Annotated in this window: 84 protein-coding genes and 2 pseudogenes (2 of these 86 running past the window's edge); 41 read left to right on the top strand and 45 right to left on the bottom strand. The window is 71.7% G+C overall.

Annotated features, from left to right (window positions below):
* The 6 genes in view from ACIGXJ_RS19120 to hypE are tightly spaced (at most 9 nt apart) and all read left to right on the top strand, a layout consistent with a single transcriptional unit that may run on beyond the window.
* Window positions 1-589 carry the 3' portion of an FAD/NAD(P)-binding protein gene (locus ACIGXJ_RS19120; protein WP_399646551.1) on the top strand. It extends 218 nt beyond the left edge of the window, so only the last 589 of its 807 coding nucleotides appear in the window; the start codon falls outside the window, past its left edge; the stop codon is at window positions 587-589.
* On the top strand, window positions 589-1,341 hold the full coding sequence (locus tag ACIGXJ_RS19115; protein ID WP_399646548.1) for an oxidoreductase: 753 nt from the start codon (window positions 589-591) through the stop codon (window positions 1,339-1,341). Before ACIGXJ_RS19120 ends, ACIGXJ_RS19115 begins: the two co-directional genes overlap by 1 nt.
* Entirely contained in the window at window positions 1,338-2,669 is a 1,332-nt protein-coding gene (locus ACIGXJ_RS19110) for a Ni/Fe hydrogenase subunit alpha (RefSeq protein WP_399646546.1), read from the top strand. Before ACIGXJ_RS19115 ends, ACIGXJ_RS19110 begins: the two co-directional genes overlap by 4 nt.
* Window positions 2,670-2,678: 9 nt before the next feature.
* Window positions 2,679-3,299, top strand: a complete 621-nt coding sequence (locus tag ACIGXJ_RS19105) for a CBS domain-containing protein (protein WP_399646544.1) — start codon at window positions 2,679-2,681, stop codon at window positions 3,297-3,299.
* Window positions 3,296-4,399 carry a hydrogenase formation protein HypD gene (hypD, locus tag ACIGXJ_RS19100; protein ID WP_399646542.1) on the top strand — a complete coding sequence of 368 codons (1,104 nt, stop codon included), beginning with the start codon at window positions 3,296-3,298 and terminating at the stop codon, window positions 4,397-4,399. Before ACIGXJ_RS19105 ends, hypD begins: the two co-directional genes overlap by 4 nt.
* Window positions 4,396-5,430 carry a hydrogenase expression/formation protein HypE gene (gene hypE / locus ACIGXJ_RS19095; protein WP_399646540.1) on the top strand — a complete coding sequence of 345 codons (1,035 nt, stop codon included), beginning with the start codon at window positions 4,396-4,398 and terminating at the stop codon, window positions 5,428-5,430. Before hypD ends, hypE begins: the two co-directional genes overlap by 4 nt.
* A gap of 228 nt (window positions 5,431-5,658) precedes the next feature.
* Here hypE and ACIGXJ_RS19090 read toward each other — a convergent pair whose 3' ends face one another.
* From ACIGXJ_RS19090 to ACIGXJ_RS19075, 4 genes are all read right to left on the bottom strand, one after another.
* The gene (locus ACIGXJ_RS19090; RefSeq protein ID WP_399646969.1) at window positions 5,659-6,156 is read right to left on the bottom strand and encodes a flavodoxin domain-containing protein; all 498 of its coding nucleotides are present in this window, start codon (window positions 6,154-6,156) and stop codon (window positions 5,659-5,661) included.
* 29 nt (window positions 6,157-6,185) lie between these two features.
* The gene (locus ACIGXJ_RS19085) at window positions 6,186-8,879 is read right to left on the bottom strand and encodes a GNAT family N-acetyltransferase (protein ID WP_399646537.1); all 2,694 of its coding nucleotides are present in this window, start codon (window positions 8,877-8,879) and stop codon (window positions 6,186-6,188) included.
* A gap of 140 nt (window positions 8,880-9,019) precedes the next feature.
* A complete protein-coding gene (locus tag ACIGXJ_RS19080) occupies window positions 9,020-9,886 on the bottom strand; it encodes a universal stress protein (protein WP_399646535.1) in 867 nt (288 codons plus the stop codon).
* Between the two features lie 35 nt (window positions 9,887-9,921).
* Window positions 9,922-10,827 (bottom strand): universal stress protein, encoded by a 906-nt coding sequence (locus ACIGXJ_RS19075; RefSeq protein ID WP_399646533.1) that lies wholly within the window; start codon window positions 10,825-10,827, stop codon window positions 9,922-9,924.
* A gap of 223 nt (window positions 10,828-11,050) precedes the next feature.
* Between ACIGXJ_RS19075 and ACIGXJ_RS19070 the strand changes: the two genes are divergently transcribed.
* Both ACIGXJ_RS19070 and ACIGXJ_RS19065 read left to right on the top strand, forming a co-directional pair.
* Window positions 11,051-11,515, top strand: coding sequence for a cyclic nucleotide-binding domain-containing protein (locus ACIGXJ_RS19070; protein ID WP_399646531.1), 465 nt, complete (start codon window positions 11,051-11,053; stop codon window positions 11,513-11,515).
* On the top strand, window positions 11,512-12,219 hold the full coding sequence (locus tag ACIGXJ_RS19065) for a CBS domain-containing protein (RefSeq protein WP_399646528.1): 708 nt from the start codon (window positions 11,512-11,514) through the stop codon (window positions 12,217-12,219). Before ACIGXJ_RS19070 ends, ACIGXJ_RS19065 begins: the two co-directional genes overlap by 4 nt.
* A gap of 484 nt (window positions 12,220-12,703) precedes the next feature.
* Here the strand turns inward: ACIGXJ_RS19065 and ACIGXJ_RS19060 are convergent, their stop codons facing one another.
* The 4 genes from ACIGXJ_RS19060 to ACIGXJ_RS19045 form a co-directional block, all read right to left on the bottom strand.
* Entirely contained in the window at window positions 12,704-14,437 is a 1,734-nt protein-coding gene (locus tag ACIGXJ_RS19060) for a GAF domain-containing protein (protein ID WP_399646526.1), read from the bottom strand.
* 145 nt (window positions 14,438-14,582) lie between these two features.
* Window positions 14,583-15,005, bottom strand: a complete 423-nt coding sequence (locus tag ACIGXJ_RS19055; RefSeq protein ID WP_399646524.1) for a pyridoxamine 5'-phosphate oxidase family protein — start codon at window positions 15,003-15,005, stop codon at window positions 14,583-14,585.
* A 104-nt stretch (window positions 15,006-15,109) separates the two neighbouring features.
* On the bottom strand, window positions 15,110-15,784 hold the full coding sequence (locus ACIGXJ_RS19050; protein WP_399646522.1) for a pyridoxamine 5'-phosphate oxidase family protein: 675 nt from the start codon (window positions 15,782-15,784) through the stop codon (window positions 15,110-15,112).
* 17 nt (window positions 15,785-15,801) lie between these two features.
* Entirely contained in the window at window positions 15,802-16,869 is a 1,068-nt protein-coding gene (locus ACIGXJ_RS19045) for an alcohol dehydrogenase catalytic domain-containing protein (protein WP_399646519.1), read from the bottom strand.
* 809 nt (window positions 16,870-17,678) lie between these two features.
* On the opposite strand from ACIGXJ_RS19045, the gene ppdK reads away from it, so the two are divergent.
* A complete protein-coding gene (gene ppdK / locus ACIGXJ_RS19040) occupies window positions 17,679-20,363 on the top strand; it encodes a pyruvate, phosphate dikinase (RefSeq protein WP_399646516.1) in 2,685 nt (894 codons plus the stop codon).
* 122 nt (window positions 20,364-20,485) lie between these two features.
* Here the strand turns inward: ppdK and ACIGXJ_RS19035 are convergent, their stop codons facing one another.
* On the bottom strand, window positions 20,486-22,903 hold the full coding sequence (locus ACIGXJ_RS19035) for an ABC transporter permease (protein WP_399646513.1): 2,418 nt from the start codon (window positions 22,901-22,903) through the stop codon (window positions 20,486-20,488).
* On the bottom strand, window positions 22,900-23,592 hold the full coding sequence (locus tag ACIGXJ_RS19030) for an ABC transporter ATP-binding protein (RefSeq protein WP_399646511.1): 693 nt from the start codon (window positions 23,590-23,592) through the stop codon (window positions 22,900-22,902). Before ACIGXJ_RS19030 ends, ACIGXJ_RS19035 begins: the two co-directional genes overlap by 4 nt.
* A 221-nt stretch (window positions 23,593-23,813) precedes the next feature.
* Between ACIGXJ_RS19030 and ACIGXJ_RS19025 the strand changes: the two genes are divergently transcribed.
* The 3 genes from ACIGXJ_RS19025 to ACIGXJ_RS19015 all read left to right on the top strand — a co-directional run bounded on the left by ACIGXJ_RS19025 (window position 23,814) and on the right by ACIGXJ_RS19015 (window position 26,388).
* Window positions 23,814-25,112, top strand: coding sequence for a sensor histidine kinase (locus tag ACIGXJ_RS19025; RefSeq protein WP_399646508.1), 1,299 nt, complete (start codon window positions 23,814-23,816; stop codon window positions 25,110-25,112).
* Window positions 25,109-25,795, top strand: a complete 687-nt coding sequence (locus tag ACIGXJ_RS19020; RefSeq protein ID WP_399646505.1) for a response regulator — start codon at window positions 25,109-25,111, stop codon at window positions 25,793-25,795. Before ACIGXJ_RS19025 ends, ACIGXJ_RS19020 begins: the two co-directional genes overlap by 4 nt.
* A 140-nt stretch (window positions 25,796-25,935) precedes the next feature.
* Entirely contained in the window at window positions 25,936-26,388 is a 453-nt protein-coding gene (locus tag ACIGXJ_RS19015; RefSeq protein ID WP_399646502.1) for a DUF6082 family protein, read from the top strand.
* On the opposite strand, the gene ACIGXJ_RS19010 is transcribed toward ACIGXJ_RS19015, so the two are convergent.
* Complete coding sequence (locus ACIGXJ_RS19010; RefSeq protein WP_399646500.1) at window positions 26,362-27,252, bottom strand: glycoside hydrolase family 19 protein; 891 nt, start codon at window positions 27,250-27,252, stop codon at window positions 26,362-26,364. The two genes, ACIGXJ_RS19015 and ACIGXJ_RS19010, sit on opposite strands and share 27 nt — an antisense overlap.
* A 480-nt stretch (window positions 27,253-27,732) precedes the next feature.
* Between ACIGXJ_RS19010 and ACIGXJ_RS19005 the strand changes: the two genes are divergently transcribed.
* Genes ACIGXJ_RS19005 through ACIGXJ_RS18995 form a run of 3 tightly spaced genes read left to right on the top strand, consistent with a single transcriptional unit; the run spans window position 27,733 to window position 28,831 of the window.
* On the top strand, window positions 27,733-27,876 hold the full coding sequence (locus tag ACIGXJ_RS19005; protein WP_399646498.1) for a trypco2 family protein: 144 nt from the start codon (window positions 27,733-27,735) through the stop codon (window positions 27,874-27,876).
* 19 nt (window positions 27,877-27,895) lie between these two features.
* Entirely contained in the window at window positions 27,896-28,207 is a 312-nt protein-coding gene (locus ACIGXJ_RS19000; RefSeq protein ID WP_399646496.1) for a hypothetical protein, read from the top strand.
* Window positions 28,208-28,831, top strand: a complete 624-nt coding sequence (locus ACIGXJ_RS18995) for a hypothetical protein (protein WP_399646494.1) — start codon at window positions 28,208-28,210, stop codon at window positions 28,829-28,831.
* A gap of 116 nt (window positions 28,832-28,947) precedes the next feature.
* On the opposite strand, the gene gap is transcribed toward ACIGXJ_RS18995, so the two are convergent.
* Window positions 28,948-29,970 (bottom strand): type I glyceraldehyde-3-phosphate dehydrogenase, encoded by a 1,023-nt coding sequence (gene gap, locus ACIGXJ_RS18990; RefSeq protein WP_399646492.1) that lies wholly within the window; start codon window positions 29,968-29,970, stop codon window positions 28,948-28,950.
* A gap of 308 nt (window positions 29,971-30,278) precedes the next feature.
* Between gap and adhE the strand changes: the two genes are divergently transcribed.
* Window positions 30,279-32,942 carry a bifunctional acetaldehyde-CoA/alcohol dehydrogenase gene (adhE, locus tag ACIGXJ_RS18985; RefSeq protein WP_399646965.1) on the top strand — a complete coding sequence of 888 codons (2,664 nt, stop codon included), beginning with the start codon at window positions 30,279-30,281 and terminating at the stop codon, window positions 32,940-32,942.
* Between the two features lie 341 nt (window positions 32,943-33,283).
* Here the strand turns inward: adhE and ACIGXJ_RS18980 are convergent, their stop codons facing one another.
* From ACIGXJ_RS18980 to ACIGXJ_RS18955, 6 genes are all read right to left on the bottom strand, one after another.
* Window positions 33,284-33,724, bottom strand: coding sequence for a pyridoxamine 5'-phosphate oxidase family protein (locus tag ACIGXJ_RS18980; protein ID WP_399646490.1), 441 nt, complete (start codon window positions 33,722-33,724; stop codon window positions 33,284-33,286).
* Between the two features lie 468 nt (window positions 33,725-34,192).
* The gene (locus ACIGXJ_RS18975) at window positions 34,193-35,938 is read right to left on the bottom strand and encodes a GAF domain-containing protein (RefSeq protein ID WP_399646488.1); all 1,746 of its coding nucleotides are present in this window, start codon (window positions 35,936-35,938) and stop codon (window positions 34,193-34,195) included.
* Between the two features lie 327 nt (window positions 35,939-36,265).
* A complete protein-coding gene (locus ACIGXJ_RS18970) occupies window positions 36,266-37,150 on the bottom strand; it encodes a universal stress protein (RefSeq protein WP_399646486.1) in 885 nt (294 codons plus the stop codon).
* A gap of 143 nt (window positions 37,151-37,293) precedes the next feature.
* Window positions 37,294-38,217 (bottom strand): carbamate kinase, encoded by a 924-nt coding sequence (locus ACIGXJ_RS18965; protein WP_399646484.1) that lies wholly within the window; start codon window positions 38,215-38,217, stop codon window positions 37,294-37,296.
* A 231-nt stretch (window positions 38,218-38,448) separates the two neighbouring features.
* Window positions 38,449-39,654, bottom strand: a complete 1,206-nt coding sequence (locus ACIGXJ_RS18960) for a globin domain-containing protein (RefSeq protein ID WP_399646482.1) — start codon at window positions 39,652-39,654, stop codon at window positions 38,449-38,451.
* 422 nt (window positions 39,655-40,076) lie between these two features.
* Window positions 40,077-40,766, bottom strand: coding sequence for a response regulator (locus ACIGXJ_RS18955; protein ID WP_399646479.1), 690 nt, complete (start codon window positions 40,764-40,766; stop codon window positions 40,077-40,079).
* A 305-nt stretch (window positions 40,767-41,071) separates the two neighbouring features.
* On the opposite strand from ACIGXJ_RS18955, the pseudogene ACIGXJ_RS18950 reads away from it, so the two are divergent.
* From ACIGXJ_RS18950 to ACIGXJ_RS18935, 4 genes and pseudogenes are all read left to right on the top strand, one after another.
* Window positions 41,072-41,389 (top strand): annotated as a pseudogene (locus ACIGXJ_RS18950) (putative PEP-binding protein); the annotation flags it as partial.
* A complete protein-coding gene (locus ACIGXJ_RS18945; RefSeq protein WP_399646475.1) occupies window positions 41,328-41,720 on the top strand; it encodes a hypothetical protein in 393 nt (130 codons plus the stop codon). The pseudogene ACIGXJ_RS18950 and the gene ACIGXJ_RS18945, both read left to right, overlap by 62 nt.
* A 70-nt stretch (window positions 41,721-41,790) precedes the next feature.
* On the top strand, window positions 41,791-42,453 hold the full coding sequence (locus ACIGXJ_RS18940; RefSeq protein WP_399646473.1) for a CBS domain-containing protein: 663 nt from the start codon (window positions 41,791-41,793) through the stop codon (window positions 42,451-42,453).
* Between the two features lie 328 nt (window positions 42,454-42,781).
* Window positions 42,782-42,976: pseudogene (locus tag ACIGXJ_RS18935) on the top strand (pyridoxamine 5'-phosphate oxidase family protein); the annotation flags it as partial.
* 150 nt (window positions 42,977-43,126) lie between these two features.
* On the opposite strand, the gene ACIGXJ_RS18930 reads toward ACIGXJ_RS18935, so the two are convergent.
* Genes ACIGXJ_RS18930 through pflB form a run of 3 tightly spaced genes read right to left on the bottom strand, consistent with a single transcriptional unit; the run spans window position 43,127 to window position 47,057 of the window.
* A complete protein-coding gene (locus ACIGXJ_RS18930) occupies window positions 43,127-44,014 on the bottom strand; it encodes a universal stress protein (RefSeq protein WP_399646471.1) in 888 nt (295 codons plus the stop codon).
* 23 nt (window positions 44,015-44,037) lie between these two features.
* The gene (gene pflA, locus ACIGXJ_RS18925) at window positions 44,038-44,784 is read right to left on the bottom strand and encodes a pyruvate formate-lyase-activating protein (protein ID WP_399646469.1); all 747 of its coding nucleotides are present in this window, start codon (window positions 44,782-44,784) and stop codon (window positions 44,038-44,040) included.
* Window positions 44,781-47,057: a formate C-acetyltransferase gene (gene pflB / locus ACIGXJ_RS18920; RefSeq protein WP_399646467.1), complete on the bottom strand. Its 2,277-nt coding sequence runs from the start codon at window positions 47,055-47,057 to the stop codon at window positions 44,781-44,783. Before pflB ends, pflA begins: the two co-directional genes overlap by 4 nt.
* A 233-nt stretch (window positions 47,058-47,290) precedes the next feature.
* On the opposite strand from pflB, the gene ACIGXJ_RS18915 reads away from it, so the two are divergent.
* The 4 genes from ACIGXJ_RS18915 (at window position 47,291) to ACIGXJ_RS18900 (ending at window position 52,633) form a co-directional block, all read left to right on the top strand.
* Window positions 47,291-48,178 (top strand): universal stress protein, encoded by an 888-nt coding sequence (locus ACIGXJ_RS18915; RefSeq protein WP_399646464.1) that lies wholly within the window; start codon window positions 47,291-47,293, stop codon window positions 48,176-48,178.
* A gap of 182 nt (window positions 48,179-48,360) precedes the next feature.
* Complete coding sequence (locus ACIGXJ_RS18910; protein WP_399646461.1) at window positions 48,361-49,242, top strand: universal stress protein; 882 nt, start codon at window positions 48,361-48,363, stop codon at window positions 49,240-49,242.
* Between the two features lie 2 nt (window positions 49,243-49,244).
* On the top strand, window positions 49,245-51,944 hold the full coding sequence (locus ACIGXJ_RS18905) for a cation-translocating P-type ATPase (protein ID WP_399646459.1): 2,700 nt from the start codon (window positions 49,245-49,247) through the stop codon (window positions 51,942-51,944).
* A 254-nt stretch (window positions 51,945-52,198) separates the two neighbouring features.
* Window positions 52,199-52,633, top strand: coding sequence for an ester cyclase (locus ACIGXJ_RS18900; protein ID WP_399646457.1), 435 nt, complete (start codon window positions 52,199-52,201; stop codon window positions 52,631-52,633).
* Between the two features lie 658 nt (window positions 52,634-53,291).
* Here ACIGXJ_RS18900 and ACIGXJ_RS18895 read toward each other — a convergent pair.
* Window positions 53,292-54,467, bottom strand: a complete 1,176-nt coding sequence (locus ACIGXJ_RS18895; protein ID WP_399646454.1) for a zinc-dependent alcohol dehydrogenase — start codon at window positions 54,465-54,467, stop codon at window positions 53,292-53,294.
* Complete coding sequence (locus ACIGXJ_RS18890) at window positions 54,464-54,937, bottom strand: hypothetical protein (RefSeq protein ID WP_399646452.1); 474 nt, start codon at window positions 54,935-54,937, stop codon at window positions 54,464-54,466. The genes ACIGXJ_RS18895 and ACIGXJ_RS18890 overlap by 4 nt, the downstream gene beginning before the upstream one ends.
* A 416-nt stretch (window positions 54,938-55,353) precedes the next feature.
* Between ACIGXJ_RS18890 and ACIGXJ_RS18885 the strand changes: the two genes are divergently transcribed.
* Window positions 55,354-55,962, top strand: a complete 609-nt coding sequence (locus ACIGXJ_RS18885; RefSeq protein ID WP_399646449.1) for a hemerythrin domain-containing protein — start codon at window positions 55,354-55,356, stop codon at window positions 55,960-55,962.
* A gap of 231 nt (window positions 55,963-56,193) precedes the next feature.
* Here the strand turns inward: ACIGXJ_RS18885 and ACIGXJ_RS18880 are convergent, their stop codons facing one another.
* The 3 genes from ACIGXJ_RS18880 to ACIGXJ_RS18870 all read right to left on the bottom strand — a co-directional run bounded on the left by ACIGXJ_RS18880 (window position 56,194) and on the right by ACIGXJ_RS18870 (window position 58,902).
* Window positions 56,194-56,502 carry a hypothetical protein gene (locus ACIGXJ_RS18880; RefSeq protein WP_399646447.1) on the bottom strand — a complete coding sequence of 103 codons (309 nt, stop codon included), beginning with the start codon at window positions 56,500-56,502 and terminating at the stop codon, window positions 56,194-56,196.
* A gap of 404 nt (window positions 56,503-56,906) precedes the next feature.
* The gene (locus ACIGXJ_RS18875; protein ID WP_399646445.1) at window positions 56,907-58,133 is read right to left on the bottom strand and encodes a PP2C family protein-serine/threonine phosphatase; all 1,227 of its coding nucleotides are present in this window, start codon (window positions 58,131-58,133) and stop codon (window positions 56,907-56,909) included.
* 253 nt (window positions 58,134-58,386) lie between these two features.
* Complete coding sequence (locus ACIGXJ_RS18870) at window positions 58,387-58,902, bottom strand: DUF4184 family protein (protein ID WP_399646442.1); 516 nt, start codon at window positions 58,900-58,902, stop codon at window positions 58,387-58,389.
* A gap of 323 nt (window positions 58,903-59,225) precedes the next feature.
* On the opposite strand from ACIGXJ_RS18870, the gene ACIGXJ_RS18865 reads away from it, so the two are divergent.
* From ACIGXJ_RS18865 to ACIGXJ_RS18845, 5 genes are all read left to right on the top strand, one after another.
* Window positions 59,226-60,026 carry a hypothetical protein gene (locus tag ACIGXJ_RS18865; protein ID WP_399646440.1) on the top strand — a complete coding sequence of 267 codons (801 nt, stop codon included), beginning with the start codon at window positions 59,226-59,228 and terminating at the stop codon, window positions 60,024-60,026.
* An 81-nt stretch (window positions 60,027-60,107) separates the two neighbouring features.
* Window positions 60,108-60,494, top strand: coding sequence for an SSI family serine proteinase inhibitor (locus ACIGXJ_RS18860; protein ID WP_399646437.1), 387 nt, complete (start codon window positions 60,108-60,110; stop codon window positions 60,492-60,494).
* On the top strand, window positions 60,491-61,075 hold the full coding sequence (gene thpR, locus ACIGXJ_RS18855) for an RNA 2',3'-cyclic phosphodiesterase (RefSeq protein WP_399646435.1): 585 nt from the start codon (window positions 60,491-60,493) through the stop codon (window positions 61,073-61,075). The genes ACIGXJ_RS18860 and thpR overlap by 4 nt, the downstream gene beginning before the upstream one ends.
* Before the next feature lie 1,373 nt (window positions 61,076-62,448).
* On the top strand, window positions 62,449-63,504 hold the full coding sequence (locus ACIGXJ_RS18850; RefSeq protein ID WP_399646963.1) for a hypothetical protein: 1,056 nt from the start codon (window positions 62,449-62,451) through the stop codon (window positions 63,502-63,504).
* 311 nt (window positions 63,505-63,815) lie between these two features.
* Window positions 63,816-64,730 carry a GIY-YIG nuclease family protein gene (locus ACIGXJ_RS18845; protein WP_399646432.1) on the top strand — a complete coding sequence of 305 codons (915 nt, stop codon included), beginning with the start codon at window positions 63,816-63,818 and terminating at the stop codon, window positions 64,728-64,730.
* A gap of 247 nt (window positions 64,731-64,977) precedes the next feature.
* On the opposite strand, the gene ACIGXJ_RS18840 is transcribed toward ACIGXJ_RS18845, so the two are convergent.
* The 6 genes from ACIGXJ_RS18840 to ACIGXJ_RS18815 are packed head-to-tail and all read right to left on the bottom strand — an operon-like array spanning window position 64,978 to window position 85,673.
* Window positions 64,978-68,322 carry a hypothetical protein gene (locus tag ACIGXJ_RS18840; protein WP_399646430.1) on the bottom strand — a complete coding sequence of 1,115 codons (3,345 nt, stop codon included), beginning with the start codon at window positions 68,320-68,322 and terminating at the stop codon, window positions 64,978-64,980.
* Window positions 68,315-74,848 carry a neuraminidase-like domain-containing protein gene (locus ACIGXJ_RS18835; RefSeq protein ID WP_399646427.1) on the bottom strand — a complete coding sequence of 2,178 codons (6,534 nt, stop codon included), beginning with the start codon at window positions 74,846-74,848 and terminating at the stop codon, window positions 68,315-68,317. The genes ACIGXJ_RS18840 and ACIGXJ_RS18835 overlap by 8 nt, the downstream gene beginning before the upstream one ends.
* Window positions 74,845-76,335 (bottom strand): hypothetical protein, encoded by a 1,491-nt coding sequence (locus ACIGXJ_RS18830; protein WP_399646423.1) that lies wholly within the window; start codon window positions 76,333-76,335, stop codon window positions 74,845-74,847. Before ACIGXJ_RS18830 ends, ACIGXJ_RS18835 begins: the two co-directional genes overlap by 4 nt.
* Window positions 76,335-77,255: a RimK family alpha-L-glutamate ligase gene (locus ACIGXJ_RS18825; RefSeq protein ID WP_399646420.1), complete on the bottom strand. Its 921-nt coding sequence runs from the start codon at window positions 77,253-77,255 to the stop codon at window positions 76,335-76,337. Before ACIGXJ_RS18825 ends, ACIGXJ_RS18830 begins: the two co-directional genes overlap by 1 nt.
* Window positions 77,252-78,010: a hypothetical protein gene (locus tag ACIGXJ_RS18820; protein ID WP_399646418.1), complete on the bottom strand. Its 759-nt coding sequence runs from the start codon at window positions 78,008-78,010 to the stop codon at window positions 77,252-77,254. The genes ACIGXJ_RS18825 and ACIGXJ_RS18820 overlap by 4 nt, the downstream gene beginning before the upstream one ends.
* Window positions 78,011-78,059: 49 nt before the next feature.
* Window positions 78,060-85,673: a SpvB/TcaC N-terminal domain-containing protein gene (locus tag ACIGXJ_RS18815; RefSeq protein ID WP_399646415.1), complete on the bottom strand. Its 7,614-nt coding sequence runs from the start codon at window positions 85,671-85,673 to the stop codon at window positions 78,060-78,062.
* A 375-nt stretch (window positions 85,674-86,048) separates the two neighbouring features.
* Here ACIGXJ_RS18815 and legP point away from each other — a divergent pair, with 375 nt between their 5' ends.
* Genes legP through ACIGXJ_RS18800 form a run of 3 tightly spaced genes read left to right on the top strand, consistent with a single transcriptional unit; the run spans window position 86,049 to window position 88,653 of the window.
* Window positions 86,049-87,326 (top strand): Dot/Icm T4SS effector Zinc-dependent metalloprotease LegP, encoded by a 1,278-nt coding sequence (gene legP, locus ACIGXJ_RS18810; protein WP_399646413.1) that lies wholly within the window; start codon window positions 86,049-86,051, stop codon window positions 87,324-87,326.
* An 8-nt stretch (window positions 87,327-87,334) separates the two neighbouring features.
* Window positions 87,335-88,315 carry an MvdC/MvdD family ATP grasp protein gene (locus ACIGXJ_RS18805; RefSeq protein WP_399646410.1) on the top strand — a complete coding sequence of 327 codons (981 nt, stop codon included), beginning with the start codon at window positions 87,335-87,337 and terminating at the stop codon, window positions 88,313-88,315.
* Window positions 88,312-88,653 carry a YbaY family lipoprotein gene (locus tag ACIGXJ_RS18800; protein WP_399646407.1) on the top strand — a complete coding sequence of 114 codons (342 nt, stop codon included), beginning with the start codon at window positions 88,312-88,314 and terminating at the stop codon, window positions 88,651-88,653. The genes ACIGXJ_RS18805 and ACIGXJ_RS18800 overlap by 4 nt, the downstream gene beginning before the upstream one ends.
* A 279-nt stretch (window positions 88,654-88,932) precedes the next feature.
* On the opposite strand, the gene ACIGXJ_RS18795 is transcribed toward ACIGXJ_RS18800, so the two are convergent.
* Window positions 88,933-89,970, bottom strand: a complete 1,038-nt coding sequence (locus tag ACIGXJ_RS18795; protein ID WP_399646405.1) for a hypothetical protein — start codon at window positions 89,968-89,970, stop codon at window positions 88,933-88,935.
* 366 nt (window positions 89,971-90,336) lie between these two features.
* On the opposite strand from ACIGXJ_RS18795, the gene ACIGXJ_RS18790 reads away from it, so the two are divergent.
* Entirely contained in the window at window positions 90,337-90,942 is a 606-nt protein-coding gene (locus ACIGXJ_RS18790; protein WP_399646960.1) for a lytic polysaccharide monooxygenase, read from the top strand.
* 676 nt (window positions 90,943-91,618) lie between these two features.
* A complete protein-coding gene (locus tag ACIGXJ_RS18785) occupies window positions 91,619-92,365 on the top strand; it encodes a BTAD domain-containing putative transcriptional regulator (RefSeq protein WP_399646403.1) in 747 nt (248 codons plus the stop codon).
* Between the two features lie 9 nt (window positions 92,366-92,374).
* Here ACIGXJ_RS18785 and ACIGXJ_RS18780 read toward each other — a convergent pair whose 3' ends face one another.
* The 4 genes from ACIGXJ_RS18780 to ACIGXJ_RS18765 are packed head-to-tail and all read right to left on the bottom strand — an operon-like array spanning window position 92,375 to window position 95,722.
* Window positions 92,375-92,848: a S26 family signal peptidase gene (locus ACIGXJ_RS18780; protein WP_399646400.1), complete on the bottom strand. Its 474-nt coding sequence runs from the start codon at window positions 92,846-92,848 to the stop codon at window positions 92,375-92,377.
* Window positions 92,845-94,665: an ABC transporter ATP-binding protein gene (locus ACIGXJ_RS18775; protein WP_399646398.1), complete on the bottom strand. Its 1,821-nt coding sequence runs from the start codon at window positions 94,663-94,665 to the stop codon at window positions 92,845-92,847. The genes ACIGXJ_RS18780 and ACIGXJ_RS18775 overlap by 4 nt, the downstream gene beginning before the upstream one ends.
* On the bottom strand, window positions 94,662-95,189 hold the full coding sequence (locus tag ACIGXJ_RS18770) for a TlpA family protein disulfide reductase (RefSeq protein WP_399646396.1): 528 nt from the start codon (window positions 95,187-95,189) through the stop codon (window positions 94,662-94,664). The genes ACIGXJ_RS18775 and ACIGXJ_RS18770 overlap by 4 nt, the downstream gene beginning before the upstream one ends.
* Window positions 95,190-95,191: 2 nt before the next feature.
* Entirely contained in the window at window positions 95,192-95,722 is a 531-nt protein-coding gene (locus ACIGXJ_RS18765) for a MauE/DoxX family redox-associated membrane protein (RefSeq protein WP_399646394.1), read from the bottom strand.
* 212 nt (window positions 95,723-95,934) lie between these two features.
* Here ACIGXJ_RS18765 and ACIGXJ_RS18760 point away from each other — a divergent pair, with 212 nt between their 5' ends.
* From ACIGXJ_RS18760 to ACIGXJ_RS18745, 4 genes are all read left to right on the top strand, one after another.
* On the top strand, window positions 95,935-96,129 hold the full coding sequence (locus tag ACIGXJ_RS18760; RefSeq protein WP_399646391.1) for a hypothetical protein: 195 nt from the start codon (window positions 95,935-95,937) through the stop codon (window positions 96,127-96,129).
* Window positions 96,130-96,260: 131 nt separating this feature from the next.
* On the top strand, window positions 96,261-99,053 hold the full coding sequence (locus ACIGXJ_RS18755) for an FtsX-like permease family protein (RefSeq protein WP_399646389.1): 2,793 nt from the start codon (window positions 96,261-96,263) through the stop codon (window positions 99,051-99,053).
* A 6-nt stretch (window positions 99,054-99,059) separates the two neighbouring features.
* Window positions 99,060-99,764, top strand: a complete 705-nt coding sequence (locus tag ACIGXJ_RS18750) for an ABC transporter ATP-binding protein (protein ID WP_399646386.1) — start codon at window positions 99,060-99,062, stop codon at window positions 99,762-99,764.
* A 921-nt stretch (window positions 99,765-100,685) separates the two neighbouring features.
* Window positions 100,686-101,870: a type III polyketide synthase gene (locus tag ACIGXJ_RS18745; RefSeq protein ID WP_399646383.1), complete on the top strand. Its 1,185-nt coding sequence runs from the start codon at window positions 100,686-100,688 to the stop codon at window positions 101,868-101,870.
* 119 nt (window positions 101,871-101,989) lie between these two features.
* Here ACIGXJ_RS18745 and ACIGXJ_RS18740 read toward each other — a convergent pair whose 3' ends face one another.
* Window positions 101,990-104,155 carry a SpoIIE family protein phosphatase gene (locus ACIGXJ_RS18740; protein ID WP_399646381.1) on the bottom strand — a complete coding sequence of 722 codons (2,166 nt, stop codon included), beginning with the start codon at window positions 104,153-104,155 and terminating at the stop codon, window positions 101,990-101,992.
* A gap of 548 nt (window positions 104,156-104,703) precedes the next feature.
* On the opposite strand from ACIGXJ_RS18740, the gene ACIGXJ_RS18735 reads away from it, so the two are divergent.
* Window positions 104,704-105,579, top strand: coding sequence for an ABC transporter substrate-binding protein (locus ACIGXJ_RS18735; protein ID WP_399646379.1), 876 nt, complete (start codon window positions 104,704-104,706; stop codon window positions 105,577-105,579).
* Window positions 105,580-105,743: 164 nt separating this feature from the next.
* Here ACIGXJ_RS18735 and ACIGXJ_RS18730 read toward each other — a convergent pair whose 3' ends face one another.
* Window positions 105,744-108,509, bottom strand: coding sequence for a SpoIIE family protein phosphatase (locus tag ACIGXJ_RS18730; RefSeq protein WP_399646376.1), 2,766 nt, complete (start codon window positions 108,507-108,509; stop codon window positions 105,744-105,746).
* Between the two features lie 246 nt (window positions 108,510-108,755).
* Between ACIGXJ_RS18730 and gvpJ the strand changes: the two genes are divergently transcribed.
* Window positions 108,756-109,169 carry a gas vesicle protein GvpJ gene (gene gvpJ / locus ACIGXJ_RS18725; protein ID WP_399646374.1) on the top strand — a complete coding sequence of 138 codons (414 nt, stop codon included), beginning with the start codon at window positions 108,756-108,758 and terminating at the stop codon, window positions 109,167-109,169.
* A gap of 135 nt (window positions 109,170-109,304) precedes the next feature.
* On the opposite strand, the gene ACIGXJ_RS18720 is transcribed toward gvpJ, so the two are convergent.
* From ACIGXJ_RS18720 to ACIGXJ_RS18695, 6 genes are all read right to left on the bottom strand, one after another.
* On the bottom strand, window positions 109,305-111,077 hold the full coding sequence (locus ACIGXJ_RS18720; protein ID WP_399646371.1) for a S8 family peptidase: 1,773 nt from the start codon (window positions 111,075-111,077) through the stop codon (window positions 109,305-109,307).
* Window positions 111,078-111,764: 687 nt separating this feature from the next.
* The gene (locus ACIGXJ_RS18715; protein WP_399646368.1) at window positions 111,765-112,703 is read right to left on the bottom strand and encodes an anti-sigma factor RsbA family regulatory protein; all 939 of its coding nucleotides are present in this window, start codon (window positions 112,701-112,703) and stop codon (window positions 111,765-111,767) included.
* Window positions 112,700-113,059 (bottom strand): STAS domain-containing protein, encoded by a 360-nt coding sequence (locus ACIGXJ_RS18710; protein WP_399646365.1) that lies wholly within the window; start codon window positions 113,057-113,059, stop codon window positions 112,700-112,702. Before ACIGXJ_RS18710 ends, ACIGXJ_RS18715 begins: the two co-directional genes overlap by 4 nt.
* Window positions 113,060-113,169: 110 nt before the next feature.
* Window positions 113,170-114,024 (bottom strand): RNA polymerase sigma factor SigF, encoded by an 855-nt coding sequence (locus tag ACIGXJ_RS18705; protein WP_399646363.1) that lies wholly within the window; start codon window positions 114,022-114,024, stop codon window positions 113,170-113,172.
* Window positions 114,025-114,888: 864 nt separating this feature from the next.
* Window positions 114,889-115,023 (bottom strand): hypothetical protein, encoded by a 135-nt coding sequence (locus ACIGXJ_RS18700; RefSeq protein WP_399646360.1) that lies wholly within the window; start codon window positions 115,021-115,023, stop codon window positions 114,889-114,891.
* An 18-nt stretch (window positions 115,024-115,041) separates the two neighbouring features.
* Window positions 115,042-115,343: the 3' portion of a hypothetical protein gene (locus ACIGXJ_RS18695; protein WP_399646358.1), read on the bottom strand. The gene runs 88 nt beyond the window's last position; the window shows 302 of its 390 coding nt (coding positions 89-390); its start codon lies off the right edge, out of view; the stop codon is at window positions 115,042-115,044.

Here is a 115,343-nt window from a genome sequence, read left to right as displayed (position 1 = left end):
CGTGTCCGCCGGTCTGTGCGCGGCTCGGCAGGGGGACGTGGTCGGGCTGCGCGGACCGTACGGGACCGCCTGGGAGCTCGAACGGGCACGCGGCGCCGACGTACTCGTGGTCGCGGGCGGCATCGGATTCGCCCCGCTGCGGCCGCTGATCCTGCTGGCCCTCGCCGAGCCGGCGGCGTACCGGCGGATCAATGTGCTGCTCGGTGCGCGGACACCGCGGGACCTGCTCGGCGGCCACGAGGTCGCCCGCCTGCCGGCCACCTACACCGGCGTCACCGTGGACCGGCCCGGGGCCGACTGGAGCGGGCACGTCGGGCTGGTCACCCGGTTGCTGGACGAAGCCCTCTTCGACCCGTCCGGCAGCTGGGCGTTCGTGTGCGGGCCCGAGCCGATGATCCGGGCCACCGCCCGCGACCTCGCCGGGCGCGGGGTGCCGCGGGAGCGGATCCGTGTGTCTCTGGAGCGGAACATGCGCTGTGCGACCGGGCACTGCGGCCACTGCCAGCTCGGCCCGCTGCTGCTGTGCCGCGACGGCCCCGTCGTGGGCTGGGACCGGGCCGAGGACCTGCTGTCCGTGAGGGAGTTGTGATGGCCCCGAAACTCGCCGTGTTCAAGCTGGCCTCCTGCGACGGCTGCCAGCTCACCTTGCTGGACTGCGAGGATGAACTCCTCGCGCTGGCGGGCCGGGTGGAGATCGCGCACTTCCTGGAGGCGTCCAGCGCCGTGGCGCCCGGCCCCTACGACCTGTCGCTGGTGGAGGGTTCGGTCACCACCGCCCAGGACGCCGAGCGGGTGCACGCGATCCGCGCAGCGTCCCGCCACCTGGTGACCATCGGCGCCTGTGCGACCGCCGGCGGCATCCAGGCACTGCGCAACTTCGCGGACGTCGACGAGTACCGGCGCACGGTCTACGCCCGTCCCGAGTACGTCTCCACGCTCGCCGACTCCACGCCCGTCTCCGCCCATGTGCAGGTCGACTTCGAGCTGCGCGGCTGCCCGGTCGACCGGCGGCAGCTCCTGGAGGTCATCACCGCGTTCCTCGCCGGCCGCAAGCCCGACGTGCCGAACCACAGCGTGTGCTTCGAGTGCAAGCGGCGCGGCGCGGTCTGCGTCATGGTCGCCCACGGCACACCCTGCCTCGGCCCCGTCACCCACGCCGGCTGCGGCGCCCTGTGCCCGGCCTACGGGCGCGGCTGCTTCGGCTGCTTCGGCCCGGCCGGGTCGGTGAACCTGCCCGCGCTGATCCCGTTGCTGCGCCGCGACGGCCTCGACGACGACGCCGTAGGACGCTTCCTGCACACCTTCAACGCGGCCGCCTTCGACAAGGAGCTGGAGCCATGACGCACCGCGGATCCCGGATCCTGCACGTCGGCTCGCTCTCCCGGGTCGAGGGCGAGGGCGCGCTGCGCCTGTACGTCCACGACGGCACGGTCACCGGGGCGCGGCTGGAGATCTACGAACCGCCGCGGTTCTTCGAGGCGTTCCTGCGCGGCCGGTCCCACACCGAGCCGCCGGACATCACCGCGCGGGTGTGCGGGATCTGCCCCGTCGCCTACCAGATGAGCGCCTGTGCCGCTGTCGAGGACGCCTGCGGCGTGCGCGTCCCCCCGGTGATCCGTGACCTGCGCAGGCTGCTGTACTGCGGCGAGTGGATCGAGAGCCAGGCCCTGCACATCCACCTGCTGCACGCCCCGGACTTCCTGGGCTGCCCGAGCGCGATCGACCTGGCGCGCACCCACCGTGCCGAGGTGGAGCGGGGACTCAGGCTGAAGAAGGCCGGCAACACGCTCATGGAGGTGCTGGGCGGTCGGGCGGTGCACCCGGTGAACGTACGCCTGGGAGGCTTCCACCGGGCCCCCTCGCCCCAGGAACTGCGGCCGGTGCGCGCACAGTTGGAGCGGGCCCTCGATGACGCCTGGGGCGTCGTGCGCTGGGTGGCCGGCTTCGGTTTCCCCGACGCCCGGACCGACGCCGACTTCCTGGCGCTCGCCACCCCCGGCACCTACGCCGTGGACAGCGGCACGCCGACCGTCCTGCGCGCCGACGGCAGCGGATACTCCTTCCCCGTGCGGGAGTTCACCGGACACGTCACCGAGTCGCATCTGCCGCACTCCACCGCGCTGCACTCCCGGCTCGACGGACGGCTGCACCTGACCGGCTCCCTCGCCCGGTTCGCGATCAGCGGGCGGCTGCTGTCGCCGCTCGCCCGGCAGGCCGCCGTCGAGGCCGGGCTGGGCGACCCGCGCGAGGGCGCCGTGTGCCGCAACCCGTACCGGTCGATTCTGGTGCGCGCCGTGGAGACGCTGTACGCCGTCGAGGAGGCACTGCGCATCATCGACGCCTACGAGCCGCCCGCGCGCCCCTACGTCGACGTCCCGCCGGTCCCCGGCACGGGGCACGGGGCGACCGAGGCACCGCGCGGGCTGCTCTACCACCGCTACACCATGGACGCCGACGGCGTGATCACCGATGCCGTGCTGGTACCGCCGACCGCGCAGAACCAGGGCGCCATCGAGGACGACCTGCGGCGGCTCGCACAGGAGGCCCTCACCACGGGCGACCCGCCGGACGACGAGCTGACGTTCCTGTGCGAGCGGGCCATCCGCAACCACGACCCGTGCATCTCCTGCTCCACCCACTTCCTCGACCTGACGGTCGTCCGCACCTGAGGAGCCACGATGTCTGAATCCCCGTACACCGTGAGCGACGTGATGACCCACACCGTCGTCGCCGTCGGCAGCAAGGCGTCCTTCAAGGAGATCGTCGAACTGCTCGCCCAGTGGAAGGTCAGCGCTCTGCCGGTGCTGGCCGGTGAGGGCCGTGTGGTCGGTGTGGTCTCCGAGGCGGACCTGCTGGCCAAGGAGGAGTTCCGCGACACCGAACAGGGCGACCTCGCCGAGCGGATCAAGGCGAGCGCGCTGACGGCGGGCGATCTGATGAGCACCCCGGCCGTGACCGTGCACGCCGACGCCACGGTCGCCGAGGCCGCCCGGATCATGGCCCGCAGGCACGTCAAGCGGCTTCCGGTCGTCGACGGTGTCGGCCTGCTGCAGGGCGTGGTCAGTCGCAGCGACCTGCTGAAGGTGTTCCTGCGTCCCGACGAGGAGATCGCTGACGAGGTCCAGCACGAGGTGCTGAACCTGCTGCCGCCCGGAGACACGCTGAAGGCGTCGGTGACCGACGGCACGGTCACCGTCTCGGGCGCTCTTCCCGAGCGCGGGCTCGTTCCCGTGATCGCGCGGGCGGTGCGATCCGTCGAGGGCGTCGTGGACGTCCGGCTGAACGTGACCTACCGATGAAGTACCTGGAGGAGTACCGCGACCCCGTGCTCGCCCGGCACCTGCTGGACGAGCTCCGGGCCCTCGCCACGCGCCCCTGGCGGATCATGGAGGTGTGCGGCGGGCAGACCCACACCCTGGTCCGCCAGGGCATCGACGAGCTGCTGCCGGCCGGCATCCGCATGATCCACGGACCGGGCTGCCCCGTCTGCGTCACCCCCCTGGAGACACTCGACCGGGCGATGGCCGTCGCCGCCCTGCCCGGGGTGATCCTCGCCAGCTTCGGTGACATGCTGCGGGTTCCCGGCACGCACACCGACCTGCTGTCGCTCCGGGCACGGGGCGCGGACGTGCGCGTGGTCTACGCCCCGATGGACGCCGTCCGCCTGGCCGCCGGACACCCCGACCATGAGGTGGTGTTCCTCGCCGTCGGCTTCGAGACGACCGCGCCGGCCAACGCCATGGCCGTGCTGCACGCCGCACACCTCGGACTGACGAACTTCTCGGTGCTCGTCAGCCACGTCCTCGTGCCACCCGCGATGACGGCGCTGCTGGACGACCCCGACTGCGAGGTGCAGGCGTTCCTCGCGGCCGGGCACGTGTGCGCGGTGATGGGCTGGCGCGAGTACGAGCCGATCGCCGCCCGCTACCGGGTGCCGATCGTGGTGACCGGGTTCGAGCCGCTGGACCTTCTGGAGGGCATCCGCATGGCGGTCGCCCAGCTCGAGGCCGGGCGGCACGAGGTGGAGAACCAGTACGCGCGGGCCGTGCGCCGTGCGGGCAACACCGCCGCGCAGGACGCGATCCGCCGGGTCTTCCGCGTCGCCGACCGGGCCTGGCGGGGCATCGGGGCGCTGCCCGCCAGCGGGCTGGAACTCGCCGGGGAGTACGCCCGGTTCGACGCGGCCCGCCGCTTCGACGTGGCCGGTCTGCGCCCCGTCGAGGACCCCGAGTGCATCGCGGGCGCGATCCTCACCGGGGCCAGACTGCCCACCGACTGCGCCGCCTACGGCACCCGCTGCACCCCCCGTCACCCCCTCGGCGCCCCGATGGTGTCGTCAGAGGGCACCTGCGCGGCCTTCCACGCGGCCGGCCGCACGGCATCGAGGAGCACGTCATGAGCGCCCAATGCCCCACGCCCCTGCACGAGGACGAGGTCGTCCTGCTCGGCCACGGCGCCGGCGGCCGCCTCTCCGCGGAACTGCTCGGCACCCTGATCCTGCCCGCCCTCGACGGCGCCCACGGCCCGCTGGAGGACGCGGCACTGCTGCCGGGCCACCGGGAGCTGGTGATGAGCACGGACAGCTTCGTCGTCAGCCCGCTGTTCTTCCCCGGCGGGGACATCGGTTCCCTCGCCGTGCACGGCACCGTGAACGACCTGGCCATGCGCGGGGCGTGGCCGCTGGCCCTGTCGGTCTCCCTGATCGTCGAGGAGGGACTGCCGCTCGCCGAACTGCGGTCAGTCGTCGGTTCGCTGGGCAAGGCCGCCCAGGACGTGGGCGTTCCCGTGATCACCGGGGACACCAAGGTCGTGGGGCGGGGGGCGGCCGACAGGCTGTTCGTCAACACCACCGGCGTCGGGCAGCGTCACGGCTCGCTGCACCCGTCCGCCGCGCTGGCCCGGCCGGGGGACGCGGTTCTGCTGTCGGGTCCGATCGGGTTGCACGGCACGACCGTGCTCAGCACCCGTGAGGGTCTGGGGTTCGAGAGCGACATCGCCTCCGACACCCGGCCGCTGCACCGCCTGGTGGGGGCACTCGCACCGCTCGGCGCGGACGTGCACGTGCTGCGCGATCCGACCCGCGGCGGGCTCGCCTCCGCGCTCAACGAGATCGCCCGCGACTCCCGCGTCGCGGTGGAGATCGAGCAGAGCGCCGTCCCGGTGCCCGGGCCCGTGGCCTCCGCGTGCGACCTGCTGGGACTGGACCCGCTGATCGTGGCGAACGAGGGCTGCCTGGTCGCCTTCGTCGCGGCCGACGTGGCCGACGCCGCACTGTCGGCGCTGCGCTCCCTGCCGGAGGGGGCGCAGGCGGTGCGGATCGGCGAGGTCCTGCGCGAGGGGCCGGCGGCACGGGTGACGCAGCGGACGCTGGTGGGCGCCCGCCGCATCGTGGACATGCCGTTGGGGGAGCAACTGCCCCGCATCTGCTAGGAATCGGTGATCACAGCGGCGAGATGGGCGATCCCACCAGCGCCGTGCAGCCGGCGCCGTGCAGCCGGCGCTGTGCAGCCGGCGCCGTGCAGCCGGCGCTGTGCAGCCGGCGCTGTGCAGCCGGCGCTGTGCAGCGCCGAGGGATCTCACAGCCGGGGGAACGCACACCCGGGTGAGCCGGGGCCGCACACCCACCCGGGTGACCGGGGGCCGCACACCCGGGTGATCTCACACCCGGGTGATCTCACCGGCGACCCGCGCCGCCCACTGCTCGATCCGGGGGAAGTCACGGAAGTCGCCGCCCTTCCCGTTGCGCACGATCATCCGGGCGACGAACCCCTTGGCGCCTTCCCGCAGGCAGCCGCCGAAGGTGACGTGCCCGCGGGCGTCGAGCCGCTTCATGAGGCGCTGCACGCCGGGCACAGGTGGGATGTCCCGCTCGGACGCCGAGGGGTCCAGCGGCCCGCTGCTGAACAGCCAGACGGGCCGCTCGGCCAGGGCCCGCGCGTTGCGGCGGACGAACCGGCGGGCGTCCTTGTGCCAGCGCCCGGCGTACAGCCCGCCGCCGACCACGACGGCGTCGTACGGCGTCACGTCACTGACGGTCCCGGCCGGCGCGGTGCCGACCGTCAGGCCCTCCTTGCGCAGCACCTGCGCGACGGCCTCGGCGATGCCCTCGGTGGACCCGTTCGTCGTCCCGTAGGCGACGAGTACGTTCCTCGTCATCATCGTTCACCTCTCCTTCCGTTCGTGTCTCATCGCAGCCGCCGCAGATACGGGTCCTGCGGACGGCGCGGCACCAGGCGTACGCGTGCGTCGAGGACGCTCACGCCGTCCGGTGTCGCGAGGACCGGGTTGAGATCCGTCTCGGCGAGTTGTGGCAGATCTCCCGCCATGCGGGACAGCCGCAGCAGCACCTGCTCCAGTCCCGCCAGGTCGACCGGCCCCGCACCCTGCGCCCCGAACAGCAGCGGCGCACAGCGCGGGGAGGTGATCAGGTCGTGCACGTCGTGGTCGGTGAGCGGGGCGAGCCGGGCCGCGTGGTCGGCGAGCACCTCGGTCGCCGTGCCGCCGAGTCCGAACAGCACCAGAGGCCCGAAGACCTCGTCCTGGACGACACCGGCGAACAGCTCGATGCCGCGCCCCGCCAGGGGCTGCACCACCGCTCCGGTGAGCAGGCCGGCGAAGCGGTTCTCCAGGTCCCGGTAGGCGGCGCGCACCTGGTCGTCGCCGTGCAGGTCGAGGTGCACGGCGTGCTGTGCGCTCTTGTGCACCAGTCCGGGCCAGTACCCCTTCATCACCACCCGTCCGTCGTGCCCGGCCAGTCGCCGTGCGGCGCGGACGGCGGCCTCCTCGCTGTCGGCCCAGGCCCAGGGCAGTTGCGGGATGCCGTAGCAGTCGAGCAGGGCGGTGAGTGCGGCCGGATCGAGCCAGCCACCGTCCGGATGGGCCTCGAGACAGGCGGCGACCACGTCGTGCGCCCGGGCCGTGTCCACGTCCGGCAGGGCCGGGACGGTGCCGGGCGGCCTCGCCAGCCAGGCCGCCCGGTGAGCGGCATGGGCCAGAGCCCTCGCCGCCGCCTGCGGCTCGGCGTAGGACGGGACGGCCGTGCCGCCGGGCGTGGGCAGCAGCTCGACCGGCATCGCCTGTTCGAGACGGACGACGGCGACCGGCTTAGGGGTCCGGGCGACGGACCCGGTGACGGCCCGCACGAGGTCGTCGCCGGTCGCCGCTGCCACCGCGGTGGGGACCAGGGCGACGAGCACGGCGTCGACACCGCCGTACCGTGTGATCCGCTCCAGGCAGCTGCCGAACTGTTCCTCGGACACCGCGGCGGTGGCGTCGACGGGGTTGCCGACGGCCGCGCCCTCGGGCAGCACCGCCAGCAGGTCGTCGACCAGCTCGGGGGTGGGCGGCGGCAGTGTCAGCCCGGCCTCCGCGCACGCGTCGGCCGCCAGCACTCCGGCGCCGCCGGCGTTGGTGAGGATCGCGACTCGGTCGCCGGTGGGCAGCGGCTGCGCGTGGAACAGGGCCGCCGTCTCCAGGAGTTCGCCCACCGAGCGGGTGGCGGTGATGCCTGCCTGGGTGAACAGGGCCTGGCGGGTCATGGTGCGGGTGGCGGCGGCCGCGGTGTGCGAGGCGGCGGCCCGCCGGCCGGCGGCCGTGCGGCCGGCGTCGACGGTCAGCAGCGGTATGCGGCGGGTGACGCGGCGGGCGGTGCGGGAGAACGCCCGCGGGTTGCCGAAGGACTCCAGGTGCAGCAGCGCGAGGTCGGTGCGGCCGTCGCTCTCCCACCACTGGAGCATGTCGTTGCCGCTCACGTCGTACTTGTCGCCGAGCGAGACGAAGGACGACACCCCGATACCGAGGCGGGACAGCCCGTCCAGCAGGGCGATGCCGACGCCGCCCGACTGCACAGCGACCCCTGCGGTGCCCGGCCGCGGATGGTTCACGGCGAAGGTGGCGTCCAGGCGGGTGCCGGGGTCGGTGTGGGAGACGCCCAGGCAGTTGGGGCCGACCAGGCGCATCCCGTACGTACGGCAGGCCTCCAGCAGGGCGCCGGCCTGATCGGCGTCGAGGCCGGCGGACACGACGACCAGGGCCCGCACTCCCCTCTTGCCGCACTCCTCGGCGACGGCCGGGATCTTCGCCGCCGGTACGGCCACGACCGCGAGGTCGGGCGTGACCGGGAGAGCGCTCACGGACGGACGGGACGGCACGCCGAGGACGGCGGTGGCGGCGGGGTTGACGGCGAACAGACGGCCCGTGAAGCCTCCGCTCTCAAGGTGGTGCAGGACCGCACGGCCGACCGATCCAGGCCGGCGTCCGGCGCCGACGACCGCGACGACGGCGGGCCGCAGCAGCGGGCGGAGGCTGGCGGTGTCGGCTCCCCGTCCGCGCTCCTCCACGGCGGACAGATAGCTGTCACTCGCGGCGAGCGGGATGGTGCAGTGCACCTCGGGGCCCTCGAAGTGGCGCTCGGCGTGCAGGCCGAGGTCGGCGAAGAGCTTGAGCATCTCGTGGTTCCGGCTGAGTACGTCGGCTGCGAAGGCGGTCACGCCCTCGGCCCGCGCGGCCGAGACGAGATGCTCCATCAGCAGGGTCCCCACCCCGCGGCCGTGCAGCCCGTCGGCGACGGCAAGGGAGACGTCGGCCTTCGTACCGCTGCCGCCGGTGTTGTACTCGGCCAGGCCGAGCACCTCCTCCTTCCGTTCTGCGAGCAGGGCCCGATAGCCGGGACGGGACGGGCCGCAGGCACGGTCTACGGCGGCAGCGGCGGACGTCGGGCTCAGCGCGAAGAACCGCAACCGCAGGTTCTCCGACGACATCCCTTCGTACAGTCCCTGCACCCCCGGCCGGTCCTCGGCGGCGACCGGGCGGATGCAGACGGTGCTGCCGTCCGTGAGGAGAGCGTGCACGGGTCCGCGCCGGATCGTGTCGTTGTCCATCGCGAGCCTCCTCGCAGTCTGGTACGTCGAGCCTCCTGCGCCGCGCAGCGCTGGGCCAGGGCCGCACGGGTACGAAGCGGGACCGGCCGGACCTGGAGGCGGGTCGGCGCGGGGCGTGCCTCCCTGTGTCCTGACCGTGTTCAGCGGTGCGGGACGACCGCCACCGGGCAGGCGGAGTGGTGCAGCACCGCGTGCGCGACCCGGCCCAGGTGAGGTACGTACCGGTCGGCGCGCCGCCGTGTCCCCACCACCAGCAGGTCGGCGTCGCGCGAAGCGGCGGCCAGCACGCGTCGGGCGGGCCCCTCGGCGGTGCACCGGTGCACCGTCAGCTCGGCCGGGAGCTCGGCGAGCGCCGCCTCCAGCTCGGCGGCGGCTCGCTCCTCGTGGGCCCGGCCCGGGCGTCCGACGAGCAGCGGGTGGTCGACGGGTTCATGGGCAGGGCGCCTCCAGGCCCGTACGGCCTCCAACGGCACCTCCCGCAGCCGGGACTCCACGGCGGCGAAGCCGACGACGACCCTCTCCTCAGCGCCCTCCCCGACGCCCACGACAACGCGTCCGTGAACCGCCCAGGGCTCGTCGCGGTGATCGCCGCGCACCAGGATCACCGGGCAGTCGGCACGGCCGGCCACAGCCATGCCGACGGAGCCCAGCAACGTCTCGGCGATGCCGCCGCGGCCCCGGGTGCCGACGACGAGGACCGAGGTGTTCGCGCTTTCGTCCACCAGGGCGTGTTCCGCCTCGTCGGGCGTGATGTGCGTGAGCACCTTCAGTTCGGGGTGGCGCAGCCGGGCGCGGTGTGCGGCGCTGCCGACGATGTCCTCGGCCCGCACCTCCTCCGCGGAAACACCGAGGTCAGCGGCGAGTGCCGCTCCCTCGTAGCGCTCCCACATCGAGGCGTACACCACGCGCAGCGGCAGCCCGCGCAGGGCGGCTTCGTCGGCCGCCCAGTCGGTGGCCCGCAGGCTCGGCTCCGAGCCGTCGACACCGACAACGACAGGGAGTTCCACTGTGCTCCCTCTTTCCGTTCGAGAGGACGGACAGGTCAGAGGTGCGCCACGACCGCGACGGGAGCGGTGGCGTGGTGCAGCACGGCATGGGTCACCGGACCGATGTGCGGACCGAAGGGGCCGCGCCGGATCCGGCGGCCGACCACGACCAGCGAGGCCGTGCGGGCCGCGTCGACGAGGTGCTCCGCCGCGCTGCCGGACCGCGCCTCCTCGCTCACCTCGACCGCGGGGTACTTCTGCCGCCAGGGGCGCATCGCTTCGGCCAGTTGCGCGGTCTTCTCGCGCACGAGCTCCTCGTGCAGGCCGGCGTCGGCGGCGAGGCCGTAGAGGTAGTACGGCGGCAGGTTCCAGGTGTACACGGCCCGCACGGAGGTGCGACGGCGGTCGGCTTCCTCGAAGGCGAACGCCAGCACTTCCTCGGCGGGATCCGTGGCGTCGACACCGACCGCCACCGGCCGGAACGGGGTCGCGGCGGACGGGATGCCGGCCGGGTCGCTCTCGTGCTCGTCGGCGGCCGTCTCACCGGCCCGGACGAGGACCACGGGCACCTCGGTGCGGGCGATGACGGCCTGGCCGACGGAGCCGACCAGGAAGCCTCCGACGCCGCTCATGCCACGGGAGCCGAGGACGAGCAGCTCGGCGTCCGCGGCCGATCCCGACAGAAGCTCCGCCGCGGGGCCCGGCGGCTGTTCCATGGTGACGTCCACGCCGGGGTGGCGCAGTCGAAGGCCCTCCACCGCCTCCCGCGGTATCCGCTCGGACCAGTGTCCTTGCGTCTCCGGGCCCAGCAGAGGGGCCTGGGCCCAGGGCTCCGGGACCGGTTCCAAGACATGCAGCACCTTCAGCGGCAGGCCGCGCAGTTTCGCCTCGCGCGCCGCCCACTCGGCCGCGGCCCGGCTCTCACAGGATCCGTCGAGCCCTACGACAACGGTGCGGACCATGATGTGCCTCCTCCGGAAGTCCTCTGCTTCCAGCGTCGCGTCGGACGTGCCGCGTCCACAGGGGCCACACGTCCCCGACCGGGACCGACCGGCCCACGACCTGACACCGCGGGGGGACCGAGGCGTGCCGGCCCTCCACGGGGGCCATGTGGCCCATGGCCCGTCAGCGGACGGGCGGTGACGCTGGAAGCAGCCAGTCAGCACACGCTTCTGGAGGCGTGCCATGAACGCTCCCGTCACGACGATCCCGCCGCGGGCCCTGCCCGCCGAGCACCGGCAGCGGCTGATGGACCTCGCCCGCGAGGTGGCCTTCCCGATCGGCGCGCGGCTCTTCGAGGAGGGCGGTCGTGCCGACCACTTCTGGATCATCCGTACCGGCACCGTCGACCTCGACATGCGGGTGCCCGGCCGCCGGGCGGCGGTGATCGAGTCCCTCGGCCACGACGAACTCGTCGGCTGGTCCTGGCTGTACGCCCCGTACATCTGGCATCTGGGCGCGGAAGCGGCCACGCCGGTGCGCGCCTACGAGTTCGACGCCGCCCTCGTCCGAACGATGTGCGAAGCCGACGCCGACTTCGGCCGGAGCGTCGCGCAGTGGGTGGGCGGTGTCGTCGCCCGACGGCTGCACGCCACCCGTACCCGGCTCCTCGACCTGTACGGCCCGTACGGCAGTGGAGGCTTGCGATGACCGCGTTCGGACCGGACAGCGGGCCTGACGGTGGGCCGTCGGGCGCGCACGGCTTCGTCCACATCGTGGCCGACGTCATGACACGCTCGGTGGCCACCGTCGGTCTGGAGACCGCGTTCAAGGACATCGTGCGCACCTTGCAGGACCGCCGGGTGAGCGCGTTGCCCGTGGTCGACGGTTCCGGGCGGGTGGTCGGCATCGTGTCGGAGGCGGACCTGCTGCCCAAGGAGGAGTTCCGCGACGCCGACCCGGACCGCCGGACCCAGCTGCGCCGGCTGGCCGACCTGGCCAAGGCGGGGTCGGTCACCGCGCGGGACCTGATGACGTCCCCCGCCCTCACCACCACCGCCGACGCCACCCTCGCTCAGGCCGCCCGGGTCATGGCGCGAGCCCGCGTCAAGCGGCTGCCCGTGGTCGACGGCGGCGGCCGGCTGCTGGGAATCGTCAGCCGCGCGGACCTTCTGAAGGTGTTCCTGCGGGACGACGAGGAGATCGCCGAGCAGGTGCGCCGTGAAGTCGTCGCCTACCTCTTCCCGCGTCCCGCCTCCGCGGTCACGGTCGGGGTCCACGACGGCGTCGTCCGCCTCGCGGGCCGGATCGGCGACCGCTCCCTGGTTCCGGCCGCGGCGCGGCTGGTACGGGCCGTGGAGGGCGTCGTCGACGTGCGGTTCGAGCTGGACGAGGCCGCCACCACCGCGGACTGAGCCGTGGTGTCGTGCCCGGGCGGGGCCGAACGGCCCTGTTCGACGGCGAGCCCGTGTGGTGTGCTTGAGGTGACGGGAAGGACCCGACCGAGGTGCGGAGAAGCGGCCGGCGGCCGTGCACCGCACAATGAGGATCCGCAAGAAGCGGATGAGTCCTTCCCGCCATGTCGTGCCAGGGGTCGGCGGGCACTCGAAGACGACCGGCCTGTGCTGCTGCACGCCCTCGCGTATGCATCGCCCGGTCGTGGGCCGTGCGAGGGCAAGGGCCGCCCGCTCGCGACCCCGGGGGGCCGGCACGCCGGCCGGCCGCCGGGAGTCGGCCGGGAGACCTACGGGCGGCGCAGCACGACCGAGCGCCGCCTCAACCGGCTCAAGGGCTTTCGCGGGAGCGCCACCGGAAACGAGGAGACCGCCACTTCCCGCCAACCGGCTGTCGCGTTCGCGTCGTTCCTGCTCTGGGCAGGATCCGTCGGAGGACGGACCTTCAGCCGTGGTGCCCGGAGCCGAGCGGAACCGTCCACACCAGCGAAGTGCCCCCGCCCCCGGCAGTCCCCAGATCCAGCTTCCCGCCCAGCTGCTCGGCCCTCTCGGCCATGTTGCGCAGGCCGCTGCGGCGGCCCTCGGCCGGGAGGCCGACGCCGTTGTCCCTGACGCTCAGGCGCACCTCGCGTCCGTCCGTCTTCAGGACCACGTCGGTGCGGTCGGCATGGGCGTGCCGGGCGACGTTGGTGAGGGCCTCGGCCAGTACCGCCAGCACGTCGTCCGCGATGTCCTGCGGTACGTCGGTGTCGACCAGGCCCTCCATGCGTACGCTCGGCGCGAAGCCCAGCACCTGGGCCGCCTCGCCGATCACCCTCACCAGTCCGGTCCGCAGCCCGGAGCCGGCGGTGCCGTCGTGGGAGCGCAGGCCGAAGATGGTCGAGCGGATGATCTTGATGGTCTCGTCCAGGTCGTCCACGGCCCGCATGACCCGCTCGGCGGCCTGTTCGTGCTCGATGAAACGGCCGGCGCTCTGGAGCGTCATGCCGGTGGCGAACAGCCGCTGGATCGCCAGGTCGTGCAGATCGCGGGCGATGCGGTCGCGGTCCTTGAGCACCGCGACCTCCTCCGCGTCCCTGCGCCGCTCGGCCAGCTCCATGGCGACCGCGGCCTGCGCCGCGAAGCCCTGGAGCGGCTGGATCTCCTTGTCCGTGAACGGCGTGTCACCGGCGGGCCGCACCAGCAGCGCCACACCTCGCACCCCCTCGGCCGTGCCGATCGGCACGGCCACGGCAGGGCCGAGACCGACGAAACGCCTGGGCTCTGCGGAGACACGGGGGTCGGTGGAGACATCCACGCTGACGACGGGTGCCGCACTGGTGAAGGCCTCACCGATCAGGCTGCCATCCATGGGCAGGACGAGGCCCTGATGGGCTTCCGCCTGCGCGCCGATGGCCAGTTCGACGGTCAGCGAGCCGGTGCCCTCCACCGGCATGGCGACCACCGCCAGGGCCGCCCCGGTGATCTCCCTGGCCCGCTCGGCGATCAGCCCCAGGACCTGCGACTGACCGGCGCCGGACATGAGACGGTGGGTGATCTCCGCGTTGGCCTGCAGCCAGCGCTCGCGCAGCCGGGACTCCTCGTAGAGGCGGGCGTTGTCGATGGCGACGCCGGCGGCGACGGCGAGCGTGGACAGCACCGACTCGTCCTCCTCGTCGAACTCGACACCGCCGCGCTTCTCGGTCAGGTAGAGGTTGCCGAAGACCTGGTCACGAACCCGGATCGGGACCCCGAGGAAGGTGTTCATCGGCGGGTGGTGCGCGGGGAAGCCGTAGGAGGCGGGGTGCTGGGACAGCTTCGCCAGGCGCAGGGGCTCGGGGTGGCGGATGAGCTCACCCAGGATCCCGTGCCCCTCCGGGAACGGGCCGATCTCGGCGATCCGCTCGTCGCTGACCCCGAACGTGTGGAACGCCGAGAGCCGCGTGCCGTCCGGGCCGATCACACCCAAGGCGGCGTACTCGGCGTCGACCAGTACCGCGGCGGCCTCGACGATGCTGCGCAGGGCCTGCTCCAGGTCCAGTTCACGGCCCACCGTGAGGACCGCTTCCAGCAGGCTGCGCACCCGGTCCCGGGTGCCGCGGGCCGCGTCGATCCGGGCCTGCAGTTCCTCCAGCAGTTCGTCGAGCCGCAACTGCGGCAGCCGCAGACGGGCCCCTTCCGTTCCCTCGGAGCCTGCCATCCTGCTCCTCCCGGCATCGCGCCGCGCCGGCCTTCGCCGGAACCTGTCACTTGCCACGGTAGAGGCAGGAGGCAGGGATGACACCTCTTCCGGCCACTCGGCCTCCGCGTGCCAGGGGTGCGCGGCTCGGCCGCCGGGACGGGCCTCACGCCGCCCCGCGCTCCGGCGAGAACGCACGGCCCGTCACCAGCTCGGACCCGATGCGGACGAACACGTCACCCGGTGAAGCCGCCCACGATTGCGGCCCCTCACGGCGGAGTCTTCGCTGCTCGGCGGCGTCGGTGACCACCGCGGCCCCGCCGGTGACGATGACGCTCCAGCCCGAGTGCCGGGCGGCATCGACGTCGTCGGCCTCGAACGCGACCACCGCTCCGTCGATGGCGCGGACCAGCGCGGAGGCTGCCGAGGTGCGCAGAATCACCGCGCCGTCGCCGTCCAGGCAGAAGTTGACGGGCAGGATCGCCGGCAGCGCCTGCCGGGTGAAGACGACACGGCCCACGGGCACCCGGGCCAGCAGCCGCAGGCACTCCTCCCGGCCGAGTTCGCGGTATCCGTCGTGGCGGGACATGGTTCGTTCATCTCCAGAGTGCACCGCGGCGTCGTTCCGCCACGGCCGGTCCACAGTGCGGGTGCCGACCGCGGAACCGCCGCTCCGGCTGACGGCCCCGCTCCTCACACGGTGATCCTGCGGCCGGTGACGCCGACGGGGTCGATCCGCATCCACACCGTGCGCCGGCCTCCGGCCCAGGGCGCGCTGTAGGCCCGCTCGGTGAGCCGCCTCGCCTCGTTCGGGTCCGTGACCACCGCGGCGGTGCCCCGCACCAGCACGCTCCATCCGGAGCTGAACGCCTCGTCGATGCGGTCCACCTCGAAGGCGACCCGTTGGCCGGCCGCGCGGAATGTCGTGCTGCGGGGATCGGTGCGGAAGACGATGGAGCCCGCAACGACGCCGTAGTTGACGGGCAGGGCGACCGGGCCGTCGTCGGAGAGGAACACGATCCGCCCCACTCCGTGCGCGGCGAGGAGCCTGCGGCAGTCGTCGGCGCCCAGGTCCGTGAGCTCGGCGGTCCGGGACGCCTGTCCGAGGGCCGGTGGCAGATCGGCATTGGCTCCGGTGAGCTCGGCGACTGTCGTCTCCAGTGCCCCCGCGACCCTGAGCAGCGCGCTGGCGCCGGGCGCGGCGCCCGGGTGCTCCTCCAGGTGCCGGAGGTAGCTCGCTGCCACGCCCGCGCGAGCGGCAGCCTGCCTGCGGGTGAGCCCGAGGTGGCTGCGCCGTTGGGCGATACGGCGCCCGAGGTCGCCCGCGGGCCTCTCACGCACCTTCGCGGGCGTGGCCTGCTCGGTCATGACGGTGCCTCCTTTGTTCAGGCCGTGGAAGGCAGTTGCTCGTGCAGGTGCCGCTTCAGCACCACTTTGAGCGCGCCTGTGTCGGCGGCCCCCGCGAAGACCTCGTACGCCTGCGCCATGTGCTCGACCGGGAAGGTGTGCGTGACCAGGTCGGCCGTGGGCAGGAGCCCGGCGGACGCCATGCGCAGCAACGTGGGCGTCGAGTGGGTGTCGACCAGACCGGTCGTGAGCGTCACGTTCTTGATCCACAGGTCTTCCAGGTGCAGGGTCGCCGGGCTGCCGTGCACGCCGACGTTGGCGACGTGACCGCCGGGGCGCACCATGCGGGTGCACAGCTCGAACGTCTCGGGCAGGCCCACCGCCTCGATGACCACGTCGGCGCCGAGTCCGTCCGTGAGATCGGCCGTCAGCTGTTCGGGGGCCTCGGCGGGGGCCGCGACGGCGTGGGCGCCGAGCCGCCTGGCCGCGTCGCGCCGGGCCGCGGCCGGGTCGACGGCGAGGATCCGTTCGGGGCTGAAGAGACGGGCGGTGGCGACGGCGGCCAGTCCGACGGGACCGGCGCCGACGACGGCCACGGTGTCGCCGGGGCGGACCTGCCCGTTGAGGACTCCGACCTCGTAGGCGGTCGGGAAGATGTCGGCCAGTAGGACGGCGTCCTGGTCGGGGAGAGCCGCAGGCAGCGGGTGCACCGACAGATCGGCGTAGGGCACGCGCACGTACTCGGCCTGTGTGCCGTCGATCAGGTGGCCGAGGATCCAGCCTCCGCCTCCCCGGCACTGGCCGTACATGGCCCTGCGGCAGTAGGCGCAGCGGCCGCAGGCCGTGATGCAGGAGACCAGCACCCGGTCGCCGGGCCGGACCGTGCGCACGTCGGCGCCGGTCTCCACGATCTCGCCCACCGCCTCGTGCCCGAGCACGGTGCCGGGGCGGACCTCCGGGACGTCTCCCTTGAGGATGTGCAGGTCGGTTCCGCAGATGGTGACGGCGTCGATCCGGACGATCGCGTCCGTCGGCTCCTTCACGGCCGGGTCCGGCACGTCCTCCCAGGAGGACTGGCCCGGGCCGTGGAACACATAGCCCTTCATGACGATCCTTCCGCAGTCCGGCGAGGCGCTTGGCTCGCCCCACATCTTCAGCGTGTGCGGCGGCGAGGGAACTGGCTTGGGCCGATCGGCCCCACTGGCCGGCCGACCGGGGTCGCCGGCGTCCGCGCGGCCTCGGCCGGCCCCGGCGATCTCCCTGAGAGCTCCGCTCCGGTCGCAGCGTGTGCCGACCCTGTACGACGGGCCGGCCGCGAGTCCGTGTCAACGTTCTCGTGCGCCGGACTGCGGCTCGTCAGGCTTGCGGACCGGGCGACGACGTGGCCGGTGACGCCGCGCAGCGGCACCGGGTGCGGAGCCGGGCCGTGCACCGTCCGCCGTCGCGTGCTCCTCGTTCCCCGAGTGACGGGGCGGGCCCGGCCCTGCTGATCGGTGCATCCTCCCTCACCGCCGCCGGAGGGCCCGCTCCCCCGTGTGTCCGGGGCCGATCGGCCCAACCCGTCGGGACGGCCGGTACCTGCCGCCGTGCCGGCATCAGGCCGACCGTGGAACCGGACAGCAGCGGACCGGCGGAGCGAGAGGGGCAGTCCATGAAGGCGGCAGCCGCCGGGGCCTCCGGCGAACCGCTGGTGAGCGACGGGCACGCCGGCCCGGAGCCCGGACCTGGGGGGGGTGGACTCGGTGCTCCGGTCGCGCGCCGCCGGACGCACCGCTGAACTTCGGCACCCGGCCCGCGGGCCACGTCAGCGCGTCGATCGCCGACGTGCCGCGCGGGCGGGAGCAAGGCCCGTGCCGGGCTGATGCGCCGCGCACGGTCATGGCCCACCCTGAGAAGCAGAGAGGAAAGCACCGCCATGGACCGTTATGTGTACGCGTTCACCGAGGGCGGCCGTGACATGGCCGCCCTGCTCGGAGGCAAGGGCGCCAACCTCGCCGAGATGACCCGCATGGGTCTGCCGGTGCCGCCCGGCTTCACCGTCACCACCGAAGCATGCCGGGTCTATCTGGCCACCGGTGCGGAACCGGCCGGCCTCGACCGGGAGATCGCCGATCACCTGGCAGCCCTGGAACAGGCCGCGGGGCGGCGGCTCGGACAGCCGGACGACCCGCTCCTGCTGTCCGTCCGCTCGGGTGCACGGTTCTCCATGCCCGGCATGATGGAGACGATCCTGGACATCGGCCTGGGCGACGCGTCCGTTCTCGGACTGGCGAAGTCGTCCGGGAACGAGCGCTTCGCCTGGGACTCGTACCGGCGGCTCGTGCAGATGTTCGGCAGCACCGTCATGGGCGTCGACAGCGCACTGTTCGAGAACGCCATGGCCCGCCTCAAGCAGGCCCGCGGCGCGGTCGACGACCTGGGTCTCGACGCTGCCGATCTGGCCGGTCTGGTGGAGACGTACAAGACGCTGATCCGCGAGGAGACCGGGGACTCCTTCCCCCAGTCCCCCGCCGAGCAGCTGCGCCGGGCGGTCCTGGCCGTCTTCGAGTCCTGGAACGGCGAACGCGCCCGCCTCTACCGCCGCCGCGAGCACATCCCCGACGACCTGGGCACAGCGGTCAACGTGCAGACCATGGTCTTCGGCAACCTCGGGCCCGACTCCGGCAGCGGCGTCGCCTTCACCCGCGACCCGGCCACCGGACTCCCCGGCCTGTACGGCGACTACCTGGCCAACGCGCAGGGCGAGGACGTGGTCGCCGGCATCCGCAACGCCGTCCCGCTGACCGAGCTGGAGCAGGTGGATCCGGTTTCGTACGGCCGACTGCGCGACCACATGTCGACGTTGGAGACCCACTACCGGGACCTGTGCGACATCGAGTTCACCATCGAACGCGGCCGGCTGTGGATGCTGCAGACCCGGGTGGGCAAGCGCACCGCGGAGGCCGCGTTCGCCATCGCCGCCGAACTCGTCGACGAGAAGCTGATCACGCCGGACGAGGCCCTGGCCCGGGTGAGCGGGGACGGGCTCGCCCGGCTGATGTTCCCGCGCTTCGACACCTCGGCCGTCGGTGAGGCGCTCGCACACGGGATCCCGGCGTCACCGGGCGCGGCCGTCGGAGCCGCGGTGTTCGACTCCGCCGAGGCGGTCCGGCGGGCCGCCGCCGGGGAGAAGGTCGTCCTGGTACGCCAGGAGACCACCCCCGACGACCTGCCCGGCATGGTCGCTGCCCAGGCCGTGCTCACCAGCCGGGGCGGCAAGACCAGCCACGCGGCGGTGGTCGCCCGCGGCATGGGCAAGGTCTGTGTGTGCGGGGCCGAGGAGATCTCCGTCGACGTGCAGGGGCGCCGCTTCACCGCGGGCGGCATCACCGTGGAGGAGGGCACGGTCATCTCCGTGGACGGCTCCGAGGGCGCCGTGTTCCCCGGGGCGGCTCCGCTGGTCGACTCCGTGGTGATGCGGTACTTCGAAACCGGCGAGCACTCGGCCGGGCTGGTCGACGCCGTGGCCCAGGCGATGCGACGAGCCGACGGCGCACGCCGGCTGGGGGTCCGGGCGAACGCGGACTCCCCCGAGGACGCCGCCCGTGCCCGCCGGTTCGGAGCCGAGGGCATCGGCTTGTGCCGCACCGAGCACATGTTCCTCGGCGAGCGCCGGCCGTTGGTGGAGGCGATGATCCTCGCCCGCACCGACACGGACCGGGAGCGGGCCCTCGACGCGTTGCTGCCGCTCCAGCGACAGGACTTCGTCGGCATCCTGGAGGCGATGGACGGCCTGCCGGTCACGATCCGCCTCCTCGACCCGCCGCTGCACGAGTTCCTGCCCGACCGCACCGAACTCGCCGTACGCATCGCCGCTGCCGAAGCCCGTGGCGTCCAGCCGGACGCGCACGATGTGGAACTTCTGGACGCGGTCGGCCGCATGCACGAGGAGAACCCGATGCTCGGCCTGCGCGGCGTGCGTCTGGGCCTGGTGGCACCGGGTCTGGTCGCCATGCAGGTACGGGCGATCGCCGAGGCGGTCGTCGAGCGCAGGCGGGCCGGCGGAGACCCCCGCGCGGAGATCATGGTGCCCCTCGTCGACACGGTCGAGGAACTCCGCATCGTCCGCGACGAGGTCGAGCACGTCCTGGCCGGGGTGAGCGAGGCCTCCGGCGTCAGCGTCGACTGTCCTGTCGGCACCATGATCGAGCTGCCGAGGGCCGCCCTCACCGCGGGCCGCATCGCCGAGGAGGCGCAGTTCTTCTCCTTCGGCACCAACGACCTGACCCAGACCACCTGGGGCTTCTCCCGCGACGACGTCGAGGCGGCGTTCTTCTCCGCCTACTTCGACAAGGGAATCTTCAAGGTCTCCCCGTTCGAGACGATCGACCGCGACGGTGTGGGACGCCTGGTCCAGATCGCCGTCGCCGAGGGCCGTGCCGCACGGCCCGACCTGAAGATCGGTGTCTGCGGCGAGCACGGCGGAGACCCGGAGTCGGTGCACTTCTTCCACGCCGCCGGGCTCGACTACGTCTCCTGCTCCCCGTTCCGGGTACCGGTCGCGCGCCTGGAGGCCGGACGTGCCGCCCTCGACCCGACGGAGCACAGTGACAGCAGGTGAGGCCCCTGCGTCCGGCGCGCTCCCCCGGGACGGGCGGCCCCTTTTCCCGCAGCGTGCGGAACTCCCTCACGCTGCGGGATTCGCCCGGCGGTTCTGTCCCAGCGGCCTCGATCCGCCGGACGCTACTCGGTGCGCAGCGCCGTCGCCGTCCGCGCCCCCGCCGCCCAGCCGGCCGGGATCAGCGCGCCCAGCACCGCCATCACGACCCCGCCGAGCCCCAGCAGGAACAGATGGACGGGCTCGTAGACATCGAGGACCGCCGACGGCAGCCTGGTGCCGACGGCATTCCCCATCACCGGCATGACGAGGCTGTGCAGGGCGTACCCCGCCGGCACGCCGACGAGTCCGCCGAGGGCGCCGATCGTTGTGACCGGGGCGAGCACGAGGCTCATGGTCTGCCGTGGCGACATGCCGATGGCCTTGCAGACGCCCAGGTCGTGGATCCGTTCCCGGGTGTCCAGGAGTACGGAGTCGAGTACGCCGAGGGCGGCCACGCAGACCACCAGCAAGGTGAGCAGCGCCGCCGTCGCGGACATGATGAGGATGACGCCGTCCGGTCCCGAGGGGGCGTTGGTCGTGGCGTCGCCGCCCAGTGGCTGTACGACCGCGGCGACCCGCTGGGCGTATTCGTCGGCGGAGACGCCGGACTTCACCTCGACGAGGAAGGCAGTGGGCACGGCGGACGCGAAGTCGGCCATGTCCGCATGGATCTCCAGCTCGCTGCCCGAGGTGTCGAAGGACTCGCCCACGATCTGCAGGGTCGCTGTCTCCTTCTTGTAGGTCACCCGCACCCTGTCACCGATCTTGGTGCTGGTCCTGTCCAGGAAGCGCGTGGGCACCACGACCTGGCCGCTGCCGGTGATCCAGTGCCCGGAGATCATCTCGTAGCCGCCCGCGCGTGAGTCGCCCTCGTAGAGGCCGGCCTGAACGGGGCCGGAGATCCCCGCCACGGAGACCTCGATCCGGGTTGTGCCGTAGTACGAACCCGTGCCCGTCTGCGAGGTGATGGCAGAGCGCACCTTCGCCGGGTCCGCGGTCCTGGGCTCGGACGTGCTTGCCGCGCTGCCTCCTGCGGGGGCCGGGCTTGCCGCGCCTGGCCCCGCAGGGGGAGGCGGAGGGGGTGCGAGGTTGTGCAGTCCGGTGGTCGTGACCGTGACCGCGGCACGGCTCTCGGGCTGCTGCGAGGTGCCGACCGCGGTCAAGGACGAGGTGAGCCCTACGGCGAAGGTCGCAGCGACCGTACCGAACGCCACCGCGAGCAACATGGCGAGGGTACGGACCGGATGCGTGAAGGGGACGGCGAGACCGTAGGTCACCGGTCGCGGCAGCGGCAGCAGCCCCAGCGCCCGATGTGCCCGTCGGCCGCGCCCGGTTCGCGGTGACCGGCCTACCGCGATCGCCTCGACCGTGCGCAGTCTTCCGGCCCGCCGTGCGGGAATCAGCGCCGCGAGCCCCACGACGACCAGGGCGGCGGCCGGCACCGTGACGTCCACCCACCAGGCCACCGAGAGCGAGACGTCTCCGTACACCTCTTCGGTGTCCGAGAGCAGCGGCACCGCCAGGACGTTTCCCGCGAGGACCCCCAGGGCGATGCCGGCGCCGGCCGGAATCAGCGCCTGGGCCAGGTAGGCGCACACGACTTCGCGCGGTGTGAAGCCGATGGCCTTGAGGATGCCGATTCCGCGCAGGCCGGTACCGACCGCGCCACTGATCACACTGCTGACGATGATCACCGACATCACGAGGCCGAGCACGCCGAAAGCCATCACGAACGGGACGGTCGCCGCCGCGCCCTGATCAGCGGCGCGCTTGGTGTCCAGCCAGGACTGAGTACCCAGCAGTGCACCGGCCCCCACGGATGCGGCAAGCTTCTCGCGGCCCGCCAGGATCTGCTCCTTCGTGCTCGCGGAGTCGAAGCGGTAGAGCATCTGACTCGTGACCGGGCTGCCCTCCGACGCGAGCTCCTCGACCTGCTCGGGAGTCGCCCAGGAGTCGGCCGTCCTGCCCACCGACACGGCGAAGCCGACGATCGAGAGAGCGCGGGCGTTCGGGGTGTCCGAGGCCCGCAGGGTGGCGCCGAGCGCGATGGCGGGCCCCTCGAACGACGCGGCGAGCACGATCTCGCCCGGTTTCCGCGCCCACCGGCCGGACTTCAGATCCACGCGGTCCACGTCGCCGTCCGGGCCGGGCCGCCCGACCAGGGTCAGCGTCGGCAGGGGGAAGCCCACCTGATCCACCGGGCGGAACCCCGTGGCCGGATACGGCCCCGCCCTCGCGGTGACGCCGGCCAGTTCTCCGGTCTCCACCAGCTGTGCCGCGCTCGCCTTGGCCGGATCGAACTGTGCGGTCAGGTGGGCGCCTTGCTGCCTCGCGAAGGCGTGGTCGAAGGGCGCGTGCGCGGCGACCATCAGCGACCCGGCGACCACCGCCGACGCCACGGCCATCATCGTGGCCAGGGCGATCACCACCGTCTGCACCCGCCGCCTGCCCACCCCGGAGCGTACGACCCGGCCCATCGCGCCGGTACCGATCAGGCTCATCGGGCGGCCTGCGCGTCGAAGTCCTGAGCGACGCGACCGTCGACCAGGTGAACAGTGCGGCTCGCGCACGCCTTGGCCAGCGCCATGTCATGGGTCACCAGCACGACGGTCTGCCCGGCGCGGTGCAGATCCGTCAGCAGATCACGGACGTCGCGCCCCGAGGCCGTGTCGAGCGCACCGGTGGGCTCGTCGGCGAGCAGCAGCGCGGGCCGGTTGATCAACGCCCGGGCGACCGCTACCCGTTGTCGTTCGCCTCCGGACAACCGGCCCGGGTAGGCGCTGGCGTGCTTGAGAATGCCCAGCGTCTCCATCAGCTCCTCCGCGCGGGCCGCGGCCTTACGGCGGCTGGTCCCGGTCAGGCGGGCCGGGAGCTGGATGTTGTCGGTGACGGTGAGGTCGTCGAGAAGGTTGAAGAACTGGAAGACCATGCCGATGTACTCACGGCGGAATTCGGCGAGGCCGCGCTCGCTCAGCCGGTCGATCCGCCGGCCGGCCACGATCACGGCGCCATCGGTCGGCCTGTCGAGACCGGCGACGAGGTTCAGCAGCGTGGACTTGCCGCTGCCCGAAGGTCCCGTGACGGCAAGGGCCTCCCCCTCGGCGACGCTGAGGGTGAGCGGTCCGAGCGCCGGTGCGCCGACGCGGTCGTAGCGCTTCGCCACACCGTCCAGTTCGATCACTTGATGCATACGAGTCATCCGTCCTTGCGGTCGCGAGCGGCACCTGCCGTCGCCGGTCCTGCGAACCTAGAGATGCCAGGAACGGGGCGCGTCGGCCGCGGAACCGACATCAGGCCCTTCCCGCGGAGGATTCGGCCACCACGTCATCCCTGAGGAGTAGGCCTCCGGGAGAACTACCGTGACCGGTCAGACGGACGCGGGCAGGACGGAGTGCGCAGCACAATGCACGGATGCAGACCGAAGTCCGGCGCAGTCGGCATCAGCAACTCGTCGACGCGCTACGCCCGGAGACCCATGCCGCCTCGCTGACCCGGCGAGCAGTGCGCGCCGATGTGGCGCTGGCCGTCGTCCTGACGGTCATCGCCCTGTTCGTCGCGGTGCGCCATCCCGGCGACGGGCCGGTCCACACCGGCTCCCCCACGGTCGACGTCGGAACCGGCGTCCCGGCCCCGCCCTCGCCGCCCGGCCCTGATCAGGTGCCTGTGGAGCAAGGGCCCTCCTCCGTGCCCTGGGCTCTGGCCGTCCTGTCGACGCTGCCGCTCGCAGCGCGGCGCCGGTATCCGCTGACCTCGTTCGTGGTGGTGCTGGGTGCGGCACTGGCCATCGGCAGCTCCGCTTCCTGGATCACCGTCCTGGCCTGTGTCATCGGCGCCTACAGCGCCGTCGTGCACAGCCGCTACCGGACAGCGGCGATCGCCGTGCTGGTGGTCGCCGCCGCGCTGTCCGGTATCGCTTTCCGTAACGCGGAACCCGTGCTGCCCGGTTGGTCCAGCCCGGGCTTCGTGCTCCTGGTGGCAGGGATGCTGGCCAGCCTCGTCCGGTTCCTGCAACTGCGGCTGGCCTCCAGCCGGGACCGGGTGACACGACTCCAGGCCGCGCAGGAGGAAGCCATGCGCCGTGCCGTCGAGGAGGAGCGTGCCCGCATCGCCGCCGAGCTGCACGACGTCGTCACCCACAATGTGAGCGTGATGGTGATCCAGGCCGGTGCGGCCCGCAAGGTGATGGACAGGGCGCCCGAGCAGTCGAAGGAGGCGCTGCTGGCCGTCGAGGCGGGCGGCCGGGCCGCCATGGCCGAACTCCGTCATGTGATGGGCCTGTTGGCCGGGCCGGACCTGGAAAGGCCCGACGTCCTGGAGCCCCAGCCCGGACTCGCGCAGCTCGACGCGCTCGTCGCACGAGTCCGCGCCGCCGGGACGCCCGTGAGCGTCGAGGTGTCGCTGCCGCCGCATCCGGTGCCGGCGGGGGTGGACCTCGCGGCGTATCGCGTCGTGCAGGAGGCGCTGACCAACACGATCAAACATGCGCGCGGCGCGCGGGCGTCCGTGGCCATCGCTTACACGGACGCCTGGCTGGAGATCGAGGTCGAGGACACCGGCGGCGCCGAGGGCCCGCCGCCGGTGCCGGGCAACGGCCGTGGCCACATGGGGCTGCGCGAGCGGTTGGCCGTCTACGAGGGCGAGCTGACGACCGGTCCGACGCCGGCCGGCGGCTACCGGGTGTCGGCCCGCATCCCGCGGAGCGCCGCATGACCGCGAACCGGCTACCCCTGCGCGCGGTCATCGCCGACGATCAGGCTCTCGTACGCACCGGTTTCAAGATGATCCTGGCCGCGGACGGCATCGAAGTGACGGCCGAGGCCTCCGACGGGGCCGAGGCCGTCGCAGCGGTTCGCCGCACACGGCCCGACGTCGTCCTCATGGACATCCGGATGCCGCAGATGGACGGCATCGAGGCCACCAGGCGCATCATCGGCGACGCCGGTCAGGCCGGCACCCGGGTCCTCATCCTCACCACGTACGACCTGGACCACTACGTCTACGCCGCCCTCACGGCCGGCGCCAGCGGCTTCCTCCTCAAGGACGTCACCCCCGAACACCTGGTCTCCGCCCTGCACCTGGTGCGCACCGGCGACGCTCTCCTGGCACCCACGATCACTCGCCGGCTGATCGAGCGCTTCGCCCAGCGAGACGCACCGCCGGCCGTCGCCCCGCACCGCGATCTGTCCGGCCTCACCCCACGCGAACTGGAGGTGCTCCGCCTCCTCGCGACGGGCCTCAGCAACGCCGAACTCGCCTCCCGGCTGTTCCTCAGCCCGACCACGGTCAAGAGCCACGTCGGCCGCATCCTGTCGAAACTGGACCTGCGCGACCGCGTCCAGGCGGTCGTCTTCGCCTACGAGACGGGGTTGGTGGCCCCGGGCGGGGGTGCCTAGTCATTGCCGGCCAGGGGGACACGGTCAGCCCCGAGGGGCCGACACCGGCTCGCAGGAGCCGGACACTTCTCTTCGTCTCTGGCGTTCTGTCCGCCTTGACGATCTCGACCCGGGCCGTCTGAGCGACGTCAGCCAGACCTATGGCGCGCTGTCGGTGGTCTTTTCTGCAGCTGCCCTTCAGGCTCGGGATTCCGGGCAAGGCCGCGCTCCGGGACATGTTCGACGGCCACTTCCAGGGTGAGATCGCACGCGAGCACTGGTTGACCGGCGGTCCCGGATGGCGCGTCTCGGCCGAGCTCTCCGCCGGGCCGAGGCGACGCCAGTTCGTCGAAATTGCCGACCAGTGCCACGCGCGCGCCATCGCCGGCGGCCCTCCAGTCCCTGCTGCTCAGTACTTCGAGGCTGCTCCGTCGCGCGTGCGGATGCTGGTTGGCAGGGACCCCGAGGAACCCGCCGTCCCTCCCCCACCGGCTTCCTCGCCCGGTCTCGCCGCCGCGCCGGGCGCCAGAGGGATGCGCGGCTCCCGGTCGCGGTGGCGAGCATGGCGGGCAGGCAGGGTCGGAGGCTCAGCAGTACAGGTTGCCGCCGGGTGATGTCGCGAGGATCTGTGTGAACCGCTGGTAGTTGTTCACGCGGCTCTGTACTTGGGCCGGGTTCTTGCCGTCGCACTCGAGGGAGCCGTTGATGCTGCGGATCGTCTGGCCGAAACCGGCGCCGTTCACCATGGCGTTGTGCGGCGTCATGCTGCCGGGGCCGGTCTGGGTGTTCCAGTACCACAGGGCCGTCTTCCACGCGACGGCCGAGTCGTTCTGCACGAGCCAGGGGTTGTTCAGCAGGTTGATGCCGAGCGCGTCACCGGCGGCCTTGTAGTTGAAGTTCCAGCTCAGCTGGATCGGTCCGCGCCCGTAGTAGGCGGCCTGTCCGGCCGGACAGCCGTAGGGCTGGCTCCAGTCGCAGTAGTGCGGGTAGTTGGCGGTGTTCTGCTCCACCACGTGGACCAGACCGCCGGTCTCGTGGCCGACGTTGGCGAGGAAGGCCGCGGCCTCCTGCTTCTTCACCGTGTCGCTGCCGGTGTTGGCGAAGCCGGGGTAGGCGCTCAAGGCCGCGGTGAGGCCGCTGTAGCTGTAGAACGAGTTCCGGTTGGGGAACATCTGGTTGAACTGCGCCTCCGTCACGACGAAGCGCCCGTTGGGCGTGCCCGGGCCGCTGTCGCAGGCGTACGGCTCCCAGTACCAGGTGCTGATGACCGGGTCGTACCCCGGGTTGGCGTGCTCGGCGATGTACGCCTTGCCGTCGGTGTAGCGGACGATGTCACCTGCGTTGTACGCCCTGCCGGCAACCCAGTTGGGGTAGCTGGAGCACTCCGCTGCGGCGGCGCTCGTGGCCGGGAGCAGAGCGGGGGTGCTGCCTGCGAGGGCGAGGGTGGCCAGGACGGCGGAGAGACGGCGTCTCGACATGAGTTCAACTCCTTTGCGGGCACGGCCGGCCCCGGGCAGGACGCAGCTGGAGCCCGCGCCGCACGCACCGGCGGACCGGAAACGGCGTGGGGGCGGCCGTGGTGGGGGGCTGCGAGGCCACACTCAACCGCGTTGGTCTGTACCAGTCAAGGGTGTAGACCAGTCAGGCGCAGTCCGGTTGGCGAGAGCCGGCGGGGGGCGCCGGCCCGGCCTGCCCGCACGTTGGCGGCCGGTGGCCGGGGCGGGCTGCCGGCGCGTGGGCCGCACTGCCCGGAACTCATCGCCCGCCCAGCGGGACTCGCCGGTGCGCCCGCGGGCTCGCGGGTGGATCGCACCTTTCGTCGACGGGTTGCCATGCCGATCCGGACGCGGCCTCCGCCCGGCCGGAGGCGGGCCCGCGAGTGTGCGCGGGCCCTCGGTGCCCACCCGCCGCACTTGTAGGATCCCGTCCTGACGTGGAAATGCGCGAGAGGGGCGACCTTGGTCGAACTGGCCGAGCCGGTAGGCGAGTTACGCCGCCAACTGACAGTCGCCATGAGCGAGGGGGCGGACGAGGCGGTGCGGTTCGAGCTCGGGCCCGTCGAGGCGGAGGCGACCGTCGCCGTCAGCCGCGGGTGTGCATGACCCGCGCGCGGCGGGTCGCATGGCTGACGAGGTGCTCCGAAGCCTGACCGAGGACGAGGACGAGTTCATGCTCGTCGCCGAACTGCTCGCCGCCATCGGCCACCGGGACGCCGCACGTGCCTCGGCGGTGACGGAACTGCTCACCGAACGGTCTCCCCGCTCCGCCCGCTTCTGCCTCGATCCTGCAAAGCAACGGTGGAGGCCCGCATTCAGGTATCCCACCCCGCACTGGGTACGGCCCTGGCCCTACGACCCCTGCACCCCTGCTACCCCTGAGCACGGCGACGCACGGCTCCCCGCCCCGCAGGCAGGGGCGTTCTCACTCGCATAGATGGCGCTCGCCGACCACGACACGGCAGCGGTCCGGGCCGGCCGCAGCCGCGGCAGGACAGGGCGCGCGGAGGTGCGCGCACGTCTTGCGGCGTATGTCGCCTGCCTGCCGACCGATGCGGCGGCACCGCTCTTCGAGGGGTGGGACGACATCCTGCCCCTCTTCGACCGGCTGACTTCCCTGCTCCTGCCCCCGTCGGCAGGCCCCGACATCCCCCGCGCCAAGGCCCTGCTGGCGGAGGCGCTCACCCCCGAAGGCTGGCACCACGCCGTCCCGGTACTCACGCACCTGACCCCCGAGGCCCTCCTGCGCGCCGGAGAGACGGTGCTCGCGGAAGTCGACGGCCGTCGGCAGGACGCGGTGCCTGAGGGCGTCGGTACAGGGGCTGAGACACGGGCCCGTTCCCGAGGCACCCGTGTCCCGTGCATGTGTGGACGACACCACTTGTGTCTCGGCAGGGCTGTCGCGGCCCTCAGCTCGGGGCTTGGAGCGTGGGATCACCCGGGGCGGGCTGCCCGGCCGGCGGCGCGCCGCGCGCCGGTGCCCCGGGGTGTCCTGCGCATCGGCTCGGACACGCACTGGCCACTGCCTGGTGCCTGGTGCCTGGTGCCTGGTGATGGGTGATGGGTGATGGGTGATCGCGCTGCTGGTCCTCACCTCGTTCCGACCGAACTGGAGCAGCCCTTCAGGGACCACCGACGCGCCGACCGTACAACGATGTCGACTGCGACCCGTCCGCTCTACGCGAGCCGGGCGGCGACGTACTCGGTCAGGTCCAGCAGCCGGTTGGTGTAGCCCCACTCGTTGTCGTACCAGCCGAAGACCTTGACCAGTTCGCCGTGCGCCTGGGTCAGGGGGGCGTCCAGGACGCAGGACGCGGGGTCGCCGACGATGTCCCGGGAGACGATCGGGGCGTCGGAGACCCGCAGGACGGCCTTCAGGGGCCCGTCGGCGGCCTCCCGGAAGGCTCTGTTGACCTCGTCCGCGGTCACCGGCCGGTCGAGGATCACGCCGAGGTCGGTCAGCGAGCCGTCCTCCACGGGCACGCGCACGGCGATGCCGTCCAGGGTGCCGGACAGTTCCGGCAGGACGAGGCCGACGGCGCGCGCTGCTCCTGTGCTGGTGGGGATGATGTTGACGGCGGCGCTGCGGCCGCGGCGCGGGTCCTTGTGCGGGCCGTCGAGGACCACCTGGTCGTTGGTGTAGCCGTGGATCGTGGTCATCAGCCCCTTGACCAGGCCGAAGTGCTCGTGCAGCACCTTCACCATGGGCGCCACGCAGTTCGTCGTGCAGGAGGCGTTGGAGACGACATGGTCGTTCTGCGGATCGTACGTCCCCTCGTTGACGCCCATCACGATCGTGGCGTCGACGTCCTTGCCCGGCACGGACAGCAGCACCTTGCGGGCGCCGGCCCTCAGGTGCTGTCCGGCCTGCTCGCGGGTGCGGAAGCGCCCGGTGGACTCGATCACGACGTCCACGCCGAGGTCGCCCCAGGCCAGGGCGGCCGGGTCGCGTTCGGCGGTCACGGCGACGCGGTGGCCGTCCACGGTGATCGAGTCGTCGTCGTGCCCGACGTGGCGGCCGAGGCGGCCGTACGTCGAGTCGTACGCCAGCAGATGGGCCAGCGCGGCCGGCGAGGTGATGTCGTTGACCGCCACGACCTCGATCGCCGTGCCGGTCCCCTGCTCCGCGCGTTCCAGCACCAGCCGCAGATAGTTGCGCCCGATCCTGCCGAAGCCATTGATTCCCACGCGTACGCTCACGCCCGTCACCCTCTCGGTCGGTCCTGCCTGTGTCGCCGCCAGCCTTGCGGCCGGGGTCGGGAGCGGGCTTGGGCCCTACGGGGGCGGGCCGGGGGACGTTCGGCCCCGCCGTCGGCCGCAGGGGCCAGTGGGCCGTCCGGCCCTCGTACCGAGGACTGTCGGACGCCTAGTGGGGACTGTGCGGACCTGCGCGGGACACGGCTGCGGGAGAGACGCTGATGGCAGAGCGGCGCCGGTCCCCCGCGGCGTCGCTCGCCGACTGGCCGCCGCCCGCGCGGCTTCCCCCCTTCGACGACGGAGGCACGCCCATGACCCGCCACGACGCCCGCACCGCGACCGCCGCCCCCACCGAGGTGCCGTCCGACGGCGCCGTCGCCGTCGACCGGCTGGTCACGAACGGGCTGAAGGCGCTCAACGACTACGAGGACCTCACCCAGGAACAGGTCGACCACATCGTCAAGAAGGCGTCGGTCGCCGCGCTGGACCAGCACACCACGCTGGCCCGGCTCGCCGTCGAGGAGACGGGACGCGGTGTCTTCGAGGACAAGGCGGCCAAGAACATGTTCGCCTGCGAGCACGTCACCCACAGCATGGGCCGGATGAAGACCGTCGGTGTCATCGCCCGCGACGACATCGAGGACATCGTCGAGATAGCGGAGCCGGTCGGCGTGGTGGCCGCCGTCACCCCCGTCACCAACCCGACCTCGACCACGATCTTCAAGGCGCTGATGGCGCTGAAGACCCGCAACCCGATCGTCTTCGCCTTCCACCCCTCCGCCCAGCGCAGCAGCGCCGAGGCGGCCCGGACGGTCCGGGACGCCGCCGTCGCCGCCGGCGCGCCCGAGCACTGCGTGCAGTGGATCGAGGCACCCTCGGTCGAGGCGACCCGGGCGCTCATGCACCACCCCGGCATCTCCCTCATCCTCGCCACCGGCGGCAACGCCATGGTCAAGGCCGCCTACTCGGCGGGCAAGCCCGCCCTGGGCGTCGGCGCGGGCAACGTCCCGGCGTATGTGCACAGGACCGCGAAGCTGCGCCGCGCCGTCCACGATCTGGTGCTCTCGAAGTCGTTCGACAACGGCATGATCTGCGCCTCCGAGCAGGCCGTGATCCTGGACGAGGAGATCTACGACGCGGCCCTCGCCGAGTTCCGCACGCTGCACGCCCACCTGGCGAGTGCGGAGGAGAAGGCGAAGCTGGAAGCTTTTCTCTTCCCCGTCGGTGAGGCCCCGGGCGGAGGCTGCGAGCCCAAGGTCAACTCCGCTGCCGTCGGCCGGAGTCCGGCATGGATCGCCGAGCAGGCCGGGTTCACGGTCCCCGCGGACACCTCGGTCATCCTGGTCGAAACCGAGCGGGTCGGCCCGGACGAGCCGCTGACCCGGGAGAAGCTCTGCCCGGTGCTGGCCGTGCTGCGCGCCGGTTCCGAACAGCAGGGCTTCGACCTCGCCGCGGACATGGTGGCCTTCCACGGCCAGGGCCACAGCGCCGTCGTCCACACCGAGGACCGTGCCGTGGCGGAGGCGTACGGCCGGCGGATGAAGACGGTGCGGATCATCGTCAACTCGCCCTCCTCGCAGGGAGCGATCGGCGGCATCTACAACGGCCTGCTGCCGTCGCTTACGCTGGGCTGCGGCTCCTGGGGCAGCACCTCGGTGTCCAACAACGTCTCGGCGGCCCAGCTGCTGAACGTCAAGCGGCTCTCCACCCGCCGCAACAACCTCCAGTGGTTCAAGGTCCCGCCGAAGATCTACTTCGAGCCACAGGCCATCCGCTACCTGGCGTCGATGCCCGACGTCCACCGCGTAACGGTCGTCACCGACGCCACCATGACCCGCCTCGGCTTCGTCGACCGCGTCACGCGCGTCCTGCAGCGCCGCCGGCAGCCGGTCACCGTCCAGATCATCGACAACGTCGAACCCGAGCCCAGCATCGACTCCGTCCAGCGCGGCGCCGCGCTCATGCGGGATTTCCGACCGGACACGATCATCGCGCTGGGTGGCGGCTCGCCCATGGACGCGGCCAAGGTGATGTGGTTGCTGTACGAGCAGCCCGACATCGTCTTCGCCGACATGCGGCAGAAGTTCTCAGACATCCGCAAGCGCGCCTTCCACTTCCCGGTGCCGGGCGCCCGCGCCCGCCTGGTCTGCATCCCCACCACGTCCGGCACCGGCGCGGAGGTCACCCCCTTCGCGGTCATCTCCGACCCGGCGACGGGCAAGAAGTACCCGCTGGCCGACTACGCGCTCACCCCCAGCGTGGCCATCGTCGACCCGCTCCTCACCACCGCGATGCCCCCGGCGCTGGCCGCCGACAGCGGTTTCGACGCCCTCACCCACGCCATCGAGGCGTATGTCTCGGTGTACGCCAACGACTTCACCGACGGTCTCGCGCTGCACGCGATCCGGCTGGTCTTCGGCCACCTCCGGGCGGCGGTGAACGACCGCGCCGACAGTGCCGAGGCGCGGGAGAAGATGCACAACGCCGGCACGATCGCGGGCATGGCTTTCGGCAACGCCTTCCTCGGCATCGTCCACGCCATGTCCCACACCCTCGGCGCCACCTTCCACATCGCTCACGGTCGCACCAACGCGGTCCTGCTCCCGCACGTCATCCGCTACAACGGCACCGTCCCCACCAAGCTGACCGGCTGGCCCAAGTACGAGAACTACCGCGCTCCCGAGCGTTTCCAGGACATCGCCCGCACCCTCGGCCTGTCCGCCGCCACGCCCGAGCAGGGCGTGGAGTCGCTCGCGGCGGCCGTGGAGCGCCTGCGCGACGCCGTGGGCATCGAGGCGTCGTTCCAGGCCCTCGGCGTCGACGAAAGGGTGTTCCTGGACGCGCTGCCCCAACAGGCCATGAACGCCTACGAGGACCAGTGCGCGCCCGCCAACCCCCGCATGCCGATGCTCGACGACATGCAGAACCTCATGCACGCGGCCTACTACGGACCGGCCCGGGCGACCGACGCATAGGCACGAGCGGATGGGATCGGCATCCGGATGGGGTGCCGATCCGTTCGCGTTCCAGGCAGAGGCTTCGATACGGCCGGCCGCAGAACGGCTCGGTATGCACCTCATCCGTACAGCCGAGAGCTCCCGACCGCAGTCTCAACCGGTCGGGAACTCTCGGCTGCGGTGCCCCCTCTCGTGCCGCGCCGCGAGGATCCTCAGGGCGAGGGAATCTCCCGGAGCGCACCATCGCCTTCGTACGGTGTGCGGTCGGTCTACGAGCCACCGTGCCGCATCCCGAGGAGGCCGTACCGCCTGGGAACCGGCGGCCGGGAAGCGCACAAGGAGAAGGCAGGAAGGAGTGTTCAGGCGGAGACGTGCACTCCGTACAAGGTGCGTCCCCCGACGAGCTCACGCCCGGTGACGAGCTCGGGCTCGATACGGACGAAGACCTCACGTGCCGCGGGCACCCAGGAGACCGGACCGCAGCGGACCAGACGCTCATGCTCGGCGGGATCGGTCACGACCCTCGCCGAGCCCGTGACGACGACACTCCAGCCGGACTGCCGGTCCGCGTCGACGGCGTCGGCCTCGAAAGCGACCACCGCGCCGTCTATCGCGCGGACCAGCTCCGAGTCCGCCGACGTGCGCAGCAGGACCGCGCCGTCGTCGTCCAGCGTGAAGTTGACCGGCAACACGGCGGGCAGTGCCCGGCGCGTGTGAACGATACGGCCGACGGGCACCTCAGCCATCAGGCGCAGGCACTCGTGCCGCTCCAGTTCGCGGAAACCATCGTTGGCGTACATCGGCCGGCCGTCCTTCGCTCGATACAGCGGTACTGCTACTTCCAGCCTGATCCGGGCCGCGCACGAGGGTGAGGGCCCATGGGTCCCGGCCGGGCCGGAGAACGGCCCACTGCCCCACCCCTGGACGGACCGATGGACCGGGCCGTCCGGGAGCCCGGGCGCTGCCGGAGCCCGACTGCCGCCGGCGCCCGGCCGGACGGACCGGTGCCGTCCCGCACCGGTGGGGCCGGACAGGCCGGGAAAGGCAGACGTCGGTCCTCGCCCGCCGCCTGCGGTGCCTTGGCGTGCGCTGACCGTGTGGGCGGTACCGTCGCCGGCCTGGTGAGGGCTCATGCGGCCGACGACCCGTTCGCGCGGCAGCGCGCCGAGCACCGTTCCGTACGCGCCGTGCTCCTCGTCGGCGTGCCGAGCACCGGCCGGCGACAGGGCGCGCGCACGGGTCCGCCGGACGGACTGCGACGGCTCCGTCTACCCGTCCGTGACCGGCACCCGCCACACCAACCTCGTGCCGCCCTCGGCAGGGCTGGTCCACTCGAAGTCGCCGCCCAATTGCCTGGCACGCTCGGCCATGTTGTCCAGGCCGCTGCGCCGCCCCTCAGCGGGGATGCCGACGCCGTCGTCGGTGACCTCCAGCCGTACGTCGCGCCCATCGGTCTCCAGGACCGCCTCGGCGCGGCCCGCCCGCGCGTGCCGGGCGATGTTGGTCAGCGCCTCGGAGAGAACGGCCACCAGGTGATCGGCGGTCTCCTTCGGCACGTGCGTGTCCAGCAGCCCCTCCATCCGCACGCTGGGCGCGAACCCGAGAACCGGGGCGGCCTCGCCGACCACGCGTACCGCACGGGCTCTCAGGCCCGGCCCGGCGACCTCGTCACGGGCCCGCAGGCCGAAGATGGTGGACCTGATGATCTTGATGGTCTCGTCCAGGTCGTCCACCGCGCGCGCGACGCGCTCGGCGGCCTCCTGGTGCTCGATGAAGCGGCCGGCGCTCTGCAAGGTCATGCCGGTGGCGAACAGCCGTTGGATCGCGAGGTCGTGCAGGTCGCGGGCGATGCGGTCGCGGTCCTGGAGCACCGCGATCTGCTCGGCGTCTCGGCGGCGTTCCGCCAGCTCCATCGCGACCGCCGCTTGTGCGGCGAAGCCCTGAAGCGGCTCGATCTCCTCGCCGGTGAACGCCGTCCGGCCCGCCTCGCGGACCAGCAGGACGACGCCGCGCAGGTCCTCGCCCGAGCCGATGGGGACGGCAACGGCGGGACCGAGCCCCTTGAAGCGCGGCGGGCCCGCCGAGATCCGTTCGTCACGTGTGACGTCGGGGCTGGTGATGGGGGCGGCCGCGGAGAATGCCTCACCGATGAGACTGCCGTGCACCGGAAGCACCAGGCCGCGGTGCGACTCCGCCTCTTGGCCGATGGCCAGCTCCACCGTGAGCGATGCGGTGTCCTGCATCGGCACCGCGACCAGGGCCAGCGCGGCACCGGTGATTTCCCGGGCCAGCTCGGCGATCCGCCGCAGTACCTCGCCGCCCTCACTGCCGGACAGCAGGCTGTGCGTGATCTCCGCGCTGGCTCGCAGCCAGCGCTCCCGCAGCCGGGACTCCTCGTACAGGCGGGCGTTGTCGATGGCCACACCCGCGGCCACCGCGAGAGTGGCCAGCACCGACTCGTCGTCCTCGTCGAACTGCGCCCCGCCGCGCTTCTCCGTCAGGTACAGGTTGCCGAAGACCTGGTCCCGCACCCGGATGGGGACGCCCAGGAAGCTGTTCATCGGCGGATGATGAGGCGGGAACCCGTAGGAGGCGGGGTGCTCGGACAGCTTGGACAGCCGCAGGGGCTCTGGTTTGCGGATCAGCTCGCCGAGGATGCCGTGTCCCTCGGGGAAAGGCCCGATCTTCCGGATCTGTTCGTCGGAGACGCCCACGGTGAGGAACTCCGAGAGCCGCCTGCCGTCCGGCCCGATCACACCCAACGCCGCGTACTCGGCGTCCACCAGCACTGCGGCGGCCTGCACGATGCTGCGCAGCGCCTGCTCCAGGTCCAGCTCGCGCCCCACCGAAAGGACGGCTTCCAGGAGGCTGTGCACCCGGTCGCGCGTACCGCGGGCCGCGTCGAGGCGGGCCTGCACCTCCTGGAGCAGTTCGTCCAGCCTCAGCTGGGGCAGCCGGACTCGGGCTGCCCGGGCCTCCTCGGCGCTCTCCACCGCGGTACTTCCCCTCGTCATCTCGACAGCAGACCGTCGTCGCTTCGGTCAACGGTAACGGTCCGCTCCACGGGAAGGTACAGCATCAGGCCGAGGCCGGTCCCGGGCACCGCCTGGGCCAAGTCGGCCCACGCCGGCATCTTCTCTGCGAACCCCCCGTCGCATCCGTAGCGGGTGCAGCCAGGTGCTCGCACAGCGTCTCCCCGCCCGACAGGCAGGGTTCGCCCCGCCCGCACGCCTTGCCCAGCCGGGGAACGGCGCGTGCCCCGATGACGAGGGGCTCGGCGAAGCTCGTACGACCGCTGCTTTCACGGTCCTTGTTCTCGTCGGGGGCGGGGCGGACCGGAGTCAGTCGTGCGCGACGACGGCGACGGGGGCGCTGGCGTGGTGCAGCACGGCGTGGGTGACGGAGCCGATGTGGATGCCGAAGGGGTTGCGGCGGATGCGGCGGCCGACGACGACCAGAGACGCGTCGCGGGAGGCGTCGACGAGGTGGATCGCGGCACTGCCGCCGCGGGACTCCTCCGTGACCTCCACCTGCGGGAACTTCTGCTTCCACGGCTCGACCACCCCGGCCACGGCGACGGCGTCCTGCCTGCCGAGCTCGGCGAACATGCCCGGGTCGTTGGCCAGGCCGTAGGGGTAGTACGGCGGGAGGCTCCAGCCGTGGACGACCCGCAGGCCGGTGGCGCGGCGGGCGGCCTCCTCGAAGGCGAAGCCGATCACGGCGTCGTGCGGACTGTCCGCGTCGAGTCCCAGGACGACGGGCCGGGCCCCGGTCGCCGCCGTGCCGGGCTCGTCGGCGGTGTCCTGCCCGGCGCGGACGAGGACCACGGGCACCTCGGCACGCGCGACGACGGCCTGGGCGACGGAGCCGACCAGGAAGCCGCCGATCCCGCTCAGTCCGCGAGAGCCGAGGACGAGCAGTTCGCATTCCTTCGACGCTGCCGCCAATGTCTCGCCGGGCCGGCCCACGAGCTGCTCGATGCTCACCTCGAGTCCTGGGTGCCGCCGCCGGAGAGCGCCGGCCGCGTCCCGGGGGATCCGCTCGCTCCAGTGCCGGAGCGTCTCGGGGCCGAGGAGCGGCGCCTGCACGACGCGCTCGGGGACGGGTGTCCAGACGTTGACGAGCCGGAGCGGCAGCTCGCGCAGCTCGGCCTCCCGGGCGGCCCACTCGGCCGCGGCCAGGCTCTCACGTGATCCGTCGAGACCGACGGTGACAGGACGGGACATGCTGCATGCCTCCTGGAACAGGGATGGGGAATACGAGAGTTGGACGTGCGATGTCAGGATCCGGCCGGCGGCCGTAGGGCGCGCAGGGCCACTGGGGTCCGGTTCGAGGGCCGAACGGCCTCCGTCGCGTACGGGCGTGGCCCTCAGCTCACCGGCAGGTCGGGGCGGACGAGCGTGCCGGACCTGCCGTGGACGATCTCGTACGCGGCGTCGAGCGCGCCGATGGCGGCCAGTCCTCCCGTGCGTTGCACGAACCGGGCGGCGGCCTCGGCCTTGGGGCCCATCGAACCGGCGGCGAACCGGTCTCGGCGCAGTTCGGCGGGGGTGGTGTCGAGGACCGGGTGCTGCTCGAGCGTGCCGTAGGCCCGGTAGATGTGGGGCACGTCCGTGAGGATGAGGAGGAAGTCGGCCTTGAGGTCCTCCGCCAGAAGAGCCGCCGTCAGGTCCTTGTCGACGACCGCCTCCACGCCGCGCAGCGCACCGGTGACGCTGTCGGCGGTGACGGGAACCCCTCCCCCGCCCGCGCAGACCACCAGGGTCTGGTGAGAGAGCAGGTCCTCGACGGTGTCGGTCTCCACGATCCGTTCGGGCGAGGGGGAGGCCACGACGCGACGCCAGCCACCGGTGTCCCGGGCGACGGTCCAGCCGCGCTGGCGGGACAGCGTCCGGGCCGCGGCCCGGGAGTACACCTGCCCCACGTACTTCGTGGGCCGGGTGAAGGCGGGATCGTCGGCCCGCACGAGGGTATGAGTGACGAGTGCGGCGATCCTGCGCCCGGGCAGGGCGTTGTGCAGTGCCCGGACCAGCAGTGAGCCGATCAGTCCTTCGGTCTGGGCGCCGAGCAGGTCCAGCGGGTAGGGGGCACTGAGCTCGGGGTCCGCCTCGCTCTCCGCGGCGAGCAGCCCGATCTGCGGTCCGTTCCCATGGGTGACGACGATCTCGTGCTCGTGCGCGAGTGCGGCGAGGGCGGTGGAGACGCGGTCGATGTTCTCCTGCTGCACCGCGGCGTCGGGGCGTTCGCCCCGGCGCAGCAGGGCGTTGCCGCCGAGGGCGATGACGATGCGCATGACTCAGTCCTCCAGGGTGGCGACAGGTACGGCCTTGCCGGCGTGCAGCCGGTTCTCGGCCTGGCCGCCCACGACCGAGGCGTCCGACAGGAACACCTCCTCGATGACTTCGAGTGCCTCAGGGCCCGGTGAGACGGTTCTTGGCCGTGACCTGGTGGGGCAGCGGCACGCTGATCCGGTCCCCCCAGGTGCCGGGAGCTTCTGCCCTCGACGTTGCGGTGTCCCGGGTTCTCAGCCTTCGGCGTGGGCCAGCCACAGGTCGGGGCCGAAGACCTCGTAGCGGATGTGCCGGGCCGGGATTCCCGCCCGCAGGAGCTGCGAGCGCGCCGCGCGCATGAAGGGAACCGAGCCGCAGAGGTAGACGTCGGAGTCCTCGGGCAGGTCGAGGCCGGCGAGATCCATCAGGCCGCTGCGCGCGCCGGGTTCGCCGGCGGCGTCCTGCTCGTACCAGAACTGGGCGGAGGCGTCCGGCAGTTCGTCGGCCAGGCGGCGCGTGTCCTCGCGCAGGGCATGGTCGGCCGGGGAGCGGTCGGCATGCAGCACCTGTACCGGGCGGGTGGCGCCGGTGGCCGCGAGGTGCTCCAGCATGCCGACCATGGGCGTGCAACCGATGCCCGCGGAGACCAGCACCAGCGGGCTGTCGGCGTCGTCGAGGATCACGTCACCGAACGGGGCGGAGAGCGTCAGCTCGTCACCTGCGGCGACCGTGCGGTGCAGGTGGTCGGACACCTCGCCCTCGGGTGCCCCGGCCGCGCTCGTCGCGCGTTTGACGGTGATGCGCCGGAGGTCCTCCCCGGGTGCGTTGGACAGGCTGTACTGGCGGACCTGGTGCACGCCGTCGGGCATGCGCACCCGGACGCTGACGTACTGCCCGGCGCAGGCGGCCGACGCCGGCGCGCCGTCGGCCGGACGGAGGAAGAAGGACACCACGTCGGGCGTCTCCTCGTGCCGCTCGACGACCTTCCACTGCCGCCAGGGGTGCCGCGGGTCGACCTGCGCGTCCTGGTAGAGCCGTGCCTCCAGGGCGATGAGCGCCCCGGCCATCAGCCAGTACACCTCGTCCCAGGCGGCGGCCACCTCCGGGGTGACCGCGTCACCGAGCACGTCCCCGATGGCGCGGAACAGATACTTGTGCACGATCGTGTACTGGTCCTCGGTCACACCGAGCGCTGCGTGCTTGTGGGCGATCCGGGACAGCAGGGCGTCCGGCCGCGCGTCGGGGTCGGCGAGCAGCGCCTGGGCGAAGGCCGCTATGGAACCGGCCAGGGCCTTGCGCTGGGCTCCGGTGGCCTGGTTGCCCCGGTTGAACAGGCCGTCCAGCAGCTCGGGGTGCTCGCTGAACATGGTGCCGTAGAAGCGTGCCGTGATCTCGTCGAGGGCTCCGCCCACGGCGGGCAGGGTGGCACGGACGACTGCGGCGGACTCGGGCGAAAGCATGGGTCTCCTCGGACATGAGGACGAGCTCGGGCTCGCCGCTCTCACTGGGCTTGCGTCCGGTCTATCAGCCGATCGGGCTCGCTCCCGGGCCGATCGCCCGCTCGGGGACCAACGTCCGCGTACATCGGGCCGTTCGGGCCGGGCGGTGGTGGGCTCTTGGGGGCCGAACGGCCCTGGCCCGCGCCTCCCGCAGCGCAGTAGGTGGTTCCTGAGGACGGGTCACCGAACGCTCCGACAGTGCCGTTCCGCAGCAGACCCTCGGGCAGACCGCTCGCGGCGACGCCCCGAGGGGTAGGCCGAAGAGGGCTCAGCCAGGGGCTGCGGTCGCTCGGTGCGGGGCGGCCGCGGGCACGGCGACGGCGCGGCCGGCGTCCCCCATGAGCAACCAGCAGGGGAAGCGCCGCCGCGCCCTCGGCGGCGGGTCAACGGCCTTGGTTCTGAATCCGGTCCCGGGCCTCGGTGGCGATCACAGCGGCTTGGATACGGCGTTCCACGCCGAGCTTTGCCAGCAGCCGCGAGATGTGGTTCTTGACCGTTTTCTCGGCGAGGTAGAGCCGCTGACCAATCTGCCGGTTGGTCAGCCCTTCTCCGATGAGCGTCAGGATCTCCCGCTCGCGGTCGGTGAGGCCGGGCAGCGCGTCCGGCTCCTCCTTGGGCTGTCCCCCGCGCAGCCGGGCCATCAGCTTGGCGGTGGCGCTGGGGTCGAGCAGCGACTGGCCCCGGGCCACCGTCCGCACGGCGGCGACGAGGTCGGAGCCCTGGATCTGCTTCAGCACGTATCCGGCCGCCCCGGCCATGATCGAGTCGAGCAGCGCCTCCTCGTCATCGAACGAGGTCAGCATCAGGCAGGCCAGGTCCGGCATACGGGAGCGCAGCTCCCGGCAGACCGTGACGCCGTCGCCGTCCGGCAGCCGAACATCGAGGACCGCGACCTGGGGACGCAGGGCGGGAACACGGGCCAGCGCCTGCTCGACGGTCGCGGCCTCGCCGACAACGGTGATGTCCGGTTCGTCGTTCAGCAGGTCGTGCACGCCGCGGCGCACCACCTCGTGGTCGTCCAGCAGGAAGACCGTGATCGGGTTGTCGGGGCCGGGCTGCCCGCCGTCCACCATCGAATGCTCCTGTTCACCGAGTACGCGCTCCGAACCGGTTGTGCGGACGGGGACGCGAGGGGCCGTCTTCTGAAGAGATCATCGGCGGTACCGGGACCAAGGGCCAGGGCCGATCGGCCCTCCTTGCGCACCCTCCTCCTCACAGCCGGCAGCCTTCCCCGGTCCTCACCACCGACGACTACCCCGCCGACGCCCCGGCGCACCACGGCTGTGGAGGAACTGCGCATCGGGCGCGCCGAGGTCGAACGGATACCGGCCGAGGTCTCCGCTGAGACCGGCATCCGGGTGACTACCCGGCCGGCACCGTGTGCGGGGAGCACAGGGGTGACCCGGATTCGATCCACTTCTTCCACGGGGCGGGACCGGACCACGTCGCCTGCTCACCGTTCCGCGTCCCTGTGGCCCGTCTGGAGGCAGGCAGGGCCCCGCTCGACGGGACCGAGGACAGCGACAGCCGGTGCGGAGGACCCCTGGTCCCGGGGCCGGGACCGAGCGGCCCTGGGACCGGGACGGGATCCGCAGCAGGCTGGAGACGCAGAGCGATCACAAGGAGTGAAGCAGATGACCGTCAGGGACACCGGCGTCCAGCAGTCCCCCGCTGTGCGGGTACGGGCCGAGGGTGACGTCACCGAGGAGGAGCTCACGTACGTCCGCGGCAAGGTCGAGGCGGTCCTCGGCCGGTCAGGGCTGCCGGCTGTGAGCGGCGAGGTACGGGTCGGCAGAGCCGCCGCGCACCACGTAGAGCAGCCGTGGTCGGCGCGGGCCGAGATCCGGGTGGGGGGCGTCCTCGTGGTCGTCCACGGGCGCGAGGCGAGCGCGCACGAACTCGCGGACCGGTTGCAGGACCGGCTGCGCGGCCAGGTGGAGCAGGCCGCGCACCGCGCGGAGGCGGGCCGCAGGTCGTCCACGCCCCCGCCATGGCGCGGCGGCCCGGTGCACGGTCGGCAGGAGTAGGCGTCGCGGGGCCTGCCGTGGAGCCGATGTCTCCCACGGCAGGCCCGGCGCAGTGGAGAAGGAGGGCGGCGTGAGGACCCGCATCATCGGAGAGGTCATGACCACCGACGTCGTCCGGGTTCGTCCACGGACGCCGTTCAAGGAACTCGTACGGCTGCTGGACCAGCACCGGATCGGCGGACTGCCCGTCGTGGACGGGGACGACAAGGTGGTCGGCGTGGTCTCGGCGACCGACCTCGTGCGCGGCCGGGCGCCCCGTGCCGACCGGTGGCCGGGGCGCACTCCGACGCACAAGATCCCGGGCGTCGTCGCGGCGGAGCTGATGTCCACCCCCGCGATCACCGTGCACCCCGAGCAATCGGTCCCGGACGCCGCCCGCCTGATGGAACGTCAGAGCATCGCGCGGCTGCCCGTGGTGGACGAGGAGGACCGGCTCGTCGGCATCGCCACCCGCCGCGACCTGCTGCGGGTCTTCCTGCGCACGGACGAGGACATCCGGCGGCAGGTGGCCGACGATGTCCTGGCCGGCTCCCTCGGCCTGGCCCGTGACGCCGTCACCGTCTTCGTCCGGGACGGCGTCGTCACCCTCAAGGGCTGCCTGGAGCACCGCAGCGACATCCCCCTGGCGATACGGTCGGCATGGCGGGTGGAGGGAGCCGTCGGCGTGGTCAACGCACTGACGTACCGCCTCGACGACTGCCCCGCGCCTCGGGCCGCCCACGCCGAGCCATGAGGCCCCGGACCGACGCGTCCGGGCCGACGGGCCGTGCCGGGGCCGGCCGCCCTACGGACAACGACCATCGGCATATGGGGCCGCGACGCGGCCAGGGCGGAGTGGAAGGGCGAGCGGCACCGGCCTCCCTCGCGGTGCCGCTCGCAGCCGGCCGTCCGCCGCTCCCGGCGGGCCGCGCCCTCGAAGACCTCGGCCGCGAGCCACAACCCCGGTCGGAACGCCACGACCGCCTACAACGCGCCGATTCCCGCCGTCGGACCACGACAGAGCGTGGAGCTCGAGAGGGCGGAAGCACAGGCTGCTGGACAGCGTCCCCTTCGGCCACGTCGTGGACCAGGGAGACATCGTCATCAGCGCGCATGCGGGCTCCGCACCGATCTCGCGCGCCCGGCGCGTCGGCGGCTCGGGCGTCGTCGTCGCCTACGACACGGACGCGATCGACCCCGAAACGCACCTGGGCTGGAGCCTGGTCGTCACCGGCTACGCCCGTCTGATCACCGAGCCGGACGAACTCGCCCGCCACCGGAGTCTGTCGCACCCCTGGGTGCGGCAGACCATGGACCACGCGGGCCGCATCCGCCCCGATCCTTTCACCGGCATCCGCCTGACCGTCGCGGCCGAACGCCGGGGGACCCGTCGGTCCCCCGGCGTCTCGCACGATGGCGTCCGCGACTCAGTCGTGGGCGACCACCGCGACGGGTGCCGCGGCGAGGCGCAGCACCTCGTGGGCGACCGCTCCGAGGTGCGGCCCGAGCGGGCCGTGACGACGCTTGCGGCCGACGACGACCAGCGCGGCACCGTGCGAGGCGTCGACCAGATGCGCGCCCGGCGTGCCGACGACCGCCTCTTGCGTCACCTCCACGTCCGGGTACTTCTCCCGCCATGGACGCAGCGTCTCGGCGAGCCCGTCGCACAGGTGGTCGGCCGGTGTGCTCCCCGGGCCGCCGTCGGCGACACTCCGGTGGGCGGGCCGGCTCCAGCCGTGCACCACGCGCAGCTCGGCGGCCCGGCGGGAGGCGGCGTCGAAGGCGAACTCGAGAACGGCGTCGTGAGGCCGGTACAGATCAAGACCGAGCACCACCTGTCGGTGCGGCGCGGCGGGACGAGCCGGCGCCGGGCGGCCGACCGCGGCGCCGGTGTCCGGGCGCACCAGCACCACGGGCCGGCCGGTGCGGGCCACGACGGCCGAGGCCATTGAGCCCAGCAGGACACCGGCCGCCGGACCCAGGCCCCGTGATCCGAGCACCAGAAGCTCTGCGTCGCCGGCCGCGGCCGGCAGCACCCGCGCGGGCTGTCCGCCGATCTGCTCGGCGGTGATCCGCAGGGCGGGATGGCGGTGTCTCAGGGCGGCCGCGACCTCGCCGAGCATGCGGCCGCACAAGTCGGTGCCTGGTGACGGCACGCCTTCGCCGCCGAACGGGGTGTACGCGTGCGGCGGCTGGTCACCGGCGTGCACGAGACGCAGCTCGGCCGCCCGCAGCTCGGCCTCACGGGCCGCCCAGTGTGCCGCGGCGAGGCTCTCGGGGGAGCCGTCCACGCCGACGGTGACCGTACGGGACATGGATGGTCCTCCTTCTGCGGGGCTCACAAGGCCCTCAGTCCGTGTTCGCGGAACTGCTCGCGCACCCGCTCGGTCAGCTCCGGGCCGGGGGCCGGGGTGTCGCGCAGCGGGAAGGGCAGGCCGAGGGCCTCGTACTTGTGGGCGCCGAGCTTGTGGAACGGCAGGACGTCGACCCGGTCGACGTTGCCCAGTCCGGCCAGGAACGCGCCGAGGCCGTCGACGGCTTCGGGGTCGTCGGTCCAGCCGGGGACCAGGACGTAACGGATGTGGACCGGGACACCGAGCCGGTCCAGCCGGGTCGCGAAACTCAGGGTGGGAGCGAGAGACCCGCCGGTGAGTGTGCGGTAGGTGCCGGCGTCGAAGGACTTGATGTCGAGGAGCACCAGATCGGTGTCGGCGAGGAGTTCGTCGTTCGCGCGGGCGCCGAGGAAACCGGAGGTGTCCAGCGCTGTGTGCAGGCCGAGTTCCTTGCAGCGGCGCAGCACCGCCGCGGTGAACGCGGGCTGGAGCAGCGGCTCGCCGCCGGTGAGGGTCACTCCCCCGCCGGCCGTGCCGACGAAGGACCGGTACCTCCCGATCTCCGCCATCACGTCGTCGACGGTGGTCTCCCGGCCGTCGCGCATGTGCCAGGTGTCGGGGTTGGCGCAGTACAGGCAGCGCAGCGGGCAGCCGCTGACGAACAGCACGAACCGGGTGCCGGGCCCGTCCACTCCCGTGGACAGGTCCCAGGAGTGGACGCGGCCCGTCACCGGCTCGGTGGTGGTGTTCACAGTGCTCCGTGGAAGGTGCGGCTGATCACGTCGAGCTGCTGCTCGCGGGTCAGGCGGACGAAGTTGACGGCGTATCCGGAGACGCGGATGGTCAGCTCGGGATACTTCTCGGGGTGTTCCATGGCGTCCTCGAGCGTCGCCCGGTTCAGCACGTTGACGTTCATGTGGAAGCCGCCGCCGGCCATGTAGCCGTCGAGGATGCCGGCCAGGTTCGCGGCCCGCTCGGCCGGGTCGTGGCCGAGGCCCTCGGGGGTGACGGTGGAGGTGAGGGAGATGCCGTCGCGGGCCTCCTCGTAGGGCAGCTTGGCCACCGAGAGGGCCGAGGCGACCATGCCGTGCCGGTCGCGGCCGTTCATCGGGTTGGCGCCGGGGGCGAAGGGCTGTCCGGACCTCCGGCCGTCGGGGGTGTTGCCGGTGTGCTTGCCGTACACGACGTTCGACGTGATCGTCAGCACCGACTGGGTGTGCTCGGCGTCCCGGTAGGCCGGGTGCTTGCGCACCTTCGCCATGAACGACTCCACCAGGCCGACTGCGATGCTGTCGGCGCGGTCGTCGTTGTTGCCGTAAGCGGGGTACTCCCCCTCTGTCCGGAAGTCGACGGCGAGTCCGGTGCCGTCCCGGAAGACCTTCACGCGGGCGTGCTTCACGGCGGACAGGCTGTCCACGGCGACCGACAGGCCGGCGATGCCGCAGGCCATGAACCGGTGCACCGGGTGGTCGTGCAGCGCCATCTCGAGGCGCTCGTAGGCGTACTTGTCGTGCATGCAGTGGATGACGTTCAGGGTGTCGACGTAGGTCTCGGCCAGCCAGTCGAGCGTGCGGTCGTACGCCGCCGCCAGCTCGTCGTAGTCCAGGTACTCGCCCGTCAGCGGGGGCGTCGGCGGTGCGATCTGCTCACCGGTCATCTCGTCCCGGCCGCCGTTGACGGCGTACAGCAGCGCCTTGGCCAGGTTGACCCGGGCGCCGAAGAACTGCATCTGCTTCCCTACGGCCATGGCGGAGACGCAGCAGGCGATCGCGGTGTCGTCGCCGGTGCGCGGGCGCATCAGGTCGTCCGACTCGTACTGGATGCTGCTGGTGTCGATGGAGACCTGGGCGCAGAACCGCTTGAACCCCTCGGGCAGCCGCGGCGACCACAGCACGGTCAGGTTGGGCTCCGGGGCCGGGCCGAGGTTGTAAAGGGTCTGCAGGAAGCGGAAGGAGGTGCGGGTGACCAGCGGGCGGCCGTCGGCGCCGAGGCCGCCGATGGACTCGGTCACCCAGGTCGGGTCGCCGGAGAACAGCGCGTCGTACTCGGGGGTGCGCAGGAACCGTACGATCCTCAGCTTGATCACGAAGTCGTCGATCAGCTCTTGGGCGCGGGTCTCGTCAACGGCCCCTTCATCGAGGTCGCGCTGGAGGTAGACGTCCAGGAAGGTGGAGGTGCGGCCGAGCGACATCGCGGCACCGTTCTGTTCCTTCACCGCCGCCAGGAACCCGAGATACAGCCACTGCACGGCCTCGTGGGCGGTGGCGGCGGGACGGGTGACGTCGCAGCCGTAGGAGGCGGCCATCTCGGCCAGTTCGCCCAGGGCGCGGATCTGTTCGGCCAGTTCCTCCCGGTCACGGATCACGTCGGCGGTGGAGGTCCGCGCGTCGAGCAGGGCCCGCTCGGCGCGCTTGGCCGCGATCAGCCGGTCGGTGCCGTACAACGCGACGCGCCGGTAGTCGCCGATGATCCGGCCGCGGCCGTACGCGTCGGGCAACCCGGTGATGATCCCGGCCTTGCGGGCCGCCCGCATCTGTGGGGTGTAGGCGTCGAAGACGCCGTCGTTGTGGGTCTTGCGGTAGGTGCCGAAGACCTTCGTCACGAACGGGTCCGGCGCATAGCCGTAGGCGGCGAGGCTGTTCTCCACCATCCTCAGCCCGCCGTTCGGCATGATCGCGCGCTTGAGCGGCGCGTCGGTCTGCAGGCCCACGATCAGCTCGCGGTCCGGGTCTATGTAGCCCGGCGCGTGCGCGGTGATGGTGGACGGGGTGGCGGCGTCGACGTCCAGGACGCCCTTGCGCCGTTCCTCGGGGAACAGGGCGCTGACCTTGCGCCAGACCGCGAGCGTGCGCTCGGTCGGGCCGGCCAGGAAGGCCGGTTCTCCCTCGTAGGGCGTGTAGTTGGCCTGGATGAAGTCGCGCACGTCGATCTTTTCGCGCCACCGTGTCCCGGTGAACCCGCGCCATGCCTGCGCCGGTGCGTCCACGCCCGTCCGGGCCGCTTCGGCCTGAGGTGCCACCGTCATCACTGCCTCCGCTTCGTCCGGGGCATCGCCCGCCGGGTCCGGCAGGCGGCTCCACTGACGATGCTCGTCCTGCGCCAGCCGTCCGGGCAGGGCCGCCGGGAACCCCTCACCGCGCCCTGTGGCCCCTTTGCCGTGGGCCCTTCGGCCCTTCTTGCGGCCTGCTCGGCCCACGACCGGCGAGGGGGGCCGGGGTGAGGGTGTGCTTGACCAGAGGTCCCGGTGAAGGAGACATGATGAGCGGTCTGGTGGTCGTCGGCGTCGACGGATCGGCGTCCAGCCTGACGGCGGTGGAGGCGGCTGCGCGGGAGGCGCGGTTGCGTGGGGCGGGGCTGCGGGTGGTGCACGCATACCTGTGGCCCGCGATGCATGTTCCCCTGGGGCCGTCGCCGCTGGGTCCGCCGGAGGGCGGGATCCGGAACATGGTCGACCGGCTGGTGGCCGACGCAGTGGAGCGGGCCCGGGGCACGGCGCCCGACATCGACGTCGGTCATGTCGTGACGACCGGTGATCCGCTGACGGTGCTGGAGGCCCAGTCACGCGCGGCGGAACTGGTGGTGGTCGGCTCCCGGGGCATGGGCGGCTTCGTGGGGCTGCTGGTCGGCTCGACGGCGGTCCATCTGGCGGCGCACGGCCGGTGCCCGGTGCTCGTGGTGCGCGAGCACCCGCAGGACACCGGTCCGGTCGTGCTGGGCGTGGACGGCTCGACCGCGGGGGAACAGGCGGTGGACTTCGCCTTTGCGGAGGCCGCGCTGCGCAAGGCGCCCCTGCTGGCTCTGCACGCCTACACCGACTGGAACGCTCCGCTGCCCCCTCCGCAGGACGCGGGCATGCCGTACGCCAACCCGCCTGGTGCGCTGGCCGAGGAGGAGCGGCGGCTGCTGGCCGAGGCGCTCGCCGGCCATCGAGAGCGCTACCCGGACGTCGTGGTGGAGCACCACGTCGTACACGGCCCCACCCGGGAGGCGCTGATCGAGGTCAGCCGCTCCGCCCAGCTGATGGTGGTCGGCGCCCGGGGCCGGGGCGGTTTCGCCGGGCTGCTGCTGGGGTCCGTCAGTCAGGCCCTGGTGCACCACGCACACTGCCCGGTCGCGGTGGTGCGGGGCGGGGACGGACCTCGCTGAGAGGGCCCTGCCCACGGCAACGAGCGACGGACGCGGTGTCCGGGGCCCCGCCAGGCGGACGCGGGCAGGGCCGAGTGGCCCAGGGCTTGGGCCTTGCCGGCCCCTGGCCGCGCCGTCGGCCGTCCTTGACGCTCGACACCACACGGGCCACGTCCGGCGGCCTACCTGAAGGGGAGCACACAGTGAGTGATCCGGTGATCGTAGGGGTGGACGGCTCCACGTCGAGCCTGGCGGCGGTCGACGTGGCGGCCCGTGAGGCCCTCCTGCGGGGCGCGCCGCTGCGCATCGTCCATGCCTTCGGGCACCCGTCGGCGCATCCGCCGTCCGGGGCGGCGCCGTGGAGTCCGGGCGACTTCGGTCTGGAACCGATGGTGCGGGGTGAAGTGGCCCGGGCGGAGGAGCGGGCGCACGAGACCGCGCCGGGCGTCGAAGTCACTCGCTCCGTGGTGTCGGGCGACACCGTCGAGGTGCTGGAGATCGAGTCGCGGTCCGCCGCGCTGACGGTGCTGGGCAGCCGGGGCCTGACCGGATTCTCCGGGCTGCTGCTCGGCTCGACGGCCGTGCACCTGGCCGCCCACGGCCACTGCCCGCTGATGGTGGTCCGCGGCCGTCCTGACCCCGCCGGACCGGTACTGCTCGCCGTGGACGGCTCCCCGGCCGGCGAGGCGGCGGTGGAATTCGCGTTCGCCGAGGCCGCCCTGCGCAAGGCGCCGCTCGTGGCGCTGCACGTGTGGAACACCTGGAGCGAACGCGCCTACGAGGGTCCCGGCGACCCGTTGACCGCTGTCGTGGCCGACGCCGACCGGCTCCGCGAGGCCGAACAGCACCTTCTGGAGGAGGCGGTGGCCCGCTGCCGTACGGCCTACCCGCGGGTCGCCGTGGAGCTGCGCCTGGTGCGCTCGCGGGTCCGCAACGCGCTGATCGACGCCAGCCGGGACGCTCAGCTGATCGTGGCCGGCGCCCGGGGCCGCGACGGGTTCACCGGGCTGCTGCTGGGCTCGGTCAGCCAGGCACTGCTGCATCACGCCCACTGCCCCGTGGCCGTCGTCCGCGGCAAGGAGTGACCGTGTCCCAGCAGACGACCGTCCCGGTCCCGTCCACTCACCACCTGGCGGACGCCCACCTGCGGCCGACCGAGGACGTCGCAGGCCTGCTCGGAGTGGACCCGGCCACCGGGCTGACGTCGGCGGACGCCGAGGAACGGGCCGCAACCGGCGGCACCAACGAGCTCGCCGAACCGGCCCGCAGGCCGCAATGGCTGCGCCTGCTGGACCAGTTCCGCAGCTGGCTGATCGGCATCCTGCTCGCCGCCGCTGTCGTCGCCGGCGTCATCGGCGATGTCAAGGACGCTCTGGTCATCACCGTCGTCCTGTTGGTCGACGCCGTCGTCGGCTACGTACAGGAACGCCGCGCCGAGCGCAGCCTGGAGGCGCTGCGCAGCATGCTGGTCCCCATCGCCCGGGTGCGCCGCGACGGCGAGGTCACCACGGTCCCGGCCCGCACGCTGGTTCCCGGTGATGTCGTGCTGCTGGAGGCAGGTGACCGGGTCCCGGCCGACGGGCGTCTGCTGGTGGCCGAGTCCGTCGAGGCAGCGCTCACCGGCGAGTCGCATCCGGTCGCGAAGACGTCCGCGCCGTGCGGGACCGCCGGCGTCGGCGCCGTGCCCGTCGCCGAACGCACCGGCATGCTGTTCATGAACACCGCGCTGACCCGCGGCCGTGCCGAGATCATCGTCACCGCCACCGGTATGCGCACCGAGGTCGGCGCGATCGCCGAGGAACTACGGACGGGCGGCGACCCTCCGAGCCCGCTGCAGGTGCAGATGGACAGCCTCGGCCGGCGCCTGGCCCTGATCAGTGGCGTCGCTGTGGCCGCCTACGCGCTCGTGGGGCTCGTCCGCGGCGAGGAGCCCGCTGACCTCGCTCTGCGGGCGGTGGCACTGGCCGTCGCCGCCATCCCCGAGGGACTGCCGGCCGTCCTCACGCTCACCCTCGCCCTGGGTGTCCACCGCATGGCCGGCCGCGGGGCCATCGTCAAACGCCTCGCCTCCGTCGAGGCGCTCGGCTCCGCGACCGTGGTGTGCAGCGACAAGACCGGCACCCTCACCCTCAACGAGATGACGGCCCGGGCCCTGTGGACCGCCGGGCACCGCTACGAGGTGACCGGTGAGGGCTACGGCATCGACGGCACCCTGCTGCAGACCGACGGACACGACGCCCGGGACCTGCGCGCCGCCGTCCTGCCGTTCGCCCTGTGCAACGACGCCCGCCTCACCGTCGACGGCGTCATCGGCGATCCCACCGAGGCCGCCCTGCTCGTTCTCGCCGCGAAGACGGGCCTCGACCCCGCCGTGCTCAGCCGGACCCCGCGCACCGGCGAGGTCCCCTTCGATCCCGCCGCGAAGTACATGGCCACCTTCCACAGCGACGGCGCCGACGGGACCCTGCACGTCCACGCCAAGGGGGCCGTCGACGTCCTGCTGGACCGCTGCACCCACGTCCTCACCGAAGACGGCCCCGCGCTCCTCACCGCGGAGCACCGCCGGGAGATCACCGCAGTCGCCCGCCGGATGGGGGGCGCGGGCCTGCGCGTGCTAGGTGCCGCCACGGCCGTCAAGGCCGGGTGGGAGCCGCAGGAGCCGACAGGGCTGACCCTCACCGCGATCGCCGGCATCGCCGACCCGCCACGTCCCCAGACCAGCGAAGCCGTTGCCCTGGCCCAGGCCGCAGGGGTCCACGTCAAAATGATCACGGGGGACCACGCCGACACGGCGTCCGCGATCGCCGGCGAACTGGGCATCACCGGTGACGTCGTCACCGGCGCCGAACTGGCCGCCATGAGTGAGCAGGACCTGGCGGACCGCATCGAGGACATCGCCGTCTTCGCCCGCGTCGCTCCCGAACACAAGGTCACCATCGTCCGCACCCTGACCCGCCGCGGCCACATCGTGGCCATGACGGGCGACGGGGTCAACGACGCCGCCGCCCTGCGCGCCGCCCAGATCGGCGTCGCCATGGGAATCACCGGCACCGACGTGGCCAAGGAGGCCGCGGACGTCGTGCTGACGGACGACGACTTCTCCACCCTGGTCCGTGCGATGCGTGACGGCCGGTCCATCTACGACAACATCGTCACCTTCGTCCGCTTCCAGCTGTCGACCAACATCGGCGCCATCCTCACCCTGCTCGCCACCGCGCTGGCCGGGCTGCCCGCCCCCATGTCGGCGATCCAGCTGCTCTGGGTCAACATCATCATGGACGGACCGCCCGCCATGGCACTGGGCGTCGACCCGCCCACCGACGACGTGATGCACCGCCCGCCTCGCTCTCCCGCCGAACGCATCCTCGACACCCGGCGCCTGACAGCCGTCGTCCGCACCGGCGCCGTCATGGCTGCGGGCACCGTGGCCGTCTTCGCGGCCGCCCGCCACCTCACCGACACCGCGACCGCCACCACGATGGCGTTCACCACCTTCGTCCTCTTCCAGCTCTGCAACGCTCTCACCGCCCGCAGCGAGACCGGCCCGGTCATCGGCCGCCACCAGTTGCGCAACCGAACCCTGTGGGTCTGCCTCGCCACCGTCCTCGGTCTGCAGATCACCGCGGTGCAAGTGCCCTCCGCCCAGGGCCTCTTCGACACCGTCGCCCTGGACGCCGCGCAGTGGGCCGTCTGCCTCCTCACCGCCTCCACGGTGCTCCTGACGGAGCACGCCTGGCGTGCCCTGCGCAACAGCCCTCGTGACGAACGCCTTCCCCAGGCATCGTGACGCCACGACACAGCCGGCCGGAGAGCGCCAGGCCCCCGTCATCGGCGCCCGGCGGTCGGGGGCGACGCTTCCGCCGTCCCGGCTCCGCACCCGTCCCGTCGTGGTGCGGCCTGGCATCTCCAGCCGCCCGGGAGCACCCTGTGGCGGTGTTCGCATGGTGACGGCATACGCGGGCCACCCGGCTCCGACCGCCCTCCAGAAGCCCGGCCGCGGTGGGAAAATGAAGGAGTAATCCGCAGCTGAGGAGGTGGATCATGGGACAGGCTCGTGAGGTCATGGATCGCCTTACGGATGCGCTCACAGCCCACCCGGATCTCAAGGTCATCGCCGAGTTGTACGCCGAGGACGCCGTTGCCGTCACCCCGGACGAGGGGGAGATCCGCGGGCGGGACAACATCGTGGAGTACTGGCGGCAGATGACGGAGGCGGTGCCCGAAGCCAAGTTCGAGTCGCTGCACACGTACGAGGCCGGCGACACAGCCATCGACGAGGGGTTCTTCAGCGGCAGGAACACCGGGCCGCTGCATCTGCCTTCCGGCGAGACACTTCCCGCGACACAGAAGGAGATCAGAATCCGCGGAGTCGACATCGCCACCGTGGCGGACGGCCGGATCGTCGACTACCGGCTCTACTTCGACGAAATGGACTTTCTGGGACAGCTGGGGCTACTGCCTGATGAGCCGTCCTGACCCGCTGCCGACCTTGTCGGCGTGAGGGGTGGCCGACAGGGGGTGGTGGGCCGCCCGACTGCTCCGTCCTCGGCCATGGCAGAACGGCGGTGTGGAGCAGGTGCGTGCCGGTGTGGAGCAGGTGCGTGCCGGTGTCCGCGCCGAGGACGAACTTGCGGGCCGAGCTTGACGAGGCACCCAGACACTCGACCTGCAAGGCGAAAACCAGGAGCTCGCTGCGGTTGCGGTGCCGGGCTCAGAGAGGGCGGTGACGACAGGGCGGTGACGACTGCCCCTGGCGCCAGACCGCGGCGGCCGATGAGCGCGGCGAACGTACCGCACAGCGCGGACACGGCCTCGCCGAAGAGCTGTACCCGCAGGCCGCGCACGGCCGGTTTCTCAGCGCACACCTCTCGAGCCGGGTAGAGGGGAAGGGGCCCAGGCCGGCGATCGGATCTCGACCGGGGTGTCGCGGTCGGTACCGTACCGGCGCAAGATCGCACACCGCCCCGGCCGCGGCGTCAATGCTCCGCCCGATGCCGACGGCAATCGGCGAGAGCCGACCACGCTCTCGGTCCGGCGGCAGCAGCGGACGCGCCCACCACGCGGCGTCACCGGCGCCCGGCCGTCGGGGGCGCCGCGTTTGCGGGGATCGGAGACCGGCTGTGAGCAGCCTCGGTCAGTCGCCCGGTCGGATCACAGCGCGCACGCAGCCGTCCGTCTTCTGCTTGAACATCTCGTAGGCCCGCGGTGCCTCGTCGAGGGGCACCGTGTGGGTCGCCAGGTGGGCCGTGCTCAGCTCTCCGGCCGCCAGCCGGTCCAGCAGCATCGGGATGTAACGCTGGCCGTGCTGCTGGGCGCCCCGCACGGTCAGGCCCTTGTTGATCACCGCACCGAGGGGGAACTTGTCGACGGCGCCGGCGAACACGCCCAGGACGAAGACCGTGCCACCCTTGCGGCAGGCGTGAATGGCCTGCCGTACAGCGGTGGGACGGTCGGTCTGGAGCCGGAGCTGCTGCTTGACCTGGTCGTAGAGGTGGACGGGGCTGTCGCTGTGGGCCTCCATGCCGACGGCCTCGATGCACACGTCGGGGCCACGGCCGCCGGTGCGCTCACGCAGCTCCGCCCCGAGGTCGGTGCTCGTGTAGTCGATGACTTCGCTGCCGATGTGGCGCTCGGTCATCTCCAGGCGCTCGGGGATCCGGTCGATGGAGATCACCCGTTCCGCGCCCAGCAGGATCGCGGCGCGCGCCGCCATCTGGCCGACGGCCCCACAGCCCCACACGGCGACCACGTCACCGGGCTTCACGCCTGACAGGTGGGCTCCCATCCATCCGGTGGGCACCGAGTCGGACACGAACAGGGCGCTCGTGTCGTCGACGCCCTCCGGGACGGGGAAGGCCCCGTGGTCGGCGAAGGGGACGCGCACGTACTCGGCGTGGCTGCCCCGCAGTCCGCCCATGGCGTGCGAATAGCCGAAGATGCCGCCGGTGTCGGCGCCGAAGAGGGCCTGCCCGATGCCGGGGTTGGTGTTGGTGTTGTCGCACAGGGACCACAGGTCGTGGGCGCAGTACCAGCACCGGCCGCACCCGACGAACGAGCAGACCACCACCCGGTCGCCCACCTTGTGCCGCCGTACCGCCGAGCCCACCTCGACGACCTCGCCGAGGAACTCGTGACCGATGACGTCCCCCGAGCGCATGAAGGGGATATAGCCGCCGATGAGGTGGAGATCCGAGCCGCAGGTCGTGCCCGCGATCAGGCGCACGATCACGTCCTGGTCATTGCGCAGGACCGGATCGGGAACCTGCTCGACGGAGAGCTTGTTGACGCCTTCCCAGCAGAGAGCCTTCACAGCACACCCTCCCCGCCGGCCCGGCGACTGAGCAGACCCACCAGCTTTCCGCCTGGGGTGTCATGCGTGGTCGGCGGTGCGTCGGACTGAAGCACCTCTCCCGCCTCCAGCAGCGACTTCGCCTCGCGCAGGGCACGACGAAGATCCTGACGCGGGTCGGCCCCGGCGAGCCGCGCCGGCACCGAGTGAGCGGCGTCCGGTCCACCGTTCCTCAAGCGCACGGCCAGCTCCGTGCCCCGGTCACCGGGCGCCGGGCGGATCCGGGTCTCGATGTGGTCGCCGTACTCCTGTAGCGGCGTCGGCAGCTTGTCCGCCTGCACATCCTGTGGCGCGCAGTTGATCGTCACCGTCAGCCAGCGATCCCCGGGAGCTGTACGGGATCGGCGCGACTTCGCTCGGCGTGCGGCGATCAGAGCCCCGGTGGCGAGCCCCGCGGCAGCCACCGTCAGCGATTTCCCAGCGGCACTCATGTGCGTTCACATCCTCGATGAGCGGGAGTCGTACGGGTGAGCGCGCGCCACGGGGGACGGCGAACGCCTCTGCCCGGGCGGGTACCCCGACTCCCTTGCGCTATCTGCCCGTGTGCGAGCAGGGCCCGGCGGGGGCCGCCGGGCCGTACTGCGGATCTGTGGCAGTGAGCCATTACCTCGTGGCCTCGATCATTCGCCCTCGGAGCGGGAGACGGGCGAGCGGGACGTCTTGCACGGGCTGACCGCCGAACAGGGTCATGTCGAACCCGTAGCCGCACCGCCTGTTCCGCACGGCGCCGAGCCGGACGTCCTCGGGCGTTCTGCCGGGCCGCCTTGGGGTACCCGTGCGGGCGTGGGGATCAGGGTGACGCCGGCAGGCGTCGCGACCCGCCTCCGGCGCACGCACGGGAGCGACCATGCCCAGGACCATCAAGGACCAGACCGTCGACCAGCTCGGCGGAAGCGGCAGCATCCTGGTGCGGCAACGCCGTGAGCACGAGGAGATGGACCGGCTCATGGACCAGTACCCGACCTTGGATGACATGCACCAGCGGGAACAGGTCCTGAAGCAGTTGGTACAGCTGGTCTTCAGCCATGCCTTCGCGGAGGAGACGGTGCTGTGGCCCGCCGTACGAGCCTCGGTCCAGGACGGCGAGGAACTGACGACCCGGGTCGAGGACGAGCATCAGCAGATCAACGATCTCGTCGCGGAGATCGAACGCGATCCCGCCGGTGACCCCGGTCGTGAGGACAGGGTGCGGCGGGCCTTCGGGTTGATACGGCAGGACATAAGGGACGAGGAAGACCTTCTCCTCCCCCGGCTCCAGGACGCGACGCACACCGCCCGGCTACGCGCACTCGGCACCACGTGGGCGGCGGTACGCCAGACAGCTCCGACACATCCGCACCCGGTCATCCCCCGGCGGCCTCCCGGCAATGCCCTGCTAGGTGTACCGCTGAGCGTCTACGACCGGCTGCGCGACATCCTCGGGATGCGCAGGTCCGCAGCACGGCGAGACAGGTGATCCCTGGTCCGCAGCACGGCGAGACAGGTGATCCGAGGGAGCCGGGACGCCCGCAGCCGCACGGGCGTCACGGCTTTCCGTCGCTGCCGTTCACAGTCAGGCGGATCAGTCGTGCCGGCGTGCTCGGCTCAGTTCGTCCGCGGCTGAGGCCGTGCCACCCCGGACAGACCCGGGCCTCCGGTGGCGTCGTCGGCGAGCTGCCCGGCGCCATGACGCGAGCCGACGTGGGGATCATGGTCGGGGATTGACGCGGTGCCACGGTGGACGGGCGGCTGGGCTGCGGTGTCCGGCGGCAGAGGCGCAGCGTCGACAGACCCGCCGCACCCGGTCGGCCGCCCCGCCGGATTCCGGGAAGGTATCGGGCCAGCTGATGTGCGGGAAGCGGGCGAGTTGCGAGCGGCTGAGGGAAAGCCCGCAGACGGTCTCGTTCCGCCCTGGCTCCCAGGCGTGGACCTCGCCCGCGGGCAGCCTGCGTCGCCCCTCCTCCTCATCGGTCCACTGCCCGGAGGCGGCGACAGCGTACTGCTTGCCGCGTTTCATGACCTCAACCGCATCGTCGAATCAGTGCTTTCCGCCATCCCGACGCCGTCCTCCCCGACGTGCCTTCGCCTGGTCGCACGGTCCGTCCGTTCGGGCGGCCCGCACCCGGCGAGTGCCACGGAATCCGCTGCGTCACACGCACCGGGGCCGCCTCCACCACCTGGGGGTCGAGGCAGCCTCGGGCGGTCGCGGGGCGCCGGGGTGGGCTTCGGGACCGCTGAGGCATCCGGAGAGCGGCGCCATGGGTGTGTCCATGGCGGGTGCTCACCCTCGGACCGGTCGGTGATCTCGCAGATCCCGCTGGGGCTGCGGGCGAACTGTTCGAGCGTGCGCCTGGTGAACTGAGCGGCACGCGGTGCAGCCCGTCAGTGCGCCGGATTCACGACCCGTGCACGGCCGCCCACTCAGAGGCGCATGACGACCAGGGCGATGTCGTCGTCGGCGCCGCCGGCGACGTCGAGCCGGGCCAGCAGCGTGTCGGCCAGCCGGCTCGGGGTGAGGGCCCTGCACTCGGTCAGGGCCGAAGACAGGCGCCCGAGGCCCTCGTCGATGTCCTCGCCTCGGCGTTCTATGAGCCCGTCGGTGTAGAGGACCAGGGTGTCGCCCTGGGAGTAGGGAAGGCCGGCCTGCGGGCGCGGGACATGGTGCGGGCGGGCGCCGAGGGGCGGGTCGGTCGCCTTGTCCAGCACGTCGCAGGTGCCGTCGTCGTGGACCAGGAGGGGCGGGGGGTGCCCCGCGTTGCTGTAGACGATCAGCCGGCTGCGGGTGTCGATGAGTACCTTGACCGCGGTGGCGGCCGCAGCGCCGTCCATGGAGCGGGCGTACAGGCCGAGCACTTCCAAGGCTTGGGCGGGGCTGGGGGTGGCGCGGATGGCCGCGCTCAGGGCGCTGCGCAGCATGCCCATGACGGCCGCGGCGTGCAGGCCGTGTCCGACGACGTCTCCGACGGCCGCGGCATAGCGGTCCGGCGGCAGGTCGACGACGTCGTACCAGTCGCCGCACACATTCAGCGAGGTGGCGGCCGGCAGGTACCGGACGGCGATGTCGTCGTCGTGCCGGTTGAGGTCGGGGGCGGCGAGCATGGCTCCTTGCAGGGTGACGGCGACCTGCCGTTCACGGGCGTGTGCCTCGCGCAGTTCCTGGTTCAGCCGGGACAGTTCACGGGCGCGCACGTACAGCTCGGCTGCCATGCCCTTCTCCCGCGCGGTGAGCTCGTGTGTCTGGCGGGAGAGCACGAAGGCGGTGACGTCCTCCGCGCGCTGGACGATCCACTTCACCGCGCCGTCCGGCCCGGATAGCGGGGTGTGGTCCTCGGACCACCATCGTTCCTCGAACTGATCCGGCCGGTCCGGGTCGGACAGGTCGTGCCGCTGCAGCACCAGGGTGTCCGGCAGCCCGGTCTCCAGCACTCGCAGCAGGGACGCCTTCGGGCTGTGCTGCGCGTCGTCGAGGGCGCCGGGGTTTTCCGGAAGTGCGTCGAAGAAGTGGTGGCCCACCAGTTCTTCGCGTGTCCGGCCGGTGACCGCCAGGTAGGCCGGGTTGACGTAGCGGATCACCAGGTCCGCGTCCACCACCAGATACGGGCTCGGTGTGGCCTCGAAGAAGGCCGTGAAGTCGATGTCCGCCGTCATCGCGGTCCGCCGTCCTCGTCACGCTCACCGCATCCGGAGAGCGCGGCCGCCCACACGTCCACGGTACGAGCCTTCCGACGGTCCGGCCCGCCGGAAGGGGACGCCGGGGGGATGCCGGTGGAGTGCGGCGGCGGCCCGCCGCCTGTGGAGCGCCCGGCCCCGGCGCGGTCTGCCCGGCAACACGAGAGGTCACCGCCCGCGCCGTTCGGAGCACGACGTGCCCTGACGCTATGTCCCACGCGGGGAAGGTCCGTCAGCCTTCCGTGCACAGCAGGCGTCGGGTGTGCCAGGCGGCGGGGAAGAGCAGCAGGGCGGCGGCGGACGTGGTGCCCGCCGTCTTGGCGGCGCCGGTCAGGACTCCCTCGGCGACTGTGCCCCACGGTGCCTCCACCGCCCTGGTGGGGTGGGTGATCTCGGTCGTGCCCCGGCCCAGGTCGCGGACGACCGGGTGCCGAAGGTCCGCCACGGTCTCGAAGCGGTACGTGCCGAAGTCGGTGCGGGCTTGTGCGACGCCCGCCGGCACGGCAGCCCCCATCAGGGCGGTGACCACGCTCCACCGCGCGACGGGGCGCAGGCGGGTGACGGGGTCGCCGTCGGCGCGCAGCCGACCGCGGCGGCGCCACTGGTGCAGGCCGATGGCCGCGAGACCCCCGAGGGTGCTCAGGTACTGCAGCGACCGGGCGACCGTCAGCCCGCCCAGGGCCTCGGCGCGCAGTGCAGCGACATGGGTGACGAGGAACCCTCCGAACCGGGGTGGACGTGGCGTCATCACCGGCAGGTGGTCGACACGATCGCGTTCACGTACCGCACCGGCACACCGTGGACGGCATGCCCAAGCACTTCAGGAGGTGGAAATGCGGCCACAACCGTCTGCGGAGGGGGCTGCCGACGGCGCAGATGAGCTCGACCGGAGCGTCGCAGTCGGGCCCGTCCGGCAGCAACGGCTCGGTGCTCGCCCATTGGACGTCAGTCAACGGCACGCATCAACCTATGATCCGATGACCGGAAGGAAACGGCCTGGTCGCGCAGGTCCTCCGTTGAACAGGGGGCCGCGCCAGGCGCCAGGCGCATCACACAGGACAGAATGACTCGATGACGACGTACCCGCCCCTGCCGCAGGCCCCGGCCCGGAAGCCGGACTTCGAGGACGACTTCACGGCCGGAACGCTCAGATCGGACATATGGGTCGATCACTATCTGCCGCACTGGACGACGCCCGAGCGTTCCCGGGCGCGCTACGACTTCGACCATGGCGGGCTGCGGTTGCGCATCGATGCCGACCAGCCGGACTGGCGGGAGGAGGACGCCCCGCTTCGCGTGTCCAACCTTCAGACCGGGACCTTCTCAGGGCCGGTGGGTTCTGAGCGGGGAACGCACCGGCATCGGCCCGACCAACTGGTCGTCCGCACACACACCCCTGAGCGCCTGCTGTGGGCGCCCTCCGCCGGGCGAGTGGACGTGACCGTCAGCGCGAGCGTGGACGAGGGGTGCATGCTCGCCGCGTGGCTCGTAGGAACCGAGCACCTCTCCGCGAAGGACACCGGCGAGGTCTGCATCTTCGAGATCGATGCCGACGGCGTCGGCGACGGCCGGAGCCGTGCGCGGTGTGGGGTGAAGGCGCACTCAGACACGCGGTTTGCCACCGACATGACCGAAGTCGTCGTTCCGGTGGATGCGTCGAAGCCGCATACCTGGACGGCGATCTGGGGGCCTTCAGGCACATTCATCGGCTGTGAAGGTGTTGTCGTGAAACACATGCCGCCGTTCCCCCGCTACCCGCTGTTCCTGATGATCGACCTCTTCGAGGTCTGCCCCCCTTCGGCGAGCGCTGCCTACCCGAAGACGGCTCACGTCCACGCGGTGCGTGGCTGGGAGTCTGATACCGCCGGGTGAAGGAGCCCAGCCGTTCTCGCCCGGGAAACGAGCCGTGCCACTGGCTCACCGTGCCGCTAGGCGGCAGGTGAGCAGCTCAGCGTGACCTCGCTGAAGGGTGTGACGGTGGAGGGGGTGGTGAAGGTGTCTGCGTACCTGGCGGTCAGCACCGGGGACGCGGCCTCGGGCGCCGCGGTAGCGGACCCGGTGAGGAGGCCGAAGAAGGCGGTCGCCGTCAGGCCCAGAGCCGCTGCCCAGCGCGCGGTGTTCCGCATGATGCGCTGTGTTCGACAATCGACCACCCTGCAGCCCGCTGCGGGCGTGATGTGCCCGATGTACTTCGACCCCATCGTCGTCACAGTCAACGGCGTCCGGGAGGGCCGGAGCGTCTCCTATGAGCGCACCTTCGGCAACCCGTGCGTGAAGAACCGTACTTGCGGACTCGGATTCGGTCCGGGCCTGGGCGGTGGTGTACGAAGTCCTCTGTGAACAAACAGTCCGATGCCTCCACCGTCCGCGTGTTCATAGCGCTCGCGCCGCCTGACGAGGCCAAGGAGGAGCTGGAGCGAGAGCTGCGGCCCGCCTACGAGGCATACCCTCAGATGCGATGGAACCGCGTCGAGGACTGGCACATCACCCTGGCGTTCCTCGGCGAACTCCCCGTGAGCGTCGTGCCGCTGCTGCGTCAGCCGCTCGCGGACCTCGCGGCGCGGCGTGCCCCCGTGGCGCTGGCGCTGCGCGGCGGCGGCCATTTCGACGAGCGGGTGCTGTGGGCCGGGATCGACGGAGATCTGGCAGGGCTGCACACGCTGGCCACCGAAGTCCGCGATGTGGTCGAGGAGTCCGGGGTGGCGTTGGAGGAACGCCCTCTGCGGCCCCACCTGACGCTCGCCCGCGCTCGCCGCGACGATCCCTGCAGCGTGCCGCAGGTCGCCGCCGAACTCGCCGACTTCACCGGCCGTCGCTGGCACGCCGAACGCCTGCACCTGGTCGGCAGCAATTACGGTCGCGGTCCGGGGCCGATCCGCTACCGCGACATCGAGTCGTGGGGCTTCACCGGCGCCCAGTGATCACGACCACCCTCGTCGGCTGCCCATGTTCCGCCCGTGCACGTCCGGCGCAGGCCGAGCCTCACTGCCTCTCAGACTCCGAGCGCTTCCGGCAGGGTGAGACCTGACGGACACTTACGGACCTGCTCGTTGGCCCTGGGCGCCCGAAGTCCCCGGGGCCGGCAAGCAGGTCGTCTCGGCATCGTTCGACCCCGTTGTCAGTGGCCTGCGGCATGATCGGATCATGTGACGGCCGGCCCGACATGGGCGCTCCGAGGCCGTCCTCGACGAGGGGAGCGTCGTGCGCAGGCTGGTCGCAGGCGAGGTGCATGTCGACGGCAGTCAGATATTCGTCGAGAGCGATCCGGACAGTCCCAGACCGGACATCTCCAAGGCTTTCGCCAGCCAGGACGGGGGTTTGTGCGGGGCCGCGGTAGCCGGTGTGCTCCTCCTGCTCACCGGGCTGTACAAGGGCAGCGTCGGCTTCGTCGTGGAAGTCCACGACGAAGCCCCTGCGCTGGACCCGGACTGGGAGGACGTGGTGGAGGTGTCCTTCCGCCCCGCGTCGGAACGCACACGTCTGGTGCAGGGGGACGGCGAGGCAGCATGGGACCTGGCTCTCCCCCGGGCCGACTACCGGGTCCGGTACTGCGCCCGGGGTATGGACGAGGGAACGGAACTTTCCACCAGAGCGGCCGGGGAGCCCCAGGTGGACACGCGAGGTGTTCCAACGAGCCGCCGAGGAACGGGCCGAACGGGCCGCCGAGGAACGTCGGCTGCACTACGAGAAGTGGGAGTGGGGCGGACGGCTGCCGAGCGAGAGACTGCGCGGTGCCCGTGAGAGCAACGTCCTCGATCTCCTCCGCTTCGACAGCGACCTGGTGCACGCTCTCGACGCTGTGGGCCCCGAGGTCCAGCGTGCGGTGGCGTCGGTGGCCGCGAGACTAGCCTGCGAGGCAGCGGGCCTGACCGAGGTGCCGTGGGTCGCCCAGGCGCTCTCCGCGTTGACGGAAGGACGCCCCCTCCCGCCGCCGTTCGACGACACGGAGCGGATGCGGGAGACCCTGCGCTCCGACCCTCGCGTGCCGGACACGTCGGTACTCGAAGCGATACCGCCCGAGCGGCCTCCGTACGTCCCGCCGTCGTCCGCGGGCACGAAGAGCGAGGTCGTGGTGATGCACCCGGCCGTCACGCCGCGCACCCCGGGGCTGATCTCGCAGCCGCACTTCGCTCTTCCCGCCGTGCTCGCCGCCGCCGGACCCGCCCCCCTCACAGCGGCACTGGACGCGGTGTCGCATGCGCTGCACACGTACGGCGAGCACTACCCAGAGCTTCTGGAGGAGATACGGTCGGTGTGCGCCGAGCGGGTGGGGAGCATCGACGCCGCGCTCCGCATCCGAACCACCCCGCCTCGGCTGGTCGACATCACCGCGGTCGTCCCGCAACTCGCCCCGCTTGCACGCCCGGCGACCCGGCTGCATCCCCGCCCCGGGGCGCCCACACCGCACGACAGCTCCGTCGGCGGGCCGCTGCTGTGGCCCGCCGACGAGCCATGGCCGTACTGCGCGAAACCGCATGAGTGGGATCAGGTGAACGAGATCCTCTCGCCGGACGACGTGCGGCAGCGGCGACGCATCCGGGCCGCAGTGGCGAACCGGCCCTACGGCGATCCCTCGGTGACCCGGTACACACCCGAGGAGCCGGCGATCGAGGAACGGATCAAGGCCGGCCGCCCATGGCCCGACGGCCCGATCGCCATGCTGCCCGTGGCCCAGTTGTACGTACGCGACGTCCCTTTGCTGCGCCCGCCAGGACAGACCGGAGCGGACCTTCTCCAGGTGCTGTGGTGCCCCTTCGACCATCCCGAGCAGCCCGAGACCGCGCTGATCTGGCGGTCCGCCGCCGCGGTGACCGACATCCTCGCCGCGCCTCCCGAACCGCCCGCGATCCAGTTCCCAGGCTACCTGCCGGAGCCGTGCCTGCTCGCGCCGGAGCAGATCACCGATTACCCCCACTTCATGGAACTGAGCAAGGAACTCCAGCGGCAGCTGGAGGACTGGCGCAGGTGGCAGGCCGCCGGCACCGCGCCGGACAGCGCTGACACGCCGTACTCGAAGGCTTATTACGCCGAGCTGTACACGGGCAGGCTGTCCACAACTCCCGGCTGGAAGGTCGGTGGGTGGACCCGCTGGGGTCTCACCGATCCCCAGCCCCGGTTCTGTTCCTCATGCGGCACCGGGATGGATCCGCTGCTGACCATCGCCTCGGCCGAATGGAACACGCACTTTCCCGACTGGATTCCCGACCAGGACCAAGCCCGCTCCACGTCGTTCACCACCGAACCCGATCCGGCGAAGCCGACCATGCTCGACCTTCCCGGAGGCTACGATCTGCAGCTTCACGTCTGCCCGGTATCCCCGGACCATCCCCACATCGAGCTGATGCAGTAGGCCACTTCCCCATCAGCGGCTGCACCGCCACTGCCGGACTGCAGTGGCGGCCGCCGGTTCCAGTGCCGGCACGCCATGCTTCAGGCGGCGGTCCCGAGCCGACCGGCCAGGAACTCCTGTACCTGACCCGTACCTTGAGGGGCCGGGGAAGGGACCGCCGCAGGTGCCGAACACCCGTCAGCTGCTCGGCCAAGGGCCCGGCCGTGCATGTCGAGGGTTACGCTTCCCGGTCGTCTGCCGCCCGCACCGGTCTATGATCTCCTGTGCCCGACGAGGGTATATCTCCTGACATATTCAGAGCCGGTGATGTGATGACTGCTCAGCAGCGTGGTGCCAGTATCCGGATCTTCCTCATCGACGGAACCCCTCAGGGGATGCGCCTGGTGGAGCGCATCGGCTGGACCGGGTGCTGCCTGAGCTTCTCCCGCTCCGACTACGGCCGGGCCCGGCATCGCGCGGAACTGCAGCGCTCGGGTGTCTATGTACTGGTGGGGACGGACCCGCAGGGGGCACGAGCCGACAGGATCTATGTCGGAGAGGGCGAGGAGGTGCGGGCCAGGCTGGATTCCCACGTCCGGGAGAAGGACTTCTGGTCCCACGCCTTTGTTCTGTCGACGAAGGACGACTCACTGAACAAGGCGCACATCAGGTACCTGGAAGCCCGTCTGATCGCCATAGCGCAGGCAGCACAGATTGCCGCGGTGGAGAACGGGACCAACCCAGCCGCGCTGGGCCGGCTGTCCGAACCGGAGACCGCGGACATGGAGTCCTATCTCGACGAAGCGCTGCTACTGCTTCCCCTTCTGGGAGTCACTGCCTTCGAGATCTACGACGTCCCGGAACCCTCTGCGGCGGCGCAGGTGACGCAAAGCGATCAGGCGCAGATCGCGGGCAAGCGTTACCGCCTCAGGACTCAGATGACCGAAGCGGAGGGGTACAGCGACTCCCGGGGATTCGCGGTCCTCGCGGGTGCGATGGCCCGCAGGGAAACCAAGGTGATGGTGCCGGGCTATCAGAAGATTCGTGAGGAGCTCATCGCCGAAGGCATTCTGGTGGCCGCGAACGACCAGCAGTACCGCCTGTCCAGGACCTACATATTCGACAGTCCTTCCAGCGCCGCGAGCGTTCTGTCCGGCGGCAGCAAGAACGGGCGAACGGAATGGAAGGACGACCAGGGCCGGACCATCAAGGACAACGAGGAAGCGACCGCGGCGTCGCCTGCCTGAGCCTGGGTTCTTGTCCTCCTCAGCTACTCGTGCAGTGCGGCGTCCATCCCGGGCTGCCGCACCGACCGAGGTCGGGTGGAACCCGCACATCATGCGGAAGCCGACGGGTCGGACATGAGCGTGCGCCCAGATGGGGAGCACCTGCCGCGGGATCCGCCCCGCCACCGTCGGACGGGGACAGTCTCACGGCGTCGGCCTGGGCACCTTCCACCGGGTCGCCGAGCGAACGATCTCCTGACCACCCGGGTCAGAGTGCCCCGGCCTTCCAGCTGAGGATGAGCCAGAGGTCGGTGACCTTGCCGGCGTCGAAATGGAGGACTGTCTCACCGACGGTCGAAGGCAGGGGGACGTTGTCGAGGCGGCCGACGAACAGGCCGCCGAGTGTGTCGTCCCGGCTGAGGGTGTCCTTGGGCGCCGCTTCCTCGGGGCCGGCGTGCACGGTGACGGTGTCCGCGTCCGCCGGCCCGCGGGCCAGGAGCAGTACGCTCACGGTCTCGCGGGTACGCCCGTGTGACCAGAACGGGTAGTGCTCCTCGCGCAGTGTGACGCTCAGCCGGGGGCGGGCGCTGTCGTCCGCGGTGAAGCGTGCCCATTCGCTGGGGAACTCCATCCGGGTCGCGAACAGCCGTGCCGTGCAGACGGCCTGCGCCTGCTCGATCTGCTGCCGGAGGTGGCCGACGGCCTGGTTGCGCAGCAGTTGGCCGCCGTCACGGGCCGTGTACCGCAGGTGCAGGACGACGTCGGCGATGGTGTCGTAGTCGAACTGCCGGAAGTCGGAGGGGAGTTCGATGCGCCAGGCGCTGATGGCTCCGGCGCCCTCGAAGGGCAGGGGACGGTCGTCGGAGGCCGCGGAGGGGAACATTCCGTCGTCGTCCCGGCCGGTGCTGGTCACGATGGCCTGGATCGCTCCCGTGTAGTCCTGGAAGCGTTCGTCGCTGTCGGTGTGGCGCGGGTAGTCGGCCCCGGTGGCCACCGTGCGGAGGGAGCTGCGCAGCAGGGAGAGGGTGCAGTTCACGCTGGTGTACGGACCGGTGACCGCGGGGACGGACAGGCTCACATGCCTCAGGCGGCGCATGTAGTGTCCGGGACAGTCGAAATCGAAGTAGGACTCCGGGACGGTGATCTCGCAGGTGCCGGTCTCGCGCAGGCGCACCAGCGCCAGCGGGTCGAGTTGGTTGACGGAGACGTGCCGGACCAGCTCGTACTCGCGGCGCCGGTTCTCCTGGTACGCCACCTCCAGCCGGCGCAGGTCCAGGCTGAGGGCGTCGGCCGCGAGCAGGCCCTTGCGTCCGGCGTTCCAGTAGTCGCCCCGGACGTACTGCACGGCGTCGAAGTCGGGCTGCATCAGCTCGCGTTTGAGCGTCAGTTCGGCCTTGCGGGCGACGTCGAGCGCGAAGCGGTAGGAGTCGTGGTAGACGCGGGTCAGCTCGCCCTGCATCCAGCTGTACAGCTCTCGGTTGGTGTACTTGCCCTTCAGCAGGGCGTCGGTCTCGGCGAGTTCCGTGATCTCGGTCCGTGTGTTGAGGTACTCGCGGTGGGCGGCCTGTTCGGCGATGACCGCGCCGAGGACCTGACGTCCCAGGTTCATGAGTTCGTGCGCTGCGAGGTTGCTCTGGAGCATCCACTCGTCGGCGCGGCGCTCGTACGCCGCCGTGCGGGCCGCCATGCCGGCCTGGTCGTGTTCCCAGGCGGCCTTGGTGCGGATGATTCCGGCCGCGATCCTGCTGATCTCCGACAGTTTGACGCCGCCGAACACCTGGCTGTGCAGGCCCAGGCCCCAGAAGTGCAGGTCGACGTCGATGTCGGGGATCATCCTGACCACGGAGGCGACGGTGTCGAGCACCGAGGACGCCAGGTTCAGGTCGCGGGAGGCCGGGAGGTGCTCGTTCAGCTCCTTGTCCTCGTTGGCGGTCAGGCTCAGCCGGCCGTGGCTGGAGGCACCGGCGCTGGCTGTCGGGCCGCCTCCGGCCAGCTTGAGGCGCGGGTAGAGCTGGAGGGGTAGGGGCTGGTCGAATTGCAGGACCAGCTGCCGGTAGGCCTCTTCGAAGTCCTGTTCGGTGGTGAGTTTCGGCGCGTCGTCGGGCTTGAGGGGGCGCGGGACGATCATGGGTCCGGACGGGGCCAGGCTGGGGTCGAGTCCAAGCAGGCGCAGGTGGTAGCGGTACCGCTCGAGCGCTGCATTGCGGCTGCGGATCAGGGCGTCCGTCGCCTCCTGGGCCTGACGCCAGCCCAGGTAGCGCACGTCCTGCGCCCGTCGGCGGATCTTCCCCTCGTGGCTCTGCCGCAGCAGGGCGACGGCCTCGGCGTCCTCCTTCTCCAGCGCGGCCAGCAGGGCGCCGCCCAGGGCGCGTACGTCGTCGCAGAGGGCGCGGGCCGACTGGAGGAACGTATGACCGCGCACGGGGCCGGCGGAGTTGGCCGGTCCGGCGGTGACGGCACTGGTGTCGATGCCGGCCGCGGCCGCCTTGACCAGCAGGCCGGGCTCGATCGCAGGCTCGAAGAGGGCGAGCCGGCGAACCGTCCCGTCCAGGCTCATGCAGCTGCGGATCTTGGAGAGCCGGTCGGCCACGCGGTCCCAGTAAGCCAGCATCCGCTGGTTGCGCGGCACGCAGAAGTACGGGGCGCGGCCGATCCAGTCGTGTGACGCCTCCGAGTTGCCCGGCGTCGGTGACGGAGGTGCGGGGGCGAGATTGAACGGGAACTGGCTCTCCAGCTCTACCAGAACGTTCCCGATCTCCTGGAGCTGGGCCTCGCGCAGTTGCAGAAAGCTCTTGGCTTTGCGTTCGCCCTGTGCCGGGAGTTCCTGCGGCCGGGGGCCGAGGATGTGGGAGGCGAGCACATAGCGCTGTGTGGCCTCGTTGATCGACTCAGCGGTGTCCTCGCGGAAGAGGCTGTCTCCCCAGGCGATCAGGTTGTCCAGGTACTTCATCACCACGTGGTACTGATAGGCGATGGTCCGGGTGGCTGCGACTCGGTGCGGTTCGAAGGGGAACCTTCTGATGGCGCCGTACCCCTCGAGCAATGTTTCCTTGACCCGCCTGCGCTCGGCGGACAGTTCGTCGTCGGGGGTGCTCAGCAGGGCCACGGCCTTGACGATGTTCTGGGTCTCGCTGTCCCGGCGGAAGGCGAGGAACTTCCAGTAGCGGGCGGGGCCTTGGACGCTGGTGTCGGTGCTCGTGGGGTCGAAGACGTAGTGGAACCAGCTCTGCGCCTCCGCGAAACGCTGGTTGTTGCTCAGGTGCACGGCGATCGACAGGGGGACGTGGAAGAGCAGTTCCCAGTTGTAGTTGGAGTACGGTCCCCCGGGACGTACGTCGATGTCCTTCGGAAACGATGTCACCCGGCCTGCCGCGGCCGAAGAGTAGAAGGCGTCGAAGAAGCCGGGGTCCTTGAGTTTCTGCTCCTGGTAGGCCGGATCGAGCAGGCCCGCCACCGACCCCTTGTTGAGGCGCTCGATGAGTTCACCCACGTAGGGGTGGAAGAAGTTCTCGAACTCGTAGGAGACATCGCTGCCGGGCAGATCCCCGGGGGCGTCGCCGACCCGCCCGTCCCTGCGCTCGTGGAATCCACGGCTCCGTCCGCGGTCAGGCATGGCGCGGCCTCCTCTTGCGGGTCTCGGCGGTCGGCGTGCCGACCCGCCCGGTGGGTGCGATCTCCACGTCGTCGTGGACGACGGAGCGGGGCGAGTCGATCAGGAAGTGCACGGGGATCTCGGCCGGTGTCTCCGGCCGTGTCAGGACCCTGGGGATGGGCTGCGGGACCGCCTCCGCCTGGGGCAGTCCGAAGCGCGGGCTGTCGGCGAACGGCACGCTCGTGCCGTGGGGCGTCACGTAGAAGGCGTGCCGGCTGTCGCTGTACAGGAACGGCGCCGCCCACGGGTTCTCGACCAGGCTCTGCTGATCGCCGTCCGGGAAGTAACTGACGTGGAACGGTGCGGAGATGCGGTAGGCCGAGCCGTCGCGCACGGTGAGGACGTCCTGGGTGGTCTCCCCCTCGACGGCTCCGATGTAGGAGATCCGCAGGGTGGGGCCCGATGCGTCGATGTTGCGGACGAAGCGCGCGAAGCTCTCGATGTCCAAGGGCTCCTGCGCCCGGTCCTCCTGCCGTTCGGGAAGGCTGTGGGTGTTGTAGAACAGGAACGAACTGCCCTTGCCCTGGCCCCAGATCCGCACCCGCAGGGCGTCGGATTCGAGGGTCTCGCCGAGGACGAGCAGGTCGCGGTGGAAGGCGCCGTCACCCGAGGTGTCGAACGACTTGCCGAACCCGGTGGGCAGCGCGATGTCCGACGTCTTCGGCGGCTGCCACCGCCCGTTGTAGTACTCGCTCCAGCACAGGGCGGCCTGCGGGAAGAGCTTGACGTTCTGCGTACCCTCTCCCTGCACCTGGCCGATCGTCAGGTCGGTCAGGGCGGTGCCCGCCAGGGCGGGCGACATCGGCTGCGCGGGTGGGGCGCTGCTCATCAGCTTCAGCCAGAACAGCAGCAGCCGCCCCCGCCACAGCACCGGCGTCACCGGGTTGTCCTCGATGTCGAGGTTGATCTGCTCCCACGCCGTCCACGAACCGGTGGCCCGCCGACGGTAGTAGTACTTGCGCTGCGCCCCCGCGGTACGGGCGATCACATGGGCGACCTCGTCGCCGAAGTCCTTGTCGCCCTCGTCGAAGTGGAGGGCACACGGTTCGAGTTTGGCGACCTCTTCGAGCCGGGACAGATAGCCGAGCAGCGCGCCGGCCGCGGTGTCGTCGGTGATGTCGCTCTGCAGCAGTTCGCTCAGCGCCTGGCGGAACGCGGGCGACTGATCGGTGCGCAGCTCGGGTTCGAGCCAGTTCTCCGGCCACAGGAAGACCTGCCGGTTGGCCTCCCACAGCCGATACCGCTTCATCCACTTCCAGCGGGAGGAGTCGAACGTCGCCGCGGGCACCTCGGGGTCCAGGTTCATGAGCACGCGTTCGACGAAGAGCTGCACCGCGGAGATGGCGTTGCGTACGCGTGAGGTGCGCATGCACGGCTCCAGCTGCACGTCCAGCAGGAAGAACTCGAACAGTTTGTCCGGGGTGTCGACGTGGGCGGTCTCCGGCCCGGAGCGCAGCTCGCGCAGGATGAACGTCACCAGGGCGTCGCGGCGCCGGGCGCGCAGCGGGTCGTTGACGGACCTGAGGACCTCCAGCCAGCCCGATCCGTGCCGGGCCCGCAGCGCCGAGTGCATGAGCCGCACGGCCTCGGCGCCGGGGTCGGGGGTGACGGCGCGGATCAGGGTGGCGACGGAGGTGCCCAGGGTGGCGGCGAGCGTCATCGCGTCGGCCACCGTGCGCAGCACGGAGACGTCCGTCAGGTCGTCGCCGCTCAGTCCTCGGTGTTCCAGCAGGGCATGCAGGGAGCCGCGGTCCCACCCCGTCACGCGGAGCAGCGTCGGCTCCCGGAGCGCGCTGTCGTCGGCCGGTGAGACGAGCTCCGCCAAGTCGTCGCCCGCCGGCTTCAGCGTCGTCCGCAGGCGGGCGAAGTCGAGGAGAGCGTCCAGGACGTCACCGAGGGGCGGTGCCTGCGCGTCCGGGTGTACGGGCAGCGCGTTGAGCCAGCCCGCACCGTCGACCGCCAGCCGCTGGAGCCGGGCGAGGCAGGCGATGCCCGCCGTGCCGAGCGAGAACTGCTCGGCCAGGTTCCTGGCCGCCAGACAGCGGGCCACCACCTCGGTCAGTCCCGCGACCGAGGCCTTCCCGTACAGCTTCGCGGGCGGGACGGGCTGCCAGTCGTGCCCGGCGCGCTGCCATTCCAGGGCCGGTTGCCGCTCGCTCTCCCCTCCGGTGACCGTCAGGGTGACGGCGAGAAGCCTGTTCGCCTGCAGGGTGAGGCTGTCCCGGGTGCGGAAGGAGCCCCCCTCGGCGACCAGGGCCGCCTCGGCTCCGTCGAGCGTGAGTGTGACCGCGGTGGCGGCGGCAGCCGTCACCCTCATCCGGTACGGGCCGGTCTCCGTGACGTCGACGTAGCCGCGGTGGACCGTCGACCCGTCGTCGCCGGGGACGGCCTCCAGACCGGTTTCGCCCACCTTGAGCACGGCAGCCAGTGCCGCCTGGTCGGGGCTGCCGGGCGCGTGCAGGGCCCGCACGTCGGTCAGCAGCGCCTCGGCGAGCGCGAGCGGGGTTCCGGTGCCCGCCACGACCGCTGTGAGCGCCTGGGTCCGCCACCGTTCCTCACGCAGGGGTCCCAGTGCGGTGCGCAGCAGTGTCCGCCGCCGGGTGGCCGGAGCGTCGGCGGAGGTGAGGTGGGCGACCAGCAGCGGCCGGAAGTCCGGATTCCGTTCGAGGGAGCGTTCGATCAGCGCTCCGGCCTGGGCGAAGACGCCGTCCCGGGAACGCCGGTCCTCACTCGCGGCGAACAGCGCGTCGATGTCGGCGTCGAAGTCCGCTACGGCCTTCAGGGCGTCGCGCGTGGCAGCCCCGAGCGGCCCCGTGTACGACAGCCGCCCCCGGTCGGCGTCGTAGGCGATGCGGCACCCGGACGCCTCGACGACGGCCGCCGGCAGCGCCGCCTCCTCCTGCCGGTGGGGTACCTCGACCGCGGCCGACCCGCTCAGCAGGCTCGTGAACGCCTGCGCGGCCTCGGTCCCGAACCGGGCGGCGAGAAGCTGCTGCACCCGGTCGTCGAACGCGACGTCGTCGGTGTTCAGCTCACCGTCGACCAGGATCAGGCGGGCACGGAGGTCGCGCAGCAGTGCGAGAGCCGGCTCGTCCGGCTGAGATGCTTCCGCGGGGGCCTCGGGCGGCCCGAGCGCCGCGACGACCGCTGCCGGGGTGGTGCCCACCGCGGCGAGCGTGTCCATGCGGTCGAGCAGTTCGGTCATCCCGGGGCGGGGGCTCGCCTTCCAGCTGAAGGGGTCGATGCCGGTCAGCCGGAGCAGGTGGGCGAGCTCGCGCTGTCCCAGTCCGAGCAGCCGCCCGAGCCAGGCCCGCCGATGCGCGGCGCTCACGGTCGCCAGGGAGAGCGGGGTGGCCTCGTCGAAGCCCAGCTCGTCGACCAGGACCGTGAAGTCGTCCGCTGGCAGGTTGAACGCGGCCCGCAGCGCGTCCGCCTGGGGGAGCAACGTCTGTCCGGGCTCGTTCAGGACCTCTCCGAACCCGTTGTCGCCGAACACCCCGGGGTCGGCCCCGCCTGCCGGGAACAGCTTGCGGTAGAGCGCGTCCGGGCCGTACGTCTCGAGGTCGGCCCAGCAGGCGAGCAGGTGCTGCAGCTGGTCGTCGGGGTCGAGTGCGTACCGCCTCATCACCGACACGACGGTGCCCAGGCGGTCCAGGACCGTCAGCACGCCGGCGTCCAGCCCGGCCGGGGTCTGCTCGTCCGCCTCGTCGGGGAACAGCGCCGCGAGGGCACTGTCGGTCTGCTCGATCGTCCAGCCGAGTTTGCGCCACAACCGCACGAAACGTACGAGGCGTACGGCGTCGATGGGCTGCAGTGCCGCGCGCGCGGCGTCGGGGTCGGCGTGGCGCACCAGGAACTCGTCGAAGGCCGGCGTGGCCTCTCCGCTCGACGCGCCGTCCGGAGGCGGGGGCGGGACGGTGACGAGCAGTTGCATGATCCGCCGGTGGTTGGTGTCGTCGGTGGCCCACGCCGCCACGTCGCCGCCGTACGCGCTGCGGTCCAGGTCGGTCGGGAGCATGGCGTCGAACGCCGCGCCGGACAGCGTGCCGCTCTTGAGCCGCTGAAGGTCGGCGAAGGAGACGCCGAGGCGGGCGACGCGCGGTTTGAGCGTGACGCCCGGGTTGACGAATCTGCTGCCGAGAATTCTGAGGACTTCGCTGTACGTCAGGCCGAGGCGGGTGGCCCAGGTCCGTACCGAGGACAGGTCCTGGAGGATCTGCGCATCCGGGGTGCCGTCCGGGTAGCCGAGCAGCTTGGGCAGCGGGACCGAACTGTCGGTCAGCAGCTGCGCCTCGGGCGGGGAGACGCCGGCCTGCTCGTGCGCGATGTCGCGCAGACCGTAGCTGTTCTCGTTCACCTGCTCGTCGTTCTTGCGCAGCGCGAGCATGACGTCCGCCAAGGGGACGCCCAGGCGGGTGAACAGTGCCCGCAGGGTCTCCAGGTGGTGGTGGAAGGGCAGCGGCGACGGGAACAGCGCCGCGCGCAGCGGCTCGTAGGCGTTGTCGTCGACGAACTCCGACTGCGCCAGGAGTTCGTCTGGTTCCCGGTCGGCGGGCGTGCTGTGGCCCACGAAGCCCTGGAGCGAAAGCCTGTGCGCGACGAAATGCTCCAGCGTTTCGTTCACCAGGTCGATGTGCGGCAGGACGGAGTCGGTGTTCTCGCAGCTCAACGGCAGATGCCCGATGTCGGGACGGCGTGCGAGGAAGACGTCGAGCGGGTTGGTGACCGCGTCGGGCAGATCGATGAAGTGCAGCAGGTCGACCAGGTACGCCGCCGGGCTCAGAATGGACTCGCACTGCTCGCAGGACGCGACGTTGAGCGAACCGAACAGCCCCTCGAGCGTGGGCGTGGCGACCACGCCCGCGGCCGCGTCCGAGGTGTCCAGGGCCTCGACGATCGGCGTGTCGAATCCGAGCGAGGGGGCTCTGCGCGCGGCCAGGAAGCCGACCGCGATGTTGGCCACCGCGTCGGAGATCTGCACGGCCCGTGCGTGGACGGCACGGGCGTCGGACTCCCCCAGGTCACCGGCGCGTGCCGCGACGAACTCGCTCTCCCGCAGTCCTGCGATCTTGGTCGCGGAGTCCAGGCCGTTGGCGAGCAGAACGGCGAGTGCGTCGTCGTCGGGCGTCAGCTGGTATACGCGTTGCAGTCGTTTGATCGCTTCGAGGGTCTCCGGTCGTTCGGGGGCCGCCACGTCGCCGGCCCGGGCGAGGAACCGCTCGACGGGTTCCACGCCCAGTTCGAACCGCCCCACGTGCGCGGTGAGGAACCCGGCGACGCCGTCCTGGACGTCGGACTCCGCGGCCACCGGCAGGTCGCCTGCCGCGACACGTGCCGCCGTCACGGCGGTGGGGAAGCACAGTCGGACCTGCGCGGCCAGGAACTCCGCGTAGCGGTCCCTGCGTTCGTCCGGCTCCGCGCCGGGGACGTCGTCCGGAACACTGTCGCCGAGCAGGTCCAGCCAGCGCTCCGGGCGGAAGTACGAGCGCCGGGCCAGGTCCTCGGTGGCCGTCAGCGGACCTTCGGGATGCCGCTCCTCCGCCTGGTGCAGTGCCTTGACCAGCGCCGCGTTGTTCAGGGTGAGCACACTGAGCCGCCCGTCGAGCTGCAGCCGCCCGCGCCGCTCCGCGCCGAAGGAGGCCTCCACCCGCTCCCAGAAGGGCTCCCCGCCCTCCGGCATGGCGACCTGGAGCCTGGCGAAGACGCGCTTGTTCTCCTCGTCCGCCGGGAACGTGCGGTCGAGCAGGTCGCCGACGGGGTCGGCCTGCAGCAGCCGATCGACCGACAGCTCGGCGAACGCCTCCAGCGCCGAGGGGATGCCGGCTTCGGCGCTGCGGGGCACGACTCCCCGCTCGGTGGCCTCGCGCCACACGGCCTCGACCTTCACGATCGCGGTCCGGTACAGGACCTCGGCCGAGGCCGGCAGGCCCGCGCGGAGCAGGGCGTAGAAGAACGGTGCCGCGATGGTGTTCCCGCACTCCTGGGCCAGCCGGTCGGCCTGCGCCGCCATGGCCACCGCGCGTGCGTCCCATCCCGTCCGGTTCGCCAGGTGGGTCACGTCCTCCCGGCTGTCCGACTCCTCGACAGCGCCGAGGCGGCCGCCGACGAACGGCTGCACGGCACGTTCCAGGGCCTCGTACTCGCTCTCCAGTGCCGTCGAGTCCGGTTGCACCTCGACATCGAGCCGCACCGGCGACGCCGTGGCCCCGTAGGCCACCGTGGACTCGCCCACGAACACGGCGGTGTCGTCGTCGCCGGTCCACACCCGTGCCTGGAGGTCCGGCACCTGTCGAGCCCCTGGGTCGATCTCGGCCCGGAAGGCACCGCCTGCCTCGGTGAGGGTGGAGCCGACGCGGACGTCCTGTCCGACGAGGCAGTCGACGATCTCCACGAAGAGCCCGGCCGCACCGGTGCGGCCGGAGGCGAACAAGCGGCCCTCGACCACGGCACGCTGTGCGGCCGGCGCCGCCGGGTCAGGGGAATTCATGGCCTCTCCTCAGGCTCTGCGGGGTCGGCGACGATGCCGGCGCCCACTTCGGGACGCTCGGCGGGGCGGATGAAGGTCCGCCCGAGCGGCAGGGCCTCGTCGGCCTCGGCGTCGGCGGCCGGATCCTCTTCCAGGAACTCGGCCACGTCACGGAACACGGAGGCGTCCCCGAACCGCGACTCGAAGTCCTTCTCGATCTTCAGGAGGTCCTTGTCCTGCTTGTCCTGGAAGTCTTTCCCGTCCTTCAGCTGCTTCTCGGTGGGCGTGTCGCGATCGTCCTTGTCGTCCTTGCCGTCCTTCTCCTCCTTGGTCTCCTTCTCATCCTTGACGTCTTTGTCGTCTTTCGTGAACTTGTCCGAGTCGTCCTTGCCGTCCTTCGCGTCCTTGTCGTCCTTGCTGTCCTTCGCCTCCTTCTCGTCCTTCGCATCCTTGTCGTCCTTCTGCTCCTTGTCGTCCTTGTCGTCCTTCTGCTCCTTGTCGTCCTTGCTGTCCTTCGCCTCCTTGTTCTCCTTGTCGTCCTTCGTGTCCTTGGCCTCCTTCTCCTCCTGGAGCAGGAAGGCACGGAAGAAGCCGACCTCGTCCTCCCAGTAAGGGGGCAGGACGTCGAACACCGCTCCCAGGTTGGGGTCCTGGCGCGACCTGGTGATCCACACCGTCCGCGCATTCCGCTCGCCGACCGCGAGTTCGGCGACCGACCGCATCGTCTCCGCGTCGCGGCAGTCGTTGACCACATGCACCGTGCGCCACCTCAGAGCAGGCCCCGGATCCCACCAGCCGGGCACGCCCGGACTCTGTTCGGGACGGCAGGCGTCGCGCGCCTGGAACTTGGAGCGGTACGGCAGGACGCCTGCCTCCCACAGCGTGAGGAAGTCGGCCTGCAGGGACCGCAACCACTGGCTCGGCTGACTGTCCGGATACTGCGCTGCCTGGACGAAGAGGAAGTAGCCGAGCTGGCGGACGGCCCGCCCGTAGGCCGCGTAGTTCTCCGGGATGCCGGGCACGCTTCCGGGGACGGCCGGGTCGGTGCAGTCGGCCGGCCCCGAATCCAGGTAGATTCCGGCGATCCGGTCGCCGTAGAGCCGACGCCAGGCGTCGATCTGGTCCGCCACGGCCGGAACCTGGCGTCCCGGCCTGAGCGGGTCGTCCAGCTGCGTTCCCACAGCGCCCAGGCCGAGCTTGCCGCCGGCGACGTAGACGCGTCCGAACACGAGCTGTTCGGCGTCCCTGCACGCGTCGAACTTGGCGCGGGCCTCGTCGCGCCTGCCCGCTCCGACGGATGTCTGCAGGTCCAGGCGGCTGTAGGGCTGGTCGGCGACGACCAGCCGGACGGCCGCGCCCGCCTGTGCGACACGGTCCCACTGCTTCATCGCCCAGTCCCAGTCGGCGTGGGTGCCCTGGACGTCGATCAACCGGCCGTCGAAGGGGAAGTACCCCCAGACGGCCATCCTGGGTCCGAGGAGCCGGGGCGGGATGGTGGGTTGGGCCATCAGGCGACCTCCGCCTCGTGGAGCAGCCGCGCGACGGCATCGCCGATGCCCAGGCCGTCGCGGTCGTAGAACGTGAACGCGGGTGAGGGGTTGACCTCGAAGCAGTACCAGTCACCCTGGGGGGTCAGCCGCAGATCGATGCCCGCCAGCGGGAGGCCGAGGCCTGCGGCCAGACGCCGGCACCGCTCGGGCAGGTCGTCGGGCAGGCAGGCGGGCACGACCGACACCTTGTCGCCCTGCCGGACCGCGTAGCGGTAGTCGTCGGCCCCGGACTCGACGCGTGAGCAGAAGACGTCCTCACCCACGATGTGCACCCGGTAGTCGACGCCCGGCACATGCTCCTGGAACTGCGTCGGGCACCAGGCGAGATCGTCGAGTCTGTCGTCGTCCGGCCTCAACTGCGTGACGATGCTGCGTACTCCGCTCACCGACTTGTAGACGACGTTGTCGTGCCGGGCGGCGAAGGCACGGGCCGATTCGGCGTCCGTGGTGATGAGCGTGTCGGGAACGCTGAATCCATGGGTCCGGATGACGGCCGCCTGCCCCGGTTTGCAGCCGTTTCCGGCCATGCGACTCGGCCGGTTCAGGATCGTTGCGTCGGTCAGCTCGCACCACAGCCACAGACTGTCGTCGAACGCGGCGGCGTGCCGGCGCTCGCCGCTGTCCCGCCCCGCACGGGCCACCGCTCCGATGCGCCAGGAGTCGTACGGGCGCACGTAGGCCGCCGTGACGTCCGCCAGGTCGACCACCGTGTCTCCCACGGTGATCGCGCCGTGGACGCCGTCGTCGACCTCGACGCGGATGCCGGAGTCCAGTACGGCCCGTTGGTCGACGAACAGCACGGAGGCACCGAGGTTTCGCAGCGCGGTGCGCACCCGTGCCAGTGGCATGTCCTGGAGCAGCCCCCACAACAGAATCACGACGTCTGGTCCCTTCGGTGGGAACGGCGCTCCGAGGCGCTCCGGGCGCGGTCGAGGTGGTCGCGCAGGGCTTCGGTCACGCGGGGGTCGAAGGCGTTGGTCCACGGATGGGCGTCGACGAACCGCACCTGGGAGCCGTCCGCCTCGAAGAACACCGTGAGCAGCGGGACATCGGCCGCCGCGGCCAGAGCCCGGGAGGCCTCGGCCAGATGGTGGTCGTCCCCGCCGACACACAGGCCGCCGATCACGGTGACCTGCAACCGGGTTCGGTCGCCCGGTGCCTCGTGCGAACCTGCCTGCGCGGAGGCGGCGCCCTGGTACTGCGGCACCTCGCGGCGGACGGCGCGGACCGGGATGCCCAGGCGGCGTGCGGTCAGGGACCACTGCTCGCTTCTCCAGCCCGGACCGCACAACCCGGTCGGGCCGGGCCGGTTGAGCACCGGGCACGGCAGCGCGGACAGCCAGTAGTGGAGGAACGCCGTCATCTCGCTGGCGGCGTAGTCGCGGTCGTCGGGATGGATCCTGCGTACCTCTTGGGAGGTCACCGCGGGCAGGCGCGTCACCACACCGGTGATCTCACCGGCGGTGACCACCTCGCCCTGGACGACCGCCCGTGAGGACCGCGGATCCTCCGTGCGGACGCTCCAGCCGGGACTGGACAGGTCGTCGGGGGTGAGCAGGCGGGCCTCCGGACCCCAGCTGCGCACCAGGCGGCGCGCTCCGGCGTCGCGGCGCGAGGCAACCACGAGGATCATGAAACGACCTCACTCCTCATCCAGAGGGCGCGGCGCGCGCTCGCGCCGCTCACTTCTTGATCCAGCCGCCGAGGGTGCGCCCGAGAGCGAGCCCCGGTGCCACGGTGATCGCGCTCACTCCGGCGACGACCCCGCCGGCGACGAGTGCCGTGCCGTCCCATCCGGTCAGCTTCTTGACGCCCTGGCGGACGCTCTCGCCGTGTTCTGCGGCGACCTGGTCGATGCCGAGCAGGTTGTTCGCCGCCTCCCCCGTCTCCATGCCCATGTGGCCGGCTCCGACCACGTCGCCCACCACGGGAACGGCTTCGGCCGCGTCCCACGCGGCGGACTTCAGGTCTCCCGCCTTGGCGTCGTTGGCGACGAGGACGATCCCGACCGCGATGCCGACGACCGGGGTGTACTTGAGCACCTTCTTGCCTCCGGCCTTCAGCAGTCCCTTGGTTCCGGTGCTGAGCAGTTCCTTGCCCTCGACGACCCCGGCCTCCTTGCCCGCGAGCAGCGCCTTCTTCGCGGCCTGCTCCTTCTTGGCCGCGGCCTCCAGGTCCCGCAGCTCCTTCGCCGTCTCCTTGAGCGACTGGGAGCTGTGCAGTTCGTCGAGCTGGCCCCGTACGGCCTCGTCGACCGCGGTCGGCTTCATCCCTGAACGCACCGCCGCCTGACGGCTGGGGTCGACGATGTCGGTGGTGAAGTGCGTCATCCCCTCCTTCTTCAGGCGGTTCAGCTCCTTCACGTCGGACTGCGGATCGTGAAAGGTCTTCTTGGTGTGCGCCTTGGCCGCGGACTTCGGGGTCGCCTTTCCCGTCTCGACCACCACCGTGGGGTCCTTCTTCGGGTCGTAGTGGACGCGGCCCTTCGGGTCGGTGCGCATCAGGCGCATCTTTCCCTGGGAGATCACGTGGTCCTTCTGTACGTTCTTGCCGATCAGATGGCGGTCGACGAGCTTCTTGCCGTACTGGACCACGTCGTTGATCTTGTGCCGGATCTTCTTGCTCGCCATGCCGTCCGGATCCGTGTGGCCCACCGGGTCGCCGCGGCCGTAGGTATAGGGACCGAGTCCGTCGGTGAGCCCGGCCGGATCGCAGCTCGTCCACCGCCCCAGCCAGGACGCGTAGTGCCGAGCCCCGCAGTAGGTGAGGCCCGACTCCTCGTCACGTTCCCGGCCGGCGAATCGGTAGCGCTTCGGTGCCTCGATACCGGCGCCGACCGCCTGGTAGGCCGTGGTGCCGTAGGGGTGGTACTCCTCGTACGAGATCACCCGCGCGCGTTCGTCCAGTTCGACCGCCGACGAGTCCAGGTGGTCGGCCAGCTGGTAACGCACCAGCTGGGCCGGAGCGCGGTCCGCGCCGATCGTGCGGGTCTCCACCAGCGCGACGCGCTGGGTGTCGTCCATGATGTGGAGGGTCTCGCGTTCGAGGGTGACCGTCGTCCCGTCGGGGCCGTACTCCCGGTAGATCTCCGTGTCCTCGAGGTAGATGCGCTCCTTCGTCCGCACCGGGGAGGCGCCCTCGGCCGCGAAGCTCTCGGTGACCTTGCGGGTGCGGCGGCCGGTGGCGTCGTACACGTAGTAGGTCGTCTCGGGTGTCCCCTGGTTGGTGAACTGGGTCGCCACGGACGCGAGTTGGTCGTGGTGGTTCCAGCGCGCCACGGACAGGTGAGGCATCCGGGTCATGTTGCCGTGCGCATCGTGGGCGAATTCCTCGACGGTCGCCCCGGTGGTCGTCGAGGCGAGGCGGTTGGTGCCCGGCTCGTAGAGATAGTCGCGCGTCCATCCGGACCGGCCGGCTGCTTCCGGTACCGAGTGCCGGACCGAGCTGAGATTGCCGACCGGGTCGTAGTGGAAGCGCTGGCGGTAGGCGCCCAGGGCGGAGCCGTCACCTGGGTGGATCACACCGGTACGGGAGGCTTCCTTCCAGTCGGTGGGGACGGGCGCGTCGAGCCGCCCTCCGGTCCGGCCCAGGTGCTCCCTGCCGGTCCCCTCGACGAGGCGGTACACCGCGTCGTACACGAAGGCGCGCGAGGGCGCGATGCGCTGGTTGCGGAAGAAGACGGTCTGCTGGGCGTCGTCGCGGATGTGCGTGATGTTGCCGACCGGGTCGTAGGTGTAGGTCAGGTTCTGGATCCCGCACGGCAGGGCTCCCGGCTGCGGGCAGTCGTCGGGAAAGCCGGTGCCGCGGGTGGTGCGCGAGGTGGCCAGCCGGAACGTCAGCGGGTCATAGGTGTGGGCGGTGCGCACGCCGTTGCCGAGCGCGATGTGCGTGCGGCGGCCCTTGGCGTCGTAGCCGATGTCTGTCACGAAGGCCGTCGCTTCGGCGCCCCGCACCCCGCCCGTCACCGACCGCAGCAGTCCGCCGTCGTCGTACTCGAAGGTGAGCCGCGAGCCGTCGGGGAGGATGCGGCTGAGGGGGCGGCCGAGCGCGTCGTGCCGGGTCGAGGTGGACAGCGCGGGCCCGTCCAGTTGCGGGGGCAGCGACCAGTCGGGCGGGTCGCGGTACGCGGCGGCCGTGCGGAACTCGCTGTGCTCGGGGCGGCCGCCGAGGTCGTAGCGGAGGGTGGTGGTGACCCCGGACCCGTCGAACGACTCGAAGAGCCGGCCGCGCAGATTGCCCTCGGCCGCCGCTGCCGCGCCTCCTGGATGGCCGGGGTCGTCGCCGTACGTGGACCGCCCGATCCGGATCTCGGCGGCCTGCCCCGCCCGGCGCAGAAAGGTCCCGACGGGGCGGCGCAGCAGGTCGTACTCGGTGCGCGTGTCGTCGTGCCGGCTGTTCCAGGTGCGCAGCGGTAGCTCGTCGACGCCGAGGAGGGTCCAGCGGTCGCCGGAGTCCACGTGCCGTTCGTGGACGCGGTGCCCGAGCAGGTCGTACGCGTAGACGCAGGCCGGCCGGCCGAGTTGGTCGTGGACGGCGCGTTCGTTGCCCTCGATGTCCCGGTCCACACGCAGCGGATGCTGTTCCGTCGTCGAAGTCCCGTCCAGCAAGGCGCGGTTGACGGTGACGGTGAGGAAGGGGCGCCCCAGCGCGTCGAAGAACGCCGTGGTCGGGGTATCCGCGTACACCTCGGCCTGGCGGGCCGCCTCGTGTGCGGGTCCTGTGGGTTCGGCCAGCCGGGCGGCACGCCAGGTGGGCAGGTAGGTGTGTGCCGGCAGCCGCGCGAAGTGAGGGCCCGCATGGGGGTCGGCGGCCGGGTCGTCGACCATGGAGGTGTCGCCGGCGTCCCACGTGGTCTGTCCCCACGGCGTGAACGCGATCTTCTGCCAGGTGTGGTCGGGATGGAGGGTGGCGACGACGCGGCCGAGCGGGTCGCGGCAGATGACCGGGCTGACGCCGTGCGCGAAGTCGGTCTCGAACTCCGGCGTGTCGCTGAAGAACGGCTCGAACTGCCGTACCGGGCGGCCCTTGTTGTCGAAGACGGTCCAGCCGCTGCTCACCCAGCGGGGCGTCCCGTCGGCCCCGGGTGCCGCCTGGTGCTTGCGCATGATCTCACGGCCGAAACCGTCGGAGTAGGTGAGCGATGCCTGGACGCGTGGCAGCGGGACGGCGTCCGGTCCCCGGCTGTGCCGTTCGCGTGCCAGGGTGAGCACTGCCACGGGCGGACCCGTCGGGGGTGGGTCTGCGCCGTGTTCGAGCGCGGCCCGGCGGTAGGCGTCGATGTCGTACACCAGCCGGGTGGTGGCCTGGCCGAGGATGTCCAGCGGCGCGGCGGCGGGGTGCAGGAGGTGGCGCTCGGTCACGTCGTCCGGGAGATCGGGTTCGAAGCCGTCCAGTGTGTCCCCGACCTGCTCGTCGTCCCCGGCGCTGTCGATCCTGCCCATGACCGCGGTGCCGACGACCACGCCGAGGACGTCGAAGGCCACCGCTTCGCGGTTGCCGTTGGTGTCGGTGACCAGGGTGGGCGCGAGCACCCGGTAGTCGTTGCGCCACACGACGCCGTCGGGGCGCCGTTCGCCCACGGTGGTGCGGTTACCGAGCGCGTCGACGGTTTCGCGGACCAGCAGGTCGTCGGGGTCGTAGGCGACGGTGGTCACCGAGCCGAAGGGGTCACGGAACCGCCGGGGGACGAAGAAGTGCCGCCGTGCCTCGCCCAGTTCGTCGTCGTCCTCGGTGGACGCGTAGCTGATGGTCCCGGAGGGCTCCCACCAAAGGCCCGGCGGGTCCGTGGCGGGGAATCCGCCGGGTCCCTCCAACGCGGCGGTGTCGCGGTAGCCCGCCGCGGTCAGGACGGCTGCCGGGTCGCTCAACAGCGGATCTCCGTCCCGCCGGTAGACGGCGGCCAGGACGTCGGGGGTGAGGGCCAGCCGGTAGTGCGCGTGGGGCAGTGCGAGCGCGCCGGTGCGTCCGAGGGGTTCGGTCCCGGACAGATCGTCGCGGCGGAACAGGGTGCGGTGGTGTTCGATCAGACGCCGGTGCGGGCCCGTGGCGGCGCCCTCGCCGTCGACGTCGGTGTAGGGCAGGTCGGCGTGCCCGTCCGCCAGCGCGGCGACGACACGGGCGAGGTTGTCCGGTTCGACGAGGGGCGCTGCGGAGTCGGGAGCGGGAAGGGCGAACCCGTGCAGCTGGTAGGTGCGTGCTTCGCACAGCAGCGGTGTACGCCAGGTGCCGGCGGTGTCGATGTGCGCGGTGTAGGCGTTCTCGGTGATCTGGACGTGGCCGCGGCGCTGCGAGGCGTGGTCGGCGTCGGTGAGGCGGGGGTCGGCATCGCGGTGCCGTCGCCCGTACGCGATAGACGCGGACCGCAGCGTGTTCCCGAACGGGTCGACGGCCAGAACGAGTTCGTGCACGATGCGTGGATCGGCGACGGTGGATCCGCCCGACTGCTGGACGGTCCGCTCGTAGTGCAAGGTGACCGTTTCGCGCGTGTGCCGCATGAACACCGCGTGCCGGTTCGGTCCGGACGGCTGGACCACCTCGATGCCGTAGCTGTGTTCCTCGACGGAGTACGGCCGTGGGGCGGCGTCGGTGCCGTCCTCGGCGTAGACCTCCTGCCGCAGCACGGAGCCTCGCATGGCCCGCTGGACCTCGCGCGCTTCGTCCGGGGTGAGCCGCCAGGGTGTCGTCGTGCCGTCGGCCGCTCGGCGCCGCGGTGGTGGCGGCTGGTCGGGGCGCAGCAGGTCCGGTCCGCCAACGGCGCCCTCACGGTAGTACTCGTCGGCCAGCGCGAGGGAGATGTCGCCCGCGTCGGTGAAGGCGCCGGTGTGGTACCAGGTCGTGACTCGGACCGGCGGCGAGTGCGAGGCGGCGGCAAGGTTCACCGGATCGGGCAGGGACACGGGCGCATCCGTGCTGTCGGTCAGCGCGGCGAACTGCGCGGTGTCCCACTGGTCGACCCGTGCGAAGCCGCGGAATTCGCGCTCCGCACTGTCGAAGTAGCCGTGGTGGTAGGCGTAGCGCGTCGTGAAGCGGTTGCGGCTGACATGGTCGACCGTGTCGACGCGGTCGACCACGTGCACGGGGAAGGGCAGCCGTGTCGCCCAGGGCCGTCCCGCGGCCTCGTCGGCGAGCCGGAACGCGGTGGACGTGGAGTAGCCGATCACGGTCTCCGCGCCGAGGTTGTTGCGGATGCCGGTGAGCAGGTGGGGCTTGCCGCGGGGCATGAGCTCCAGATAGCGCACCGACGTCCGCGCCTCGGTGGGCAAGGAGGACGCCCACACCAGGCAGGGCGTCCCGGTGCCCAACAGGTCCACGGTGGTGGGGTGTTCCCTGGTCGGGAAGTCCGGCAGGACCACGGGCACCGCCGAGTCCCAGCGGTTGCCGGACTGGTTGACGTACACACGCAGGCCGGAGGCGCCCAGGTAGAGCAGGTCGTGCGGGCCGGCACCGTCGAGGTCGGCGAGCAGCACGCGGCGCGGGTCGAAGAGGTCCGGTGTGTCGAGGAGCGGAGGGTCGTCCATGCGGACCGCGGCACCGAAGCGGCCGTAGCCCAGATTGGGCCGGTAGCAGACCTCGTCGTGGCCTACCCGCACGAGGTCGGGCAGCCCGTCCCCGGACATGTCCGCCAGGAAGACCGCGTGCTCGGTGCCGGCGGCGACCGGCGCGGGCCCCTGGCCGTCCCGGAACCCGGCCGGCACCCGCCTCGCCGGACCGAAGCCGCCCTCCCCCATCGACGGGTACCAGGTCAGGGCGTCGCCCTCGCCGACCATCAGGTCGGCGCGGCCGTCGCCGACGAGGTCGGTGAAGCGCAGGCTCCCGTCGCTCCAGGGCACGTTGGGAAGGTGCTCGAACCTCCGGAACGGCGCCCAGCCGTGCCGGTCCGTGCGTTTGAAGAAGCCGGGCGTGCTTCCCGAGAACGCGACGAGGTCGAGGCGGCCGTCACCGGCGAGGTCGAGGAGCTGACCGGCCTCGTCCGGCTGCGCGACCGTGGGAACCGTGGCCTGCAGCCGGGGGGCGCCGATCTCGCCACCGCCGCGATTGGCGGCATAGCGCCAGCCGTCCGCGGTGGTGGCGAGGACACCGGGGATTCCCTCTCCGTCCAGGTCCGCCCAGTGGGCGGCCGAGCCCTCGGTGCCGACCGCCAGCCCCGCGACCGGCCCGTCGAGCGTGCGGACCTCGCCGGACTCGCCCAACGACGTCGGGCTGTAGCCGAGTTCGAGTGGCGGCAGGGAACGACTCGTCAGGCCGCCGCCGGTCCGCCGGTAGCCGCGGGGCGTGGCCGACACCAGCAGCGACGCGACCGGGTTCTCGTCGTAGGCCAGGTCCAGCGAGCGCACCAGGCAGGCGCGGCCGGCGGTGGGCTCGTCGGGGAAGTGGTGGAAGACCAGGAAGCGCCGGCACAGCCGATAGGTGCGCACCTCGAATCCGGGGCGGTGCGTGGAGAAGGGGTCGCGGCGGCACGTCCATGCGGCGCCGGCCGGGGTGGGCTCGTCCGGGTCGTGGTCGCCGTAGTCGAGGACGACCTCGAACATCCACGGGTCGGATCCGGGCGGGGTCCCGGCCGGACCGCCGGTGCGGTTGCCGTACAGGACGCGTTTGAGGTAGCGCTGCGTGCCGCGGGTCCCGGAGGTGCGATGCCGCTCGTGTGCGGCGAGCGCGTCGATGCCGGTGTCGTCCTCCCGTGCGTACCGGTACCGGATGACGTTGCCCTTGTCGTCGCGCGACTCACTGATGAGCCAGGCGAAGACACGGGGTCCCCCGGGCGGTGCGGCGGGGTCCTGGACGCGGGATTCGTCGTCGGCTCCGTACAGGGTGGTGACGTTGTCACCGCTGATCGAGCGCCAGTGCGTGGTGGCGTCGTCCTTGTCCGTCCACCGCTCGATACGGGCGAAGGTCCCTTCGACCCGGGGCCGGTAGCGCCGCACCTCGTAGGTGCGGCCGTCCTCGACCTGGGCGGGCAGCGTCCGGCGCTGCCACTGCCCGTCGGGGCCCTCGTCGAGCACCGGCACGAGGTCCTCGGACCCCGACAGCAGGAACGTGTCCGACTCCTCGCTGTCGAGGTAGCGCGGCAGGCCCTTGTCGGTCTTGCGGGTCACCGTGGGCAGGCCCAGGCTCCAGCCCAGTCCGAACGGCCCGTTGCCCGCGCCCGAGTCATAGCTCAACGTCAGCGACGGGCCGAACCCGGAACGGCCTTGCGGAGCCGGCACGGGGATCTGCAGACCGGCTGTCCCCGTCGCCGCGGCGACCCCGAACGTCTCCCCGATGCCTCGCAGCGCGCCCCCGCCCTTGGGCAGCGACACCGAGGGCGCTGTGGCCGGCCGGCGATCACCTTCGTCGTGCGCCCGGTCTCGTGGTGCTGCTGTCGGCTCCATCGCGCCTCCTCGCCCCTGCGGGCTGCGGGCCATAGGCACCATTACAACCCGGGCCGGGTTGCGGAACCGGGACGCAGCCGCCGGGAATCACCTGATCGGCCGCGCCGCCCCGGCTGCTCCACAGCGCCTGAGGGAGGGTCCGGGCCGTGTGTCGCGGTGTGCGGAGGCGGCCCCGTACAGCACCCGCCCGGCCTCCACCCGTATGGGTGCGCTGAACGGGCGGCTAGACGTACGGCATGTGAACGCTGGTGACAAAGCCCGCTTTTACGAGGCTCATGTCCCCAGCCGCAGTGAAGGTGACCTATGAACGCCGACCCATCGGGATCCTCCCGGCGAACCCGGAAGACCGCTGCCCGCGGTGCCACCGCCAAGAAGACGGCCAACAAGACCACCCCCACGGCCAAGAAGACCACCCCCGCCAAACGGCAGCCCACCCGCAGGACGACCGCCTCCGGCGACGGGAACGGCAGCGGCGAGCACCGGTCCGGTCCCGTCGTCGGAACCACGCTGGTGGACGGCGCGACCTTCCGTGCCAAGGCCCTCCACTACGCGGAGGTGGACGGGCTCGCGATGTTCGAGGGCGACATCGTGCTCGGCACGGTCGACGAGCTGACCCAGGAGTCCGACGCGGGGCCGGTGCTCTCCGCCGTCGGCATCCCGGCCGTCGAGCAGGGCCGGCAACGTCGGTGGCCCGACGCCACGGTGCCCTTCGAGATCGATCCCGGCCTGCCCGACCCGCAGCGCGTGACGGACGCCATCGCCCACTGGCAGTCCCACACCCGCATCCGGTTCGTCGAACGCACTCCAGCCAACGCGGCCCAGTTCCCCGACTTCGTACGGTTCGTGCCGGGCGGCGGATGCACGTCCAACATCGGCCGGCGCGGCGGCATGCAGGAGATCACGCTGGGCCCCAACTGCTCCACCGGCAACGCCATCCACGAGATCGGTCACACAGTCGGGCTGTGGCACGAGCAGAGCCGCGAAGACCGGGACCAGCACGTCGCGATCGTGTTCGCGAACATCCAGCCGGACATGCAGCACAACTTCCTGCAGCACATCGCGGACGGCGACGACCTCGGGCCGTACGACTTCGGCTCGATCATGCACTATCCTGCCACCGCCTTCGCGATCGACCCGAACCAGCCGACGATCGTCCCCCGGGTGCCGCTGCCACCCGGTGTGACCATGGGGCAGCGGTCGGGGCTCTCCCAGGGCGACATCGACGGGGTGCACATGATGTACCCGGCCCCGCAGCCGCCCACGTTCAAGGAAGTCTCCAAGGACCCCGTCTTCGACACGACGGTCAAGGAACTGTCCAAGGACCCGGTGTTCGAGGGACCCCCCAAGAATCCTGGGCTCGAGCCCATGAGCCCGCCTGCACTGAGCAGTCCGTTCGTGCTGGCCACACCCCATCAGTCGCCGGTGATGACCGGTCAGACGGACGGGGTGGCCGAGCAGCTGCGCCAGTTGGGCCAGATGGTCGCCTCACTGCAGCAGGGGCTGTCCGCCGTGCAGGCCGGCTACAACCTCCTGCTCGCCCAGGCCGGCACCCAGCCCGGTGCCGCCGGACGGCCCCGATGATCCTGGTCGTGTCCCACGACGAGGACCACACCCGCGCAGTTCTGCGCAGGCTGGAGGCGGCCGGACGCGAGGTGGTCCGCCTCGACCTGGCCGACTTCCCCGCCCGGGGCGACGTCACCCTCGACTACGCCGCGGACGGGGAACCTGTCTACACGGTCCGCACACCGACGGCCCACGCCCGCCTTGAGCGCTGCCGAGCCGCTTGGTGGCGGCGCGTGCGCCCGTTCACCGTCGACCGCCGGCTGGGCACCTTCCGCGATCAGAACTTCGCGGTCAGCGAGACCGGCGAGGCGCTGCACGGCCTGTTCCACTCACTCGACTGCGCGTGGGTCAATCCGCCCGCGCTGGACGCGATCGCTCACCACAAGCCCTACCAGTGGCACGTGGCACGCCGCGCGGGGCTCGCCCTGCCCCGGACCCTGGTCACCAACCAGGCGGAACAGGCCCGCCGTTTCATCCGCGAGATCGGCGTCGGCCGAACCGTCTTCAAGGCCTTCGTCGCCTCGGTCGAGGCCTGGCGCGAGACCCGGCTCGTACGGGACGAGGACCTGACGGTCCTGGACGCCGTACGCTACGCGCCTGTCATCTTCCAGGAGTACGTGCCGGGGAGTGATCTGCGGGTGACCATCGTGGGCGACCGTGTGTTCGCCGTGGAGATCGACGCCTCGCAGACCGGATATCCGGTGGACATGCGCATGGTCGTCGACGAGGCGCGGGTGCGGCCGGTCGATCTGCCCGCGGCCGTCACGGACCGCCTCCTGCGTGTCATGCGGGCCCTCGGCCTGGTCTTCGGCGCCGTCGATCTGCGGCGGCGGGCCGACGGTGAGTACGTGTTCCTGGAGGTGAACCCGGCGGGCCAGTGGCTGTTCGTGGAGGAACGAACCGGACTTCCGATCACCGCGGAAGTCGCCACACTCCTGTCGGATCTCGATGAACGTGAGCCTGAACCGGCCTTGACGGCGCGCTCATTGGCGGGAGAGGCGCTATGACGAACACCGTCACGGGCTTCGTTTCCCTGCCGTCCGACACCCCGGCCGGAACCGCCGCCTCGCTCCTGGTCGAGGTCCGTGACATATCCCTGGCCGACGCGCCGTCCACCGTCGTCGGTGCACAGGTCCAGACAGACGTGCCGCTCTCTCCGGGAGGCCGGGTTCCGTTCCGAGTGAACGTGCCCGAACTCGACTCGTCGGCCACGTACGGGCTGCGCGTGCACGTCGACCGCTCGGGGAGCGGCACGCTCGAGTCAGGCGACCTCATCAACACACAAGCAATACAGGTGCGGACGGAATCCGTCGAAGGTCTCGAGGCGCCGGTCAGCCTCGTGTGAGCCTGTGTTCCGCTTCGGAGCAGGGGGCGCCGTGTTCCGCTTCGGAGCATGGGGCGCCGTGTTCAGCGACGGCGGGTGCCGGTGGCCGCAGACGCCGGCCTTGTCCGGCCGGACCGCCGGTATGCCTCACTGCCCCGGACGGCCGCGTCTTGTCCACGCTCGTCACGGCCGACGAGGCCGATGCGGTCGGTGGGTTCGGTGAGCAGCACCCGAACTTGTGGGGCATCGCGGACGACGCGGGCGGGCTGTCTACCGCCCGCCTCGTCCGCACCGGCCCGCTCAGACGCGGATCACGTGCAGGTTGAGCGCGACGCCGTACTGCCCCGTCAGGGCGAACAGCCGGCTGCCGTCCAGGGACCAGGCCAGCCCGTGCGGACGCAGGTACAGGCCGGTGCCGGGGTCGAGGTCGACGACCTGGGAGGGCGCGTCGGCGCCCGGGGCGAAGAGGTAGACGTCGGGGCCGTAGGAGTTGTCGATACCGGCGGCGACGGAGCCGTCGGGCGCGACATCGGCCGCGACCGGGTAGGCGTCGGTGGGGTATATGTGCTCCACAGACAGGTCCGCGAGCCGGAAGGCCAGGTGGTGGTACGGCGCGCCGCTCACTGCGAACAGTGTCCGCCCGTCGGGCGACAGCGCCAGGTCGCCGGCTGCGGAGATGCCGCCCGGGTTGTTCTGCGTGGTCCGCACGACGGGAGTCCCGGAGGTCACGTCGTACACGGTGACCGTGCCCGCGGTGGAGTGCTGGTCGGCGGCGATCACCAGGCCCGGCGCGCTGGGGGCGGACACCAGCATCGGCGGCCCGGGCCAGGTTCCCTCCGGGAGCTGGGCCAGCCGTACCCGTGGCCGGGCGCCCAAGGTGAGCGAGCCGAGGTTGCTCTCCCACTGGTCGCCGTAGGCGAACCACAGGGTGCCGTCCACCAGGGCCATGCGCAGCGGGGCGGTGCCGGCGCCGGTGGCGTAGCGCGCCGTCGTCCGGTAGGTGGCGGTGTTCACCGCGGCGATGGCGTCGCCACGACTGAGGGCCACGTACAGGGTGCGGGCGTCGGGGCTCAGCACCAGGTCGGCGGCACCCGGCAGGCCGGTGAGCGTCCGGGTCACGCGGCCTTCGAAGTCGGTGACCACGACGGAACCGGTCACGATGTCGGCTATGTACAGCCGCTGATGCACGGCGTCGACGGCCATGTCGGCGTGGTACTCGACCGGCAGGGTGGTGGTCGTGACGGCCGGGGCCGCCGTGGCGCCGGGCGCGGCGCCGACAATGGCGAACAGGGCCAGAAGTAAGGCACCGAGCACGGCTCTGAGCCGGATGCGTCGCATATGCACGTCGTCCTCACGTACGAGCGCCCCCACGGGCGCGATCGGCAGGGATCAAGCGTTGCGACGTATGCCCTCTCGTGGCGTGTGCATGCGCATGCGATGCGGCCACCGGACGTGGACCCTTCCGCGCCCGGAACACGTTTCGTCACGCCGGACGGGCCCCGTGCACAACGCAGATCCCTTCCTCGACGCCCACCTCTGGCATCAACTTCGTTGGTTTCATTGACATTTCATTCAGAAGTCCTACCGTTGGGAGCGCTCCCATAGCAGCTTGCAACTGGAAGGAGTTCCCCCCACATGCGCAAACAGAGTCCGTTAACCGGGCGTTCGCGGCTTTCCCTCCGCCGGCCCCTCCAGGCGCTCGTCATGCTGTTCGCCGTGGTTGTCGGCGCAGTGACCTGGTCGACCCCCGCCCAGGCTCACGGCACGATCGTCGGCCCCGCCACCCGCGCGTACCAGTGCTGGAAAACGTGGGGCAGCAACCACACGAACCCGGCCATGCAGACCGAGGACCCCATGTGCTGGCAGGCCTTCCAGGCCAACCCCGACACCATGTGGAACTGGATGAGCGCGCTCCGCGACGGCCTCGGTGGCCAGTTCCAGGCGCGGACCCCCGACGGGACGCTCTGCAGCAACAACCTCTCGAGGAACGCCAGTCTGAACAGGCCCGGGCCGTGGAGGACCACCACCGTCGGCAACAACTTCTCGGTCCACCTGTACGACCAGGCGTCCCACGGTGCCGACTACTTCAGGGTCTACGTGAGCAAGCAGGGTTTCAACCCCAAGACCCAGACCCTGGGATGGGGCAACCTCGACTTCATCACACAGACCGGCCGCTTCGCCCCGGCGCAGGACATCACGTTCCCCGTCCAGACCTCCGGCTACACCGGACACCACATCCTGTTCGTGATCTGGCAGGCCTCGCACCTCGACCAGGCGTACATGTGGTGCAGCGACGTGAACTTCGGCTGAGCCCGGGAGCACCCCACCCGGCGACTGCCGATGCCGGCGGCCACTGACCCGCCGCCCGGCGGAACCGAGCTCCGTCGGGGCAGGGACCCCTTCGATCACCCTGCCCCGACGGGGCCTTCTGCGCTCTTCCTGCGGGAAAAGGTGGGCTCGGCGTGAGCGCAGGCCTTGCGATGCCATGTGGTTGTCCTCTTCCCCGCCCCTTGGTGTGGCCTTCCCAGGCGTTCGCGGTGCGGGCCGATCGGCCCGGTGTCGGCGCAGGCCGCCGCCCGCGAGGACCGTCACGCCTCCGCAGTGACCGCCATCCGGACGTCCTGGCCGCCCGACGCGAGGAACGCGCGCGGCAGGCCCACCCTTAAGCCACGGCCTCGGATCTCGGCCTCGGACCTCGGCCTCGGACCTCGGCCTGGGGAGGAGTAGATGCCGCAGCGCTGCGCCTCTCCGGCGATCACCAACGACGGCATCACGCGCTTCCGTCGCAACAACCGCGTGTCGCACGTGACGCATCCGCCCAGCCGCCGAACTGCCGCGCCTGCATACGGATATGACGAATCGGCACCCGCCTCTTGACCCCCGGCGCGACCATGCCTAGCGTGATCACGCTTTCTGCAAGTTTCAGCAAGCCTTTACCGCGTGGAAATGCGGCGCCGCGGTGCGGCAGGGCAAGGTCAGGGGGGACATGGACCAGGGAGTGGGCGCACCGGTGTTCCGGATACTCGGCGGGGTCCGTGTGGCAGGGGGCAGGGTCGCCGGAGTCAAGCCGCGGGCGCTGCTCGTCGCGCTGCTGCTGGAGGTGAACCGGATGGTTCCCACGGACCGCCTCGTCGACACGCTGTGGGACGCCGAGCCGCCCGTCTCGGCGATCGCCAACCTCCGTACGCATGTCAGTGGTCTGCGCCGGATCGTCGCGGATGCCGGTGCGCTGGTGTCGCACCCCGGCGGCTACGAGTTAGTGGTTCCCGAGGACATGTGCGACACGCACCGGTTCAGGTCCGCCGCCGGTCTCGGTCGCGCCGCGCTGGCGGACGGCCGGCCGGACGCGGCCATGCGCCACCTCCACGGCGCACTGGCACTGTGGACCGCCGACCGGGCCGCCGCCGACGTACCGCGTCACGGACGGCTCGCCACCCTGCTGGACTTCCTGGACGAGGAACACCGGCGCACGGTCGAGGACTTCGCCGAGGCCAGTCTGCACGGCGGTGAACCGCGCGCCGCACTGCGGGAGTTGTCCGGCCTCCTCGCCCTGGACCCGCTGCGCACGCGCAGCTGGGCGCTGCGTATGAGGGCTCATCACCGGCTCGGGGAGCGAGGAGGGGTCCTGCAGGCCGTGCGGGAGGCGGCCGGAGCCTTCCGCGAGCATCTCGGTGCCCCGCTGGACGAGGAGTTGCTGCGCCTCGGTGACGACCTGTGCGGCAGTGGCGTGTGAGCGTGCCCGTCACGTGTCCCGGCCCGGGAGGTGGGCGACGATCCGGTCGAGGGGGACCAGTCCGAAGGTCCGGGAGTCGGTGCTCGCGCCGAGGTTGTCCCCCAGCACGACGCCGTAGCCGTCGGGCACGGTGACCTGCCCGGCACGGTGTCCGGGGACGCCGGGGGGCAGCAGGTCGCCGGGCAGGGCCGCCAGCCGTTTCACGAGCAGCGCCTGCCGGTGCGGCCGCCTGGTCACCGGTGGCCACCGCCAGCTGCCCGGCGCCGTCGGCTTGACCATGACCACGACCTGTCCTGCCCTGAGACGGGCGGGACGGCGCGTGCGGTGGGCGACAGCCGTTTCCCCCGCAGTCAGGGCCGGTTCCATGCTGTGTCCCTCGACGGTGACCCGGATCCGGCGGCGGGCCGCGGCCAGGGCCGTGGTCAGCAGGACGGCGGTGGATCCGCCGAGCCCGACGACAACGGCGGCGAGGAGCCGTCTCATGCGTCCACCTCGGATCGAGCAGGGCCGGTGTATCCGGCCGCCTGGCGGCTGAAGAGGGCGGCGTAGCGGCCGGCGGCGGCGACGAGGGCGTCGTGGCTGCCCTGCTCGACGACCCGGCCGTCACGCAGTACGGCGATGTGGTCCGCGTCGCGGGCGGCCGACAGACGGTGCGAGATCAGAATGCTGGTGCGGCCCCGCCGGTGACGGGCGAGCAGATCCCGGACCTCGTCCTCGGCCTCCGGATCGAGCCCGGAGGTGGGTTCGTCGAGGATGAGCAGCTGGGCGTCCGCGGAGACGAGCGACCTGGCGAGTGCGACGCGCTGCCACTCGCCGCCGGAGAGTTCCACGCCGTCGTCGGCGTCGGGGCCGGCCCCGGGGAAGGCCCGTCCGAGCATGGTGTCGTATCCGTGGGGCAGAGCCTGGATGCGGTCGTGGACTCCGGCCTGCGTGGCCGCCTCGCGTATACGGCCCGGGTCGTCGGCGGCGCTCGGGTCGCCCAGCGTGATGTTCTCGGCGGCTGTCAGGTCGTATCGCATGAAGTCCTGGAAGACGGCGGTGATGTGCCGGCGCAGTTCGTGCGGGTCGACGGTGCGGATGTCGCGCCCGTTCCAAAGGATCGTGCCGCGGGTGGGGTCGTAGAACCGGCACAGGAGCTTGACCAGGGTGGACTTGCCGGCGCCGTTGTCCCCGACGAGGGCGAGGGCGGTGCCGGCCGGCACGGTCAGGCTGACGCCGCGCAGGACCCAGTCGTGTTGTTCCGAGTACCGGAACCAGACGTCGCGCAGTTCGATGTCGCCGGTCAGCGGGCCGGGCCGGTCCTGCGGCGGGAGCAGCGGCAGGTCGGGCGGCTGGTGCACGATCTCGGTGAAGTGCGTGAAGACCAGCAGGTGGCGTCGTACCACGGCGAGCTGGGCGGCCGCGGTGCCGAGGCCGCCCTGGACGGCGGCGGTCGCCGCGAGGCCGAGGGAGACGTCGCCCACGGTGAGCCGTCCGTGCGCGGCCTCCCGGACCGCCCAGAGCAGCCCCGCGGCGGCGACCGCCGCCGAGGCGGTGGCGGGCAGGGCCTGCGCGAGGGCGTTGCGCCGTTCGGTGCGGCGGTGGGTTGCGTTGATGGCCGCGCGGTCGGCCCTCATGCGGGCGCGCAGATGGTCTCCGGTGCCGTACAGCCGGATCTCCTTGGCGGCCTGCACGTTGCCGAGGAGGTGGGCGTAGAACAGTTCGCGGCGTTCGCGCGGGGTGACCCGCAGGGCGGTGTCGGCCCACACCCGGGCCATGCGCAGCTCCACCAGCACGGCCGGTACGGCGGACAGGACGACGGCCGCCACCAGCCACCAGCTCACCACGGCCAGCGAGACGAGGAATCCGGCGGCGGTCGCCAGGGCGCGCAGCAGGCCGATGGCGCCGGTGACGACCTGCGGTGGCGCCTCTTGTCCGCAGCTCTGGGCCAGACGCAGCCGGTCGAGCTGGTCGGGGTCCTCGAAACGGGCCAGGCCGGTGAAGGAGTTGACGGTGGTGTAGAGGCGGTCCTGGGCGTCCAGGGCGACCGCCCGGGCGAGTTCCCCGCGCAGCAGGTCGTCCAGGTGGGGCAGGACCGCGGTGGCGATGCCCGCGCAGGTGAGCAGCGCGGCCGGTCCGACGACCCGTCCGGGATCGCCCGTGCCGGTCACGGTGTCCAGCACGGCGGCCGTCGCCCAGGCCGCCGCGACCGGCAGCTGCGCCACCACCAGCGCGGTGACCAGGACGCCGACGAGCGGCCCTTTCGCGGAGCCCCAGGCCAGGGAGACGACCGTGGCCAGACCGCCCCGCCGACGGCTCACGCCACGGCCTCGGTGAGGAGGCCGGCGAGGTCCCGGTCGATCACGGTGACCCTGCCGTCGGAGGCCACACGGCAGACGACCGGGTAACCGGTGATGCCGAACGCCTCGGCCACCCGCAGCGCGTCATCGCCCACGGTGACGCGGGCTATGCCGCCGAGCTCGTCCGAGTAGGCGTGCTGTCCCGCGCCGGGAGCGACGACGGCCAGGACGCCGTTCCGTGGGAGTCCGAGCCGGCGTACCGCGGTGACGAAGCGGGGCAGCAGCTCGGTGCACGGCTCGCAGCCGGGGGTGAAGAAGCCGACCAGCGCGCCGTCGGGCAGGTCCTCGCGGGTGAGCGCGGTGCCGTCGACAGCCTGGACCGAGAAGGGACCCGCGGTGGCCCCGACGCTGGCCGCGTCGATCGGGCCCGCGGGGCGGGACGGCGGGCCCTGCGTGCGCAGTCTGCGGATGAGGCCGTAGGTGAGGATCAGGTTGACGACGGCGACGGCGCCGACGAGGGCGACGACCGGGGCGAGAACCGCCATGATCAGCTCCTGGGTTCTTGGGGGTGCGGGGAGAACAGGCCGGCGATCTCGTCCAGCGTGGTGATCAGCAGTGCGCCCAGTGCGCCCGCGCCGACCGCGACCAAGGCCGTCGGCGCACCGGCCGCCTCCGGCAGAGGTGTCATGGCGACGGCGACGGCCGCCAGCAGCAGGGCGTTGCGCAGCACGTGCCGGCGGCCGAGCGGGGTGGCGATACGGCCGAAGCAGGCGCAACGCGCCGCTGTGCCCCGGGCGCGGGTGACCACGATGGCGGCTGTGAACAGCGCGAGCAGCGCGCCGGCCAGCAGCACTCCCGCACGGGTCGCCGACGGGACGGCGACCAGCACGGGGACGGCGGCCTCCGCGACGACGACCGTGCCCGCGGCGGGCACCAGCGCCCTCTTCGGGACCAGCCGCCACTGCCGTGTCTCCGCGACGAACGCGGCGAAGGCTGCGCGGCCGCGCAGCTTGCCCACGGCCGAGGCGAGAAAGACCAGCGCCACCAGCGCACGGCAGGCCAGAACCGCGTACACCATGCCGCTCCCCTCCTCCTTCAGCCGGTCCCCCGGTGCCGCGCCGTGTGCGCTGTGTCCGCCGGGCCGACCGGCGCCGGGGCAGCTTAGGAATCCGGCGTACAGGGGAGGTACACGCGGCGTACCGACCGGCCCGGAGCCCGGCTGTGCGCACGGTGACTACCTTCGGCAGCGTTCGACCGCACCGAGCGGTCACACGGTGAAGGGAGCACGTGATGCACACCCTCAAGCGGATCGCGGACAGGATGGCCGACCGGCTCGCGCCCAACGTGCAGGCCGAGGCGACCTGGTGGGTCAAGGACACCCGCTGCGTGGCCTCCAGCAGCTGCAGCAGCCGGTACAAGCGGCAGAACTACATGTGCTGGGACAGCTCGTTCTGCTCGGGCTGGCAGGACGCCGGCTGCTGTTGACACACGCCGGTGCTCGATGACGTCGGCCGGCGTCGGTGCTTCCGGCCGACGTCGCCGACGTCCGTTGACGGCCGGTACGCGGGAGCGGCAGGTACCCTCCCGCGTACCGGCATTCCCTGAGGGGGGACCTCGTGCTGCGGCTCGCCGCGTTCCATATCCGCCACCGAGCCGGGCGCAGTCTCGCCCTGTTGTTCGGCATTCTCGCCGCGACCTGCGGCTTCACCCTGCTGACCGCCGGCGCCCAGGTGTCGATGCTGCGGGCGACCGGCACGGTGGACGACAACTACCGCGGCGCGTACGACATCCTCGTGCGTCCCGCCGACTCCCGCAGCGTGCCGGAGCGCGAACAGGGGCTCGTCCGGCCGAACTTCCTGTCCGGGCAGTTCGGCGGGATCACCCGGGAGCAGAGCGGGCGCATCCGGCGCATCCCGGGCGTCGAAGTCGCGGCGCCCGTCGCCATGGTCGGCTACGTGGTCCGCAACGCCTCCCCGGTCGTGGACGTGACCGCCCAGGTCGACCGGAGCCGTACCCGCCAGTTGCTGACGCTGCGTCAGACGTGGTCGAGCGACCGAGGACTGAGCCGCATCGCGGATGAGGCGCCGGTGCGGGTGTACGTGACCAAGAACCCCCTGCTGTGGCCCCGTTACCCGAAGGTGGGCAGCGGCGGCTCCCTCCATTACGCCGACGGGTCGGACCCGGTCCGCGTGCAGCAGCAGTGCGGCACCGACCTCCCGATCGTCCTGGAGGTGCTGCCCGACGGCCGGCGCGTACCGCTGTGCCCGCCCTCCGTCTCCGCGCTGTCCGACGGCCGGGGCTGGCTGATCCCGGCCCACCTCGACGACGACGGCACCTTCGTCACCGGCGAGGACGACCAGGGCCGGCCCCACAGGCAGCGCCGCCTGACCGCGTTCCTCCAGTGGCCCATGTCCATGCTGCTCGCCGCCGTCGACCCGGAACAGGAGGCACGTCTGGTCGGCCTGGACAAGGCCGTCACCAGCGGCCGCTACCTGCGCCGGCACGAGACCGTCGTGCGGCGCCCCGACGAACTGGGCAGTGAGCACCCCTACGTGCCCCTCCTGGCGTCCGCCACACCGCAGATCGACGAGCAGCTCACGGTCGGCGTCGAACGCTCGCTGCCCGGCGACCCGAAGGTCGCGGGGGTGCCCGCCGACCAGCTCGGCGCGCGGCTGAAGTCCCTGCCGGGCACGGTCCTTTCCACCCGGACGCTGACCGCCGCGCAGGTCTACGCCGCCGAGCAGCCGCGCACCGCCACCTTCACCCGCATCATCCAGTCCGGTCAGCCCGACTACCGGGGCGGCGCCACGCTGCAACCCGCCGCGGTCCCGGTCGACCAGGAGGCCCTGTGGCGCAACGAGCACTCCTCGGGCCTGCCCATACCGCGGTTCGCCCAGGACACCGCCCACCGGCAGGTGCACCGTGTGCCCGAGTACGTGTCGCCGGAGATGCACATCGGTGCCTGGGCGGGCGACGCCCTCGCGGTCGGAACGTTCGACCCCGGGCGCCTCACCGAGTTCTCCGCCCTGTCGCGGGTGCCGCTGGAGACGTACCAGCCGGTGCGGGCCACCGGCGCCGACGACCGCTCCCGGCGCCTGCTGGGCGGCCGGCCGCTGCTGCCCAACAGCAACCCGGGCGGGTACCTGGCCACACCGCCGCAGTTGCTGACCACACTTGACGCCCTCCCCCGCATCCTCGACCCCCTCTCGGAGCAGTCCCGCGCGCCGATCTCCGCCGTCCGGGTGCGGGTCGCCGGCGTCACCGGTACCGACGCCGTCTCCCGTGAGCGGGTGCGCTCGGTGGCCGAGGAGATCACCCGGACCACCGGTCTCGACGTCGACCTCACCATGGGTTCCTCGCCCGCGCCACGGACCGTGCACCTCGGTGCCGGCGCGTACGGGCGGCCCCCGCTGGCGCTCGTGGAGGGCTGGTCGGTCAAGGGGGTGGCCATCGCGGTCGTGGAGGCCGCGGACCGCAAGAGCGTGCTGATCTCCGCGCTCGTGCTGGTGGTGTGCGTGCTCTTCCTGCTGAACGCCGTCGGCGCCGGGGTCCGCGACCGGCGCCGCGAACTGGCCGTCCTGGCCTGCCTCGGCTGGTCGCGCCCCCGCGTCGCCGCCCTGATCCTCTCCGAGACGGCCCTGCTCGGCGCCGTGGCCGGCGCTGCGGGCGCCGCCCTCTCCTACGCCCTGGCAGCCCCGCTCGGCATCGAGGTGTCACCGGTCCGGGCGGTGCTCGCCCTGCCTCTCGCGCTGGCGCTGTGCCTGCTGTCCGCGCTGGTCCCGGCGCTGCGCGCCACCGTCCGGCATCCGGCCCGCGCCCTGCGCCCCGCCGTACGGGCAGCCGGCCGGTCACGCCGTCGCCGTACGGTCGCGGGCCTCGCCGCCGCCCAGCTGACCCGTGTCCCCGGACGTACGGTGCTCGGCGTGCTGTCCCTGGCCGTGGGCGTATGCGCGGTCACGGCCGTCAGCGCCATCCTCGTCGCCTTCGACGACCGTGTGGTCGGTACGGCCCTCGGGGACGCGGTCGCCCTTCAGGTCCGCGGCGTGGACATCGCCGCGGCCGTGGGCACCGCACTGCTCGGCGCGCTGGCCGTAGCGGACGTCGTCGTCCTCGGCATCCGGGAGCGCGCCGCGGAGTTCGCCGTCCTGCGTGCGACGGGCTGGTCCGACGGGCAGCTCGGGCGCCTCGTGGTGCACGAGGCGCTGCAACTGGGCTTGCTGGGCGCCGCGGTGGGTTCCGCCGCCGGGGCCGCCGCGGTGGCGTGGCTGACCGGCGCGTTCACCGCCACCCTCGCCGTCACCGCGGGCGCCGCCGCGCTCGGCGGTGTGCTGCTGACCGCGGTGGCCGCGCTCGGCCCCGTCGTCACCCTGCTCCGGCTGCCCACCGCCACCCTTCTCGCAGAGGAATGACCCATCGTGCACAGTGCCACGGCCGCGTCCGGCGCCGCCCTCGACATCACAGGCCTGACCCGCGTCTTCGGGCGCGGGGAGGCCCGCATCACCGCCGCCGACGGCATCTCCCTGAACGTCCCGGCGGGGCAGAGCGTCGCCGTCACCGGCCGCTCGGGATCGGGCAAGTCGACACTCCTGCACCTGCTCGGCGCGATAGAACAGGCCGACGCCGGCACCATCCTCGTCGACGGACAGGACATCACCCGCCTCAGAGCGCGGAAACTGACCGAGTACCGCAGGAGCGTCGGCTTCGTGTTCCAGCGCTTCCACCTCCTGCCCGCCCTCACGGTCCTCGACAACGTGCTGGCCCCGGTCCTGCCCCGCCGCACCTCCTACGACAAGCAGGAGCGAGCCCTCGACCTGCTGGGCTCCGTCGGCCTCGCCGGCCGCGAACACTCACTGCCCGCCCAGCTGTCCGGAGGCCAGCAGCAGCGCGTCGCCCTGGCCCGCGCCCTCATCGACACGCCCCGCCTCCTGCTCGCCGACGAGCCGACCGGGGCGCTCGACACCACCACCGGCGCCGAGGTCATGGACCTCATCGTGCGCCTGGGCCGCGAACACGGCACGACCGTCCTGATCGCCACCCACGAGGAGGCCGTCGCCGAGGGCTGCGACCGCCGGCTGCGCATGCGGGACGGCCGCGTGGTGTCGGACAGTCGTCCCGAGTGAAGGACCTGGTCCGCTGCGGGCATCCGCCTGCGGGGGCTGCGGGAACGGCGGTCACGGTACCGGCGCCGCCGGCCTGCGCGCCGGTGGGGTGACGCCGGCGCACTCCGCGACGAAGAGGAGTCGGCCCCGGCGGGCCGTCGGCCGCGGTCCGGCGATCCACGGCCTTGTCGGCAGGCCTCGGCCGCCGAGCCGACGGTTCACCGCCCCCGCGTGGCCCGCGCCGCAGCCGTCCAGCACCGAAGTCCGCTGCGCCGAAACCCTGCCCGGCGCCCCGCGCCGGGCAGGCTCGACGATCCCGCGGACGGTGCCGCGTTGCGGGCGGCGTCCAGTGATGACCGGGCGGATGCCTGGCTCCGCAGCTGCTCCGACAGCACCAGATGCGGTCGTCCTGCACACGGGTCTCGTTCCAGGCGGCCGGCCTTCGGGCTGCGGGGCGCGCCCGCCGCACGCAGCCCTGCCGGCCTGGAGGACCGGTGGGGGTACCGGACCACTCCGCCCGCTTGCGGTGTGCCGGGTCCTGCTGCGCGGGAGCGCCGCACTGCGGCGGCGGGGCCTCGGGCGTGCGGTGCCGGGAGCGGGAGCCGTGTCCGCAACCGCCCGATCGGCGGACGGGCCAGGTGCGGCTGAGGCGAAGAGCTTCCACAGCGTGTCTCCGTATGCGCGAACTGACGGCGTGTCATGTCAGCGCGGCGTCGCGTCAGTGCCGGCCCGGTGCGCCGCAGTGTGTGCCGTGTCACGCAGAACAGGGCCGTCAAAGTTGCCCAGGTCACAGCGAAATGCCCGTTTAGCACCCATGCTCAAAGCGGACGCCAAGGGCTAAGTGGGGCATATCTGCGTCTACTTCGACGTGCCCTGACGAAGTGCTCCGTGCCACAGCGCCCGTGACGTCCTCCCTCGACCAGCCGAAGAAAGGTGCTCAGCATGGCCGCCTACCTGTGCCCGCCCGCCGTGATACACGGCGAGCACACCGTGAAGACCAGCCAGATCGTGGCGGACGTGCGCGACCGGCACCCGGACGCCGTGTGGGCCCCGCGGGTTGACGGCATAGCAGCCAGTACGGGGATCGAGAACCGCGGCTGGATGCTGCCGCTGGAGAGTGCCGTCGCGCCCGGCAGCGGGAACGGGCTGCCGGCCGCCGGCATCGGGCCGGCCCGCGAGGCGCTGGCCGGCGACGGGTTCACCGAGCACGACATCCAGCGTGTGATCGCCGCCCTCGAGGCGATACCCGCGCCCCAGACCGTCCAGGAACGCACCGCTCCGGCGTGGGCGGCCGTACAGTCCTACGGGGAGCGCGCGGCGCGCGGTGCCCTGCAGATCGCCGGGCTCGACCCGGCGGATGTCGACTGCGTGATCACCAGCCACTCCACCACTCCGGCGCTGCCGGGGCTCGATGTCGCCCTGGCCAACAGGCTTTCGCTCCGCAACGACGTGATGCTGCTGCCGGCCACGCAGTGGGCCTGCATCGCCGGGACCCGCTCCCTGGCACTGGCCGCGGACCTCGTGGCCGCGGACCCCGACCGGGTGGTCCTGGTCGTCATCGCGGAGGCGCTGAGCACGACGTACCAGCCCGCGGACGACACGCTGGAGTCCTTGATCGTCCGGCTGCTGTTCGCGGACACCGCGGTCGCGGCAGTGGTCACGGGCCGCCGCAGGCCCGAGTCGGTGCTGCGCCTGGACGCCGCCTGGAACCACACTCTGCCCGGCACCCAGGACCTGCACCGACTGGAGACTCGGGCGGACGGCACCCACTTCGTCATGGACCGGCGCGGACCGCGCGCGGTGCAGGAGACGGTCACCGCGATGTGGGCGTGGCTGCACGCCCGTTACCAGGACGACCCCACCTCCTGGCACCCCGACGTCCTGCTCGCGCACCCCGGAGGGACGCGAGTGCTGGAGTACATGGAGCAGACGATGCCCGCGGCCTGGCCGTCGGGGCTGCTGGACCACAGCCGGGACAGTTACGCCAGCGGCAACCGAGGAGGCGCCGCAGTGTTCGACATCCTGCGCAGGGCGCACGATGCCGGGCAGAAGCCGGGCAGTCGTGCCGTCCTGTACGCGGCGGCCCCTGGCCTGACGGCCACCGCCCTTGAAGGCGAGTGGGTGTAGGGCGCCGCTCGTACCCGCGGCACCGCTCGTACCGCACTCGTACCGCAGGTGGCGCTCATACCGCAGGTGGCGCCACCTGGCCGGCGCCTGCCACCCGTCCCGGCCGCGCCCGCGTCACGTCACATCGCGACGGACGCCCAGACCACCTTGCCGGTGTCGGTCCACCGCACCCCCCACCGGGTGGTGAGTCCGTGCACGACGTGCAGGCCACGACCACTGTCCGCGAGGAGCCCCTTGCGGCCGAGCCGCGGCCTGCCGTTGCCGGTGTCGCCCACCTCGCACAACAGCCCCTGACCGGACCTGATCAGCCGTACGGTGAGCGGGCCGTCGGCGAAGCGCACCGCGTTGGCCACCAGTTCGCTCACCACGAGCAGCACGCTGTCCCGGGTGGCCTCCCTGGCGTTCCATTGCCTCAGCAGCGCCGAGACCAGCGTGCGGGCCCGGGCGGCCGCGTCACCGCGGGCGGGCAGACGCCAGGTCACGGTGTCCCCCTTGCGGTAGCCGATCATGCGCGCGAGCAGCAGGGTCACGTCGTCGCGTTGCCGCCCGGGCGCCACCGCGGACACCACACGCCGGGCGGCCTCCTCCAGGGCGTCCCAGGGGTGAACCGTGGAGACGGCGTCAGCCAGCCTGCCGATGCCCTCGTCGATCGCCAGAGCGGGATCTTCCACCAGGCCGTCGGTGTAGAGGGCGAGCAGCGATCCGGGCGGTGCGGTGAACGCGTGCACGTCGAACGGCTCCCGCAGCGCGAACTCGGCGCCCAGCCCGGGATGGGGGCGTACCACCACCGGGCCCCCGCGCCCGCCGGGGGGCACCAGGACCGGGGGAAGATGGCCGGCACTGGACAGCGTCACCCGGTGACTGACCGGGTCGTAGACGGCGATGCAGCAGGTCGACCCGAGGGCGCTGTACCCAGCCGCCAGCCCGGATTCCGCGTCGTCCAGCAGCGACACGGTCTCGTCCAGGTGCTCCAGCACCTCGTCGGGCGCCAGCCCCGCGGACAGCAGCGCACGGGCCTCCATGCTCAGCTGTCCCATGGTGGCCGCGGCTCCGAGGCCGTGCCCGACGACGTCACCGACCACCAGCGCAGTACGCCCGTCGGGCAACGGGAAGCTGTTCACCCAGTCACCGCCGACGCCCGCGCTGTCGGGGGCTGCGGGCCGGTAGATGCTGGCGGTCTCGATGGTGTCGCCGGCGGACCGTGGCAGCAGCCGGCGCTGCAGCGCCAGCACCTGGGTGTGCTCGCGCTGGTGCTGGCGGGCCAGGTCCACGTGCTGAGCGGTCCTGCCCACCAGTTCCTGCAGGTCGAGCAGCTCGCCGTCGTCGAAGGAGCGGCCCTCCCGCCGCCAGACCTCCGCCACCCCCAGCACGACGGGCGGCTCGCCGTCCAGAACGAGCGGTATGCATGCCACACCGGCCGCCTGGTCACCGGGCACCAGGGCGCGTACCAGCCGCGCACTGCCCAGCGCCCGCTCGATCGCCGCCCGGTCGGGTATGACGATGGCCTGAGCGGCATCGTCGCGCTGTATCGCCTGCGCCAGCAGGCGACTCGCGTCACTGGGGAGATCGTCGCCCGGAGTCACGTAGCCGTCGGGCCACGCCCGGTCCGGCACCAGCGCCGCCCGCCGCAACCGGATGCGCCCCGGCTTCCGCTCGGTGACCGCCTCGCCCGTCCATACGGCGAAGTCGAGGTCGATCGCGGCCACGTCCCCCCAGGCCAGCAAGGAGTCCGCCAGGGACTGCGCGGTCTCGCCGATGTCCAGGGAGGTGCCGATCGCGGTCTCCGCGGCGTACAGGTGCAGCCTCCTGGCCATCGCGATCAGCGAGACGGTCAGGCCCTCGCCGTGAGCCGCGGCCAGGATGCTCATGGACACCACCAGCTCCGAGCCGTCGCTGCGCCGCAGGCGCTGGACCCGGGCGACGTGCGGCTCACCGGTCTCCAGGACCTGCCGCAGACGGCGAGTGACCGTCGGTACGTCCCAGGGCGGCAGAAGGTCGACGAAAAGGCTGCCGGGCACGGCCTTGACGCCCGCGAACACGGGAGGGTCCAGATTGCAGCGGGTGATCCTCAGATCCCGGTCCAGGTTGACCGCGCCGAGAATCTGCTCCTGAGGGCCGGGGGCCGGATCGGCTTGTTCGCGCGGACGCGCGGCCGCATCCCCTCGCTGGGCGGCGGAACCGGCGGCCGCTGCCGCGGGGCCGGGTGGGATGTACCGTCCCAGAGCGCCGCTGACCATGTCGAACGGCGACGCAGACGACGGGGACGGGGTGGAGTCGGAGTCCATGCGACTCCCTCAGCTCGCTCGCCAACCCCGGCACAGCACCGGAGCCGTACCGGAACCCGGACGACAGGGCCCCGAGATCCCTGACCGCACTGTTCATTCAATAACACCCGGCTCGGTTTCGCCCACATCGGCGCAGCGCCCTGCGACCACGCAGCGTGATGAACGCCGCGTCCGGTGACCGGCCGGGCTGCACCGAGGCGAGTGGACTCCCCCGCAGAAGAAGAAGACCAAGAAGCGCTGAAACTGCGGCCCGCGGCCCGGACGGCCCCTGCTGTCGTCCCGGCCGCGGCGTACGGCCGACTCAGCCGCGCCGCGCCGGGAGACGGTGAGAACCGCAGCCGCCCGGCCGACCTCTGCCGCCCTGCGCGGCACGCGACACGGCGGGCGCGGTGCGGGACCGGAGACACGGCAGGACCGGAGCGCGGTGTCGCCGGGAACGGCTGGCCTCTCCGGCCGGCTGCCGCGACACCGTCGAGGGACGGGCGGCCCGGCTCGCACCCAGGGGTAATTTAGGGTGAATCAAGCAGTTTTCCCCCATCGGAGGTGCCATGGTGCGCGCCGCGGCAGCGATCGTCTCCCTGACCGTCGGCGTGGCGCTCACGGTCACTGCCTGTGACAACGGCGGGTCGGAGTCGTCGAACGCCCAGTACGGCGACTGTGAGGTCTCGGGGCATCACGGAGAGTTTCACCTCTCGCCCGTGACGGCGGGCGCCCTCACGGTGGAGACGACCCTGCCCGCGCCCGGCTGGTGGAACGGCGAGACCCCTGCCTCGGTGAGGAGCGGCTACGAGTACTGCATGGCCGCCAACATCGCCTACCGGTCCGGACTCGACCGGGTCGAGGTGAAGAACGCTCCCTTCCCGGACATCGTGTCCGGCCGGACGACGAACTTCGACCTGGCCCTGGCGCAGATCACCGTCACACCGGAACGGAGGAAGGTCGCCGACTTCTCCCCGCCCTACCTCTCCTCGACCCTGGGAGTGCTGATCAGGGACGGCGAGAGGATCGGCCAGGACAACATCCGTGACGTCCGTATCGGCGTGGCCGAAGGCACCACGGGCGAGAAGTTCGTCGACGACCGGCTGAAACCCACGAAGCCCGTCACCGCCTACCCCAACGATCCGGCGATGCTCTCGGCCCTGGAGCAGGGGCGGATCGACGCGGTCGTCCACGACACCACGATCCTGCTGGCGTCTCCCCAGAAACAGAAGGGCGGGGTGCGCCTCGTGGGCCAGTACAGGACCGACCAGGGCTACGGCGCCCTGTACCCCGAAGGGTCGTCGGACAAGGACGTGCTGGACCGGATCATCAGGCAGCTGATCGACGACGGGACACTGGCGAAACTGTCGGCCGTCTATCTCGGGTCCGCCTTCGGCCAGGACCCGGCCAAGATCCCGTACCTCACGGTCGAGGACACCGCCTGACCGTCACCTCCTGACCGTCACCGCCTGACCGTCACCTCCTGACCGTCACCTCCTGACCGTCACCTCCTGACTGTCGCCTCCTGACCGCCGCCTCCTGACCGCCGTCTCCTGACCGTTGCCCGTGTCCCGTCACTCGCAGGCGGCGCAACGATCTGCGTCCCGCCTCACAAGTCGGCCATCGGGAAGCCGCTGAGGCCTCCGGCGGCTCCGGCGTCGAGTGCCTGCTCGGCCCAGATGATCTTGCCGCGGTCGGTGTACCGGGTCCCCCAGCGGCGGGACAGCTGTGCGACGAGAAACAGGCCACGGCCTCCCTCGTCGGTGAGGGTCGCGCGGCGCAGGTGTGGGGAGGTGCTGGTGCCGTCGCCGACCTCGCAGATCAGGCTGTCGTGGTCGCGCAGCAGTCGCAGAGTGACGGGGCTAGCTCCGTAGCGGATGGCGTTGGTCACCAGTTCGGTGAGGATCAGCTCGGTCGTGAAGGAAGCCTCGCCGACCCCCCAGGCCTCCAGCCTGCGCGTGGCCTCGGCGCGGACACGGGGGACGGCCGCGGGGTCGTCGGGAACCTCCCACTCCGCGACCTGCTCCGGGTCGAGCAGCCGGGTGCGCGCGATGAGCAGGGCGACGTCGTCGTGCGATCCGGCGGCCAGCATCGCATCGAGCACCGCACCGCAGGTCTCGTCCAGGGTGGCGCCGTCCGTACGCGCGAGCGCCTCCTTCAGCATGCCTAGACCGACGTCGATGTCGCGGCCCCGGGCCTCGACGAGGCCGTCGGTGTAGAGGACGAGCCGGCTGCCGGCGGGCAGCAGGAGCTCAGCCGTCTCGACCGGCAGGCCCCCTCCGACGCCCAGCGGCGGCGCGACGGGGATGTCGGGGAAGGTCACGGACCCCTCGGGCGACACCAGGGCCGGGCCGGGATGACCCGCCCGGGCGAGAACGCACCGCCCGGAGACCGGATCGTAGACCGCGTACAGACAGGTGGCACCGGTGACGGCCTCGGTGTTGCCCTGGGCTTCCGCGTCCTGGTCGATCCGGGTGACCAGGTCGTCCAGTTGCAGCAGAAGCTCGTCCGGGGGCAGGTCCAGGGCGGCGAAGTTGTGCACCGCGGTCCGCAGGCGACCCATCGTCGCGGCTGCGTGCAGGCCGTGTCCGACGACGTCGCCGACCACGAGGGCCACGCGGGCCCCCGGCAGCGGGATGACGTCGTACCAGTCGCCGCCCACCCCCGCCTTGGCGGGCAGGTACCGGTGCCCGACCTCCAGGGCGGACAGTTCGGGGAGCGCGCCGGGCAGCAGGCTGCGCTGGAGGGTGACGGCCGTGGTGTGCTCCCGGGTGTAGCGGCGCGCGTTGTCGATGCACACGGCGGCCCGAGTGGCGAGCTCCTCCGCGGGGGACAGGTCGTCCGGTTCGAAGGGCTTTTGCTGCGAACGCCAGAACTCGACGACCCCCAGCACCTCCCCACGGGCCTGGAGCGGCACGGAGATCATGGAGTGGATGCCGTAGTCGATGACTTCCCCGGTCCGCTCCGGGTCCTGCGCCCGCCATCCGCCGGCCAGGGTGAGCTGCGGCACCAGGACGGCCCGGCGGGTCGTGAGAGCGATGGTCACGGGGTTGTCGGGCACGTAACGCATCAGCGTTCCGACCGAGTGAAGGGGAGCGTCGTCCCGGATGCCGGCGGCCGCGATGCGGCGCATCTCCCTGCTCGCGCCCGTGGGCTCGTCACCGAGCAGCACGGGCTCCACCAGCTCGACGGTGGCGAAGTCGGCGAAGCGCGGCACCGCCACCTCGGTCAGTTCCTCGGCGGTGCGTTTCATGTCGAGCGTGGTGCCGATCCGCGTACTGGCCTCGTAGAGCAGTTGCAGGCGCCCGCGCGCCACGTCCGCCCGGCCCGCGAGGGCGCGCAGCTCCGTGGTGTCCCGCAAGGTGGCCACGCTGCCCTCCCTCGGTCCCACGGGCCGTACGTTGACCGCGAGCAGGGTGTCCCCGGCCAGGAAGACCTTGTCCGTCGCGGCCTGGCCCGATCCCAGCAGTCCGACGAGGGCCGGGCTCAGCCCGAGTGCCGTGACCGGCTTGCCCTCGGCCTCCGGCGGCAGGGCCAGCAGCCGACGCGCCTCGTCGTTGACCAGCAGCAGGGTCCCGTCGCCGTCCAGGATGATCACGCCTTCACGCACCGCGTGCAGCACCGCGTCGTGGTGCTCGTACATGCGGGTCATCTCCACCGGCCCAAGGCCCCGGGTCTGGCGCCGCAGGCGCCCGCTGACCAGTGCCGACCCTCCTGCCGCCAGCAGGAGGGCGACACCGCCGGAGGCGAAGAGCACCGGCAGCTGGTGCTGGACGACGCTGGTCACTTTGTCGACCGTGACTCCGACGGTGACGAGGCCGACCGCGTTCCCCTTGTCGTCGAAGACGGCCACCGTCGAGTCGACCGCCTTGCCCAGACTGCTGTCGAACGTCGTCTGGTGAGGCTCGCCCTCTAGTGCCTGGCCGTAGGAGGTGGAGACGTGCTTCCCGATCTGGTCCGGGTCCGGGTGGGTCCACCGGAAGCCGTAGGGGCTGAGGGCCACGACGTAGTCGACACCGGTCTTCTTGCGCACCGCTTCGGCGTGCGGCTGGAGCGCCGCCGTCGGGTCGTCGCTCTGCATCGCCTCCGCCGTGCCCGGGGCGTTGGCGAACGATTCGGCCGCCACCAGCGACCGGTCCCCCGCCTCCTGGATCGCGCGGCTGCGGTCCTGGACCACGCGCACCACCAGAGCGGTGGCGATGAGCAGCAGGACGACCACCAGCTGCAGCACGAAGACCTGTCCGGCGACCGTGCGAGGCTTCAGCAACGACGGCGCTCGCCGTCCCGACGAACGGACAGGGGCGTGCGGGCCGGTTTCCGGCGGCACTCGCTCGCCCCGCCCACTCGCGGGGGCATATTGCTGAGATTTGCCCATTTCCTCAGTATCAGCGAGGGCTCCCGCGGGCGCGGCCCAGGGCTGGGGTGGCGCTGGTGATGGTCAGCTTCACACGGAACACAGTTTGAACATTTTATCCGCTTACGCGGGTTTCGTCCGGGTACACCGTGATGGATGTACGCCGACGGGGTGACGACACCGCTCGTCCCGCGCGGGCGCGGCACGCGGGTGGCCGCAGCGTCGGGCGCGACATGCAGGGTGTGAGACGCGGAAGGAAGCAGAACAGTGACTGTGATGCCATCGGGGGGAGCCCCCGCAGGGGGCGGCGGAGGTTCAGGGAACCTGTACGACGTTCTGGAGCTGGTCCTGGACCGGGGCCTGGTCATCGATGTGTTCGCCCGGGTGTCTCTGGTCGGCATCGAGATCTTGAAGGTCGATGTCCGGGTGGTCGTGGCCAGTGTGGACACCTACCTCCGCTTCGCGGAGGCAGCCAACCGCCTGGATCTGGAATCGGGCCGTAAGGCTCCCTCGACGCTCACCGACCTCCCCGGCAAGATGATGGAGTCCGGCGCCCAGGGCAAGAGCAAGGGGGCTCTGACCGGCGCCGTCGAGGCATTCACCGAATCCTTCAAGGGCGGCCAGGAGGAGCGCGCCGCACGGCCGCGGAAGGCCTCGCGGAGTCGGGAGCGAGATGAGTAGCCGACCGGGGACGGCTCATCCTCACGGGTCGGACCGGCTCACGCTCCTCGAAGCCGACGGCGAGGGTGACGCGCCGTGGTGCCCGCCGGGCCGGGCTACGACTTCGAGGAGCTGAACTGCTCCGGTGTCCGACCCTTAGAAGGTGACGTTCCAGGAGTCGATCCTGCCGGTGTCGCCGCCGGCGTTGTCGTTGACCCGGAGCTTCCAGGTGCCATTGGCGGCCTCGGAGGAGGCGTCGACGGTGTAGACCTGGTTGATGTTGTCGGTGCTGCCGCCCGAGCGGTTGTGGATCGTGTAGACGGTGCCGTCCGGGGCGATCAGGTCGACCTTCAGGTCACCGATGTAGGTGTGCACGATGTTCACACCCACCTTGAGGGTGGCCGGGGCGTTGCCGGTCACGCCGGTGACGGTGATCGGACTCTCCACGGTCGTGTTGTCACCGATGGCGACGTCCGCCGTGTTCTCGAAGTACTTGCCGGGCGGCGGGGTGCTGCCGACGGCCTTGAGGGCGTCGACCTGCCCCTCGCCGAAGAAGCCGTTCTTGGCCGTGGTGCCCTTGCAGCGGCTGTCCGACGGGCAGGCGACGTCGTTGGCCTGGGTGGCCAGCTTGTCGCGCAGCTGCGCCGGGGTGATGCCGGGGTTGGTGCTGGCCAGCAGCGCCGCCACACCGGCGACGTGCGGCGAGGCCATCGAAGTACCGCTCTTGGAGCCGTACTTGCCACCCGGCAGGGTGCTGTAGATGCCGGTGGTGTCCCCGCCCGGCGCCGTGACGTCGATGATGTTCAGGCCGTAGTTGGAGTACGAGGCCTTAGCGGTGGTTCCCATCGCCGAGACCGTGACGACGCCCGGCAGCTCGGTCGGGATGTCCAGGCAGGCGTTGGTGATGGTGCGGGTGACCGGCGTCGAGTCGTTCGGGCTCTCGGTGTCGGTCGTCTTGTCGGCCAGGTCGATGTTGGAGTTGCCGGCCGCCGCGACCTGCAGCGAGCCCTTGCTCTCCGCGTACTCCTGGGCGCGCCTGACGCCCTCGATGATCGCGGCCTGGTCGGCGTTGTCCGGGCAGTTGAACTGCCACGGGTCGGTGTAGTAGCTGTTGTTGGTGACCTTGAAGCCGTGGTCACCGGCCCACATGAAGCCACAGACGGTGTTCTCGGCGAAGAAGAGTGAGGTGCCGGGCTCGGCGATGCGCACCGAGGAGATCTTCACGCCCGGGGCGACGCCGATGACGCCCTTGCCGTTCTTGGCGGCCGCGACCGTACCGGCCACGTGGGTGCCGTGGGTGCCGACGTCGCGCCAGGCGCCCGTACGGGTGTCCGGCTTGCCGTACGCGCAGGACACGGAGTCCGCGGCGTTGAAGTTCGGCGCCAGGTCCTGGTGCTGGTCGTCCACACCGGTGTCCAGGATGCCGACCTTGACGGAGGCGGAGCCCGTGGTGACGGCCCAGGCCTGGTCGGCCTTGATCTGGGTCATGTCGGCGCGGACCGGCTCGCCCGACGGGGTGGTGGACTGCGCCGGGTTGGGGGGCAGGGCCGGATTGTAGGCGTCCGCCGGCACGTCGGAGGTGCGGGTGGCGCCGACCTGCTGTACCCCGCTCACGCCGCGCATGGCGGTGGCGAAGGAGGCGGACGCGGAGTGGGCGGTGATGACGCCGATCGCGTCGTAGTACTGGAAGACCGTTCCGCCGTTGGCTGCGACCGCGTTGCGGACCGCCGTGGTGTCACCGGGGGCGGTGATCACCAGGTAGGCGCGGGTGCCGGCAACCCAGGCCGTACTGCCGGAAGCGGGGGCCGCGGCCCTGGGCGCCGCCGCGGGTGCGGGAGCGGCGGAGCCGGAGGGGGCGACGGGGGCGGTGTCGGCGAGCGCGGCGGGAGCCCCGAAGGCGAGCGCGGCGCCGAGCGTGGCGGCCAGCACGGGGGTACGTCGAGGTCGGCTGGATCTGTGGGGTATCAAAGCGTCCTCCGAAGACCCGGTGGTCAGCCGGGTCGTACGAAACAATGGTGGACGCAAGATGTCATGCACGCGGCCAGTTACGGAAGGGCCTTTTGCAGCAAGGGAGTTCGTTTATCGGTGGCTGAATACCGACTATGGGTGCAAGTGCGGAGAAGGCGGCAGGCCGGCCGAGGGCGGGTGGTAGACCCGTACGCCGCCCGGCCGTCGGGATAGTGCGTGGAGAGCGGCGCGGTGTTCGCGTCGGAGGCCGCTGCTCAGTCCCGGCTCCGTCCCGTGTCCGCCGTCGGTCAACGCCTCCTCGCGGCACAGGAGATCAAGCGGCTTCGGTGGTGGAAGATCGGCGAGCCGCCCGCCGATCTCGCGCGAGGTGAGAAGCCGGGTGCGCCTCATGCGAGTTCACGGAATCCTGCGCCGCATACCGCCTCTCCGATCGGGCCGCGGCCTTCGTCTGTGTTACGGCCCCGTCAGACAGGTCGACGACCGCCAGTAGCAGATCATCGTCCCCGCACGGCTGGCCAGCCACTGGGCGAACCCCCTGGAGAAGCCGGGGGACTGTCCTCACCACCCCTTCAGGCGGGACCCGCAGGGGCGGCTTCCACGGCGGGGACGGATGTGGAGGACGGGGCCGGCCGCCGGAAGGGCGGGCGGTCAGCGGCCGAGGTAGAAGCGGATGGTGGTGCCTGCCTGACCGGTGTGGATGCGTACCAGGTCGGAGACATGGTTGACCAGCAGCAGGCCCCGCCCGCCAGGCCGGTCGGGGGCCTGGGGGCGTCGTCCGGCCAGGGGATCGGTCAGCCGGCCGCCATCGTGCACCTCGCACACGACCTGCTCGCCCTCGCCCCAGATCCTCAACGTGCCGCCGCCGGCGCCGTGGATCACGCTGTTGGTCGTCAGCTCCGCCACCGCCAGTTCCAGGTCCTGAAGCCGCTGCCCGTCCAGCCCGAGCCGCTTGCCGCGCAGCACGGCGAACCGGCGTACCTCGGGCAGTTCACTGCTACCGCGGAACGAGGACGTCTCCGCTCGCGACGGCACGGGCAGAGCCTGGTTGTAGCGGTCGGCGACCGCCTGCCACTCGTAGGCGTCCGAAGTCCTGTCGCCGTGCTCATCGATGACCACAGGATGGGTCGCCCAGGCATCCTGCAGCACCTGCTCGTCGAGACCGTCGGCGTCGTACGGGCAGAGGATCGTCACCGCGCGGCCGGCGAACGCCGCGTTGATCAGCGCCTCGTGTTGCACGCACGCCGGGTACTCCGTGCTGGTGCGGCCGGGCCAGATCGGCTCACCGATGATCCGCACCCGACCGGTGGTGTGGGCGTCGGCGAACCGGCGCAGCACGCCCGGGATGATCCGCCCGGGATTCCGGCCGGCCTGCGTCATGTCCACGAAGTGCACTTGACCGGCCCGCTCGCCCAGGCCGTCCTTGATCACCTGGAGGCGGTCCGGCGGCGCGGCCACCGCCACGGGCTCACCCGAGGCCAGACCTTCCAGCACGAAGGGGACAGTGCCGGCCAGGTACTGGTCCTCGCCGCGGTAGAACAGCGCTGGATGGACGAACCGCTCGGCGTCGGCGGTGGTGGTGGGAGTCACTCTGCCACCTCGATCCCGCCCAGACCGGGCCAGAACAGCTCCAGTATGCGCGGCACCTGCGGCGGCGGATCGTGTACCACGACGCGCCTCTCGCCGCGCAGCGACTGCGCGGCCATCGCCAGGTCGGTCACCCCCGCCACGTCGATAAAGATCACTTCGGACATGTCCACATGCACAACGTCCTCACCCTGCCGCGCGAGCTGCCCGAGCACCTCGCTCCACACCGACCGCGTGGCGGCGTTGACCTCCCCGGCCGCACACACACCGGCACGCTCCGGCAGTGGAGAGACCTCCAGCCCGGTCACGCCGTGCGACGACACGCCGAGGCGTCCCCCCGCATCGACCGGGACGTCCACCTTCTTCCCCTCACCGCACAGCGTCCATCACGAGCGCCTACCCCGACCGCAGACCCCGAACCCTACCAATGTCGGCTCCGCCGCCATCGCCGGGTGCTTCGGTGCGCGCCTCAGCTGGTCGTGAGCATGCCTTCACGCAGGCCCTTCAGGGTACGGGAGAGCAGTCGGGAGACGTGCATCTGGGAGCAGCCGAGGCGCTCGCCGATCTGGGCCTGGGTGAGTTCGTCGACGAAACGCCAGTGGATGATCCGCCGGGACCGTTCGTCCAGGCCGGCGATCAGTGGGGCCAGGGCGTGGAAGTCCTCCACCAACTCCAGGGCCTCGTCGTCGCTGCCGATGAAGTCGGCCAGTGCGCTCTCGCCGTCCTCGCTGCCGGACAGCGTGGCGTCCAGGGAGGCGGAGTTGTAGCCGTTGGCGGCAAGGCGGGCCTCGACGACCTCTTCCTCGGAGAGGTTCATCAGCTCGGCGAGTTCCTTCACCGTGGGGCTGCGGTCCAGGCGGGACTGCAGTTCCTCGGTGGCGCGGGCCAGTTGGACGCGGGCTTCCTGCAGGCGGCGCGGCACGTGCACGGCCCAGGTCGTGTCGCGGAAGAACCGCTTGATCTCACCGACGATGTAGGGGATGGCGAAGGAGGTGAACTCCACCTCACGCGACAGCTCGAACCGGTCGATCGCCTTGATCAGCCCGATCGTGCCGACCTGGACGATGTCCTCCATCTCCTCCGGCCCGCGGCTGCGGAAGCGGCCGGCCGCATAGCGCACGAGGGAGGTGTTCATCTCGATCAGCGTGTTGCGGGCGTACTGGTGCTCCGGCGTGCCCTCTTCCAGCACAGCCAGCCGCTCGAAGAACTGCCTCGACAGCGACCGGGCGTCCTTCGGCGCGACGCGCTGCGGGTCGGCCACCTCCGGCAGGTCAGCCGCCAGTCCGCCGACCACGCCCGCGTCCGTCACCGCTGTCATCGTCATTCGCCTCATCCCCTCGGTGCCGACCGCGGCTCCAGCTGCGGTCGTGAGGCCGCGCCTACCCGCCTTCCCGCGGATCATGCCGACCGGCACACGACTGGCCGTCGTCCTAGCCGTCACGCGCTCACTGCGCGACGTGGTGCATGGTCTTCTCCAAGCAGGTGCCACTCCCCTGCCCTGGGCGAGCACGGCGGAGAGGGCCGTGCCGCCCGGTCTCACCAGGGTCATGATCCTCTACGAGGACCCTCACCGAGGCACCGCTGCCTCGCTGATCCACCCGCCGCACAGCGACTGCGGCGGCCGGTGGGCGTCCAGCCGGCACCAGCAGCCGAGGAGCCCCCGGGGACGCGAGCGCGGCACCGACGGGTACGGCCCAGGGCGGCAACACCGGCGGCAGCCACCGAGGCTGGTATCGGCCGGTGTCGGCGGGGCGAGTCGAGCCCGCCCTACAGGATCGGGACGCCGCGGAAGTCATGGAAGGCTTGCATGTACCGCACAGCCCCCATTCGCATGGCCGACTGCCCTGAAGACGCATCGGCTTGCAGCCATGCCGCCGGGTGACGGCTCCCGGCCAGGAGGGAGTGTTGCGCACGATGACCGCCTGCCCACCTCTCCACCACCCTCGGCTGACAACCCCTCGAACGAGCCGACGGGAACCTGCTCTCCCTACCTGGCCCCGGTGTACCGGGCGAGGTGGAACGTCTGATCGCAGCCATGCTCGCAGAGGTCACCGAATCATGACTCCCCACGCAGGAGATGCCACTGCGTCATCCTGCACCCCGCCCCCCACCGCCGAGTCGACGTCACATCGTCGCAGTGCACGCCGGCGAGCGGCTGGACAGCCGCTCGCGGTCGTGGCCGGGCGGGTCAGACGCCCATGGAGGCCATTTCGATGGGTGAGCGGTAGTCGGCCGCGGCGGTGACCACGCAGGCGCGGTAGGTCCGGTCGCTCTTGACGGCCAGGAAGTAGTCGCCAAGGTTCTTCCAGTAGTTGAGCAGCATCGAGGTGGCACCCGGCAGTCACGCGTCAGGGTCGACTTCGGGGTGCGTGAACCGCACGGGCTTGCCCAGCGACCGGGCGTAGACGATTTCGGCTCGGGTGCTTTCTCCGACGTAGTCGCCGACTACGAGCACTTCATCAGCGAGCCGGATCTTCGCCCGGTGCAGATCGTCAAGTCGAACCTTCAACGCCTTGGCCTCGACAGGATCTGACCACAGTTCGTGCGGCGACTTCATGTCACAGCCCGGTTTGACGACAATCCTTCCGGCTCTGGTCTCCCGCAGATCGGCCTCGGTCATCTCGGCCATGAAGCGGGTGGATC

The sequence above is a fragment of the Streptomyces sp. NPDC053367 genome, assembly GCF_044545925.1.
GTDB lineage: Bacteria > Actinomycetota > Actinomycetes > Streptomycetales > Streptomycetaceae > Streptomyces.
Note: the sequence above shows the minus strand (reverse complement) of the source record. Positions and strands in the feature narration are given on the sequence as shown.

Bases quoted from the DNA above. Each gene is read 5' to 3' on its own strand.
- ACIGXJ_RS19115 (WP_399646548.1), top strand. From the start codon at position 589: ATGGCCCCGAAACTCGCCGTGTTCAAGCTGGCCTCCTGCGACGGCTGC.
- ACIGXJ_RS19110 (WP_399646546.1), top strand. From the start codon at position 1,338: ATGACGCACCGCGGATCCCGGATCCTGCACGTCGGCTCGCTCTCCCGG.
- ACIGXJ_RS19105 (WP_399646544.1), top strand. From the start codon at position 2,679: ATGTCTGAATCCCCGTACACCGTGAGCGACGTGATGACCCACACCGTC.
- hypD (WP_399646542.1), top strand. From the start codon at position 3,296: ATGAAGTACCTGGAGGAGTACCGCGACCCCGTGCTCGCCCGGCACCTG.
- hypE (WP_399646540.1), top strand. From the start codon at position 4,396: ATGAGCGCCCAATGCCCCACGCCCCTGCACGAGGACGAGGTCGTCCTG.
- ACIGXJ_RS19090 (WP_399646969.1), bottom strand. From the start codon at position 6,156: ATGACGAGGAACGTACTCGTCGCCTACGGGACGACGAACGGGTCCACC.
- ACIGXJ_RS19085 (WP_399646537.1), bottom strand. From the start codon at position 8,879: ATGGACAACGACACGATCCGGCGCGGACCCGTGCACGCTCTCCTCACG.
- ACIGXJ_RS19075 (WP_399646533.1), bottom strand. From the start codon at position 10,827: ATGGTCCGCACCGTTGTCGTAGGGCTCGACGGATCCTGTGAGAGCCGG.
- ACIGXJ_RS19070 (WP_399646531.1), top strand. From the start codon at position 11,051: ATGAACGCTCCCGTCACGACGATCCCGCCGCGGGCCCTGCCCGCCGAG.
- ACIGXJ_RS19065 (WP_399646528.1), top strand. From the start codon at position 11,512: ATGACCGCGTTCGGACCGGACAGCGGGCCTGACGGTGGGCCGTCGGGC.
- ACIGXJ_RS19060 (WP_399646526.1), bottom strand. From the start codon at position 14,437: ATGGCAGGCTCCGAGGGAACGGAAGGGGCCCGTCTGCGGCTGCCGCAG.
- ACIGXJ_RS19055 (WP_399646524.1), bottom strand. From the start codon at position 15,005: ATGTCCCGCCACGACGGATACCGCGAACTCGGCCGGGAGGAGTGCCTG.
- ACIGXJ_RS19050 (WP_399646522.1), bottom strand. From the start codon at position 15,784: ATGACCGAGCAGGCCACGCCCGCGAAGGTGCGTGAGAGGCCCGCGGGC.
- ACIGXJ_RS19045 (WP_399646519.1), bottom strand. From the start codon at position 16,869: ATGAAGGGCTATGTGTTCCACGGCCCGGGCCAGTCCTCCTGGGAGGAC.
- ppdK (WP_399646516.1), top strand. From the start codon at position 17,679: ATGGACCGTTATGTGTACGCGTTCACCGAGGGCGGCCGTGACATGGCC.
- ACIGXJ_RS19035 (WP_399646513.1), bottom strand. From the start codon at position 22,903: ATGAGCCTGATCGGTACCGGCGCGATGGGCCGGGTCGTACGCTCCGGG.
- ACIGXJ_RS19030 (WP_399646511.1), bottom strand. From the start codon at position 23,592: ATGCATCAAGTGATCGAACTGGACGGTGTGGCGAAGCGCTACGACCGC.
- ACIGXJ_RS19025 (WP_399646508.1), top strand. From the start codon at position 23,814: ATGCAGACCGAAGTCCGGCGCAGTCGGCATCAGCAACTCGTCGACGCG.
- ACIGXJ_RS19020 (WP_399646505.1), top strand. From the start codon at position 25,109: ATGACCGCGAACCGGCTACCCCTGCGCGCGGTCATCGCCGACGATCAG.
- ACIGXJ_RS19015 (WP_399646502.1), top strand. From the start codon at position 25,936: ATGGCGCGCTGTCGGTGGTCTTTTCTGCAGCTGCCCTTCAGGCTCGGG.
- ACIGXJ_RS19010 (WP_399646500.1), bottom strand. From the start codon at position 27,252: ATGTCGAGACGCCGTCTCTCCGCCGTCCTGGCCACCCTCGCCCTCGCA.
- ACIGXJ_RS19000 (WP_399646496.1), top strand. From the start codon at position 27,896: ATGGCTGACGAGGTGCTCCGAAGCCTGACCGAGGACGAGGACGAGTTC.
- ACIGXJ_RS18995 (WP_399646494.1), top strand. From the start codon at position 28,208: ATGGCGCTCGCCGACCACGACACGGCAGCGGTCCGGGCCGGCCGCAGC.
- adhE (WP_399646965.1), top strand. From the start codon at position 30,279: ATGACCCGCCACGACGCCCGCACCGCGACCGCCGCCCCCACCGAGGTG.
- ACIGXJ_RS18980 (WP_399646490.1), bottom strand. From the start codon at position 33,724: ATGTACGCCAACGATGGTTTCCGCGAACTGGAGCGGCACGAGTGCCTG.
- ACIGXJ_RS18975 (WP_399646488.1), bottom strand. From the start codon at position 35,938: ATGACGAGGGGAAGTACCGCGGTGGAGAGCGCCGAGGAGGCCCGGGCA.
- ACIGXJ_RS18970 (WP_399646486.1), bottom strand. From the start codon at position 37,150: ATGTCCCGTCCTGTCACCGTCGGTCTCGACGGATCACGTGAGAGCCTG.
- ACIGXJ_RS18965 (WP_399646484.1), bottom strand. From the start codon at position 38,217: ATGCGCATCGTCATCGCCCTCGGCGGCAACGCCCTGCTGCGCCGGGGC.
- ACIGXJ_RS18960 (WP_399646482.1), bottom strand. From the start codon at position 39,654: ATGCTTTCGCCCGAGTCCGCCGCAGTCGTCCGTGCCACCCTGCCCGCC.
- ACIGXJ_RS18955 (WP_399646479.1), bottom strand. From the start codon at position 40,766: ATGGTGGACGGCGGGCAGCCCGGCCCCGACAACCCGATCACGGTCTTC.
- ACIGXJ_RS18945 (WP_399646475.1), top strand. From the start codon at position 41,328: ATGACCGTCAGGGACACCGGCGTCCAGCAGTCCCCCGCTGTGCGGGTA.
- ACIGXJ_RS18930 (WP_399646471.1), bottom strand. From the start codon at position 44,014: ATGTCCCGTACGGTCACCGTCGGCGTGGACGGCTCCCCCGAGAGCCTC.
- pflB (WP_399646467.1), bottom strand. From the start codon at position 47,057: ATGACGGTGGCACCTCAGGCCGAAGCGGCCCGGACGGGCGTGGACGCA.
- ACIGXJ_RS18915 (WP_399646464.1), top strand. From the start codon at position 47,291: ATGAGCGGTCTGGTGGTCGTCGGCGTCGACGGATCGGCGTCCAGCCTG.
- ACIGXJ_RS18900 (WP_399646457.1), top strand. From the start codon at position 52,199: ATGGGACAGGCTCGTGAGGTCATGGATCGCCTTACGGATGCGCTCACA.
- ACIGXJ_RS18890 (WP_399646452.1), bottom strand. From the start codon at position 54,937: ATGAGTGCCGCTGGGAAATCGCTGACGGTGGCTGCCGCGGGGCTCGCC.
- ACIGXJ_RS18885 (WP_399646449.1), top strand. From the start codon at position 55,354: ATGCCCAGGACCATCAAGGACCAGACCGTCGACCAGCTCGGCGGAAGC.
- ACIGXJ_RS18880 (WP_399646447.1), bottom strand. From the start codon at position 56,502: ATGAAACGCGGCAAGCAGTACGCTGTCGCCGCCTCCGGGCAGTGGACC.
- ACIGXJ_RS18875 (WP_399646445.1), bottom strand. From the start codon at position 58,133: ATGACGGCGGACATCGACTTCACGGCCTTCTTCGAGGCCACACCGAGC.
- ACIGXJ_RS18870 (WP_399646442.1), bottom strand. From the start codon at position 58,902: ATGACGCCACGTCCACCCCGGTTCGGAGGGTTCCTCGTCACCCATGTC.
- ACIGXJ_RS18865 (WP_399646440.1), top strand. From the start codon at position 59,226: ATGACGACGTACCCGCCCCTGCCGCAGGCCCCGGCCCGGAAGCCGGAC.
- ACIGXJ_RS18845 (WP_399646432.1), top strand. From the start codon at position 63,816: ATGACTGCTCAGCAGCGTGGTGCCAGTATCCGGATCTTCCTCATCGAC.
- ACIGXJ_RS18840 (WP_399646430.1), bottom strand. From the start codon at position 68,322: ATGCCTGACCGCGGACGGAGCCGTGGATTCCACGAGCGCAGGGACGGG.
- ACIGXJ_RS18835 (WP_399646427.1), bottom strand. From the start codon at position 74,848: ATGAATTCCCCTGACCCGGCGGCGCCGGCCGCACAGCGTGCCGTGGTC.
- ACIGXJ_RS18830 (WP_399646423.1), bottom strand. From the start codon at position 76,335: ATGGCCCAACCCACCATCCCGCCCCGGCTCCTCGGACCCAGGATGGCC.
- ACIGXJ_RS18820 (WP_399646418.1), bottom strand. From the start codon at position 78,010: ATGATCCTCGTGGTTGCCTCGCGCCGCGACGCCGGAGCGCGCCGCCTG.
- legP (WP_399646413.1), top strand. From the start codon at position 86,049: ATGAACGCCGACCCATCGGGATCCTCCCGGCGAACCCGGAAGACCGCT.
- ACIGXJ_RS18800 (WP_399646407.1), top strand. From the start codon at position 88,312: ATGACGAACACCGTCACGGGCTTCGTTTCCCTGCCGTCCGACACCCCG.
- ACIGXJ_RS18795 (WP_399646405.1), bottom strand. From the start codon at position 89,970: ATGCGACGCATCCGGCTCAGAGCCGTGCTCGGTGCCTTACTTCTGGCC.
- ACIGXJ_RS18790 (WP_399646960.1), top strand. From the start codon at position 90,337: ATGCTGTTCGCCGTGGTTGTCGGCGCAGTGACCTGGTCGACCCCCGCC.
- ACIGXJ_RS18785 (WP_399646403.1), top strand. From the start codon at position 91,619: ATGGACCAGGGAGTGGGCGCACCGGTGTTCCGGATACTCGGCGGGGTC.
- ACIGXJ_RS18780 (WP_399646400.1), bottom strand. From the start codon at position 92,848: ATGAGACGGCTCCTCGCCGCCGTTGTCGTCGGGCTCGGCGGATCCACC.
- ACIGXJ_RS18770 (WP_399646396.1), bottom strand. From the start codon at position 95,189: ATGGCGGTTCTCGCCCCGGTCGTCGCCCTCGTCGGCGCCGTCGCCGTC.
- ACIGXJ_RS18765 (WP_399646394.1), bottom strand. From the start codon at position 95,722: ATGGTGTACGCGGTTCTGGCCTGCCGTGCGCTGGTGGCGCTGGTCTTT.
- ACIGXJ_RS18760 (WP_399646391.1), top strand. From the start codon at position 95,935: ATGCACACCCTCAAGCGGATCGCGGACAGGATGGCCGACCGGCTCGCG.
- ACIGXJ_RS18745 (WP_399646383.1), top strand. From the start codon at position 100,686: ATGGCCGCCTACCTGTGCCCGCCCGCCGTGATACACGGCGAGCACACC.
- ACIGXJ_RS18740 (WP_399646381.1), bottom strand. From the start codon at position 104,155: ATGGACTCCGACTCCACCCCGTCCCCGTCGTCTGCGTCGCCGTTCGAC.
- ACIGXJ_RS18735 (WP_399646379.1), top strand. From the start codon at position 104,704: ATGGTGCGCGCCGCGGCAGCGATCGTCTCCCTGACCGTCGGCGTGGCG.
- ACIGXJ_RS18730 (WP_399646376.1), bottom strand. From the start codon at position 108,509: ATGGGCAAATCTCAGCAATATGCCCCCGCGAGTGGGCGGGGCGAGCGA.
- ACIGXJ_RS18705 (WP_399646363.1), bottom strand. From the start codon at position 114,024: ATGACGATGACAGCGGTGACGGACGCGGGCGTGGTCGGCGGACTGGCG.
- ACIGXJ_RS18700 (WP_399646360.1), bottom strand. From the start codon at position 115,023: ATGCTGCTCAACTACTGGAAGAACCTTGGCGACTACTTCCTGGCCGTC.